Origin of the sequence: Pseudomonas songnenensis, from assembly GCF_003696315.1 — a bacterium.
In the GTDB taxonomy this organism is placed as follows: domain Bacteria; phylum Pseudomonadota; class Gammaproteobacteria; order Pseudomonadales; family Pseudomonadaceae; genus Stutzerimonas; species Stutzerimonas songnenensis.
The window spans coordinates 509,121-623,762 of the sequence record NZ_RFFN01000001.1 but is presented as its reverse complement, the minus strand read 5'-3'; the positions used below and the strand labels follow the sequence as shown (position 1 = coordinate 623,762).

Here is a 114,642-nt window from a genome sequence, read left to right as displayed (position 1 = left end):
ATGGCGTTGCGCAGGGGCGATGCACAGTTGCGCGACAGTATAAGGCAAGACTCCCGAGCCCGGCGCGTCTGCGGCGGCTTTTTGCGACCTTTGTCGGGCACGGTGCTCACTCATGGTCAGGCCGCTGACCCGATAGACTTCCAGCGCACGCACCAACCGCTGCGGATCGTTGGGATGAATGCGTGCAGCCGACTCCGGATCGACCTGCGCCAACTGGTGGTGCAGTGCCTGCAGTCCTTCGGCGGCGGCCAGTGCCTCCAGGTCGGCGCGGACCAAGGGGTCGGCCGCCGGCATATCGGCAAGACCATCCTGCAACGCCTTGAAATACAACATGGTACCGCCGACCAGTAGCGGAATGCGGCCCGCCGCAGTGATCTCAGCCATGGCGGCCAGCGCATCGGCACTGAACTCGGCAGCCGAGTAGCTCTCGGCCGGATCGAGAATATCCACCAGGCGGTGCGGGAACTCTGCCAATACTTCAGGCGACGGCTTTGCGGTGCCGATGTCCATGCCACGATAGACCAGCGCCGAGTCGACGCTGATCAGCTCGCAGGGCAGCACGCGCGCCAGTTCCAGCGCCAGGTCGGTCTTGCCCGATGCGGTGGGACCCATGAGAAAGATGGCGGGAGGCAGAAAAGACATCGGCGGGCTCGGCAGGCGTGGCCGCATAGTTTCCAGTGGCGGGCGACAGGTCGCAAGCACGGCCTGCCGTCCGGAGCCGGATCAGCGACCTCGCAGGAACAGCTTGTCCAGTTCGTCCATGCCCAGCTGAGTCCAGGTCGGGCGGCCATGGTTGCATTGCCCGCTGCGCTCGGTGTGTTCCATATCGCGCAGCAAGGCGTTCATTTCCGGCAGCGTCAGGCGGCGATTGGCGCGTACCGCGCCATGGCAGGCCATGGTCGCCAGCAGCTCGTTGAGATGCGCCTGGATGCGATCGCTGGTGCCGTACTCCAGCAGGTCAGCGAGTACATCACGCACCAGCTGGGTGGCTTCGGCCTGCTTGAGCAACGAGGGAATCTGCCGGATCGCCAGGGTTTCCGGACCGAGGCGCTGCAGTTCGAAACCCAGTTTCTGGAACCACAGCCCGTGCTCCTCGGCACAGTCCGCCTCCCGCTGGCTGACCGCGACGGATTCGGGCACCAACAGCGGCTGTCCGCGCAGGCCTTCACTGGCCATCGCGGTCTTCAGCCGCTCGTAGGTGATGCGCTCATGGGCGGCATGCATGTCCACCAGCACCATGCCCTGGGCATTCTCGGCGAGGATATAGACCCCCTTGAGCTGCGCCAGCGCATACCCCAGTGGCGGCACGTCATCCTGGCTGGCCGGCAATGCCGCGGGACCACTTTCGGGCAGGGGCGTAAAGAACTCCCGATATGCACCCTGGGCCTCGGCGGTATAGCCGGCCGACGCCGGGCGTGGCGCCTGATAGCCCAACCCCGCACCCCGCCAGGCGGGTGTCTCGCCCTGCGGCCGTTCGAGCACGCTGGCAGCCAGACTCATTTCGTTCTGCCCGCCGAACTCACCCGCCGCCAGTCCGGAAACCTGGGTCATCGGCGCCACGCTCGCCGGCGCGGCCAGTTGATCCTCGGGTCGCACATCGCCCAGTGCGCGGTGCAGCGTGCCGTAGAGGAAGTCATGCACCATGCGGCTGTCGCGGAAACGCACTTCATGCTTGGTGGGGTGCACGTTGACATCCACCACCGCCGGATCGACGTCGAGAAACAGTACGAAGGTCGGGTGCCGGCCATTGAACAGCACGTCGCGGTATGCCTGGCGCACGGCGTGCGCAACCAGCTTGTCGCGGACCATGCGGCCGTTGACGTAGAAATACTGCAGATCGGCCTGGCTACGCGAGAAGGTCGGCAGGCCGACCCAACCCCACAAGCGCAGGCCGTTACGCTCGATCTCGATGGGCAGCGCCTGCTCGAGGAAAGCCGGTCCGCAAACCGCAGCCACTCGTCGCGCACGCGACGCGTCATCGCTCGCCTGATGCAGTGCCAGCACCGCCTTGCCGTTATGACGCAGGTGAAAGGCCACATCGAAACGCGCCAGCGCCAGGCGCTTGATCACCTCCTGCAGGTGATCGAACTCGGTCTTCTCGGTGCGCAGAAACTTGCGCCGCGCCGGTGTGTTGAAAAACAGATCACGCACTTCCACCGATGTGCCCACCGGATGGGCAGCCGGCTGCACCCGCGCTTCCATTTCGCGGCCTTCGGTTTCCACCTGCCAGGCTTCGCTGGCATCGGCGGTGCGTGAGGTCATGGTCAGACGCGAGACGGAGCTGATGGAGGCCAGCGCCTCGCCACGAAAGCCGAGGCTCATGACCCGTTCGAGATCTTCCAGATCGCGAATCTTGCTGGTGGCATGGCGCGCCAGGGCCAGCGGCAGGTCATCCGGCGGTATGCCGCAGCCGTCGTCGCGCACCCGCAACAGTTTGACCCCACCCTGTTCGACGTCCACCTCGATGCGAGTGGCGCCGGAGTCCAGGCTGTTTTCCAGCAACTCCTTGATCACCGACGCCGGGCGCTCGACCACCTCACCGGCGGCGATCTGGTTCGCCAGCCGCGGACTGAGCAGCTGGATGCGCGGAGTATCGGTCATGGCTGGGAAGCCAGCGTGGTGGCGGGGATATTCAGCGTCTGGCCGACCTTGATCACGTCATTGCTCAGACTGTTGGCGCTGCGCAACGCAGCCAGGCTGACCTGATAGCGCTGGGCAAGCAGCGCCAGGCTCTCACCCGAGCGCACGACATGCTCGCGCGGGCCGGCGGCTATCTTGCCGGAATCACGCAGCCAGGCGACATAGGTGCCCGGTGGCGGATTCTCGTGGAAGAACTGCCGCACGCCACTGTGAATCGAGCGCGCCAGCGCCTGCTGATGGCTGGAGGTCTGCAGCTTCTTGGCTTCCGACGGATTGGAGATAAAGCCGGTCTCGACCAGGATCGACGGAATGTCCGGCGACTTCAGCACCATGAAGCCGGCCTGCTCGACGCGCCGCTTGTGCAGCGGCGTGATGCGGCCCATGTTGCTCAGCACCTTCTGCCCGACATTCAGGCTTGAGGACAGCGAGGCGGTCATCGACAGGTCCAGCAGCACGCCAGCGAGCATCTGATCCTTGTCGCCCAAGCTGACGTTTCCGGCACCGCCAATCAGGTCGGAGCGGTTCTCGCTGTCGGCCAGCCAGCGCGCGGTTTCAGAGGTAGCACCGCGGTCAGACAGGGCGAACACCGAGGCGCCGTACGCCGCCGAGCGCGGCGCGGCGTCGGCATGGATCGAGACGAACAGATCGGCGCCCTTCTTGCGGGCGATCTCGGTACGCTTGCGCAGAGGAATGAAGTAATCGCCGGTGCGCACCAACTCGGCACGGAAGCCCTTGTCAGCGTTGATCTGACGCTGCAGTTCCTTGGAAATCTGCAACACCACGTGTTTCTCGTAGACCTTGCCAGGACCGATAGCGCCCGGGTCCTCGCCGCCGTGGCCGGCGTCGATAGCGATCACGATGTCGCGCTTGCTGCCGCCCGTAGCCGGCAGCTTCACCGCCGGCAGGGTTGGCGAAACAGGAGCGGCAGGCGTGGCAGGCGTAGCGGTGACCGGCGGCTGGGTCGCGGCGCGGGCGGCCGTGGCCTGATCGAACAGATCGACCACCAGCCGGTGACCGTACTGCTGATTGGGCGCCAAACTGAAACTCTTCGGCGAGACCGGCGCGTGCAAGTCGACCACCACCCGCAGCGTGTTTGCGTCGTGCTGGCCGGCGCGCAGAGAGGCGACCGGCGTGTTCTGCAGCGCGAGCTTGTCGAGTTCGGCCTTGAGCGTGGCGCCAGTCACGTCGATGACCAGCCGATCGGGTGCGGTGAGCGTGAAGATCTTGTGCTCGACCGGTCCGGACAGATCGAACACCAGGCGGGTGTTGTCCGGCGCGCGCCACAGGCGCACGCTCTGCACATCGCTGGCCGCCAACAGGTCCGTTGCCATCAGCAACAGCGCCAGGCCGCCAATAAAGGTGCGAATGCGCATACCCAAACCCATGTTATTCATAGCTCTCCGTCGGTCAGGGCGACACACCAGGCTTCACCCCGCGCAGTGTGGGGCGACAGGCGCAGCGTACGGCCGGCCTCATGCGGTGCAATGGTAATGTCCATGTCGGCCTTTGGCAAAATGCCGGCCCCGCGCTCCGGCCACTCGATCAGGCACAGCGCGTTGCCTTCGAAGTAGTCGCGGATACCGAGGAACTCCAGCTCTTCGGGATCGACCAGGCGATACAGGTCGAAGTGGAAAACCTGCACATCGCCCAGCTCATAAGGTTCGACCAGGGTAAAGGTCGGGCTCTTGACCTTGCCCTCATGGCCGAAGCCGCGAATCAGGCCGCGCGACAAGGTGGTCTTGCCCGCACCGAGGTCACCGTGCAGATAGATCACGCCACGACCGCCGGTTGCCCGGGCGATGCGCGCGCCGACCGCGAGCATGGCAGCCTCATCCTCGGCATACAGATTCACTTCAGGCATGGCGACTGCTCCTCGAGCAACTGACGGATCACGGGAATCAGATCACTGGCAGCCAGGCCCCGGCCTTGCTGGCCGATACGTTCGCCGGCGGCGGCATGCAGCCAGGCGCCCAGGCAAGCCGCATCGAATGGAGCCAGGCCTTGCGCAAGCAGGGCGCCGAGCACCCCCGCCAGCACATCACCGAGGCCGGCGCTGGCCATGGCAGGATGACCACGATCGCACAGTGCGAGCCGGCCATCTGGTGCGGCGATCAGCGTACCGGCTCCCTTGAGCAGCGCCACGCAGGTATAACGGTGCGCCAATGCGCGCACCGCCGCCGGGCGATCAGCCTGGACTTCAGCCACCGAGCATTGCAGCAGCCGCGCGGCCTCGCCCGGATGCGGCGTGATCAGGCTGCCAGACGGCAGTTCGACGGCGCCGTTCGCCAGCAGGTTCAGCGCATCGGCGTCCCACACCTGCGGCAGATCCCGCTGCGCCGTCAGCGAAAGCAGGCTGCGGCCCCAGGGCGCCTGACCGAGCCCCGGGCCGACCACCAGCACATCGGCGCGCTCGACCAGCGCCGTCAAGCCATAAGTCGACTCGACACCACTGCACATGATTTCCGGGCAGCGCACCAACGAGGCAGTGACGTGCTCTGGCCGGGTCGCCAGCGTCACCATGCCCGCACCGCAGCGCAACGCCGCCTCGGCGCTAAGCAGTGCAGCGCCGCCGGTTCCCAGATCACCGCCAATCACCAGCACCTGGCCGAAGCTGCCCTTGTGCGCCACCCGCGAGCGCGGCGCGACGCGCGGCAGCGCGCCGTGGTCCAGGCGCACGGCCTCGCTCGCCACCTGCGCGACGATCGCCGGATCGGCCTGCAGATCGTCGAACACCAGGCTGCCGACGCGATCAGGCCCATCTGCGGTAAACAGGCCGAGCTTGAGGCCGATAAAGGTGACGCTGAGATCGGCGCGCACCGCGTGTCCCAAGACCCGCCCGCTGTTCGCACAGAGGCCGGACGGCAGATCGATGGCCAGCACCGGTAATTCGCTGGCATTGATTGCCTCGATCGCGGCGACATAGGGCTCGCGCACGTCACCGGCAATGCCGGTGCCCAGCAGCGCATCCACCAGCACGCCCTGCAGCGGCGCCTCGGAGTGCCAGGGCTCGACGACCACGCCGCTTGCCCGTGCCTCGGCCAGGGCCTGGGCGGCATCGCCTTGCAGCGCTTGCGAATCGCCCACCGCCAGCACGCGAACCTGCCAGCCGGCGCGCTGCGCCAGTGCCGCCAGCAGATAACCATCGCCGGCATTGTTACCGCGCCCGGCCAGCACAGTGACGGCACCCGCATCGGGCCAGCGCCGACGCAGTGCACGCCACGCGGCGTGGGCGGCACGCTGCATCAATTCGAAACCGGGCGTGCCGGCGGCGATCAGACGCGCATCGAGTTCGCGCACCTGAGCGGCGGTATACAGAGCGACGGGCAGGGAATCGGTCATCGGAGCAGGGATCATCGCGGTGGAATGTCTGGCAGAATTATACGCACCCGCCCGCCAAGCCGCCCTACTCTCCCGATGTCCAGCCAAGCTCTTCCAGATCCCGCCGCCCTCGCCACCTCCATCAAGGAGTGGGGCCGCGAGCTCGGCTTTCAGCAGGTCGGCATCACCGATGTTGACCTCGGCGAGCACGAAGCGCACCTCGACGCCTGGCTGGCGGCCGGCTATCAGGGCGAGATGGACTACATGGCCGCCCACGGCAGCAAGCGCTCACGACCGGACGAACTGGTGCCGGGCACCCTCAGGGTGATCTCCCTGCGCATGGACTACCTGCCCGGCGACACGCGCATGACCCAGCAGCTGGCCGCCCCGGAGAAGGCCTATGTGTCGCGCTACGCGCTGGGCCGCGACTACCACAAGCTGATCCGCAAACGCATCCAGCAGCTCGCCGAGCGCATCCAGCAGGTGGTCGGCCCGTTCGGCTTTCGCGCCTTCGTCGACAGCGCACCGGTGCTGGAGAAGGCCGCCGGGCAACAGGCCGGGCTCGGCTGGATCGGCAAGAACACCCTGTTGCTCAACCGCAAGGCCGGCAGCTGGTTCTTTCTCGGCGAGCTGTTCGTCGATATCGCGTTGCCGGTCGACGAACCGACGACCCGCGATCATTGCGGCAGCTGCCACGCCTGCCTGGACGTCTGCCCCACCGAGGCTTTCGTCGGCGAACGGCTGCTGGATGCGCGGCGCTGCATTTCCTATCTCACCATCGAGCTGAAAGGCGCGATCCCCATCGAGCTGCGCGACAAGATCGGCAACCGCGTGTTCGGCTGCGACGATTGCCAGATCGTCTGCCCGTGGAACCGCTTCGCCCGCCCTACCGAGCAAAGCGACTTCCAGCCGCGCCACAGCCTGGACAACGCCGAGCTGGCGACGCTGTTCCGCTGGACAGAAGAAGAATTTCTCAGCCGCACCGAAGGCTCGCCGCTGCGCCGCGCCGGTTACCAGCGCTGGCTACGCAATCTCGCGGTCGGCCTGGGTAACGCGCCGTCAAGCATCCCGGTGCTGGAAGCGCTCCAGGCGCGCCGCGACGATCCGTCGGAGCTGGTACGCGAGCATGTCGAATGGGCGCTGGCGAAGCATGCCCAGCGCCAGTCCGACTGAGTCACCAGCCCTGAAGTCGCATCAGGCCTGAGGGGATGTCTGCGCCGGATCACTGGCCGGAACAGCGCTGAGCTCACGCAACTGCTCGGCATCCAGCGTCTCCTGCTGCAGCAATTGCCGGGCGCAGCGCTCGAGCAGCTCCCGCCGCGCCTGGAGTAGCGACAGGCTGCGCTGGAAGGCCGCCTGCACCAGCTCCTGCACTTCCTCATCGATAGCGGTTGCCGTGCTCTCCGCGTAGTCGTGTTGCGGCTTGAGGCCGAGCATCGCCTCGTTGCCAAGGAACGAGTTCGGCTCACGCTCCAGCGCCAGGTGACCGAGACGCTTAGACATGCCGTAGCGCGTCACCATGGCGCGGGCGATATCGGTGACCTTGGCCAGATCGTCCGCCGCACCGGTGGACAGATGCGCATACACCAGCCACTCCGCCGCACGCCCGCCGAGCAATACCGCCATCTTGTTTTCCAGCTCGTCGCGGGTCATCAGGAAGCGATCCTCGATGGGGCGCTGGATGGTGTAACCCAGCGCGCCCATGCCGCGCGGGATGATCGACACCTTGTGCACCGGATCGACGCCTGGCAGCGCCATGGCCACCAGCGCATGGCCCATCTCGTGATAGGCGACGATCTCGCGTTCGCGCGGGTTGAGCAGGCGGTTGCGCTTCTCCAGCCCGGCGATGATCCGCTCGATGGCTGCGGTGAAGTCTTCCATGGCCACCGCTTCGGCATTGCGCCGGGTCGCCAGCAGCGTCGCCTCGTTGACCAGGTTGGCCAGGTCAGCACCGGTGAAGCCCGGCGTCAGCGCGGCGATGGCCTGCGGATCGACATCGGTGCCCAGTCGCGATTTCTTCAGGTGCACATTGAGAATCTGTACCCGCCCGACCTTGTCCGGTCGATCGACCAGCACCTGACGGTCGAAACGGCCGGCACGCAGCAGCGCCGGGTCGAGGATTTCCGGGCGGTTGGTGGCGGCCAGCAGGACCAGCCCGCTGGAGGTATCGAAACCATCCATTTCCACCAGCAGCTGGTTGAGCGTCTGCTCCTTCTCGTCATGCCCGCCGGACAGCGGCCCGGCACCGCGGGCGCGACCGAGCGCATCCAGCTCGTCGATGAAGATGATCGCCGGCGCCTGGGCCCGCGCCTGTTCGAACAGATCACGCACCCGTGCGGCACCGACGCCGACGAACATTTCGACGAACTCCGAACCGGAAATGGAGAAGAACGGCACCTTCGCCTCGCCAGCCACGGCACGCGCCAGCAGCGTCTTGCCGGTGCCGGGCGGGCCGACCAGCAGCACGCCCTTGGGCATGCGTCCGCCGAGGCGGCCATAGGTTTGCGGATCGCGAAGAAATTCGATGATTTCCTTGAGCTCGTCCTTGGCCTCGTCGACCCCCGCAACGTCGGCAAAGCTCACCTTCATGTCGGTCTCGACGTAGACCCGCGCCTTGCTCTTGCCGATCTGCATCATGCCGCCGCCACCCAGGCCGCTGCCGATGCGCTTGAGCAGGAACAGCCAGATGCCGAAGAACAGCATGGCCGGCACGATCCACGACAGCAGGTCACGCACCAGCGTGCTTTCCACCTTGCCGGTGTAGCGCACCGGGTACTGCTGCAGATGCTCGGCCAACTGCGGTTCGACGCGATTGCTGATGAACCGCCGCTGACCGCTGGCCAGCGGCTCCTTGAGCAGGCCCTCGATGCGTCGCTCGGTGATCGCCAGCTCTTCGACACGGCCCTCATTGAGATGCTGTTCGAATTCGCTGTAGGGGATGGTCGCCACTTCCTGCTGCATCGACAGCAGATACTGCAGACCAAGGAACACCAGAATGGCGATCATCCAGTAATTCATGTGGAACTGAGCCCGGTCTTTCACACCCTTCTCCTTGTGCCGCGAACACGCGCAGCGCGGTCAGACGCCTCGATTATGCCTGCCGCCCCGCCGGCAGGCCTGGACTCAGATCAGTTCGCCGCAACTAAAGCCCGCCGCGTACACCGAGGCCGACGCCCAGCTCCGCCGCGACGGCGAAGGGCAGCAGCAGCGTATCCAGCAGGGCGCTGGCGGGCAGATCCAGCGCGGCATATTTCGGCGCCACGGCACCGAAGCGATCCAGCGGGCAGCAACCGCCGTTGAGGCTGTACCAGTCCAGGCGCGTGCCGGAATAGATGATCGGCGCGCCGGGCTTGGCGGCATCCAGCGTGCGGACGCTGGCGCAGCCGCCGAGCAGACTCAGCGTCGTCAGTACCAGCAGCGCCCGGCCGATCATCTCAGTCGTCGCTGACGATATGGTGCTCACCCCAGCGCGGCAGCATGTCCTGCGGGATGTTGAGCAGGTTGAGGATGCGCGCGACGACGAAATCGACCAGGTCATCAATAGTCTGTGGCTGGTGATAGAAGCCCGGCGAGGCCGGCAGGATGGTTACGCCAAGGTTGGACAGCTTGAGCATGTTCTCGAGATGGATGCTCGAATACGGCGCCTCGCGCGGGACCAGGATCAGCTGGCGGCGCTCCTTGAGCGTGACGTCGGCGGCACGCTCGATCAGGTTGTTGCAGGCGCCGGTGGCGATCGCCGACAGCGTGCCGGTGGAACAGGGCACCACCACCATCGCGGTCGGCGCGCCGGAGCCGGAGGCCGGTGGCGCCATCCAGTCCTCCTTGGCGAACACGCGGATCTGCCCGGCGGCGGCACCGGTGTATTCCGAGAGGAACGCCTGCATCGCCTGCGGCTTGGCCGGCAGCACCACGTCGGTTTCGGTAGCCATTACCAGCTGCGCGGCCTTGGAGATCAGGAAGTGCACCTCGCGGTCTTCCTGGATCAGGCAGTCGAGCAGGCGCAAACCATACTGCGCGCCGGAGGCGCCGGTCATGGCCAGGGTGATGCGTTCCGGTCCGCTCATTCAATTTGCTCCTGATGCCATTCGCGTGGAAATGCCTGCGGCGATTTCCACCCTACGCCAGTGCGGCGGCCAATTGGCCGTGCAACCCACCAAAACCGCCATTGCTCATCACCACCACTTGGGTGCCCGGCACGGCATCGGCTTTCACTTTGGCAATGATCGCCTCCAGCGAATCGCACACGGTGGTCGGCACGGGCGAGCCCGCTACGGTCGCGGCGAGATCCCAGCCAAGGTTGGCCGGTGCGTACCAGATCGCCTGATCGGCCAGCGCCACGGATTCGGCCAGACCCTCGCGGTGCGCGCCGAGCTTCATCGAGTTCGAGCGCGGTTCGACCACGGCGATGATCGGCGTATCGCCGACGCGCTTGCGCAGCCCGTCGAGGGTGGTGGCGATAGCCGTGGGGTGATGGGCGAAGTCGTCATAGATGGTCACGCCATTGACCTCGGCGACTTTCTCCATGCGCCGCTTGACGCTACGGAATTCGCTCAGCGCCTCGGCGCCCTGTTTCGGCAGCACGCCGACATGCCGTGCCGCCGCCAGCGTGGCCAGCGCATTGTTGACGTTGTGCTTCCCGGTCAGCTCCCACTCCACCACGCCCTGCACAGCACCGTCGAAGATCACTTCGAAGCGCGAGCCGTCGGGGCTGAGCAGCTTCGCCTGCCACTGGCCGCCGTCACCCGTGGTCTGCACCGGTGTCCAGCAACCCATGCCGATCACGCGCTTGAGCGCCGTTTCGGACTCGGGATGGATGATCAGCCCCTCGCCCGGCACGGTGCGCACCAGATGGTGGAACTGCCGCTCGATGGCAGCCAGATCCGGGAAAATGTCCGCGTGATCGAACTCCAGATTGTTCAGGATCGCGGTGCGCGGGCGGTAGTGGACGAACTTGCTGCGCTTGTCGAAGAAGGCGCTGTCGTACTCGTCGGCCTCGACCACGAAGAACGGCGTGCCACCCAAGCGCGCGGAGATGCCAAAGTTCTGCGGCACGCCACCGATGAGAAACCCCGGGCTCATGCCGGCATGTTCCAGCACCCAGGCCAGCATGCTGCTGGTGGTGGTCTTGCCATGGGTCCCGGCCGCCGCCAGCACCCAGCGCCCCTGTAGCACGTGATCGGCCAGCCACTGCGGACCGGAGACATAGGGCAGGCCCTTGTTCAGTACGTACTCCACGGCCGGGTTGCCACGCGACAGCGCGTTGCCGATCACCACCAGATCCGGCGCCGGCTCGAGCTGGCTCGGCTCGTAGCCCTGGGTCAGCTCGATGCCCTGGGCTTCGAGCTGGGTGCTCATCGGTGGATAGACGTTGGCGTCGGAGCCGGTGACGCGATGCCCGAGTTCCTTGGCCAGTACCGCGAGCGAACCCATGAATGTGCCGCAGATGCCGAGAATATGGATATGCATGGATGCCCTCAAAACCGGTAAGACCCACTGAAAACTGCGGCGCAGGTTAGCACAGCAGGCCATGCGGTCCGACCAGGTGCCGTTAGTCGGACGCCGAGCCGAACCCCGACTGACCAGTCAGCTTCTTGAGCCAGATCATTCCTCCCGCCGATCCAGATGCGATGCTGCGAAACCCTCTTTCCAGACAATCAAAGGCATTCACCATGAGCAGCACCTTCTTCATACCCGCAGTGAACATGATGGGCGCCGGAAGCCTCGATGAAGCGATGGTCGCCATCGCCAACTACGGCTTTCGCAAAGCGCTGATCGTCACCGACGTTGGACTGGCACGCGCTGGTGTCGCGGAAAAGGTTGCCGCGCTGCTGGCTGCCGCGGATATCCAATCGGTCGTCTTCGACGGCGCACAACCCAACCCCACCGTCGGCAACGTCGAGAAGGGCCTGGCCCAGCTGCGCGACAGCGCTTGCGATTTCATCATCTCCCTCGGCGGTGGCTCGCCCCATGACTGCGCCAAGGGCATCGCCCTGTGTGCCACCAACGGCGGACAGATCGCCGACTATGAGGGCGTGGACCGCTCGGCCAAACCACAGCTGCCACTGGTGGCGATCAATACCACCGCCGGCACCGCCAGCGAGATGACGCGCTTCTGCATCATTACCGACGAAACCCGTCACGTGAAAATGGCCATCGTCGACCGCAACGTCACGCCGCTGCTGTCGGTGAACGACCCGGCACTGATGGTCGCAATGCCCAAGGGACTGACCGCCGCGACCGGCATGGACGCGCTCACCCACGCGGTTGAGGCCTATGTCTCGACCGCCGCCACGCCGATCACCGATGCCTGCGCGCTCAAGGCCATCGAACTGATCTCGGCAAACCTGCGTACCGCCGTCGAGAACGGCAGCGACATGCCCGCCCGCGAGGCCATGGCCTACGCACAGTTCCTCGCCGGGATGGCGTTCAACAACGCCTCGCTGGGCTACGTTCACGCCATGGCTCACCAGCTCGGCGGTTTCTACGATCTGCCGCACGGCGTCTGCAATGCCGTACTGCTGCCCCACGTGGAGAACTACAACGCCAGCGTCTGCCCCGAACGCCTGCGCGACATCGCCACCGCGATGGGTGTGGAGACCCGCGGGCTCGACGCCGCGCAGGGCGCCGTGGCCGCACTCGCAGCGATCCGTACCCTGTCGAAGGACATCGGCATTCCGGGCGGCCTGGCTGAACTTGGCGCCAAGGCCGATGACATCCCGACCCTGGCTGCCAACGCCATGAACGATGCCTGCGGCCTGACCAACCCACGCCGCGCCACGCAAGCGGAAATCGAAGCGATCTTCCACAGCGCCCTGTGACTCCTGCGGCCGGGGCTCCTGCCCCGGCCCGACCCGCGCGGCAACGCTCGCTCTGCCGCCACGAAAAGCACCCCTGCCCCGCCGCGACAGTATTCAAGTCGTGATCTACGCTTTGTGCAGCGAATCTCCATCCAAGAACAAACCGGAGCCCCCCATGATCTACGCCCCTCCCGGCACCGACGGTGCCCTCGTTACCCTCAAGGCCCGCTACGGCAACTTCATCAATGGCGAGTTTGTCGAGCCCGTCAACGGGCAGTATTTCACCAACCTCTCTCCGGTTAACGGACAGCCGATTGCCGAATTCCCCCGCTCCGACGCCGCCGACATCGAAAAGGCCCTGGACGCCGCCCATGCAGCTGCCGACGAGTGGGGCAAGACCAGCGTGCAGGCACGCTCGCTGATCCTGTTGCAGATCGCCGACCGCATCGAGCAGAACCTGGAGATGCTCGCCGTCACCGAAACCTGGGACAACGGCAAGGCGGTGCGCGAGACGCTGAACGCCGATATCCCGTTGGCGGCCGATCACTTCCGCTACTTTGCCGGTTGCATCCGTGCCCAGGAAGGCACCAGCGCCGAGATCGACGAACACACCGCGGCCTACCATTTCCACGAGCCGCTGGGCGTGGTCGGGCAGATCATCCCGTGGAACTTCCCGATCCTGATGGCCGCCTGGAAGCTCGCTCCGGCGCTGGCCGCGGGCAACTGCATCGTGCTCAAGCCGGCCGAGCAGACCCCACTGGGTATCAGCGTACTGATGGAGGTGATTGGCGACCTGCTGCCCCCGGGCGTGCTCAACGTCGTCCAGGGCTATGGCCGGGAAGCCGGCGAAGCCCTGGCCTCGAGCAAGCGCATCGCCAAGATCGCCTTCACCGGCTCCACCCCGGTGGGCTCGCACATCATGAAGCGCGCCGCCGAGAGCATCATCCCAAGCACCGTGGAACTGGGTGGCAAGAGCCCGAACATCTACTTCGAAGACATCATGCAGGCCGAACCGACCTTCATCGAGAAAGCCGCCGAAGGCCTGGTGCTGGGATTCTTCAACCAGGGCGAGGTGTGCACCTGTCCGTCCCGCGCACTGGTGCAGGAATCGATCTACGCGCCGTTCATGGAAGCGGTGATGAAGAAAGTCGCGCAGATCAAACGCGGCGATCCGCTGGACACGGACACCATGGTCGGCGCCCAGGCCAGCCAGCAGCAGTTTGACAAGATCCTGTCCTATCTGGAAATCGCCAAGGGCGAAGGTGCGGAGGTACTGACCGGCGGCGCCGCTGAAAAACTCGAAGGCTCACTGGCGACCGGTTATTACATTCAGCCGACCCTGCTCAAGGGCACCAACGAGATGCGCGTGTTCCAGGAAGAGATCTTTGGCCCGGTGATCGGTGTCACCACCTTCAAGGACGAGGCCGAGGCGCTGGCCATCGCCAACGATACCGAGTACGGCCTCGGCGCTGGCGTCTGGACCCGCGACATCAACCGCGCCTACCGCATGGGCCGGGCGATCAAGGCGGGCCGTGTCTGGACCAATTGCTACCACCTCTACCCGGCACACGCGGCGTTCGGTGGCTACAAGAAGTCCGGCGTCGGTCGCGAAACCCACAAGATGATTCTCGACAGCTACCAGCAAACCAAGAACCTGCTGATCAGCTACGACATCAACCCACTGGGCTTCTTCTGATGGATCGGCGCGGGTGGCACACGCCGCCCGCGCCTTGAACAAGACACCTGCCGGGCTCCGCCGTGGTGCTGTGGAGCACGCAAAAGGTGCGTTCCTGCCAAACTTGGCTGACAAATCACTGCAAACAACCCGTTTGTAGCGTGGGGCATGACGCTTGCTAGGGAGAGACTTGCCAACCTATCCAAGAGGATTCCCCCATGGCTCTCGAACACAGCCGTTCAACGCCACCGCACCATGCAATCGATTTCGAAACCGTTGGCAGTAGCTATTTCCAGGAACGCGAACTGAAGAAAGGCGCCGCCGGGTGGGTGCTGCTGGTCGGTCTGGGCGTTGCCTACGTCATCTCCGGCGACTATGCCGGCTGGAACTTCGGCCTCGCCCAGGGCGGTTGGGGCGGGCTGTTCATCGCCACGTTGCTGATGGCGACCATGTACCTGTGCATGTGCTTCTCGCTGGCCGAGCTGTCCTCGATGGTGCCCACCGCGGGTGGCGGCTACGGCTTCGCCCGCACCGCGTTCGGCCCGCTGGGTGGCTTTCTCACCGGTACGGCGATCCTGATCGAATACGCCATCGCGCCGGCGGCCATCGCTGTATTCATCGGCGCCTATTGCGAGTCGCTGTTCGGCATCGGCGGCTGGGCGATCTACCTCGTCTTCTACATCATCTTCATCGGCATCCATATCTTCGGCGTCGGCGAGGCGCTGAAGCTGATGTTCATCATCACCGCCGTCGCCGCCCTGGCGCTGGCGGTGTTCATCGTCGCGATGGTGCCGCACTTCTCGGTGGACAAGCTGCTCGATATCGCGCCGACCACCGCTGCCGGTGCCAGCAACTTCCTGCCCTACGGCTACGTCGGCATCTGGGCGGCGATTCCCTACGCGATCTGGTTCTTCCTCGCTGTGGAAGGCGTGCCGCTGGCCGCCGAGGAAACCAAGAACCCGCAGCGCGACATGCCACGCGGGCTGATCGGCGCCATGCTGATACTGGTCGCCTTTGCCGGCCTGATCTTGCTGGTCGGCCCGGGCGGCGCCGGTTCCAGCACCCTGGTGGCCTCCGGCAATCCGCTGGTGGAAGCGCTGACCACCGCCTACGGCTCGTCCACCTGGATGAGCGGCTTCGTCAATCTGGTCGGCCTGGCCGGGCTGATCGCCAGCTTCTTCTCGATCATCTACGCCTATTCGCGGCAGATCTTCGCGCTGTCGCGGGCCGGCTATCTGCCGCGCAAGCTGTCGCTGACCAACAAGAACAAGGCGCCGGTGCTGGCCCTGGTGATCCCCGGTGTGATCGGTTTCCTGCTGTCGCTGACCGGCCAGGGCGACCTGCTGATCCTCGTCGCGGTGTTCGGCGCGACCATCTCCTACGTGTTGATGATGGCCTCGCACATCGTCCTGCGCCTGCGCCGGCCAGACCTGCATCGCCCGTACAAGACACCCGGCGGCATCGTCACCTCGGGCGTGGCGCTGGTGCTGGCCTGCATCGCAGTCATCGCGGGTTTCCTGGTCGATCCGCGGGTGGTGATCGGCGCCGCGATCATCTACGGGATCTTCATCGCCTATTTCGCGATCTACAGTCGACACCATCTGGTGGCCGGCACGCCGGAAGAGGAATTTGCGGCGATTGAGCAGGCCGAGGCGACACTCAAGTAGGGAGAGCAGCCATGACGTACTCGCACAGCGTGGGCGGCACCACCTGGCGCTTCGACGACCTGCGCGAGGTAATGGCCAAGGCCAGCCCGGCGCGCTCCGGCGACCTGCTCGCCGGGGTCGCGGCGGGCAGCGACGCCGAACGCGTGGCGGCGCAGATGTGCCTGGCCGCGGTGCCGCTAAAGCGCTTTCTCGAAGAAGCACTGATCCCGTACGAAAGCGATGAAGTCACCCGGCTGATCATCGACAGCCATGACGCTGCGGCGTTCGCCCCGGTCAGCCACCTGAGCGTGGGCGATTTCCGCAACTGGCTGCTCGGCGAGGAGGCGGACGAGTCGTCGCTGAAAGCCCTCGCACCGGGGCTGACACCGGAGATGGTCGCCGCGGTGTCGAAGATCATGCGCGTGCAGGACCTGATCCTTGTCGCGCAGAAGGTCCGCGTTGTCACCCGCTTTCGCAACAGCATCGGCCTGGCCGGACGCATGTCCACCCGGCTGCAGCCGAACCATCCCACCGACGACGGCGCCGGTATCGCCGCGAGCATTCTCGACGGCCTGCTCTACGGCAACGGCGACGCGGTGATCGGCATCAACCCGGCCACCGACAGCACCGCCGGCATCTGCGAGCTGCTGAAGATGCTCGATGCGGTGATCAGTCGCTACGAGATCCCGACCCAGGCCTGCATTCTCACCCACGTCACCACTTCCATCGAGGCGATCAACCGCGGCGCGCCGCTGGACCTGGTGTTCCAGTCCATCGCCGGCACCGAGGCGGCCAATGCCAGCTTCGGCATCAGCCTGGCGACGCTGCAGGAAGGCTACGAGGCCGGTCTGTCGCAGAAGCGCGGCACCCTCGGCGACAACCTCATGTATTTCGAGACCGGCCAGGGCAGCGCGCTGTCGGCCAACGCCCACCACGACGTCGATCAGCAGACCTGCGAAGCCCGCGCCTACGCCGTCGCGCGCCGCTACAAGCCGCTGCTGGTGAACACCGTGGTCGGCTTCATCGGCCCGGAATACCTCTACAACGGCAAGCAGATCATCCGCGCCGGTCTGGAGGACCACTTCTGCGGCAAGCTGCTCGGCGTGCCCATGGGTTGCGACATCTGCTACACCAACCACGCCGAAGCCGACCAGGACGACATGGACATGCTGCTGACCCTGCTGGGCACGGCGGGCATCAACTTCATCATGGGCATCCCGGGCTCGGATGACGTGATGCTCAACTACCAGACCACCTCCTTCCACGACGCCCTCTACGTGCGCCAGGTGCTTGGCCTGCGGCCCGCGCCGGAGTTCGAGGAATGGCTGGCGAAGATGCAGATCCTCCGGCAGGACGGCAATCGCCTGCAGCTCGGCCGCGAGCTGCCCGAAGCCTTCCGCCGGGCGCTGGAGAAAATGGCATGAAGCCGCTCGCGTTACCTCGCCCATCCTCAGGTGGAAAACGCTGCGCGCTTCTCCACTCGCCTGACCGTCAAGCTCCGAGGTAGCCATGCACGACCGCTCCCCCACTACCGAAAATCCGTGGCAGCACCTGCGCCAGCTGACCCCGGCGCGCATCGCCCTTGGCCGGGCTGGTGTCAGCCTGCCCACCGACGCGCAGCTGGATTTCCAGTTCGCCCACGCCCAGGCGCGCGACGCCGTGCATCTGCCGCTGGACTGCCAAGCGCTGGCTGCCGAGCTGGAGAAACATGAACTTGGCTGCCTGCACCTGCGCAGCGCCGCTTCAGACCGACAGATCTATCTGCAGCGTCCCGACCTCGGCCGACGCCTCGACGAAGCCAGCGCCGCCAAGCTCGACGAGCATGCGGGAGACGGCTGCGACCTGGCGCTGGTGATCGCCGATGGCCTCTCGGCCCTGGCCGTGCAGCGTCATGCGGCACCCATGGCACTGAAGATCGCCGAACAATGCCAGGCCGAACGCTGGTCCCTCGGTCCCGTCGCGCTGGTGGAACAGGGCCGCGTGGCGATTGCCGACGAGATCGGTCAGCGCCTCAAGGCGCGCATGGTGGTCATTCTGCTCGGCGAACGCCCAGGGCTCAGCTCGCCAGACAGCTTGGGCCTGTATTTCACCTGGGCGCCGCAGGTCGGCCGGCACGATGCGCAGCGCAACTGCATTTCCAACATTCGCCCAGAAGGCCTGAGCTGCAACCTCGCCGCGCACCGCCTGCTCTATCTGATGCGTGAAGCCAGCCGCCGGCAACTCTCCGGCGTACAGCTCAAGGACGAAGCAGAAGTACCGGCGCTCGAAGGCGAGCCTCGCGCCGGCAACTTCCTGCTCGGCTGAGCCGGTTCAGGCCTGCTGCCAGGGCTCAAGCGTCTGGCTGTAGACCACCGTGCCGTCGATGTCGCGCAGGCTGACCTGCAACGCAGCTGTCTGCGCGTCGATCTCCACCTCGCCGAAGAACTGGAAGCCTGCCCGCGGCGAGCTGTTCGCGGTCGGCGGCGCCTTCTGGAACACCACCTCCGGGCCGAAGGTGCCATCCAGCGGGTTCGGTCCGAAGCTGCCGGCATTCAGCGGGCCTGCGACGAACTCCCAGAACGGCTCGAACTGCTGATAGGCCGCCCGATTCGGGTGATAGTGATGCGCCGCGCAATAGTGCACATCGGCGGTTAGCCAGACGGTGTTGCGCACCCGCGCGCGCTGGATGAAGGTCAGCAGCTCGGCAATCTCCAGCTCGCGGCCAAGCGCTTCACCGTCATGGCCGTTGGCGATCGCCTCCCAGCGCGGACCGTCCGGTACGTGCAGGCCGATGGGCATGTCGGCGGCGATGACCTTCCAGGCTGCGCGCGAGGCCCGCAGCTCGCGCTTGAGCCAGCGCAGCTGCTCGCGGCCGAGGAACGCCGTGTCGGCGCCCTGCTCCGCTTGCAGGTTGTGGGTGTTCGGCCCGCGATAGCTGCGCATGTCCAGCACGAACACATCCAGCAGCGGCCCGTAGCTGACCTTGCGGTAGATGCGCCCCTGGGTGTCGCCGCGGGCCATGCGCATCGGCGCGTATTCGAGATAGGCCTGGCGGGCGCGCTGCACCAGGGTATCGATGTCACGCACCTGCTGGTAACGGTCGTCCAGCTCCTTGCTCGGCGACCAGTTGTTCGTCACCTCGTGATCGTCCCACTGCCAGATCTGCGGCACCTCGGCGTTGAAGGCCCGCAGGTTTTCGTCCAGCAGGTTGTAGCGGTAGTTGCCGCGAAACTCGTGCAGCGTCTCGGCAACCTTGCTCTTCTCTTCGGTGACCAGGTTGCGCCAGATGCTGCCGTCCTCGGCGGTGACCTCGGCGGGGATCGGCCCGTCGGCGTAGATCACGTCGCCGCTGTGCAGGAAAAAGTCCGGCCGGCGCATGCGCATGCTTTCGTAGATGCGCATGCCGCCGAAGTCCGGGTTGATGCCGTAACCCTGGCCGCAGGTGTCACCGCCCCAGACGAAGCGAATGTCGCGCGGGCGCGTTGGTGCGCTGCGCAGATGGCCGAACCAGGGCTCGCTGAGCATGCCGCTGCGGGCATCCTCGAAACGCGCGCGGTAGAAGATCGACTGATCCGCGGGCAGCGCGCGCAGATCGACACGGGCAGTGAAGTCCTGGCCAGCGTCGGTGATCGACGAGACCATCCGCCGCGGATTGCCGAAACGGCTGCGCGTATCCCACTCGACGATCAGCCGGCCGGGCCGGTCGCAGCGGCTCCAGATCAGCGCGCGGTCACCCGCTACATCACCGGACTGCACGCCGTCGAGCATCTGCGGACGCTCGCGCGGCGCGGCGATGATGGCGGGCGCAACGCCCAAAGCCGGCAGGGCGAGGCCGGCGCCGATGCCCTGCAGCAGTTGGCGGCGTTTCTGATCCGGTGCGGTCATGACGGGGTCTCCTTGCGAGTGGGTAGTGCTCCTGATGTACCCACCACGCTTGACAGTCCCGTGACGCGCCGACCGGCGGTACTTCAATGCTTGTCGCATCCTGCTGCCACGCTTAATGTGAGCGCCCACTTCGCTGGAGCCTCCGCCCATGTGGTCCATCCGCGCCTGGCAGCGCAACCGCATCCTTGCCCGCAATCCGGTTACACCGGAGCTGTGGCAGCAGGTGCTCGACAGCCTGCCGATTCTCGATGGCCTGAGCGAGGACGAGTTGAACCGCCTGCGTGAGCGCGCGGTGCTGTTCCTGCATGAAAAGCGCCTGACGCCGCTGGCGGGCGTCGAGCTGCAACCCCAGGACCGCCTGCGCCTGGCGCTACAGGCGCAACTGCCGCTGCTGCACCTGGCCGAGCTTGGCTGGTACCGCGGCTTTCACGAGATCGTCATCTATCCTGATGACTTCCTCAGCCCGCAGAAGCACCGCGATGCGGCCGGCGTCGAGCATGAATGGGATGCCGAGCACAGCGGCGAAGCCTGGCTGCAGGGCCCGGTAATCCTCGCCTGGCCCGGCGTGCAGGAGAGCGGCGGCTGGGAGGCCTACAACCTGGTGATCCACGAATTGGCGCACAAGCTGGACATGCTCAACGGCGACGCCAACGGCCTGCCGCCGCTGCACCGGCAGATGCGCATCGATACCTGGGCCAGCGCCATGCAGAGCGCCTACGACCAGCTCGACCGCATGCTGGACGCCAATCCCGATGCCGAAACGCCGATTGATCCGTACGCTGCCGAGAACCCCGCCGAGTTCTTCGCCGTCACCAGCGAGTACTTCTTCAGCGCGCCGGATGTGCTGCACCAGGTTTTCCCGGAGGTCTACGCGCAACTCGCCGAGTTCTACCGGCAGGACCCGCTGGCCCGACTGCAACGCCTGCAGGCCGAACATCCGGCGTACCGGGAACCTGCGTAGGTTGTGCACGTCGAACCCCGGCGTGCATTGCGCGCGACATTGCGCCTATAATCGCGCCCACTTTTTTCCGCCCCCAGGCCGCGCTGGCCGATCAGGAGCCCATCGTTCATGAGCTACAGCAAAGTCCCGGCTGGCAAAGACCTGCCGAACGACATCTACGTCGCCATCGAGATCCCGGCCAACCATGCGCCGATCAAGTACGAAATCGATCACGACACCGACTGCCTGTTCGTCGACCGCTTCATGGCCACCCCGATGTTCTACCCGGCCAACTACGGTTTCATTCCGCACACACTCGCCGATGACGGCGACCCCCTCGACGTGCTGGTCGTGACCCCCTATCCGGTTGCCCCGGGTTCGGTCATCCGCTGCCGTCCGGTTGGCGTGCTGAACATGACCGACGAAGCCGGCGGTGACGCCAAGCTGATCGCCGTCCCGCACGACAAGCTGACCCAGCTGTACAAGGACGTGAAGGAATACACCGATCTGCCGCCGCTGCTGATCGAGCAGATCAAGCACTTCTTCGAGAACTACAAGGATCTCGAGAAGGGCAAGTGGGTCAAGGTCGAAGGCTGGGAAGGCGCCGACGCCGCCCGTGCCGCCATCATCAAAGCTGCCGAGGCTTATCAGAAGTAAGTCGAAGCACTGAAGAAAAGCCGGCCACAAGCCGGCTTTTTTATTGCCCGCGATTTGAGCTTGAGCCCGCAGGCGAGATGATCAGATGCTCAGGAAGGCGGGCTTTCGAGCGGACGGGGGGCGGCTGCGTGGACTTGATCGCGGCCGCCGTGTTTGGCCTGGTATAGCGCCCGATCGGCCTGCACGATCAGATAATCCGCATCATGTTGCCCACCCTCGGTACAGGCCAGACCGATGCTGACGGTGATGGATATCTCGCCGGCTGTCGTCGCCACGTGCGCTTGCGCGATGGCTTGGCGGATCTTTTCAGCCACGCAACGCGCACCTTCCACGTCGGTATTGGGCAGCGCGATGGCGAATTCCTCGCCGCCGATACGACCGAACAGGTCGTGACCACGCAGCAACGCAGCGCAAATGATGGTGAACTGCTTGAGCACCACGTCGCCGACCGGGTGGCCATGCACGTCGTTGACGCGCTTGAAGTGGTCGATATCGAGCATCAGCAAGCTCAGACACTCGCCATGCCGCCGCGCGCGCGCAAGTTCGGCGTCCAGCCCGTCCAGGAAAGCGCGGCGGCTGCTGACACCGGTGAGCATGTCGGTGTTGGCGAACTGTGCCAGCTGATCGTGCGCCTGACGTAGCCGCGCAGTGCTCTGGAAATAGCGGCTGCTCAGCACGAAAACCAGCACCGCCACTGCAAACAACAGCAGCGAAATGACGCCGGCCGAGGCGAGCAACACCTCCTTGCGCTCCTCGTGAGCGGCCATGAAATCCTTGGGCGAAAGCATCACCAGCACCACCACACCTGCGGCGGTCAGGCGCCGGTAGGCACCAAGGCGATACTCCCCGTCGAGAGAACTCACGCCCTCGTAGTAACCGCGGGCAGGCGCATCAGGGTCGACGTAGGGTCTGTCTGCCGGCACCTTGAAGCGCCCGAAGCGCCCGGCGATCGGCGTTCCCGAGGCGATGGCGCGCAGGCTGCGGTCGGTACCGAGCAGAGCGATGGTGCCATTCGCACCGACATCGATCTGCTGGTAGTAGTCGGCAAAGAAACTGGTGGGTACCGATAGGACAAGGACGCCGGCGAACCCACCGTCCTGATGAATGGGCCGGGTGAACTGGATGGTCCACTGCTTCGATACCCTGCCCAGCACCGGCTTGCTGATAAACAGCCGATCCTCTTGCGGGTTGTCCCGATGCACCCTGAAGTGCTCGCGATCGCTCAGGTCCACCGGCTTTACCGGCGACGCGAGGTTGGAGAAAGCCAGCTGGCCATCCTTGTCGATAACCGCCAGCTGCGCAACGAAGCTGCCGTAGGCCTGCAGTTCCTCACGGACGTGGCGCTCGAAGTCGGCGTTCTCCAGCACATCTTCACGCATGTCCAGCAGCACGATGTCCATGAGCCTGATCGTGCTCTGGACGTGCGCCTCGAAGGCAGTCGCCAGGTTCATCGCATCGTTGCGCGCGGCCCCGATCACCAGTTCGCGCTCATGCCTGATCTCGCTCAGTACGAACGCCCACATCGGCACCAGCGCCAGCACGAGTATCAGAGCCGCCAGAAGTCCTGCCTTGCGATTCAAGCTCTCTCCATCGCGCCCGGCGCGAACTTACTGTCCATGAACCTACCAGACGAACGGTAGCGCCCGCCAGACACGTTGCGAACAGGAAAAGCAGGAGCGCGAAAGCACACAGCCACCAGGCACTCCGGACTCGGCAGCCTGGCCTCTCAAGCGGGAGTCAGGGCAACGCCTTCGCCGTTGCGAGGCACCCCGGAAGCAGCTCGTGCACGACCAGCACCCGCCGGGTCAGCGTACTCATCAGCAATGCCGAACTCTGGTAAGCGCGTCGCTGCGCATCACGGCCGTGCTCGTAGCTGAAGACAAACGGATCGCCAGTGCCGGCGAGCAGCGCCTCGATGCCGTCTGCCAGCCTGGCGCCGGCATCGAACCCGTCGACGGTGGCCGCCCGGCAGCGTGCCAGGTAATCCAGCGTCTCGCATCCGGACAAGGCAGCCGGAGCGTTGCCGCCGGCCATCCAGACCTGATTGGCGGTGATCAGCCTGCCGTTGCCATCGACCACCCCGATGGCCAGCGGCAAGGCATCGATGATGCCGCGGGTAAACGCCTCGGCATCCTCCAGGCTCGCCTCGCGCCGTTGCTGCTCGGTCACATCCTGCAGGCAGCCCACCAGCAAACCGGCGGGGTGCGCCTTGGTGCGAATCACCGTGCCGGCAAAATGAAAGTGACGCCAACCCTCGGCAGCGGTGCCGCCCAGGCGAACCCGTGCATCGAACCCGGTCTGCCCCTCGGCCAGATCGAGCATGGCGGCCACGAACCCCAGCCTGTCCTGCGGATGCAAACGCTCCAGCAGCGCCTCGCCGGCGGCGGGGCCCGGCGGCATGCCCAGCAGTTGCAGGGCCTGGTCGGAGAAATCCAGGCGTTGACTCGTCAGGTCGAATTGCCAGTCGCCGAACAACCCGACCTGCTGAGTCAGGCGCAGGCGCGCCTGCACCGCCAGGGCTGTCTGGGCGCCCGCCACGTCGCGACTGATGTCGCTGAAGAACAGATACAGACCGTCCGCATGCGGATAAGCATGGATGCGATACCAGCCCTGATACTGCGGCGAAAAGGTCTCGATTCGCCGCGCGATGCCCAGGTCCATCACCTCCTGCAGGGCGACACCCAGCTCGGCGCCACGCGCCTGCGGCAGCAGATCCCAGAGCACGGTGCCGAGCAGTTCGCGGCGCGGGCGCTGCAGAAGGGCGACCGCCCGGCCGTTGAGCTCCACCAGCCGCCACGAGCGATCGAGCCGGCAGAAACCGTCGTCCAGGTGCTCCAGCAAGGTGGTGAGTTCGTCGTTGGTGGCCTGCAGCTGGCACGTACGTTGCCGCATTTCGGTGACGTCCCAGGACAGCACCAGCATCGATGCTGCCCCGGTAGCCCCCGGCAGCGGCATGATCAGCACATCCCACCATTTCGCAACGCCGGCCAGCGTCGGACAAGAGCCGGAGAAGCGTGCAAGCTCACCGGCACGGGCGCGCGCGAAGGCGTCCCGCGCGGCGACGGCGGCTTCGCCGGGCCAGACCCCGAGCCAGTCCGAACCGCGCAGCGCATCGAAATCGCATACATCCATCAGCTGGCGGCCGCGTTCACTCATCGCCAGCAGCCGTCCGTGGGCATCGACCTCTTTCAGGCAGGCGTCCTCGGATTGCGCCCATAGCGAACAGAGCTGGCGCAGCAAGGCGACCTCCCCGCGCGTATGGGCCAATCTCCTGCGCTGGTTCAGCAAGCGCGCACAGAGGTAGACCGGCAACGCGCCAGCCACGGCGATTCCCGGCAGCACCAGCGCAGGCCCGGTCGGCAGGCCGAGTGAGCGCCACAGCACGCCTGCCAGCAGGCTCACCGCGGCCGCAAGCAGCGCCAGTAGCCATGGCGCCTGCCAGGCCGGACGTTGCGCCGCAGCCGCAGGACCGGCGTGCCTTGCCAGATAGGCGTCGACGAACACGTCGGCGGAGTGGGGATGCATGGTGGATCTCGCTTGCCGGGGCCAGGCCACACTGTGGCGGCGCGACGACCGTCGCGCTATCAGGCAAACCCCTAGTCGTCGGGGCTGATCAGCCCCTGCCGCACCGCGTAGAGCACCAGCGACGGTACGTCGTGCAGGTTCAGCCGCGCCATGATCTGCGCGCGGTGGGTGTCCACGGTTTTCACGCTGAGCCCGAGGCCGCCGGCGATATCGCGGGTCGATACGCCACGTGCGATCAGGCGCAGGATCTCGATCTGTCGCGGCGTCAGCACCGGAGTCAGGCTTGTCTCGCGGCTGCGGCCTTCGACGATCGCCGAGCTGATCACCGTCTGCGCAATACCGGGGCTGAGATACGACTCGTTGCGCGACAGCGCCTGCAGGGCCATGTCCAGTTCCTGCGCGGCGGCGTCCTTGAGCAGATAGCCGCGGGCACCCAGGCGCAGCGCCGCCAGCACGTAGTCGGCGGTGGCATGCATGGACAGGATCAACACCTGCACGTGCGGATACTGGCCGTGCCATTGGCGCAGCGCGTCCAGCCCGCCCATGTGCTTCATGCTGAGGTCCAGCAGCAGAATGTCCGGGCGCGCCTGGCGCAGGATCGCCTCCACATCCTGGCCGTCGCCGCCCTCGGCGACCACCTCGTAGCCGGGCTGATCCTCGACCAGCGCACGCAGACCGGCCCGCACCAGGGCGTGATCGTCAACCAGGGCAACACGCTTGTTCAAAAGCTCATCCTCATCAGTCGTTCGGCGCCGGCAGAAGCGCGGTGATGCGCGTCCCCATGCCTGGCAGGCTGGAAATCCGCAGGTCGCCACCGAATGAGGCGACTCGCTCGTGCATGCTGGTCAGCCCCAGGCTCTGGGCGCCCTGCAGCGCGTCTGGCACGTCGAAGCCGCAGCCATCGTCGAGGATTTCCAGGCGCAATTCGTGTTCATCGCAGACCATGAGGATGCGCACCGTGCGCGCCCGTGCATGCCGCGCGACGTTGTTCACCGCCTCCTGCACCAGCCGGAACGCCGCCACCGCCCTGCCGGGCGGGATTTCCGTGGTCGAGCCGCGAACCTCCAGCGCCCAGTTCGTGCCGCTGGCTTCGAGGAAATGCTGCAGGTGCCAGCGCACGGCGGCTTCCAGCCCGAGCGTTTCCAGCTGCAGCGGGTGCAGCGACAGCGACAGGCTGCGCACCTTGGCCAGCGCCGCATCCACGCCGGCCACCAGCGGTTGCGACAGGCGTTCGAACTCGCTGTCGCCAGCCTGGCGACGGATCAGCCGCTGCAGATGCAGTTTCAAGCCGGTCAGGTGCTGGCCGACGTCGTCGTGCAGATCACGCGCCACCTCGCGCCGCTCGATCTCCTGCACCTCGATCAGCCGCTGCGAAAGATGCTGCAGCCGCTGGTTGGCCTCCTCCAGATCGCGCCGCAGCTGCTCGGCCTGGCTGACATCGCGGATCAGCAGCTGCACCTCGGCGTCACCGCCGGCGGGCAACAGCGTTTCGGTGACCTCCGCTTCGAACGGCCGGCCGTCGCGGCATACCAGCAGCAAGCGCTGCGGCTGGCCGCCCGCAACCCCGCGCTGCAGGGCCTCCAGCCGGGCAGCCTCGCGGGCGCGCTGATGCTCGGCGACGAAGTCGAGGAACGGCTGGGCGTTCAGAGGCTGCAGCGGATCGCCGGCCAGCAGACGGCGCGCGGCCGCATTGGCGTAGTGGATGCGGCCCTGGCGCAACATCAGCACGCCGTCGGGCAGGCCGTCGACCATGCGTTCGTAGCGGCGCTTCTCGTCGGCCAGGTTGCTGTCTGCGGCCTTGAGTTCGGTGACGTCCATCAGCACGCCAAACAGCGCCCGCTGGCGGCCGCCGAGGAGCTGTATGCGCTCGAACATCCAGCGTTGCTCGCCCCCCGCGCCCAGCACACGGAACTCATGGGCGAGACTTGCGTGCCGCTCGGCCTGCTCATGGGCAGCGGCCACTGCAGGGCGATCATCCGGATGCAGGCAATCGAGAAAGGCCGTCCAGCTCAGCGCACGAACGTTGGCGACGCCGAGCACGTCAGCCATCTCCGGTGACCAGTCGACCTGTTCGCTGCCCGGCAGCCGCTGCCAATGCCCCATGCGGGCTACCCGCCGCGCCAGCTCCAGTTTTCTGAGATTGCCGGCCAGCTGCGTTTCGGTCTGGAAATGCGCGCTGACATCCTGCGCCATCAACAGCGCGAAGGGCGACTCGTCGACATCCAGCGCGCTGCAGAGCACCTCGACATTCAGTTCGCGGCCGTCGCGCGCCACATGCTGGCGCAGCCCGGCCAACTGCTGCGGCGTCGCCGGTGGCGCAAGCGCCTCCAGCCGCTCACGCTCGTGGGCCGCGTACAGATCGAGGACTTCCAGCTGGGCGAACTCCTCGGTGCTGTAGCCATAGGCCGCCACCGCCTGGCGATTGCCGCGGACGATGCTCAGGGTGCGCTTGTCGAACAGCCACATCGGTGCTGGATGGCGATCGAAGAGCATGCGGTAGCTGTTCTCGGCGCGGCCCACCAGCTTCTGCGAGCGCATCACCCCGTCGGCCAGCCGTCGTGTGTACCACCAGATCCCCAGGGCGGTGAACAGCACGAACACCGCGATGCGCAGCGTATAGCTCGACTCGGGCAAGCCCAGCGCGGTGATGATCAGGTTCGTCGCGAAGATCCACACCACCGCCACCAGGGCATAGGCCAGGACGATCTTCCACGGTGCCACCCTCAGCGCACGGCGTGAGGCATGAAGACTCGCAGCGACATCGGCAGCATTGGGGATCATTGCGATGCTGTCACTCCTCGAAGGCGTCCGTCCGGCATGAGGCCGCGCGGGGATGCGCATTGCGCCAGTCTCACTGTAGACAACCCGCTGCAACGCTTGATCGCCAGAGGGCGAACTAGAGCACTCAGGGCCGACGCCCGGCAGATTCGCGGAAAACTTTAGCCCCCATGCGCCCTAGGCCACCCTAGGGGTTTGCCCGATACCCGCCCCGCTTCCGGCTGCCTATCGTTCGCCGCACATGAACCGGGAGGCAGGGTGAGATGATCGCCTACAGCACACTTTGGATTGCAATCGCCGCAGGACTCGCGGGCGTGGGCCTTGGCTGGCCGTGGATGACCGTCGCCGGGCTGCTCGGCAGCGCCGGCGCCGCGCTGCTGCTGCGCCCGGCCGCACCGACGCCGCATGCAAACCCCGAGCCGGCAAGCGCACCGGTGGCGCCGGCCAGCTCGGCAGTCGAAGCGCTGCTGCTGGCCGTGGTTCCCACCTGGCGCAGCAACGTGGATCAGGTGCGCCAGGTGCAGCAAGGCAGTGTCGGCGAACTGTTCAGCCGCTTCTCCGGCATGACGCAACGCCTGCAGCAGACCCTGAACACCTCCGAAGCGGTGGTCGGCGGCAATGGCATGGCCAGCAGCCTGCGCCAGGCGCGCGATCAGCTGAACATGGTGACGGGTGCCTTTCATGCCGCCAGCGAGCGCAAGGCCGAACTGCTCGGCACCATCGGCGAGTTGAATCAGCACGCCAGCGAACTGCAGAACATGTCGCGGCTGGTTCAGGACATCGCCCGCCAGACCAACCTGCTGGCGCTCAATGCCGCCATCGAGGCGGCCCGTGCCGGCGACTACGGCCGCGGCTTCTCGGTGGTCGCCGATGAAGTGCGCAAGCTGTCCACGCTGTCGGCCGAAACCGGCCAGGACATGGACCAGAAGGTCGGCGAAATCAACCAGGCGATCAGCGCCACGGTCAGCGCCGCCGAAGAATTGAGCAATACCGAACAGAGCAACCTGCACTACCTCGATGAAGTGACCGGAGAGGTCATGCAGGGCCTGAGTGCCAGCCTGGAAGAGCTCTCCGACACCTCGCTGCTGCTGCAGCAGGACACCCGCCACACCCAGGCGGACATCGAAGAAATCGTCGTCAACCTGCAGTTCCAGGATCGCACCGACCAGATGCTCGACCACCTGCAGCAGGACATGCAGCGCCTGCACGAGGCCGTCGACCGTCAGGACAGCGCCGTGCTCGACCCGCAACGCTGGCTGCGCGAGCTGCGCCAGCGCTTCACCACCGACGAAGAGCGCCACGGCGTCAAACGCAGCAGCGCCTCAACCGACGACGTGACCTTTTTCTGACCCCGCCAAGGAGACATTTTCATGGGCAAGACCATTCTCATCGTCGACGACTCGCAGTCCATGCGCCAGCTGGTGAAGATGACCCTCACCGGCGCCGGCCACCAGGTGATCGAGGCGGTCGATGGCCGCGATGCGCTGACCAAGCTCACCGGGCAGAAGATCAACCTGATCATCAGCGACGTGAACATGCCCAACCTCGACGGCATCGGCCTGGTCAAGGCGGTCAAGGCCAACCCGGCCTACCGTTTCACGCCGATCTGCATGCTCACCACCGAAAGCGAGCAGGGCAAGAAGGCCGAAGGCCAGGCCGCGGGAGCCAAGGCCTGGATCGTCAAACCGTTCCAGCCGCAGCAGCTGCTGTCGGCCGTCGAAAAACTGGCCGGCTGAAATGTTCACACTCGAGCAGCAGGCCAGCGAGGCCGGCACGCGTCTGGTCCTGAGCGGCAGCCTGACCATCTATGAAGTGCGCGACGCACGCGACGCGCTGCTGGGCGCGTTCGGCGGGCAGCCCAGCGGCCACTGGCAGCTGGACCTCAGCGCACTCGACGAACTGGATACCGCCGGCGCCCAGCTGCTGCTCGCCGCCCAGCGCCAGCTGCGCCTGAGCGACGCCACCCTGGAAGTCTGCAACCCAAGCGCCAGCGCGCTCGAACTGCTCCAGCTGCTGCATCTGCAGGGGCTGTTCTCCAGCCAGGGGCCGGCAGCAAGCGGAGATCGCCATGCTCAATGACCAACAGTGGAGCCAACTGCTGCTGAGCTTCGTCGAAGAGGCCCATGACCTGGCCAAGCAGGCCGAGGAATACCTGCTGCAGCTCGAGCAGACGCCGACCGACGAGGACGCCATCAACGGGCTGTTCCGCGCCATGCACACCCTGAAGGGGTCGGCCGGCCTGTTCTCGCTGACGCCCCTGGTGAACTTCACCCATCACCTGGAAAGCCTGCTGATGAAGGTCCGCGAGGGCCAGCAGGCGCTCACGCCCGTGCTGCTCGACCTGCTGCTGCGCGGCCTCGACGAGGTCAATGCGATGGTCGAGCTGATCGACGCGGACAGCGGCGAGCTGGTCGTGGACGAAGCGCGCCATGCTGGGCTGATCGCAGCTCTGACGAGCCATGACGACAGTCACCTCATTCCGCTGACCACGATCGAGCCAGACACCTGCAAGTCTTTCGGCCGCCTCGACAAATGCGCCAGCTGCGACCAGGAAGCGGCCTGGCACATCTCCCTGCGCCTGCAGCCGGAGATCCTCGGCAACGGGTTCGACCCGGCCTCCTTTCTCCGCTATCTCAGCCGGCTGGGCGACATCCTGCAGCTGGAACTGATCGACGACGCGCTGCCGGCGCTGGCCGAAATGGACCCCGAAAGCTGCTACCTGGGCATGGAGATCGACCTGTGCACGACGGCCGGCAAGGCCGAGATCGAAGACGTCTTCGAGTTCATCCGCGACTTCTGCACGCTGCGCATCCTGCCGCCGAACGCCGCGCTGGATGACTACCTGCGGCTGATCCACGAGCTGCCGGAAACCGACCAGAAGATCGGCCGCATCCTCGTCGCCAGCGGCCTGCTCACCGAGCTGGAACTGGACCAGGCGCTGCGCCTGCAGGCTGCCGACGCGCAACAGCCACGTCCGCTGGGCAGCGTACTGGTGGAGCAAGGCATGGTGCCGGCCCAGGGCGTCAACGCAGCGCTGGCCAAGCAACAGACGGTGCGCGAGAAGCGCAACCAGGAGAACAGCCAGATCCGCGTCGCCGCGCACAAGCTCGACGAGCTGATCAACCTGGTTGGCGAACTGGTGATCAGCGCCGCCGGTGCCCAGCTGCGGGCCCAGCTGAAGGGCGACGCCGCCTGCATCGAAAGCACGCAGACGGTCAATCTGCATGTCGAACAGATCCGTGAAGCGGCGCTGAAGCTGCGCATGATCGAGATCGGCGACACCTTCAACCGCTTCCACCGTGTGGTGCGCGACGTCAGCCAGCAGCTGGGCAAGGACATCCGCCTGGAGATACAAGGCGCCGACACCGAACTGGACAAGGCGGTGATTGATCGGCTGGCCGACCCGCTGACCCACCTGGTGCGCAACGCCATCGACCACGGCATCGAGCCGGCCGACCAGCGCCTCGCGGCAGGCAAGTCGGCCGAAGGGCATCTGCGCCTGGACGCGTATCACGAGTCGGGGATGATCGTCATCGAAGTCGCCGACGACGGCCACGGGCTGAACACCCGGCGCATCCGCGAGAAGGCCGTTGCCCGCGGCCTGATCGATGCCCAGGCGAACCTCAGCGATCACGACGTGCAAATGCTGATCTTCGCCGCCGGGTTTTCTACCGCCGACAACGTTTCCGACCTTTCCGGGCGTGGCGTGGGCATGGATGTGGTGCGCAGCGCCATCGATGCGCTGCGCGGCACCATCGAGATCGACTCGCGACCTGGCGAAGGCTGCACCTTCCGCATCCGCCTGCCGCTGACCCTGGCCATCATCGATGGCTTCCTGATCAGCCTTGGCGACGACTACTTCGTCATTCCGCTGGACATGGTCACCGAATGCCTGGAGCTGGAGGCCGATCAGCTCGATGGCGCCGCCTACGGCTACCTCGACCTGCGCGGCCGACCGCTGCCGTGCCTGTCGCTGGCCGCGCATTTCAAACTGCGCGAGGCCCCCAGCAAGCGCCGCAACATCATTGTCGTCAGTCACGGCCGGCAACAGGCCGGGCTGATCGTCGATCACCTGCACGGTGAACTGCAAACCGTCATCAAGCCCCTCGGCCAGCTGTTCCAGCATCTGCAGGGCATTGGCGGCTCAACCATTCTCGGGAGCGGGCAAGTCGCCCTGATCCTGGATATTCCCAGTCTGTTCCGTCATCTGCATACCCACGTCGAAGCGAGCCCTGCTGATCTGCGTACCAGCCAGCCCCGCCAGATCGCCGCAGGTCAGCAAGGAGAAACCCCATGCAATTCTTCCGCAACATGAAAATCGGCGCGCGCCTGACCCTGGGCTTCCTGCTGGTGGTGATGCTGACCATCGCCGTCGGCCTGCTCGGCATCCGCAACCTCTCCGAGGTCAGCGAGCTGTCCGATCTGATGTACGAGCGCGACCTGACCGGCATCGACGCGGTGCATAGCGCCAACTATTCGCTGATCATCGCCGGGCGCGCCCTGCGCGGCTCGCTGCTGGCCACCACCCAGGAAGCACGCGACAGCTCCGCCGCGGCAGCGCAGAAAGCGCTGGTCGATACCCGCGCCACTCTGGAGCAGGCCAAGAAGTCCTTCCACTCCGATCAGGCCAAGGCCTTGGTCAACCGCATCGATGAGCCGCTGGCCGACTACGAGCGCCGGCTCAACGAAATCCTCTCGATCCACCTGGCATCGGCCGAACTGGCCGAGCAGAGCGCCTTCAGCGAGCTGTTTCCGGCACTGTCGCGCAGCGGCGAGACGGTGGACAACCTGATGTCCGAAGCGGTGGCGTTCCGCCGCGACCGCGCCCAGGAAGCGAACGCGCAGATCAACGCGATCTATCTCGGCTCCAAGACGCAGATGATCGGCCTGATCCTGCTCGCCGTGGTGCTCGGTTTCATCGTCGGCATGCTCGTCACGCGCAGCATCACCCGCCCGCTCAATCGTGCCGTCAGCGTTGCCGACAGCCTCGCCGCCGGTGATCTGGGCGTGCAGCTGGAGGTCAACAGCAAGGATGAAACCGGGCGCCTGCTCAGTTCGATGAACAACATGGCCGAACGCCTGCGCAACGTCATCAGCGACGTTCGCAGCGCCGCCGACTCGCTGTCGTCGGCCTCCGAGGAAGTCAGCGCCACCTCGCAGTCGCTGAGCCAGGCCGCCAGCGAGCAGGCCGCCAGCGTTGAGGAAACCACCGCCTCGGTGGAGCAGATGTCCGCCTCGATCGCACAGAACACCGAAAGCGCGAAGATCACCGACAACATTGCCGGCAAGGCCGCCAATGACGCCGTCGAAGGCGGCCGTGCGGTACGCGACATGGTCCAGGCGATGAAGCAGATCGCCGACAAGATCGGCATCATCGACGACATCGCCTACCAGACCAACCTGCTCGCCCTCAACGCCGCCATCGAGGCCGCACGTGCCGGCGATCACGGCAAGGGCTTCGCGGTGGTCGCCGCCGAAGTGCGCAAGCTGGCCGAACGCAGTCAGGTCGCTGCCCAGGAGATCGGCGGTGTCGCCAGCAACAGCGTGCAACTGGCCGAGCAGGCCGGGTCGCTGCTCGACGAGATCGTGCCGAACATCCAGAAGACATCCGACCTGGTGCAGGAGATCACCGCCGCCTCGCAGGAGCAGAGCAGCGGAGCCGAGCAGATCAACATCGCCATGGGCCAGATGAACCAGATCACCCAGCAGAACGCCTCGGCTTCCGAGGAGCTGGCCGCCACCTCCGAGGAAATGAACGCCCAGGCCGGGCAGCTGCTCGAGCTGATCAGCTTCTTCCGCTTCGACGCCACCAACACCGCCTCGCAGCCGCTGCGGCGTCCGGTGCCGTTCGCCAGCCCACGCCCGGCGGCCACGAGCCCACGCGGCGAGCAGCGGGCGCGGACGTCGGTGGACGACAGCCAGTTCGTCAGCTTCAGCTGAGGGTGCGCGCATGAACCAGATCGCCAACACCGAGCACAGCATCCAGCACCTCTCGTTCCGGGTTCGCCAGGCGCGCTATGCCCTGCCGATCGAGCTGGTCCGGGAAATCATCGAGTACGGCCAGATCACCAGCGTGCCGATGATGCCCGCGTGCATCCATGGGGTAATCAACCTGCGCGGCAACGTGGTGCCCGTGCTGGACCTGGCGGCGCGCTTCGGCATGGAGCGCACCGCCGCGAGCAAGCGCACCTGCATCGTGATCATCGAGCTGGAGCTCAACGAGGTACAGCAGCGCATCGGCCTGGTGGTCGATGCAGTGGATGCGGTGCTGGACATCGAAGGGCATGAGGTCGAGCCGGCACCGCCCTTCGGCACCGGCATCCGCACCGACTTCATCGCCGGCATGGCGCGCAACGAACAGGGCTTCACCATCATCCTCGACGTGCGCCGGGTGCTCTCGCTGGACGACATCCTGCAGCTCAATCGCGTCATGGCGCTGGCAGGCTGAAGTGACGACGACCCACCTGCCAACGCTGGGCGATCGGGAGTTCCGCTATCTGCAGAAGCTGATGGCCGAGGCCTCCGGGATTCGCATGAGCGAAGGCAAGCGACCGCTGGTGGCCGGCCGGCTGATGCGCCGGCTCAGGGCGCTGGGCCTGCGCGACTATGCGCAGTATCTGGATCTGCTGCGCGCGCCGGAGCAGCAGGTCGAGCGGCGGCTGGTGGTCGACCTGCTGACCACCAACGAAACCTACTTCTTCCGCGAGCCGCAGCACTTCCGCTTTCTCGCCCAGTGGCTGGCAGGCCGCCGCGGGCCGCTGCGCTGCTGGAGCGCCGCCTGCTCAAGCGGCGAAGAGCCCTACAGCCTGGCGATGGTACTGGCCGAGCACGCCCGCTCCGACTGGTCGATCCTCGCCAGCGACCTGAGCCAGAGCGTGCTGCACAAGGCTCGCGAGGCGGTCTATCCGATGACCGATACCGACGCCTTCCCAGCCGGCTGGCTCAAGCGCCACTGCCTGCGTGGCGTCGGCGCTCAGGATGGCAACTTTCGTATCAGCCAGGCGCTGCGCGAGCGGGTCAGCTTTCGCGAGATCAACCTCATGCGTCCGCTGCCGCAGGATCTGGAACCGATGGACCTGATCATGCTGCGCAACGTGCTGATCTACTTCGGCGCCGACGACAAGCGCGCCATCACCGCACGCCTGCTGCAGCACCTGCGCCCGGGCGGTCTGCTGCTGATTGGCCACGCCGAGAGCGTGCACGGTTTCGGTTTGCCGTTGCGCGGTGTGGCGCCTTCGGTGTTCGAGCGTCTATGAACCAGCCAGGTAGCCACACATGATCAAGGTCTTCATCGTCGACGACTCCGCGCTGGTGCGCCAGGTACTGACCGCCTGCCTGGACAGCCACCCGGGCATCCAGGTCATCGGTCAGGCCGCCGACCCGCTGTTCGCCCTGGAAAAGATGCAGCGCGACTGGCCGGACGTGCTGGTGCTGGACGTGGAGATGCCACGCATGGACGGCATCACCTTTCTGCGCAAGATCATGGCTGAACGACCGACACCGGCGATCATCTGCTCGACCCTCACCGAGGCCGGTGCGGCGATCACCCTAGAAGCGCTGGCAGCCGGAGCGGTCGGTGTGTTCACCAAGGCCCGACTGGGCCTCAAGGAAAGCCTGCAGCACCTCTCCAGCGAGCTGATCCGGCAGATCGAACAGGCAGCCCGCAGCCGGCCGCGCGCCGCCGTGCGTGCGCAACCGAAACCCAGCAGCCCGTCCCGGGAGCCATCGCCGGCGGCGGGGCTGACCACCACCGATCGTGTCATCGCGCTTGGCACCTCGACCGGCGGCACCCAGGCACTGGAGCTGGTGCTGCGCCAGTTGCCGGCGGACAGCCCGGGCATCGTCATCGTCCAGCACATGCCGGAGAAATTCACCGCAGCCTTCGCCCAGCGACTGAACAACCTGTGCCAGATCGAAGTGCGAGAGGCGCGCCATATGGATCGGGTGCGCGCCGGACTGGCGCTGGTCGCGCCCGGCGGGCGGCACATGCAGCTCAAGCGCAGCGGTGCGCAGTACTTCGTCGAAGTGCTCGACGGGCCGCCGGTCAACCGCCACAAACCCTCGGTGGATGTGCTGTTCCGCTCGGTGGCGCGGCATGCCGGGCACAACGCGCTGGGCATCATCATGACCGGCATGGGCGACGATGGCGCACGGGGCCTGCTGAACATGCGCGAGGCCGGTGCCCGTACCGTGGCGCAGGACGAAGCCAGCTGCGTGGTCTTCGGCATGCCCAAGGAGGCGCTGCAGATTGGCGCTGCGCAGAGCACCGAGGCCCTGGAAAACCTGCCCAGGCTGATCACCGACTATGCCCGTGCAACCTGCCGCAACTGAGCACCGTGCCGTGCGGTTGGTGTCGATCGACCATCGCTGAAGCGATTCAGCGCACCCGCCGATGCATCCAGTCAATGTCCCCTGCTTTAGCAGGGATTCCCGTGACCGTACGGTTCCGCTATGGTGGCCAACAGATATCGCGGAGAAATCGTATGTTCCGCTGCACTACCGTCCTGCTGCTGTTGATCGCCTTGCTTGGCTGCCAGCCCGATTCGGAAGCCATTCGCATCGGCAGCAATCGCTGGCTTGGCTATGCGCCGATCTACCTCGCGGACGACCTCGGCTGGACAGCCCCCAGCGGCGTCCGGCTGGTCGAGTACCCGACCACCACCGGCGTACTGCGCGGTTTTCGCAACGGCATGCTGGATGCCGCCATGCTCACCCTCGATGAAACGCTGCTGCTGCAGGACAGCGCAGCGGAGCTCAATCTTGAGATCATTCTGGTCACCAACGTTTCAGCTGGCGCCGATGCGCTGTTCGCCCGCGCGCCGCTGACCGACCTGAAGGACCTCGCCGGCCATCGCATCGGCGTCGAGAACACTGCGCTGGGCGCCTACTTCCTTTCCCGCGTGCTGGATCAGGCCGGGCTGCGGATCGACGATCTGCAGGTGGTCAGCCTGCCGGTGCATGAGCAGGCTGCCGCCTTCGCCGCTGGCGATGTCGACGCTGTCATCACCTTTGCTTCGGAGGCTCCGGCGCTGGAAAGCAAGGGCGCCCGGCGCATCTTCGACAGCCGCCAGCTGCCCGGCGAAATCGTCGACGTACTGGTGGTCGACCGGCAGCGGGTCAACACCGAGCAGCGGCAGAAACTCAGAGCGCTCTGGTTCGATGCACTGCGCACATGGCAGGACAATCGAGGTGAAACCGATCCGCGCCTGCATGCGCGCCTGGGCCTGACGCCGATGGCACTGCAGGTCACCCTAGACGGCTTGTTGATGGGTGATCGCGCCGTCAACCGTGAGTGGTTCGACGAGGGCCAGTTGCAGCAGAGCATCGGGCAGCTCAGCCAGTATCTGCGCGAACGCCGGCTGCTCAACGGTTCGAACCCGATCAATCTGATCGCTCGCTGCGAGGGTCGAAAATGCTGACAAGGTTGTCGCTTCGCCGATCGCTGCCCCTGCTGCTGGGCATCTTCGGTCTGCTGTTCACGGTCATGCTGACTGCCTGGCACCTGCCGACCCGTATCGAGGAAAATCTCGCCGGCTGGCGCAATCACACCTCGCAGCATCTTGCCCTGTTGCAGAGCAGCCTGAGCGATCATCGCCGCCTCGGCCGCAACGCCGAGCTGGAAACCGAGCTGGCCGATCTGGCCAGCCTGGAAGGTGTGCTCTGGGCGATGGTGATCGACCGCGGGCTACAGGTGATCGCCACGACCCAGCTGGGCCTGTCACCCGAGCGCCTGACGCTGATCGATGCTGGCGAACTCGCCAAACAGGTGAACGGCGGCCGCGCGGGTTGGTTCGGCGAAGGTTCCAGGCAGCTGGCGATCTACCCGCTGGACCGTGTCGCCCAGGACGGTACGCCGCTTCGCGAAGCGCTGCTGGTGGAGTACGACTTCGCGCCGATGCTGGCGCAGACCAAGCGCGAGGCCTGGTTCTACCTGGCGCAGACGCTGACCCTGTTGCTGCTGCTCGGCTTGATCCTCAACCGCCTCTATGGCCGTCTGCTGACGCGCCGCCTGGCCCGCATCGACCAGGCCGCACGTCAATTCGCCATCGATCAGCAACCGCAGAACCTGTCGGTCGGCGGCCGCGACGAGATCGGCCGGCTGGCCAGAACCATCAATCAGATGATGAACCAGCTGCACGAGCGCCAGCTGGCGCTCAGCGAGAGCGAGCAGCTGTTCCGCGACCTGGTCGACACCGCGCCGATCGGCATGCTGGTGGTAGACCGCGAGCTGCGCGTGCTGCAGGCCAACCCTGCGGCGGCAGCGCTGTTCGGCTGTACCCCGGCGGAGCTGCTGGGCAACCTGCCGGGTGATCGCCTGCTGGAAAGCGATGCCACCACCCGCCTGCTGAGCACCCCGGCGAACACGCCGCTGGAGCTGACCGGTCGCCGTCATGATCGGGAGGTGCCGCTGGAGATCAGCTGCACGCCATTCCAGCGCTACGGTGTTCGCCATTTCCTCGTGCTGCTGCGCGACATCAGCGACCGCCTGCGCGCCGAACAGCGTCTGCGCTTTCTCGCCCACTTCGATCCGCTGACGCAGCTGGCCAATCGCAACTACCTGGTGCAGCGCCTCGAACAGTTGCTCGCGGCGCGCCTGCCGCTGACGCTGCTTTACCTCGACCTGGACCACTTCAAGCGCATCAATGACAGCCTCGGTCACGAGATCGGCGACAAGCTGCTGGTGCAGATCGGCGACCGCCTGGGCCGGCTGATGCCCGAGCATGCGCTGCTATCGCGTAGCGGTGGCGACGAATTCATGCTGCTGCTCGACGGCAGCAACCACATCCGCGCCGAGCAGCTGGCCCAGTGCATCATCGAAGGCTTCCGGCCGCCGGTGCGCATCGGCCAGTACGAGTGCTACGTCAGCCCAAGCATCGGCGTTGCCATCAGCGACGGCCGGCACAGCGCCAGCGACCTGCTCAAGCAGGTGGACCTGGCGCTGTATGCGGCCAAGGATGCCGGCCGCAACTGCACGGTGTTCTACAACGACGCGCTCAGCGATGCCGCCGCCGGACGCCGCGCCCTCGAGCAGGCCCTGCGCCGGGCGCTGGACCGGGACGAGTTCGTGCTGCATTACCAGGCCCAGGTCAATGCCCAGGGCGAGCCCGAAGTCATGGAAGCCCTGCTGCGCTGGAATTCGCCGGAGCGCGGCTTGGTACCGCCCGGAGAGTTCATCCCGGTGCTGGAAGACAGCGGCATGATCATCGAGGCGACGCGCTGGGTGTTCCGCGAAGCCTGCCGCCAGGCCTGCCGCTGGCATGCACAGGGCTACTCGCTGCGCATCGCGGTCAACCTTTCGCCACTGGATTTCAGGCAGGCCGACCTGGCCGGCAGTCTGCTGGCGATACTCGAAGAGGAAGGCGCCTCGACCAGCATGCTCGAGCTGGAGATCACCGAAAGCGCGCTGCTCGAAGCGGACGAGCACGTGCAGCAGACGCTTACCCGCCTGAAGGCCGCCGGGCTGCCGCTGCTGCTCGACGATTTCGGCACCGGCTATGCCTCGCTGACCTATCTGCAGCGCTTCCGCTTCGACGGCATCAAGATCGACCGCGAATTCGTCAGCGGCCTGCCCGACAGTGAAGAGTCCGTCGCGCTGGTGCGGGGCATCCTTACCATGGCCAGCCACCTCGGCCTGCACGTGGTCGCCGAAGGGGTAGAGAACGAGCGTCAGGCGGCGTTCCTGCGCCTCAACGGCTGCCCCAGCCTGCAGGGTTTCTATTACGCTCGGCCACAGCCGGCGGCGCAGTGCCGGTTGCAGCAGAACGGCGGCCCGATCAACCTGCAGCTGCCACTGGACGCCTGATCTGCATCTGCGCGGGCATACCGGCAAACCGCCTTCAATTGCGATTAATTCTCAGTTGAGCTAGGTTCGTTGCCCCCTCCGGCGGCACGCTCCCATGCGCGACAACAACAAGATTCCCGAAGCCTGCCTGCAGTGCTACATCCACCATCGCCAGCAACTGGTCGCCCATCTGACCCGCCTCGGCGGCTGTCGAGCACTGGCCGAGGACCTGGCCCACGACGCCTGGCTGAAACTGGCGCAGGTCATGCCGGCGCAGCACCTGGATAACCCCAAGGCCTATCTCTTTCGCATCGCCACCAACCTCTTGCGTGATGCCCTGCGCCATCGTGCGCTTGTCGGGGCCAGCGACGAGGCACCGCTGGAATTGATCGAGGCCGTGCAGGCCGATCCCTGCGGACTGGTGGAACACCAGTGTGCGCTTCTACGCGTGCTGCGCCAGCTCGACGATCTGCCACCGCGCTGCCGTGAGGTATTCGAACTGGCCCGGCTGGAAGGACTCAGCCAGGCGGAGATCGCCGAGCGCCTGGGCATTTCGGTGAACACCGTGATCGCTCAGCTGGCCAAGGCGCGCCAGCGACTGGAGCGGCCGTAATTTTTTCTTCGACCCCGTAATGGTTTTTCCGCGCTGATTCGTCTTGCCTGTGCCCTTGCGCAATTGAGAGTAATTCTCGATTAACCGGCATCCTCGCAGATGCTTTCGTGCGGTCCAGCCGCCAGACAAGAAACCACCGAAGCCGCGAAAACGGCCCGCTCCGGGTCGCGGCCGCGCTCGGCCCGAGGAATGTGCATGATCCCGTCCAGTACCGTAGTGCCTTTCGCCCCCGGCCCCACCAGCAACGGGCTCTTCACCCGCAGCAATCATGATGACTATCGTCGGCTCCTGCAGCAGGGTCTGAACCTGGTGCAGCAGTGTCTGCAGCGCCAGCAGCAGCCGTTCAGCGGCATCCTTCCGCAGGAACTGGCCGCCGATTTCGAGCGCGTCGATCTGGAGCGCCCGCTGGGCGACGCTGGTGCCGCGCTGCGCGAGCTGGATCAGCTCTATCTGCGCGACGCGGTGTATTTCCACCATCCGCGCTACGTCGCCCACCTCAACTGCCCGGTGGTGCTGCCGGCGCTGCTCGCTGAAGTGCTGGTGTCGTCGCTCAATTCCTCGCTGGACACCTGGGACCAGAGCGCCGGCGGGACGCTGATCGAACAGCGCCTGATCGACTGGACCTGCGCGCGCATCGGCCTCGGCACTCAGGCCGACGGCGTCTTCACCAGCGGCGGCACCCAGTCCAACCTGATGGGCCTGCTGCTGGCTCGTGAGCACGTCTGCAACCGCTTGCCCGGCCACGGCGGCAACCTCCAGCACGGGCTGCCGCCGGACGCGCGCCGACTGCGCATCTTCGCCTCCCGCGCCAGCCACTTCAGCGTGCAGAAATCCGCCGCGCTGCTGGGGCTGGGCTACGACGCCGTGCGCAGCATCGAAACCGACAGTGCCCAATGCATGAGCGTGCCGGCGCTGGCCCAGGCGCTGGCGGACTGTCAGCGCCTGGGCGAGCTGCCCATGGCCGTGGTCGCCACCGCCGGCACCACCGACTTCGGCAGCATCGACCCGCTGCCGGAGATCGCCGCGCTGTGCCAGCACTACGGCGTCTGGTTGCACGTCGATGCGGCCTATGGCGGCGGCCTGCTGGTCGCGCCGCGCTACCGCCACTGGCTAGCCGGCATCGAGCACGCCGACTCGGTCACCGTGGACTACCACAAGTCGTTCTTCCAGCCGGTCAGCTGCAGCGGCTTCTTCGTTCGCCAGCGTCAGCACCTGAGCTACATAACCCACCACGCCGACTACCTCAACCCGCGCAGCCAGACCCGCGAGGGCACGCCGAACCTGGTCAACAAGAGCATCCAGACCACCCGCCGCTTCGACGCGCTGAAGCTCTGGCTGACCCTGCGCATCCTTGGTGCCGAGCATATCGGTGCGATGTTCGAGGAGGTCATCGACCGCGCCGCCGATACCTATCGCCTGCTTGCCGACGACCCGGCGTTCGAGGTCTTCACCCCGCGCCTGAGCACCCTGGTGTTCCGTTTCGTCGCCGCCGGCGTGGCGGACGAGCGCCTGGACGAGATCAATCGCGAGATCCGCAAGGCGATCTTCCGCTCCGGCGCAGCGGTCATTGCCGCCACCGTGGTCGAGGGTCGGCAGTACCTCAAGTTCACCCTGCTCAACCCGGAAACCACGCTGGACGACCTGCGCGCCATCGTCGAGCTGATTCGTGGCCACGGCACCCGCCTGCTCGATGACCTACCCAGCAGCGCCAACCAGTAAGGAGATCGCACATGAACAAGATGTATGACTTCATCGGTATCGGCATCGGCCCGTTCAACCTCGGTCTGGCCTGCCTGGCCGAGCCCATCGACGGGCTCGACTGTCTGTTCCTTGACCGCGCCGAGGGTTTCAACTGGCATCCCGGCATGATGCTCGACAGCGCCACTCTGCAGACGCCGTTTATGGCCGACCTGGTGACCCTGGCCGACCCCACCAGCCGCTTCAGCTTTCTCAACTACGCCAAGCAGGTCGGGCGGCTGTACGCCTTCTACATCAAGGAAGACTTCTTCCTGATGCGCCGCGAGTACAACCAGTACTGCCAGTGGGTGGTCGAGCAGCTCGACAGCCTGCGCTTCGGGCATTCCGTACAGCACGTCGACTACTTCGACGAGCGCCGTTGCTATCGGGTGCGCGGCGTACACACCCGCAGCGGGGAGGGCTTCGAGCTCCTCACCCGCCGCCTGGTACTCGGCACCGGCACCACGCCCTATCTGCCGAGCTGCTGCGAAGGCGTGGCCGAGCACGTCAGCCACAGCGGCAACTACCTGCAGGACAAGCCACGCCTGCAGGGCAAGCGCTCGATCACCGTGGTCGGCAGCGGTCAGAGCGCGGCGGAGATCTACTATGACCTGCTGCAGGAAATCGACCGCCACGACTATCAGCTGAACTGGATCACCCGCGCGCCGCGCTTCTTCCCGCTGGAATACACCAAGCTGACGCTGGAAATGACCAGCCCGGAGTACATCGACTACTTCCACAGCCTGCCGCGCAGCACCCGGGAAAAGCTCATCGACAGCCAGAAGGGCCTGTACAAGGGCATCAACGCCACGCTGATCAATGCCATCTACGACGAGCTGTACAACCAGAGCCTCAAGGGCGAGGTGCCGACCCAGCTGCTGACCAACGCCGAACTGCGCCGCTGCCAGCGCTTGGGCGATGGCACGCTGGAGCTGGAGTTCTTCCAGCACGAACTGCAGCAGAGCTACCGGCACCGCTGCGAGGCGCTGGTGATGGCCAGCGGGTATCAGTACCGCCTGCCGCGCTTCATCCAGCCGATCGCCGAACGTATCGCCTGGCAGGCGCCGGAGCGCTTCGCCGTGGCGCGCAACTACAGCATCGACCGCAACGGCGGCGAGGTCTTCGTGCAGAACGCCGGGCTTGCCGATCACGGCCTGGTGACACCGGATCTCGGCATGGGCTGCTACCGCAACGCCTGCATCCTGCGCGAGATCTGCGGGCGCGAGCACTACGCGGTGGAGACGAAGATCGCCTTCCAGCAGTTCAGCCTGCCGCAGCCGCTTACGCCTCAGGGCGCGGTGGCGGCGCGATGACGCTGCGACGCGCACTGATCGGCATGACGCTGCTGGCCGTGCTCGGCGACAGCCTGCTGATGCCGTTCTACCCGCAATATTTCGCCGAGCGTTTCGGCGAGTTGCGCAGCGAGCAGGTCGGGCTGTACCTGGCCGCGGTGTGCCTGGTGGCGATGCTCGCACTGCCCGTGTGGGTGCGCCTGGCACGCCATGCCCACCCGCTGCGGCTGCTGATCCTCGGTCAACTGGTAGCCGGCGTGCTGGCACTGGCCTGCGCGGCCATCGACCGGCAGTGGCTGTTCTGGCCGGTGTCGCTGGCGATGATCGCCTTCAAGGCCAGCTACCTGCTGATGTATCCCTACGTCATGGGCCTGGTAGGCACCGACCAGCAGGTACGCACCATCGGCCTGCTTTCGGTGGTGGTGCACCTGGGCGCAATCGCTGGCGCGACGCTGGGCGGCGGCGTGCTGCACTACCTCAGTCCGGCGCGGATGTTCGTGCTGATGGGGCTGATGGACTTCGTGCAGATGGCCGTCAGCCTGCTGCTGTTGCGCCATGCGCCGCAGCCGGCACGGGTCGATGCGAGCACGCCGCCACGGGCTGCGCAGGAACACCTGGCGATCATCCGCCTGTGCCTGCTGATGCTGGCCTTCTACTTCTGCGTCTACCTGGCGCGGCCGTTCTTCACGCTGTACTGGGAACAGCTCGGCGGACCACAGGCCAGCTGGATCACCGGCCTGGTCTATGCCATTCCCGGCATGCTGGCGCTGCTCGCCCTCGCCCTGCACTACCACGCCGGTCAACGACTGACCGCCTGGCTGCTGCTCGGCGCCGCCGGGCTGGCGTTGCAGGGCGTCGAGCAGATGCCGCTGGTGCTGGCCGGGCGCGTGCTGTTCGGCTGGGCGCTGTACCAGCTCACCGTGGCGCTGGATGCGCGACTGTTCGCCCTCAGCCGGCCGGAGCACTACGGCCGCGACTACAGCCTGATCAACATCTTCCAGAACCTCGGCGTACTCACCGCCTCCTGGCTGGCCGGCGTGGTGGTACGTGATGCCGGCCTCGCCGCGCCGTTCCTGCTCTCGGCGCTGGGCCTCGTTCTCACCGCATGCACCCTGCGCTGGCTGCTGGTTTCGGCACCGGCCGGGGCGCCTCTCTGTGGAGCCAAACCATGAACACCGCTCTTTCCCGCGCGGACGGTCCGCGCTTCGTCCGCTACTGCACCCTCGGCGCGATGCACTTCGAAACCCTGCAAGCCGAGCACCTGCCGCTGCTGCAGGACTGGCTGCGCCGCGACTACGCGCGCTTCTGGGGCATGGGCCACATGAGCCTGACGCAGCTGGCCGACTACGTTGACGAGATCCAGCGCAGCAGTCACCGCGACATCGCCCTCGGCCTGTGGAACGGCGAGCCGGCCTTCCTGTTCGAGGGCTACCACCCGGCCCACGACCGCCTCGCCGACCACTATCAGGTGCGCCCCGGCGACCGCGGCATGCACCTGCTGCTCGCCCCCTGCGAGCGCCCGGTGCACGGCTTCAGCCTGGAGGTGATGCGCAGCATCCTCGCCTATCAGTTCGCCGACCCTTTCGCCCGCCGCATCGTCGTCGAGCCCGACGCCCGCAACGCCAAGGTGCATGCGTTGAACCAGCGCGTCGGCTTCGTCTACCAGTGCCTGCTGCACTTGCCGGAGAAGGACGCCTGCCTGGCGTTCTGCACCCGTGCGCAGTTCCTCGCCACCCTTCAGGAGAACCCGCAATGAATCAGCTCGTACGCCTGCCGACCGCTAGCAGCGACCTGGCCACCGACCATCTGCAGGCCGAACGCTGGGCCCGCGCCAATCGCCTGCTGCTGAAAAAGGCGCTGGCCGAGTTCAGCCACGAGAAGCTGCTCAGCCCCGAGCCGCTGGGCGACAGCCACTACCGCGTCGCCGTGCCGGACAGCTCGACCGAGTACCGTTTCAGGGCGCGGCGGCTGGCGCTGGATCACTGGTCGATCGTCACCGACTCCATCGAAAAGCTCAGTGACGGGGCACCACAGCCGCTGGATGCCCTGGCGTTCATCATCGAGTTCAGCGAGGTCCTCGGCCTTTCAGAAGCCAACCTGCCGCTGTACCTGGACGAGATCAGCAGCACCCTGTTCGGCAGCGCCTACAAGCTCGCCAACAGCCCGCTGAGCGCGGCCCAGCTGGCCCTGTCGGACTTCCAGCAGATCGAGACCGGCATGCGCGAAGGTCATCCGGGGTTCGTCGCCAACAACGGGCGGATGGGGTTCGACGCCCAGGATTACCGCGCCTACGCGCCGGAAGCCGCCAGCCCGGTGCGTCTGGTCTGGCTCGCCGTGCACCGCAGCCGCGCCAGCTACAGCGCCATCGACGGGCTCGACCAGGCGACCCTGCTGCGCGAGGAACTGGGTGGCCAGCTCGGCGTGTTCCACAACCAGCTGCAGGCGCTGCAGCTCGACCCGGACGACTATCTGCTGATGCCGGCGCATCCCTGGCAGTGGCACAACATCCTGGCCATCGGTTTCGCCGCGGAGATCGCCAACCGGCATATCGTCTATCTCGGCCTGAGCAACGACCGTTACCTGGCGCAGCAGTCGATCCGCACCTTCTTCAACCAGAGCGAGCCGCAGCGGCGCTACGTGAAGACCGCCCTGTCGATCCTCAACATGGGCTTCATGCGCGGGCTGTCGCCCTATTACATGCAGGCGACCCCGGCGATCAACGCCTACCTCGCCGGCCGCGTGGCGCGTGACCCGCTGCTGCGCGACTGCGGCTTCCAGCTGCTGCGCGAGGTGGCGGCGATCGGCTATCGCAACCCTTACTACGAGCAGGCGCTGCCGGCCAGCAGCCCCTACCGCAAGATGCTCTCGGCGCTCTGGCGCGAGAGCCCGCTGGGCCACATCGAACCCGGCCAGCGGCTGATGACCATGGCCGCGCTGCTGCACAGCGACGGCGACGAGCGCGCCCTGCTGCCGACGCTGATCAGCGCCTCGGGACTCACCGCCGACCGCTGGCTGCGGCAGTACCTCAATGCCTACCTGAAGCCGCTGCTGCACTGCTTCTATGCCCATGACCTGGTCTTCATGCCCCATGGCGAAAACCTGATCCTGGTGCTGGAAGACCATGTGCCGGTCCGCGTGCTGATGAAGGACATCGGTGAGGAAGCGGTGATCCTCGATGCCGAGGCGAAGATTCCCGAGGCGGTCGGCCGTCTCGCCGTCTCGGTGCCGGACGAGCTCAAGGTGCTGTCGATCTTCACCGACGTGTTCGACGGCTTCTTCCGCTACCTGGCGCAGATTCTCGACGAACAGGGCGGCCTGCCGGAGCAGCGCTTCTGGCAGCAGGTCGCCGACTGCATCGCCGACTATCAGGCCAGCCAGCCGCAGCTGCGCGACAAGTTCGCCCGTTACGACCTGTTCGCCGAGGAATTCGCCCGCTCCTGCCTGAACCGCCTGCAGCTGGGCAACAACCGGCAGATGCTCGACCTCGCCGATCCGGCCGGTGCGCTGAAATTCGCGGGCACCCTGAAGAACCCCGTGGCGCGCTATGCACCGGAGCGCTGAAGCGCGCTGGCAGCCCACGGATGCGCTGGGCAGCCTGCTGCTGCGCCTGCGTCGCGTGCTGCCGGGCCTCGATGGCCGGGTCGGCGCACCCCGCGCCGACGAGCTGACGCTGGAGCATCCGCAGTCTGTGGCCAGGCTGCTGGCGCACTGGCGGGAGGCCTGTCCGGAAGCGGGCCGCCACTACTGGGCGGCGCGCTGCTGGACGCTGCTGGTCTGGCAGCCCATCTACCTGCAGGTGCTCGCGGTGCGCCTGGCCGGCCAGGCCCCGTGCCTGGACGGACTGGCGCAGGGCGTCGAACAGGGCTTCGTCGCCGGGTTCTGCCTGCCCGATCACCAGCCACTGCAGGGCGAGCCCCAGCGCCTGCTGCGCCATGCCGGCGCCCAGATCCGTGGCTTCTGTGAACAGGCCCAGGCCGTCAGCGGGCCGCTGCTCGGGCTGCACCCCAAGCTGGCGCAGCGGCTGGCGGCCGACTGCGTCATGGCCGCACTGCTGCATAGCCAGCGCCTCGACGGTTGCGGCAACCTGCAATTGTGCCGGGCGGCTGACGTCTGGCTGGCGGCTTGCGCCATGTCCGGCGCCAGCGGCCTGCTCGCGGTACCGCTGGCCGAAGGCGGTACGCGCCTGGGCCTGCAGCGCAAGGCGTGCTGCCAGCACTTTCGCCGCGCCGATGGCGAACTCTGCGACAGCTGTCCGAAGCTGCCGCTCGCCGAACGGGAAAGGCGACTGCGCGAACAGGACCACTGAGCGGCAGCGCGGGTTGACGGGCACCCCGCCGGCCTACGCAGGTTGATACACATCACGCGGGCAAACCTTGTGGCTGCCGCGGGCGTTTCTTTGCTAATGTCGCGCCCGTTTCCGACTCGCCGCCGACGACAGGTTCCCGCCATGGCCCGCAAGAAAGCTGCACTCGATTTCGAACAATCCCTTGCCGAGCTGCAACAGCTGGTGGAGCGCCTGGAGAGCGGCGAGCTGTCGCTGGAAGACTCGCTGACCTGCTTCGAACAGGGCATCGGCCTGACCCGCGACTGCCAGGCGGCGCTGAGCCAGGCCGAGCAGAAGGTGCAGATCCTGCTGGAACGCGACGGCAGCCTGCAGGAAGCCCCCTTCGAGTCGGACCCCGAAGCATGATGATCGGCGACTACCAGAAAGGCTGTCAGCAGCGCGTCGACGGCTGCCTCGAAACCCTCTTCGTCCCGCCGCTGCCGCAACTCGAGCGGCTCTACCAGGCCATGCGCTACAGCGTGATGAACGGTGGCAAGCGCGTCCGCCCGCTGCTGGTCTACGCCGCCTGCGAAGCACTGAACGGTGACAAGGCCAGCGCCGACGGCGCCGCCTGCGCGGTCGAGCTGATCCACGCCTATTCGCTGGTGCACGACGATCTGCCGGCCATGGACGACGACGACCTGCGTCGCGGCCAGCCCACTACCCACAAGGCTTTCGACGAGGCCTGCGCCATCCTTGCCGGCGACGGCCTGCAGAGCCTGGCCTTCGAGGCCATGGCCCAGGAGCGCCACAACCCGCAGGATGCCGCCCTGCGCCTGCGCATGTTCGCCGTGCTGGCCCGCGCCGCCGGGCCAGCGGGGATGGTCGGCGGCCAGGCCATCGACCTCGGCTCGGTAGGCCTCAAGCTCGATCGCGATGCCCTGGAGCTGATGCACCGGCACAAGACCGGCGCGCTGATCGAAGCCAGCGTGCAGCTCGGCGCCCTCGCCAGCGGCCATGCCGACGCCGACAACCTCGCCTCGCTGAGCCAGTATGCACGCGCCATCGGCCTGGCCTTCCAGGTCCAGGACGACATCCTCGACGTGGAAAGCGACACCGCCACGCTTGGCAAGCACCAGGGCGCCGACATCGCCCGGGACAAGCCGACCTACCCGGCGCTGCTCGGCATGGACGCGGCCAAGGCCTATGCGCTGGAGCTGCGTGACCAGGCCCTGCACGCGCTGCGGCCGTTCGATATTGCTGCCGAGCCGCTGCGCGAGCTGGCGCGCTATATCGTCGAACGACGCAACTGAGCGTTTTCGCGTCGAACGCAGTCAAACCCCCTAGCGGACCCGGGGCCGTTCTTATCGAAGGGCCCATCGGGTAAACTGCCGCTCTTTTTTCAACAACAACGATCCGCCTGATGCCCAAGACTTTTCACGAGATCCCTCGGGTTCGCCCCGCGACGCCCGTTCTTGACCGAGCGGCGACTCCCGAACAGCTGCGTCGACTGGGCGAAGCGGAACTCGAAGAGCTTGCCAACGAACTGCGCCAGGAGCTGCTGTACAGCGTCGGCCGCACCGGCGGGCACTTCGGCGCCGGTCTCGGCGTGATCGAACTGACCATCGCCCTGCACTACGTCTACGACACGCCGGACGACCGGCTGGTGTGGGACGTGGGCCACCAGGCCTATCCGCACAAGATCCTCACCGGCCGCCGCGAGCGCATGGGCACGCTGCGCCAGAAGGAAGGCCTGGCCGCCTTCCCACGCCGTTCGGAGAGCGAATACGACACCTTCGGTGTCGGTCATTCCAGTACCTCGATCAGCGCCGCCCTGGGCATGGCGGTCGCCGCCCGTCTGAAAGGCGAGCAGCGCAAGTCCATCGCAGTGATCGGTGACGGCGCGCTGACCGCCGGCATGGCCTTCGAAGCGCTCAACCACGCCCCGGAAGTCGGCGCCAACATGCTGGTGGTGCTCAACGACAACGACATGTCGATCTCGCGCAACGTCGGCGGGCTGTCCAACTACCTGGCCAAGATCCTCTCCAGCCGCACCTATTCGAGCATGCGCGAAGGCAGCAAGAAGATCCTCTCGCGCCTGCCCGGCGCCTGGGAAATCGCCCGCCGCACCGAGGAATATGCCAAGGGCATGCTGGTGCCCGGCACCCTGTTCGAGGAACTGGGCTGGAACTACATCGGCCCCATCGACGGCCACGACCTGCCGACGCTGATCGCCACGCTGCGCAACATGCGCGACCTCGACGGCCCGCAGTTCCTCCATGTGGTGACGAAGAAGGGCAAGGGCTTCGCCCCCGCCGAGGCCGACCCGATCACCTGGCATGCGATCAGCAAGCTGGAGCCGGTCGGTGCGCCGCCAGCGCCGAAGAAGCCCTCGGGGCCGAAGTACTCGAATGTGTTCGGCCAGTGGCTGTGCGACATGGCCGCCACCGATCCACGCCTGACCGGCATCACCCCGGCGATGAAGGAAGGCTCCGACCTGGTGGCCTTCAGCGAGCGCTACCCGCAGCGCTACTTCGACGTCGCCATCGCCGAGCAGCACGCGGTCACCCTGGCTGCCGGCATGGCCTGCGAAGGGCTGAAGCCGGTGGTGGCGATCTACTCCACCTTCCTCCAGCGCGCCTACGATCAGCTGATCCACGACGTCGCGGTGCAGAACCTCGACGTGCTGTTCGCCATCGACCGTGCAGGCCTGGTCGGTGAAGACGGCCCGACCCATGCCGGCAGCTTCGACCTCTCCTACCTGCGCTGCATCCCCGGCATGCTGGTGATGACGCCCAGCGACGAGAACGAAATGCGCCGCATGCTCACCACCGGCTACCACTTCGAAGGCCCGGCCGCGGTGCGCTACCCGCGCGGCAGCGGCCCCAACGCCACCATCGAGCCGGGCCTGGAACCGCTGGAAATCGGCAGAGCCGTGGTGCGCCGTCAGGGCAGCAAGGTGGCGCTGCTGGTGTTCGGCGTACAGCTGCCCGAGGCGCTGCAGGTCGGCGAGGCGCTGGACGCCACGGTGGTCGATATGCGCTTCGTCAAACCGCTGGACAAAGCCCTGCTGCGCGAACTGGCCGACAGCCACGAGCTGCTGGTGACGGTCGAGGAGAACAGCATCATGGGCGGTGCCGGCAGTGCGGTGGCCGAGTTCCTCGCTGCCGAAGGCGTGCTGCGGCCGATCCTGCACCTGGGCCTGCCGGACTACTACGTCGAACACGCCAAGCCCAGCGAAATGCTCGCCGAATGCGGCCTGGATGCCGCCGGCATCGAAGCGGCGGTGCGCAAGCGCCTGGCCGCTCTCGGCAAAGCCTGAAGTCGCTTCGGTGGATGGGTGAAGCGTCATCCACCCTACGATCACAGCGCCGCTGAGTGGGAGGCGTAGGGTGGAAAACTGCGCAGCATTTTCCACGACGTGGCTCCGCTGCGGTGGATGGGTGGAGCATCATCCACCCTACACCGGCAACTCCGAGTCGCCCCGTTGGCAGATAATCCCGTTCTCTCAAAGCGGCGGATTTCAGCCACGCAACAGCAAATCACCCTCGATCGGCACGTAACGGGTCGCCGCTCGGATCAACGATTGCGCTGTGAGGCCCGGCACGCCGTAGGCCGTCGCTTCGGCGCCACCGGCACGCACCCGCTCGAGCAGCAGGTCGAAATCGCCGTCGCCGGAAGCCAGCACCACTTCGTCGACCCGGGCCGCCGCGTCCAGCACGTCGATGGTGATGCCCACGTCCCAGTCGCCCTTGGCCGAGCCGTCGCTGCGCTGGATATAGGGCTTGAGCTTCACCGTGAAACCAAGGTTGCGCAGGATCTGCTGGAACTGCTGCTGCCGCGCATCGCCGCGCTCGATGGCGTAGGCATAGGCTTCGACGATAGTGCCGCGCCGGCTGACGTCAGCCCACAGCGCCGAATAGTTGAAGTGGCAGCCATGGGCCTGACGCACGGTGTAGTAGAGGTTCTGCACATCGGCGAACAGGGCAATCTTCTTCACGCGGCAGCCTGGGTCTGGAATGGGCCATCAGTATGGACGGCGAAATCGCGCATGTCCCGCCTCGAGCACATCCGTTACAGTGGCGCCCCGAATCGATTCCTCACTTTCGGTCTGCAATGAACGTTCTTGCCATCCTGCGCGACGCCTGGTTCTTCTACTCCCGTCATTTCCTGACCATCGTCCGGCTCTGCCTGCCGCTGATCCTGCTGGAAAGCCTCACGCGCGTGGCGCTCGATCACTGGCTCGCCAACGACGCACCGCCTGCCCTGGACCTGCTGGTGGGCCTGATCTTCTACCCGCTGTACGTTGGCGCCCTGATCCTCTTTCTGGACGCGCGCAGCCGTGGCCATGATCCGGCTCTAGGCGCGGTCTATGCCCGCGCGCTGCCATTGTGGCCAGCATTGGCCGTGCTTTCGGGGCTGGGCTCGCTGCTGATCCTGCTCGGCGCCTCGCTGTTCGTGCTGCCGGGCATCTGGGTGATGGTCAAGATCGCCTTCGCCGAATACCTGCTGGTACTGCGCGGCCTGTCGCCACTGGCGGCACTGAAGCAGAGCTTCATCATGACCCGAGGGCATTTTCTGCTGATACTCGGCTGCGTGATGACCGTGCTGTTGCCGGTCTGGATACTCGAAGTCTGGATCGCCGCCCAGCTGTTCGCCGAGGAGACGCCACCGCTGTTGCCGAGAATGCTGCTGGATGGCGTCGTCGGCCTGCTGCAGCTGCTGCCAACGATCATGCTGTTCCGCTGCTTCATGCTCTGTACCGAGCCGACCGTGCGGGAAACGGACGCTGGCTGAACGCCGTTCGGCTGACGCCCTGGCCAGGCGCCCGGCGACTGCTAGGCTTGCTCCCGCCACATAGGAGACAGCGTCATGGCCGAACCGAACCCAAGCATCCTTTCGCACATTTCCCTGGGCAGCAATCGCTTCGACGAAGCGGTTGCGTTCTATGACCAGGTCCTCGCCACCCTTGGTTGCAAGCGCATCCTCGAACACCCGGGCGCTGTCTCCTGGGGTCGCGAATTTCCGGAGTTCTGGATCCAGCGACCGTTCGACGGCGGCACGGCATCCGTGGGCAACGGCACCCATGTCGGCTTCTTTGCCGCGAACCAGGCGGAGGTGGACGCCTTCCATCGGGCGGCAATTGCCGCAGGGGGCGTCGATGAAGGCGCACCCGGTCCACGTCCGGAATATGGCGAGCCCTACTATGGCTGTTTCATACGCGATCTGGACGGACACAAGATCGAGGCGTCGTATTGGGATATGGCGTTGATGCAGCAGCTCTACGGCACCGGCGGCTAGCCAGTCGCACTCAGGACGCGCGACCGCCGAGCAATCGCGGTAGCAACAGGTTCTGATACAACCGCGGAAAGCAGCGGGCCAGCAGGCGGGCCTTCCAGTCCAGATTGGACAGCACCAGCAGCCGTCGCCGGCGTAACGCACCCTGGTAGATCGCCTCGGCCACGTCCTGCGCCGAGGCGACCCGGCCGATGTCCAGCACTGGAGAAGGTGCCGTGGAGCCATCGCCGACCAGTACGTTCTTGCGCAGATCGGTGGCGGTGTAGCCCGGGCAGACCAGCATGACGTTTACATCGGTACCTCGCAGCTCGCCCCGCAGCGTCTCGAACAAGCCGTGCAGCGCATGCTTGCTGGCGTTGTAAGCCGCGCGGTTGGGCACCGGGGCGTATTGCGATAGCGAGCTGAGGACGATGACCTGCCCATCGCGGGCGATCAGGCTGGGCAGCGCGGCCTGAGTGCAATGCAGCGCGCCATAGAAGTTGACCGCCATGATCCGCTGGAAAACCGCCAGACTGGTCGTCGCCACCGGGCTGCGATGGGTGATGCCGGCATTGTTGATCAGCACGTCGATGCCGCCATAGCGCTCCACCACCAGCGCGATCGCACGCTGCACCGCCTCGGCATCGCTGACGTCGCAACACAGACCCAAAGCCTCGGTATTGTGGTGATCGGCCAGATGCTGCACCAGACCGTCCAGCGCATCCTGATGCAGATCGAAGATAACCAGCCGCGCACCCGCCTGCGCCATGCGCACCGCCAGCGCACGGCCGATCCCAGCGCAACCTCCGGTGATCACCACCAGCTTGCGGTGGAACACCTTGCGATCGAATACCTTGCGCTGCATGCCGTTCTCCTTCGTGGCGCATTCTTCACGTCTTGCTTTGAGCATAGGTCGATATAGGCGGACATTCCTCACACCGCAACAAGATGGTGCATGGACAACCGGACTGCGTCTGCGCATCCTTGCCAGAACAGCGCAAGGCAGCGATCGATCCATTGAAAGCATTTCTGTATCTGGCCCTGGTCAGCGTCCTGGGCCTCCCTGCCGAGGCCATGGCTGACCCCGGCACGCAGCGAATCCTCAACGTCGGCTATTACGAGTTCGCTCCGGCCATCTACACCGATGCCTATGGCACGGCGCGTGGCGAACTGGCCGAGCTGACCCGCCGCGTCGCCCGCCAGGCCGGCTACGGCGTGCGCTTTCGCGCGCTGCCCAGCGCTCGGCTCTACGGCGCTTTGGAGAGCGGCAGCATCGATCTCTGGCCAGGCGCCCAGGGCAAGCCCGAGCTGGCCGCCCATACGCTGGAAGGTCGGCATACCCTCAGCCAGATCAACCTCAACCTCTACCACCGCGCAGGTACACCGGCGCCGCGCATTCCCGAGGATCTGGCCGGCAAGGCGCTGATTCTGATCGGCGGCTACAGCTACTGGCCGAACATCAACACACTGCTTGAGGACCCGGCGCTCGACCTGCGCCTGCTGCGCACCAGCAATCATCTTTCCGCGCTGGAGATGCTGCGGCGCAAGCGTGGCGACTATCTGCTGGACTATCAGATTCCCGTGGAGCAGGCCCGCCAGCGGCTGCAGATGGAAGAGCTGCCCTACCTGCGCCTGACCCAGGTGCCGATCCACTTCATCGTTTCACGCCATGCGCAAGACGCCGAGGCGGTCGTGACGGCACTGGACCAGGCCTACGAATCATTGCGCGCGGCCGGCGAGGACCTCAGCCTGCCCTCCGACTGAGCTTCACTGCCCGCGCGGCTTGGCCCGAGCGGTGGGCTCGGCGATCAGCGGGTCGTCCGGCCAGTAGTGCTTGGGATAGCGCCCCTTCAAGTCCTTCTTCACCTCGGCATAGGTATTGGCCCAGAAACTCGCCAGGTCCTGGGTGACCTGTACCGGCCGGCGCGCCGGCGACAGCAGGTGCAGCTTGACGACCTGCCGGCCAGCGGCAATACGCGGCGTGTCGGCCAGGCCGAACAGCTCCTGCAGGCGCACCGCCAGCACCGGCGGCTGCTCGCTGTAGTCCAGCCGAATGCGCGAGCCGGAGGGCACCGTGATGGCCACCGGTGCCTGCTCCTCCAGGCGCTGCGGCAGCGGCCATGGCAGCAGGGTGGCGAGCATCGCGGCGAGATCGAGCTGGGCGAAATGCGCCAGCCGCGTGACCTTGCCCAGGTAGGGCAGCAGCCAGTCATCCAGACGTGCCAGCAGTGCGGCGTCGCTGACGTCCGGCCAGTCGCTGGTGCCGCCCGCATCCAGATCGAGCTGGCGCAGCAGGCCGATACGCGCCTGCCACTGGCGCAGCTCCAGCGTCCAGGCCAGCAGTTCCAGCCCCTTGCGCCGCACCAGAGCGAGCAGCGCCTTGCCGCGCACCTCTTCATCCAGCGTCGGCAGCGGTTCGCGGCTGAGCACCAGCTCGCCGACCCGCCGCTGCCGCTCGGCGCGCAGCACGCCCTCGCGCTCGTCCCAATCCAGCTCGTCACGCACGGCGACCTGCTCGGCCAACGCCCCCTCGAACAGCGCCGGGTCCAATGCCACGGCGCGATAGATGCGCTCCTCGCGCTGGCCCTGATGGCTGCCCAGCTCGGCAATCACCAGCCAGGGCTCCTTCATCAGCGCATCCGGCTCGCCGAACTGCGCCGCGCGGCCGTTGGCCAGCCGATAGCCACCGCCACCTTCCCGACGCTGCCGGGCGACCCGGTCCGGATAGGCGTACGCCAGCAGCGCCGCCAGGGCGTGTTGCTCATCGAGCTCGGCAGCAGGCGCCGCCGCGGCACCGCGCAGCACGCTGCGGAATTGCCGCGCCAGTTGCCGCACGCGCTGAACCCCAGCACCGCGACCATCCTGCAGCTGATGCAGGCGCAGCGCGAGATCGGCACCGCCGCCGCGCTGCCCTCCGGATTGAATGTCACGCTCGACCAGCAGCGCCGCCACGTCGGCAGCCAACGCAGCCACGCCCAACGCCTGCCCGCGCAGCAGCATGTGCGCCAGGCGCGGATGCGCCGGCAGCTCGGCCATCGCCTGGCCGTGGCGGGTCAGCTGCCAGCCGCCATGTTCGCTGCGCTGCAGCGCACCGAGGCGCTCCAGCAGGGCCTGCGCCTGGCCGTAGGCAGCGGTCGGCGGACGATCGAGCCAGGCCAGCTCGTCCGGCTCGACACCCCAGCGCGCCAGCTGCAGCGCGACGCCGGCAAGATCCGCCTGGAGGATTTCCGCTTCGCCATAGGCGGCCAACTGGGCGTGCTGATCCTCGGACCACAACCGATAGCAGACACCCGGTTCCAGACGCCCGGCTCGCCCTGCCCGTTGCGTCGCCGAGGCGCGGGAGATGCGCCGGGTCTCCAGACGGGTCATGCCACTGCCGGGGTCGAAGCGCGGCACCCGCGCCAGTCCGGCATCCACCACCACGCGCACGCCTTCGATGGTCAGGCTGGTCTCGGCGATATTGGTCGCCAGCACCACCTTGCGCAGGCCCGCCGGTGCCGGCTCGATGGCCGCGCGCTGCTGGGTCAGCTCCAGCTCGCCGTGCAGCGGGCAGAGCAGGATGTCGCCGCGTCCCTCCAGCTGTTCGGCCAGTGCTTCGTTGACCCGACGGATCTCGGCCTGCCCTGGCAGGAACACCAGCACGCTGCCCGGCTCTTCGTCCAGTGCCTGCAGCACCGTCTGCACCACGCGCGGCTCGATACGTTCATTCGCAGGGACGACGCGTCCCCAGCGCTGCGCGACTGGATGCATGCGGCCCTCGCTGCGCACCACCGGGGCATCGTCGAGCAACGCCGACAGGCGCTGGCCCTCCAGTGTCGCCGACATCAGCAGCAGTTTGAGCGGCTCGTCGCGCAGCAGTTGCCGCGCATTGAGCGTCAGCGCCAGCGCCAGATCGGCATCCAGGCTGCGCTCGTGGAATTCGTCGAAGATCACCAGCCCGACGCCTTCCAGTGCCGGGTCGTCCTGCAGGCGGCGCGCAAGGATGCCTTCGGTGACCACCTCGATGCGGGTATTCGGCCCGACCCTGCTGTCCAGCCGAATGCGGTAGCCGACGGTTTCGCCGACCCGCTCGCCCAGCTCGCTGGCCAGGCGCTCGGCGGCGGCGCGGGCGGCCAGCCGGCGCGGTTCGAGCATGATGATGGTCTGCCCGGCCAGCCAGGCTTCGCCGAGCAACGCCAGCGGCACGCGGGTGGTCTTGCCGGCGCCGGGCGGCGCTTCGAGCACGGCTTCGTCGCGCTGCTGCAGGGCCTGGCGCAACGCCGGCAGGGCTTCGTCGATCGGTAGGGAATTCATGGGCGCTCGCTTCGGGCAGACGATTCAACAACTGATGCGCCCGCCCGAAGCTGGGCGCATCAGTTGACGCTATAGCCGCGTCCGGTCAGGCAGGCACCGAGGGCGCGCCTGTAGGTGTCGGCAACGCTCGCCGCCGGAGCCGTTTGGGCGCCGGCCGGATCGAAACCGCTCTGGCTCACGGCCCAGCTATGACACTCGTAGCGGTCGCGGCTCTGCTGCTCGGCGCTCTGGCCCTTGGCCGGATAGGCGATGACATCATATCGCGTGGCCTCGCTGGCCGGCAGCGGCGGCTGGCTGACGGGTTCGTAGAGGTTGCGCTCGGCATTCCACAGGTAATAGGTACCGGCGGCGATGAAGTAGAGCATGCTGCCGATCCACACTTCCCGTGCCCCGGCAGGCAGACCGTGACCGTGACGCGGCCCCGGCAGATGATGCGGTCCCGGCGCTGTCGGCCCACGCTGCATGCCCGGCCCCGGACCCGGCCCGGGCGGTGCGGCAAGGGTGGTCGCTGCGACGCAGAAGGAAAGGAACGCGCCGAGCGCGGCGCACGGCAATGACCAGTTCATGTTGGCACTCCGAACGAAAGGATTCGCAGCGCGATTATCTGCCTGGGCCGTTCAGTTGATCGTCAGGCGAGGGTAAGGGCTGGGTAAAGCCAATCGCCTACCGAACACCCGAGCGCGGAGCATGGTCTGATGTCGAGAAAACATCATCCAGCCCTTGTATAGTTGCGCCACTTTTTCCAGGAGGTCCTTATGCGTACTCGTAACCGAATCATCGGCGGCGTGTTGGCCGTTTCCCTGTTCACCCAGCTGACCGCGTGCGGCACGCTGTTCTACCCGGATCGCCGCGGGCAGATCGAAGGCCGCATCGACCCAGCTGTCGCCGTGCTCAACGCCGTCGGCCTGCTGTTCTATGTCATTCCGGGGCTGATCGCCTTCGGCATCGACTTCGCCACCGGCGCGATCTACCTGCCCGACAACCAGTACTCCATGGCACCGGAAAAACTGCAGGAAGCCATTGGTGCTGACGGCCAGATCGACCAGGCGCGCCTGAAGGCCATCATCGAGGCGGAAACCGGCCGCAGCCTGCCACTGGACGACCCTCGTCTGATCCAGCACAACGGCAGCATGGAGCAGCTCGCCACCTTCGGTCTGCGCCCCGCTGCCTGATGACCCGCGAGGATAGCGGTCAACCATGAGCATCAACCGCGACCACGCCCGGCTCATGCGCCGGGCCACCGCCGCAGCGCTGGCGACGGCAATCGTCCTGGCGCTGAGCAAGGCGGTGGCCTGGTGGCTGAGCGGCTCGGTGAGCCTGCTCGCCGGTCTGACCGACTCGCTGCTCGATGGCGCCGCCTCGCTGCTCAACCTGCTGGCGGTGCACTACTCGTTGCGCCCGGCCGACGATGACCATCGCTACGGCCACGGCAAGGCCGAGGCACTGGCCGGGCTGGGGCAGGCGGCATTCATCTGCGTCAGCGCGATCCTCGTCGGCGTGCAGGGCGTCGACCGCCTGCTGCATCCACAACCGTTGGGTGCGCAGGGCGTAGGCATCGCGGTGATGATCTTCTCGCTGGTGATGACCGCCGTGCTGCTGACCTACCAGCATCACGTGGTCAAGATCACCGGTTCGACGGCCGTTCGTGCCGATTCGCTGCACTACCGCTCCGACCTGCTGCTCAATACCAGCATCCTGCTCGCGCTGGTCCTGGCCACCTTCGGGATGGAGAGACTGGACGCGCTGTTCGGCATCGGTATCGCGCTGTATATCTTCTGGAGCGCCATCACCATCGTGCGCGAGGCCGGTGCGGTGCTGATGGATACCGAACTGTCGCCAGAGATCAGCGAGCAGATGCAGCGACTGGTCTGCGAAGTGCCCGGGGTGCATGGGTGTCACGACTTCCGCACGCGTATTTCCGGCACGCGCTGGTTCGTGCAGCTGCATCTGGAACTACCCGGAGAACTGCCGCTGTCGCAGGCACATGACCTGTGTGTGGCGGTGGAGAACGCGATTCATGACCGCTATCCCAACGCGGAGGTGCTGGTGCATGCCGACCCGCTTGAGGTAGCGCCGCCGAAGCGGTGACTGGAGTGTTCGGATTCCATTTCCAAGGCACTACCACAACGCCCTGAACGAAAAAGACCACGCCTGGGCGTGGTCTCTTCGATTCGTCTGGCCGATGGTAACGGCTGCTTCGCGCGGCGCCTCGTGAGCACCGGGGGCCCGGACCGTCGACCTTGGTAAGGCCTTCGGTGGTCACGGCGGGGATCCTGTGCCGTGTCCGTATCTGCCGGGGGCTGAAGTTGAGATAAAGCTTACGCCGCCGCTCCCGGCACAGGATTGCGAAGATTGCTGAAATAACCATCACTTGCGCAACTGTAAGTCAGTAATCCATCATTCAGCGCAATGTGCATCCGAAAGAGCCTGAAGATGAGCAAACTTGACCGCTACGACCTGCGCATCCTCGCCGAATTGCAGCACGATGCCCGCATCTCCAACCAGGAACTGGCCGAACGCATCGGCCTGTCACCCTCGCCCTGCTCCCGCCGCGTCAAACAGCTCGAAGATGACGGCTATATCGCGCGCCAGGTCGCCCTGCTCGACCGCAAGAAGCTTGGCCTGACGCTGACCGCCTACGTCCTGATCGGCATGGACCGCCATACACCGGAACGCTTCGAGCACTTCGAGGGCGTGATCGGCAAATGCCCGGAGGTGCTCGAATGCAGTCTGGTCACCGGCATGGACGCCGACTACCAGCTCAAGGTGGTGGTGCCCGATATGGAGCACTATCAGCAGTTTCTGCTCGGCACCCTGACGCGCATCGAAGGCGTCTCCAGCGTGCGTTCCAGCTTCGTCCTGCGCCAGGTGGCGTCGAGCACAGAGCTGCCGCTGGAGCATTTGCGCAGCTGAGACGCAGCGCACAACCTGCACCCTACTTTTCGCAGGGTTACTGCCTATAATCCGCGCCCTTCATTCGGCTCCACGGTGGACCACCGCGGTGACCGGTCGCCAGAAGCGTCGCCCCATGCAGGCGTCGCCACGCAAGCCTTCGTTGCAAAGGAAATGCCCCTATGAAAGACACCAACCGCGTCATGCAAAGCTATGGCCGCTGCTGCGCGAGCCCCAGTTTCTTCGATGACTTCTACGTTGCCTTCCTCGCCAGTTCGCCTGCCATACGGGAAAAATTCGTCCGCACCGACATGACGGCGCAGAAGCAGCTGCTGCGCGCCGGCATCCTCAACCTGGTGCTGTTCGCCCGCGGCATGCCGGATACCAAGCTCCGCGCGCTGGGCGAGAGCCACTCACGCGGACGCCTGAATATCCATCCGGAGCTCTATGACCTGTGGATCGCAGCCCTGCTGAAGACCATCAGCGAGCATGACGGCGAGCTGCAAGCGCAGGACCTGCAGGCCTGGCGCACGGTGCTGAACAAGGGCATCGACGTGATCAAGGCCGGCTACTGAACGCAGGCGAGACATTTCGTCGCAGTAGCGCCCGGTCGGCTCGATTCGAACGCTTTCCGCGCTCGACCGTCCAACCAGCGGTGGCACACGTGCCGCTGGTTACCGGCGTATACTGCCGCGCTTTCGCGCCCGGCCTGCCACGGGCGCATTCGTCGAAGTCAGTCAGGAGAACCCTGTGGAGCCCGAAGTTTTCGAAAAGTGGATGATGATCGTGCTCGTCGGCGGGCTGATGGCCTTCATGGCCTTCATCATCTGGGACCTGGCGAAGAAGTCCAAGGCCGGTCGCCTCGGCACCGCCATCCTGTTTCTCGGCCTGGGTCTGTGCCTGTTCGCCTTTCTCGCCAAACCGGTCATCGGTTACATCATCGAAGTGACTCAGGGCATCCCGCACTGAGTTGAGGCACCGGCCGGCGCGCTACAGCTGCGCCGGCACTTCCCGCCATTCGCCCGGCTGCAGGCCGTCCAGCGCCCAGGGGCCGATGCGCACCCGCACCAGACGCAGGGTCGGCAAGCCAACCGCCGCCGTCATGCGCCTGACCTGGCGATTGCGTCCTTCGCGAATCACCAGCTCCAGCCAGCTGGTCGGCACGCTCTTGCGAAAGCGCACCGGCGGATTGCGCGGCCACAGCTCGGGCTCATCGAGCTGCCGCGCTTCGGCCGGCAGGGTCATGCCGTCGTTCAGCTCGACGCCCTGACGCAGCCGCTCCAGCTGTGTCTCGTCCACCTCGCCTTCGACCTGCACCCAGTAGGTCTTGGGCAGCTTGTGCTTCGGGTCGGCGATACGCGCCTGCAGGCGACCGTCGTTGGTCAGCAGCAACAGACCCTCGCTGTCGCGATCCAGACGCCCGGCGGGGTAGACGCCCGGCACCGAGACGAAGTCCTTCAAGGTCGCACGACCATCGGCATCGGCGAACTGCGTAAGCACGTCGAACGGCTTGTTCAGCAGCAACAGCCGCGGCTCGGCCGGCGGAGCCTTGGCGACGCGCCGCGGAGCAGGCGCTCTGGCAGGCGATCGCGAGGATGGAGAACGCGGTGGACGGGGCATGGCGACGGGTCTCGGAGCGGGCCGGCCATGCTAGAAGCCAGGCCCGCAACGGGCAAGTGGCGGGCCGCTACGGACCGGCACCGAAATCGGGCAAAGCAGGCCCTGGCAGTGCACCACGCGCCCCGCCATGCACCAGCATGGCTCACCACGAAAGCTGCCGGATCAACCCAAGATCGGCGCAAAGCGGCGTCGTAGAAGGCTTTGCGCCATTTGGCACGGATGCTGCCATTGCTCCTGGCGTTCCGATGTACCCAGCCCACAGTTGCGCACGGACAGCCAAGGAGCCCCAAATGAAACGCCGTCCTCTGATCAAGACCACCCTCGCCGCCAGTGCCCTGATGCTCAGCGGTCTGTTCCCTTTCACCCTGCAGGCCGCCGAAACCATCAAGGTCGGCATCCTGCATTCGCTGTCCGGCACCATGGCCATCTCCGAGACCTCGCTCAAGGACATGGCGCTGATGACCATCGACGAGATCAACGCCAAGGGCGGCGTGCTCGGCAAGCAGCTCGAGCCGGTGGTGGTCGATCCGGCTTCCAACTGGCCGCTGTTCGCCGAAAAAGGCCGCCAGCTGCTGACCCAGGACAAGGTCGCGGTGACCTTTGGTTGCTGGACTTCGGTATCGCGCAAATCCGTGCTGCCGGTCTATGAAGAACTCAATGGTCTGCTGTTCTACCCGGTGCAGTACGAAGGCGAGGAACTGTCGCCGAACGTCTTCTACACCGGCGCCGCACCGAACCAGCAGGCCATCCCGGCCGTCGAGTACCTGATGAGCGAAGACGGCGGCAGCGCCGAGCGCTTCTTCCTGCTCGGTACCGACTACGTCTACCCGCGCACCACCAACAAGATCCTGCGCGCCTTCCTGATCAGCAAGGGCGTGCCGGAATCGAGCATCGAAGAGGTCTACACCCCCTTCGGTCACAGCGATTACCAGACCATCGTCGCCAACATCAAGAAGTTCTCCGCTGGCGGCAAGACGGCCGTGGTGTCGACCATCAACGGCGACTCCAACGTGCCCTTCTACAAGGAACTGGCCAACCAGGGCCTGGACGCCACCGACGTTCCGGTCGTCGCCTTCTCGGTCGGTGAAGAAGAGCTGCGCGGCATCGACACCAAGCCGCTGGTCGGCCACCTGGCCGCCTGGAACTACTTCCAGTCGGTGGAGAACCCGGTCAACGAAGCATTCGTCAGCAAGTGGAAGGCCTACGCCAAGGCCAAGAACCTGCCGGGCGCCGACAAGGCGGTGACCAATGACCCGATGGAGGCCACCTACGTCGGCATCCACATGTGGGCGCAGGCGGTCGCGAAGGCCGGCAGCACCGAGGTGGACAAGGTGCGCGATGCCCTCGCCGGACAGACCTTCAAGGCCCCGAGCGGCTACACCCTGACCATGGACGAGAAGAACCATCACCTGCACAAGCCGGTGATGATCGGCGAGGTCCAGGAGGACGGTCAGTTCTCGGTGGTCTGGGAAACCGAAAGCCCGGTCCGCGCCCAGCCGTGGAGCCCCTACATCCCGGGCAACGACAAGAAGCCGGATTACGCGGTGAAGTCGAACTAACCGCTGCGGTCGTCATGGTGGATGGGTGACGCACCGATTTCGCGTCCCGATCCACCCCACGATCGCTCGGCTTTCGTCGGGCGGATCGGGACGCCTAGTCGAGACGTTCTCATCCGCCTGCCCACCGCCGCCACCTCCATCAAGAGAGCCCGCGGCGCCCCCTGGGGAATTCACGCATGAACACTGCCCTGCACCGATTATTGCTGCTGCTCCTGCTGGTTCTGCCCTGGGCAGCCCAGGCCGGAGACGCGGCCGACTACGCCAAGGCCAGCCCGGCCAAACAGGCCAGGCTGCTGGAAAGCTGGGCCGCCGCGCCCGCGCCCGAGCGGCTGCCGCTGATCGAAGCGCTGCGCGCCAATCGCGTGGCCATCGACCAGAACAAGACGCCCTTTATCGAGGAAAACGGTGCCTACCGTGCCCTCGAAGGTGATGCCGAGCCGGTCGGCACGCCGAAGAAGCTGCGCCTGAACAACCGCCTGCGCGGCCTGCTCAACACCGCCCTGGCCAGCCACCAGCTGTTCGCCGAAGACCCCGCACAGCGCCTCGCCGCGGCCAAGCGCCTGCAGCGCAGCGGCCAGCCGGAACAGCTCGAGCTGCTCCAGCAGCGCCTGGACGTAGAGGAAGATGCTGCCGTCAGCGAAGCGCTGACCTTGGCGCTAGCCAACCTGCAGCTGACCGCGAGCGACCCGGCCGTGCGCCTCGCCGCCGTGCGGTTGCTTGGCGAAACCGGTGCTCCACTGGCGCGGGTAAGGCTGGAAAATCTGCTGGCCGACGAGGCGGAAACCGACGCCGCCGTGCGCAAGGCCGCCGAGACCAGCCTGGCTCAGGTCAAGCGCAAGCTCCTGATCGGGGAGCTGCTCGGCCAGGCTTTCAGCGGCCTGTCGCTCGGCTCGATTCTGCTGCTCGCCGCCCTCGGGCTGGCGATCACCTTTGGCCTGCTCGGGGTGATCAACATGGCCCACGGCGAGATGCTCATGCTCGGGGCCTACACCACCTACATGGTGCAGGTGCTGATGGCGCGGCTCGCCCCGGAAGCCCTCGCCTTCTACCCGCTGGTGGCGTTGCCGGTGGCCTTCTTCGTCACCGCCGCGATCGGCATGGCGCTGGAGCGCACGGTGATCCGCCATCTCTACGGCCGCCCGCTGGAAACCCTGCTGGCGACCTGGGGCATCAGCCTGATCCTGATCCAGTTGGTGCGCGTGCTGTTCGGCGCGCAGAACGTGGAAGTCGCCAACCCCGGCTGGCTCTCCGGCGGGTTGCAGGTGCTGCCTAACCTCGTGCTGCCCTACAACCGCATGGTGATCATCGGCTTCGCGCTGTTCGTGGTGCTGCTGACCTGGCTCTTGCTGAACAAGACGCGCCTGGGCCTGAACGTGCGCGCGGTCACGCAGAACCGCAACATGGCCGCCTGCTGCGGCGTGCCCACCGGGCGCATCGACATGATGGCCTTCGGGCTGGGCTCCGGCATCGCCGGGCTCGGCGGCGTGGCCCTGAGCCAGATCGGCAACGTCGGCCCGGACCTCGGCCAGAGCTACATCATCGATTCCTTCCTGGTGGTGGTGCTCGGCGGTGTCGGGCAGCTGGCCGGCAGCATCTTCGCCGCCTTCGGCCTCGGCATCGCCAACAAGATCCTCGAACCGCAGATCGGCGCCGTGCTGGGCAAGATTCTCATCCTCGCGCTGATCATCCTCTTCATCCAGAAGCGTCCGCAGGGACTCTTCGCTCTCAAGGGGAGGGTCATCGATTGAACCAGCCACTTACCCTCACCGCCGCGCAGAAAGCCGGGCCGAAAGCTACGGTCATCGCCCTCGGCCTGGCGCTCGCCGTCCTCGTCGCCATGCCGCTGCTGCACCTGCTGCCAGCCGAGCATGCCCTGCACGTTTCGGCCTACACCCTGACCTTGGTGGGCAAGATCCTCTGCTACGCCATCGTCGCCCTGGCGCTGGATCTGGTCTGGGGTTACGCGGGGCTCTTGTCCCTCGGCCACGGCCTGTTCTTCGCCCTCGGCGGTTACGCCATGGGCATGTACCTGATGCGCCAGAGCGCCGGTGACGGCCTGCCGGCATTCATGAGCTTCCTCGCCTGGAACGAGCTGCCCTGGTACTGGTACGGCACGTCGAGCTTCCTCTGGGCCATGTGCCTGGTGGTGCTGGTGCCCGGCGTGCTGGCCTTCGTCTTCGGCTTCTTCGCCTTCCGCTCGCGGATCAAGGGCGTGTACTTCTCGATCATGACCCAGGCGCTGACCTTCGCCGGCATGCTCCTGTTCTTCCGCAACGAGACCGGCTTCGGCGGCAACAACGGCTTCACCGATTTCAAGACCATCCTCGGTTTCTCGATCTCGGCGCCGGCGACCCGCGCCACACTGTTTCTCGCCACCGTGGCGCTCCTGACCGGCAGCCTGTACCTGGGCTTTCGCCTGGCGCGCAGCAAGTTCGGCCGGGTGCTCACCGCCCTGCGTGATGCCGAGAACCGGCTGATGTTCTGCGGCTACGATCCGCGCGGCTACAAGCTGTTCATCTGGACGCTGTCGGCGGTGCTCTGCGGCCTGGCCGGTGCGCTCTACGTGCCGCAGGTCGGCATCATCAACCCCAGCGAGATGGCACCGACGCAATCCATCGAGGCCGCCGTCTGGGTCGCCCTTGGCGGACGCGGCACGCTGATCGGCCCGCTGCTCGGCGCCGGCCTCGTCAACGGCATGAAGAGCTGGTTCACCGTGGCCTTCCCCGAATACTGGCTGTTCGCCCTCGGTGCGCTGTTCATCGTCGTCACCCTGTACCTGCCCAAGGGCGTCATCGGCCTCATCAAGCGGAGGGGCGAATGATGAAAACCGTACCCTGCAGCGCCGTCATCGACGGTTTCGACCCCACCGGCGGCGGCCTGACCCGCGATGCCATCGGCCTCGGCCGGGTCGCCGAGAAGGGCCTGGACGTACGCCACGGCACCATCCTCAGCCTGGAAGACATCAACGTCAGCTTCGACGGCTTCAAGGCGCTGACGAACCTCAGCCTGTACATCGGCGTCGGCGAGCTGCGCTGCATCATCGGCCCCAACGGCGCCGGCAAGACCACCATGATGGACGTCATCACCGGCAAGACGCGTCCCACCAGCGGCAGCGCCTGGTTCGGCGAAACCCTGGACCTGACCCGCATGAGCGAGGTGGACATCGCCCAGGCCGGCATCGGCCGCAAGCTCCAGAAGCCCACGGTGTTCGAGGCGCTTTCGGTATTCGAGAACCTGGAGCTGGCGCAGAAGACCGACAAGTCGGTGTGGGCCAGCCTCAGGGCCAGGCTTTCCGGCGAGCAGAAGGACCGCATCGACGAAGTGCTGGAGACCATCCGCCTCGGCCAGTCGCGTCATCGCCCGGCCGGGCTGCTGTCCCACGGGCAGAAGCAATTCCTCGAGATCGGCATGCTGCTGATGCAGTCGCCGCAGCTCTTGCTGCTCGACGAACCGGTGGCCGGCATGACCGACGCCGAGACCGAATTCACCGCCGAGCTGTTCAAGTCCTTGGCGCGCAAGCATTCGCTGATGGTGGTCGAGCACGACATGGGCTTCGTCGAGACCATCGCCGACCACGTCACCGTGCTGCACCAGGGCCAGGTGCTGGCCGAGGGATCGCTGCAACAGGTGCAGGCGGACGAGCGGGTGATCGAGGTGTATCTGGGGCGGTAGAGCGGCTCGCAGGGGTGAATGAGGCCGGCTTGATCCATCGATGCCATTCCACGGTGGATGGGTAAAGCGTCATCCACCCTACGCCCGCCGAGCGCCCATGCCCGCATCATCACAAACCTAATCGTAGGGTGGATAACGCCAGAGGCTTATCCACCAAGTGAAGGAGTCGCACATGCTGCAAGTCCAGCAACTGCACCAGTACTACGGCGGCAGCCATATCCTGCGCGGCCTCTCGTTCGAGGCGAAGGTCGGCGAAGTCACCTGCCTGCTCGGACGCAACGGCGTCGGCAAGACCACCCTGCTCAAGTGCCTGATGGGCCTGATCCCGGCCAAGGAAGGCGCGGTGAACTGGGAGGGCAAGCCGATCACCGGCTTCAAGCCGCACCAGCGCGTGCACGCCGGCATCGCCTACGTGCCGCAGGGGCGCGAGATCTTCGGCCGCCTGACCGTCGAAGAAAACCTGCTGATGGGCCTGTCCCGCTTCAGCGCCAGGGAAGCCAGGGAAGTACCCGAGTTCATCTACGAGCTGTTCCCGGTTTTGAAGGAAATGAAGCACCGGCGCGGCGGCGACCTCTCCGGTGGCCAGCAACAGCAGCTCGCCATCGGCCGCGCGCTGGCGAGCAAACCACGCCTGCTGATCCTCGACGAACCCACCGAAGGCATCCAGCCCTCGGTGATCAAGGAGATCGGCGCGGTGATCAGGAAACTCGCGGCCCGCGGCGACATGGCGATCCTCCTGGTGGAGCAGTTCTACGACTTCGCCGCCGAACTGGCCGACCAGTACCTGGTGATGAGCCGCGGCGAGATCATCCAGCAGGGGCGCGGCGAAAACATGGACGCCGAAGGGGTGCGCGGGCTGGTCGCGATCTGATCGAACAACGCACCAAAACGGCGCATCAAAAGCTCAACGCACCAGCCAGAAGCACAAGAGCGTCGGCCAGAGACGCTTGGTCAGGATGCGAATACGCGCCGGAAAGCGCTGCAACGCCTACCTGTCAGGCCTCGCCACAGGACGACGCACCAGGGCAGCGCACAACGGGCATGGCGATTGCTCTGCTTTCCTGACCGACAGATCGAAAAGCCTGCGCCCATGAACGCCCCTGCACTGCTGTTCACCCCTCACTGGCATGCCGAGCTGGAGCTCGGTTATGCGCTGTGCGCCGGCGCCACGCGTCCCGTGCTGCGTCGCCACAGCGGGCCGCTGCGGGTGCAGAAGCATCTCTACCCCGAGGGGCCGGAAGTCTGTCAGCACATCATCGTGCATCCGCCGGGTGGCATTGCCGGCGGGGATCGGCTGGATATCAGCGCCTCGGTTGCCGCCGGTGCCTGGGCGCAACTGACCAGCCCCGGTGCGGCCAAGTGGTATCGCGCAGTCGGCCCGGCGTTTCAGGACCTGCGCCTGCGCGTCGAAACCGGCGCCACGCTGGAATGGCTGCCGCAGGAGACCATCGTCTACTCCGCGGCGCAGGCCGAGCTGAGCACGGTCATCGAGCTGGAAGGCGACGCGCGGCTGTTCTACTGGGACATGGTGGCGCTCGGCCGGCCGGCCGCAGGCGAGCGCTTCGACGCCGGGCATTTCCAGGCGCGCCTGGATATCCGTCGCGACGACCAGCTGATCTGGCACGAGCGCCAGCGCATCGCCGGCGCCGATGCGTTGCTCGACTCACCGATCGGCCTCGACGGGCGTTCGGTGTTCGCCACCCTGATCGTCAGCGGCGAAATCGATGCCGAGCTGATGGAACGCTGTCGTGAACTGCCCAGCCGCGTGCATGGCGACCTGACGCAGCTGCCCGGCCTGGTGGTAGCGCGCTGCCTGGCCGACGAGGCGCTGCACGCCCGCGCCTGGCTGATCGACCTGTGGCGGCTGTTGCGCCCCCAGTTGCTCGGTCGCGAAGCGCTAGCGCCGCGAATCTGGAGTACCTGAATGATCGGTGGGCACGGCTGCGCCGTTGCCCTCCCTACGCCGGCGCGCCTGCGTGCACGCCGCCCTGAACAACGCTGCGTGGTCTCGACCACCGGCCGGTGGATACGAAGAGCGACATCCACCCTACGACTGGAGCGGTTATGGATCTGTCACCAAGAGAGAAGGACAAGCTGCTGATCTTCACCGCCGGCCTGGTGGCCGAGCGCCGGCTGGCCCGCGGTGTGAAGCTCAACTACCCGGAGGCCATGGCCTACATCTCCGCCGCGCTGCTCGAAGGCGCGCGCGACGGCCAGACGGTCGCCGAGCTGATGCACTACGGCACCACCCTGCTCAGCCGCGAGCAGGTAATGGAAGGTGTGCCGGAGATGATTCCGGAAATCCAGGTCGAGGCGACCTTCCCGGACGGCACCAAGCTGGTCACGGTGCATCAACCAATCGCCTGAAATATCGGTCAATGTCTACTGCCCACGACCTTGAACCGTTCTTGAAGGAAACCAACGTGCAGATACGCGACGCCCTGGACACCGACCTCGAAGGCATCCTGCAGATCTACAACGACGCCGTGCAGAACAGCACGGCGATCTGGAACGACCACTGCGTCGACCTCGCCAACCGCCAGGCCTGGCTGGCCGAGCGTCACGCGCAGGGCTACCCGGTACTGGTCGCCATCGACGAGCTGGGCCGCGTGGCCGGCTATGCCTCCTTCGGCCCCTGGCGCCCCCACGACGGCTTTCGTCATACCGTGGAGAACTCGGTCTACGTCAGCCCCGACCATCGCGGCAGCGGCATCGGCCGCAGCCTGATGAAGGCACTGATCGAGCGCGCCCGCATGCTCGAGAAGCATGTGATGGTCGCCTTCATCGAAAGCGAGAACCGCGCCTCGGTGCATATGCACCAGCAACTGGGCTTCATCCATGTCGGCCAGATGCGCCAGGTCGGCTGCAAGTTCGGCCGCTGGCTGGACCTGACCATGATGCAACTGACCCTGAACAGGAGCTCCAATCCATGATTCCCGGCGAATACCAGATCCAGGACGGCGACATCGAGCTCAACGCCGGCCGCCGCACCCTGACCCTCTGCGTGGCCAACAGCGGCGACCGGCCGATTCAGGTCGGCTCGCACTACCACTTCTTCGAAACCAACGATGCGCTCACCTTCGATCGAGCCGCCTCGCGCGGCATGCGCCTGAACATCCCGGCCGGCACCGCGGTGCGCTTCGAACCGGGCCAGAGCCGCGAGGTGGAACTGGTCGAGCTGGCCGGCGAGCGCCGGGTGTTCGGCTTCGCCGGGCGGGTGATGGGCGCGCTCTAGGGCACAGCGCTTTTTTCGTAGGGTGGAGAACGCCGAAGGCTTTTCCACCGTGAACAGGATCGGTGGATGGCTTCGGCCATCCACCCTACGCGAGACGATACGGATGAAGATTTCCCGCCAAGCCTACGCCGACATGTTCGGCCCCACCGTTGGCGACAAGGTGCGCCTGGCCGACACCGAGCTGTGGATCGAAGTCGAAAAAGACTTCACCACCTATGGCGAAGAGGTGAAGTTCGGCGGCGGCAAGGTGATCCGCGACGGCATGGGCCAGAGCCAGCTGTGCGCCGCCGAAGTGGTCGATACCCTGATCACCAACGCGCTGATCCTCGACCACTGGGGCATCGTCAAGGCCGACGTGGGCCTCAAGGACGGCCGCATCGCCGCCATCGGCAAGGCCGGCAACCCGGATATTCAGCCCGATGTGACCATCGCCATCGGCGCCAGCACCGAAGTGATCGCCGGCGAAGGCATGATCCTCACCGCCGGCGGCATCGACTCGCACATCCACTTCATCTGCCCGCAGCAGATCGAAGAGGCGCTGATGAGCGGCGTGACCACCATGATCGGTGGCGGCACCGGGCCGGCCACCGGCACCAACGCCACCACGGTGACGCCTGGCCCCTGGCACATGGCGATGATGCTCAAGGCCGCCGACGCCTTCCCGATGAACATCGGCTTTACCGGCAAGGGCAACGCCTCGCTGCCCGAACCGCTGATCGAGCAGGTCAAAGCCGGTGCCATCGGCCTCAAGCTGCACGAGGACTGGGGCACCACCCCGGCGGCCATCGACAACTGCCTGAGCGTCGCCGACCAGTACGACGTGCAGGTGGCCATCCATACCGACACGCTGAACGAATCGGGCTTCGTCGAGACCACCCTCGGCGCGTTCAAGGGCCGCACCATCCACACCTACCACACCGAGGGTGCCGGTGGCGGCCATGCGCCGGACATCATCAAGGCTTGCGGTCTGCCCAACGTGCTGCCGAGTTCGACCAACCCGACGCGGCCGTTCACCCGCAACACCATCGATGAGCACCTGGACATGCTCATGGTCTGCCACCACCTCGACCCGAGCATCGCCGAGGACGTGGCTTTTGCCGAGAGCCGCATCCGCCGCGAGACCATCGCCGCCGAGGACATCCTCCATGATCTCGGTGCGTTCTCGATGATCAGCTCCGACAGCCAGGCCATGGGCCGTGTCGGTGAGGTGATCACCCGCACCTGGCAGACCGCCGACAAGATGAAAAAGCAGCGCGGCGCCCTGCCCGGTGATGGCGCCGGTAACGACAACTTCCGCGCCAAGCGCTACATCGCCAAATACACCATCAACCCGGCGATCACCCACGGCGTCAGCCATGAGGTGGGTTCGATCGAAGTGGGCAAGTGGGCCGACCTGGTGCTCTGGCGCCCGGCCTTCTTCGGCGTCAAGCCGACGCTGATCCTCAAGGGCGGCGCCATTGCCGCGAGCCTGATGGGCGACGCCAACGCCTCGATCCCGACACCGCAACCGGTGCATTACCGACCCATGTTTGCCAGCTACGGCGGCTCGCTGCATGCGTCGAGCTTCACCTTCATCAGCCAGGCAGCCTTCGAGGCCGGCGTGCCGGAACAGCTGGGCCTGAAGAAGAAGATCGGCGTGGTGAAGGGCTGCCGCTCGGTGCAGAAGAAAGACCTGATCCACAACGACTACACGCCGGATATCCAGGTCGACCCGCAGAACTATCAGGTGCGCGCCGATGGCCAGCTGCTCTGGTGCGAGCCGGCCGAAGTGCTGCCGATGGCGCAGCGCTACTTCCTGTTCTGAGTCCTGCACGGCGCTGCAGCCAGCCTGCAGCACAGCCCAATGGCATGGGCCTTCCCGGGCGCATCCAGCCTGATCGAGCGCCCTTGAGACAGGGCGCTCGACCATCTCCTCACCGCCACCCAGCGCGGTGCACTTCGTCGGTTCACGAATGAATCAACCGTTCGACGGATTGGGAATACGGGGCAGGTATTTACCTTCTGCGTACCCAAGCGCGACGCCCCGCTCAAGGACGCACGGATGCGAAGCGGCCACTGGCGCCAAAGCTCAAGGCAGGCACTGCCGGTACCGCTCTCGGGAGGGTGTGCGTTTGTCGGGTAACCGCGCCAGCTGATACGGCTGTGCGACTGACTGAATCCACGGAGAAACATCGATGTTCAAAATCAACGCGCTTTTCGCTGCTGTACTCGCTGTATCCGCTACCCAGGCTTTTGCGGCCAGCAGTGAAGCGGTTATCGAACAAAATGGTTTTGACCAGGTTGCCGACGTCTATCAGGAAGGTGTCGGCCAGGCTTCGTACATCTACCAGACCGGTGCGTCGCAGCAGAACGCTGCCAACACCACGCAAACGGGCCAGGACAACTTTTCCGAGGTGACCCAGCAAGGTGCATTGCATCAGGCAGACGTCATCCAGAGCGGTGTCGAAGGCCGGGTCATCATCAGCCAGTACGACGTCAACAACAGCACGCTCGTCGAACAGGCAGGCCTCGCGAACAGCGCCGACATCACCCAGGACGGGATGAACAACGATGTCGTGCTGATCCAGGACAACAGCTTCAACGATACCGTCGTCGATCAATTCGGCGAAGGCAACGAAGCGCTGATCTCGCAGACTGGCCAGGAGGGCATCATCGACGTGAGCCAGGCGGGCAACATGAACGTCGCCGACATCGCGCAAGAGGGTCTGGCCAACTCCGTGGACCTGATGCAACAGGGCGACGGCAACCTTGCACTGGTCGATCAGTTCGGTGAAGCGAACCAGGCCGTGGTCATGCAGAACGGCATGGATAACTTCGCCAACGTGACCCAGGCTGGCTTCGCTGATTACGCCAACATCAGCCAGACCGGCAGCAACAATACCGCGATCATTACCCAGCAATAAGCGCGTCCACCGGCCGATTCGGTCGGAGAAGCCAGGCCCCCACGCAGGGCCTGGCTTTTTTATGCGCCACCGGAACGCACCCTGCTGGTGCGCTGTGCGTTATCAGGCCCTCGAGCGGCGCATTCGTAGACAGCTTTCGCGCTCGAGCATGACTAAATTCGCCCGTCTTCTGTATACAAATAATCCAAGCAATCTGCCTGATAGCACCTGGAATCCAGGGGTCGGCGGTGCGACGCGCGGCGTCCCATCCGATTAATTCGCGAGCCCTGCCTTGCGCGGAACAAGAACTGCATACAAAAACTCAACAGTCTTGCTCAGAGCGCGCCCCATGAATAACGACGACTTCCAGATCAAGCAGATCGATCCCAGCCTGTACAACGCCGATCTCGCACCACTCGCTCCGGCGGAGCGCAAATGGGGCTGGTTCGAGATCTTCAATGTGTGGTCCAACGACATCCAGAGCCTGTTCGGCTACACCCTCGCCGCCACCCTGTTCATCAGTTACGGCCTCAACGGCTGGGCGGTGCTGGCGGGCATCGTGCTGGCCGGTTTCATCGTCATGGGCCTGGTGCAGCTCACCGGCAAGCCCAGCGTGAAATACGGCATCCCGTTCCCGGTGATGGCGCGGGCGAGCATGGGGGTGCGCGGCGCGAATTTCCCGGCCGTGGTGCGGGGCATCGTCGCGATCTTCTGGTACGGCGTGCAGACCTATTTCGCCTCGACCGCGGTGGCCCTGCTGCTGCGGACACTGCTCGGCAGCGAGTCACAGGCCGCCACGCTGCTCGGCCTGACGGCCATCGACTGGGCCGCCTACGTGATCGTCTGCGTGTTCCAGGTGGCGCTGTTCGTGCGTGGCGTCGACTGGGTAACGCGCTTTCTCAACTGGGCCGGCCCGCTGGTCTACCTGGTGATGATCGTACTGATGATCGCCATCTGGTATCAGGCCGGCCCCAGCCTGCTCGGCGCCCTCGGCGACATCTTCAGCGGCAGCGGTGAGCACGCCGGCGGACCGATCGCCGCGTTCGCCGCAGTGGTCGGCACCATGGTCGCCTACTTCGCCGCCGTGGTGATCAACTACGGCGACTTCGCCCGTTTCGTGAAGAGCGAACGGCAGATGCGCATCGGCAACTTCCTCGGTTTACCGGTCAGCCTGGCGATCTTCTCGCTGATCGCACTGGTGATCACTGCCGGGACCGTTGTGGTGTTCGGCGAAACACTGACCAACCCCACCGACATCGTCGCGCGCATCGACAACGTCACCCTGACGGTAGTGGCCGCCATCACCTTCTTTGCCGCCACGGTCGGCATCAACCTGGTCGCCAACTTCATTCCGCCGGCCTACGACATCGCCAACCTGGCGCCGGCCAGGATCAGCGCGCGTACCGGCGGTTTCATTACCGCGGCCATCGCCTTCTTCATCGGCGCGCTGTGGGTGGCCTTCATCAGCGAAGTCGGTATCGCCGCCTTCGTCGACACGCTGGGTGCGGTGCTGGCACCGCTGTACGGCATCATCGTCGCCGACTACTACCTGGTTCGTCGCCAGCACCTGGACCTGCAGCAGCTGTTCTGCGCAGAGCGCAGCGGGCTCTACCATTTCAATGCCGGCTGGAACCGCAAGGCAATGATCGCCTTTGGCGTCAGTGCGGTGTTTTCGGTGGCCTCGGTCTGGGTACCGGGCCTGGAGAGCCTGTCCGGCTTCGCCTGGCTGCTGGGCGCGCTGTTTGGCGGGGCGCTGCACTACGGTCTGATGCGCAACCAGTCGCTGCTCGCCAGCGCGGCACAACCCGCTCCGCTCGGCTGACCGCCGTCTGCAGAAGAGGTCGGCCATGTTAAAGTGGCCGGCCTTTTTTACGTCGCTCAGGGCCTGCAGATGGTGCGATCCATCCTCGACGACCTGCTCACCGTCCAGCGCATCAGCGCCGTCCCGGCCATCCTGCAAGTGGTCAGCGAAACAACCGGATTGCGCTTCGCTGCGGTTGCCCGCGTCACCGATACGAGCTGGACTGCCTGCGCCGTGCTCGATCGCATCGAGTTCGGCCTGAAGGTCGGCGGTGAGCTCGACGTGACCACCACCCTGTGCAGCGAGATTCACGCCTCCCATCAGCCGATCATCATCAGCCAGGTCAGCGCCGATCCGGACTACTGCCACCATCACACGCCGCAGATGTATGGCTTCGAAAGCTACATCTCGGTCCCGGTGCTGCGCGCCGACGGCAGTTTCTTCGGCACGCTCTGCGCGCTCGACCCGCTGCCCCGCGACCTGTCCAGCCCGGCGACGCGCGCAATGTTCGAATCCTTTGCCCGCCTGCTGACCCTGCAGATCGAAGCCGAGGATCAGCAGCAGGCCACGCGTGCGGCGCTGGCGGACGAACGCATCACCGGCCACCAGCGCGAACAGTTCATCGCCCTGCTCGGCCATGACCTGCGCACCCCACTCGCCTCGATCCAGGCGGCCAGCGACCTGCTGGTGCGGCGCTCGACGGAGCCCGGCACGCAGCAGCTCGCCGAGCATGTGCGCACGTCCAGCCAGCGCGCCTCGCGCATGGTCGATGATCTGCTGGATTTCGCCCGCGGCCAGCTGGGCAATGGCATACCGCTGAACTGGACGGCTGCAGCCAACCTGCACCTCACCCTGTTGCAGGTGGTCAACGAGCTGCGCACCGCCCATCCACGCCGGGTACTGCTCGAGCAGGTGGCGGAGCTGCCGGTGTTCGAATGCGACCCGGACCGCATCGCCCAGCTGCTGGCCAATCTGATCACCAATGCGCTGCACCACGGCGCCAGTACCGGTCCGGTGATCGTGAAGGCCGAGAGCGTGGGCGGGCATTTCCAGCTTTCGGTACACAACCGCGGCACGCCGATCCCGTCGGACCGGCTCGAGCGGCTGTTCCACGCCTATTCGCGGGAAGATGACACGCCGCGCAACGGGCTGGGGCTCGGGCTGTTCATCGTCGATCAGGTGGCGAAAGCCCATGGCGGCCGCATGCGGGTGACCTCGAGCGCCGAGGCGGGCACCACCTTCACCTTCTCGATGCCGGTTCGCCGCAGCTGATCAGCGCAGCTGGCTGTCCTTGCTGCCACGACGGTTGTAGCCGCTGAATCTGGCCTCTTCCTTGTCCCGCTCAGCCTGGCATTTGATACATAGCCGCACGCCAGGAACGGCCTGACGCCGGGCTTCGGGGATCTTCTCCCCGCATTCTTCGCAGTGGCTCAGGCTCTCGCCACGGCCGAGTTGGCTGCGTGCGCGCTGCACGGCATCCTCGACGGTGCTGTCGATCTGGTCCTGTACCGCGCCATCCCCTGCCCAACCGGTAGCCATCGCAACCTCCTCGATCTGCCCGAACCATCGCTTCTTCGGATATCCCATTCGAACGGCATTTGCGGCAAGCGTTTCCAACAATACAAACAAAGCGCGCCGGAATTCCGCCTCGCCGGCGGGCGGCACCGCCTGTCGATCTACTGGCGCCAAATCGACGAGCGGGGCTCGCCGACAGATTGCATTGACTATCCTCGGCCCGACATCGGGAAGCCTCATGTGCCGCTGCGCTGGAGCGCCCTGGCTCGGCCTTCCCATTCGCGGTCGTCACTGGTCGGCCTGTCACACATCACCAGTGAAGCGGTGTATGGACAACAGATATCTGATAGCTCTGGCCGTCGTGCTTGGCGGTTGTACCAGCCAGCCGGAGGTGGTCGAGCGCGAAATCGGGCAGTTCGATCTGAAGCTCGGCACGGCGCCCACCCGCAGCATGGCCCAGGGCCTGATACAGCCGACCACCGCCAGCACCTTTCGCGGCGGCCTGGATCTGACCCATGACAGCGGCGTGTATGTCGGGCAGTGGTCGCCCAGTGTCGGGCTGTTCGACGGCAGCCAGCTGGAACTCAACAGCTACGTCGGTTACGCCCAGCCACGCCTGGACGATTCAGCGGGCTATGAGCTTGGGGTGATTCGCTACAGCTTTCCCGAAGTCGAGACGCGAAACCGCGAGGCGTACTACGCCGGTATCAACCTCGGCAGCAGCCGTCTGGGCGGCGCGATGAGCAGCGCCCTGGGTCGCACCGACAGCACGCTGTTTCTCGAGCTGGGCGCGCTGCGGCCGTTCGATGTCGACGTACGGATGAAGTACGCCAGCCACTCGATGGACAGTCCCATGTATCACCCCGGCGGCAGTGTGCGGGTGTTCAACGACTGGTCACTGAACCTTTCCCGTCGACTGCTCGGCATGCAGATGGACCTGTCCTACAGCGACTCGAGCCTGCGCGGCGCGCAATGCGGCGTCTACTCGGGGCAAAACGCCTATTGCGAAGGCTTCATGATGTTCAAGGCCGAGCGTTCGTTCTTCTGAGCACGGGCCACGACGCACAGCCGACCCATGCACGATGCCGGCGCGGCTGACTTCAGCCAGGCGAGCGCGCCAGCGCCGGGGCTTACTCCTTGACCTGCATGTATTCCTCGGCCCAGACGACGTATTCATCGGCCGTGGAGTATTTGACCGACAGCTGCGAGGCGTTCAGGTCCAGCGCATCGACCTGGCGCTGTTCGCGCAGGCAGTCGTAGGTTGCCTTGATCGCGGCGAAGTAGGCCGCGTGGCCGTTGACCACGATGCGCACGCCAAGCGCGGCCAGGCGGGCGTTGTCGCGCAGGTTGGGGTTGCCATAGGTGACCAGCATCAGCGGTTTGGTCAGCTGGCTGGCGATGCTCTCCAGGTGGTCGAAATCCTCGATGCCGACCAGGCAGATGGCATCGGCGCCGGCCTTTTCGTAGGCCTGGGCGCGGGCAATGACTTCCTCGAAGCCGATCACGCCGGCATTGGTCCGGCCGATGATGGCCATTTCCGGATCGACCCGCGCCTCCAGCGCCGCGCGGATCTTGCCGACGGCCTCGAACATGCCGATAAGGTCGGTGGAGCGGCGGCCGAATTTCGGCGGCAGCAGGGTGTCCTCGATGGTCAGCGCGGAAATCCCGGCGCGTTCCAGTTCGGAAACGGTGCGCATCACGTTCAGAGCATTGCCGTAGCCATGGTCGGCATCGGCCAGCACCGGCAGCTGGGCAACGCGGCAGATACGCGTGGCCTGCTCGACGAACTCGCTCAAGGTGATGAGGTTGAAGTCCGGCGCGGCGAGGACCTGCAGCGAGGCCACCGAGCCACCGAGGATGCCCACTTCGAAACCGAGGTCGGCGGCGATGCGCGCGGACATCGGGTCGAACACCGAGGCGGTGTGGAAGCAGCGGTCGGCGTTCAGCAGCTCGCGAAAGTTGCGGCGCAGGTCGTGATGAGAGAGTCGCGGCATATAGGCTCCATGGGTGCACGCAAGGGTCGATTCGCCCTGTCTTTTCATTTCAGTGTTGTTGAGAAGCTGCCTGGTCGGCCGAATGGCACATTTTCGCGGGTTATCCCTCGGCCGGCCCCTGACGGCGCTGCACATAAGCCATGCACAGACCGCTGGCGATGATCACCGCCATGCCGATCAGCGCCCCGGCATCCGGCGCGTGATCGAAGGCGACATAGCCGACCACCCCGGCGAAAACGATCTGGCCATAGGTGAACGGCGCCAGCGTCGCCGCGCTGGCGAAGCGGAAGGCATTGGTCAGCAGCAGGTGACCGAGCATCGCCATGCCACCGAGCGCGCCCATCAGCAGCGCGTCGTGCAGCGTTGGCGTGCGCCAGTTGAAGACCACCAGCACGCTCAGAGTCACGCAACCGACCAGGCTGGTCAGGTAGTTGCTGGTCACCGGGTGGTCGGTACCGGCCAGGCGCCGGGTCACCAGCTGATACACGGTGAACGACAGCGCCGCGCCGAAGGGCAACAGCACCGCCGGGGTGAACAGCGCCGAACCGGGCCGCACGATGATCACCACCCCGAGCAGACCGAAGCCCACGGCCAGCCACTGGCTGCGGCTGACCCGCTCGCCCAGCAGCGCCGAGGCGATGGTCACCAGCACCGGGGTCAGAAAGATCACCGCCGTGGCTTCGGCCAGCGGAATGAAATGCAGGCCGTTGATGAACAGCAGGCTCACGCTGACCAGGCTCAACCCGCGCAGCAACTGTGGCCACGGGCGCAGGGTGCGAAACACGCGCTGGCCCATGCGCGGCACGAACAGCGCGGTCATCAGCACCGTCTGCGCGACGTAACGAGCCCAGATGACCAGAAACACCGGGTAGATTTCGGAAAGGTGTTTGGCCAGCCCGTCATGACTGGCCAGCAACAGACCCGACAGCAATATCAGCAGGACGCCGTAGAGCGGGTGATGGTGATCGTTCAACGCAGGCCTCAACCACTTGTTAGCAGGCTAACCATTATGCCTGTCATCTTGTCGCACCGCTGCACCAATCAGCTGAAACCTTTCAGCCGAGCGAGGACGGGGGTGCCACTGCGCTGTCCGTCCCGCTGCGTGGGCTGACGGGGCGCGGATATGCCGCCCGACGACAAGCGGAACGCCGGCAATTGGCGTATGATCGCCGGCTTTTTGCCGAGCCGCGCGGCGTTTCGCGGCGTTCGAGTGTAGTCGTGATGTACCAGTTGAGAGCGATGCAGGAGCGCGATATCCCTGCCGTCCTGGCGATCCAGGAAGAATCCTATGCCGCCGAGGTCCTGGAAGACGAGGCAGTGATCCGCTCACGGCTGGCAGCGTTCCCGCAACTGGCGTGGGTGGCCGAGGATGACGAGGGTGTCTGCGCCTACCTGTTCGCCTACCACTCGCGCCTGGGCAAGGTGACCCCGCTGGACGGGGAGTTCTGCACCGACGGCGACGCCGATTGCCTCTACCTGCATGATCTGGCCGTGGCCGGGCGAGCCGCCGGCCGCGGCATCGGCCCGGCACTGGTGCGGCACAACCTGCAACAAGCCGGCACCGCACAGCTGCGCTATTCGGCACTGGTGTCGGTGCAGGATTCCACCGGCTTCTGGTCGCGCCTGGGCTACGAAGCCCACGACGAACTGGACCCACCGCAGGCCGGCAACCTGGCCAGCTACCAGATCCCTGCCGTGTACATGGTGCGCGACCTGCACCAGTAAGGCGCACGCACCTGACCAGCCCCCCACAGGCGCACCGTGACGGTGCGCTCAAAGCCCCATTATCAGGCACGCAGGCCCGATAGCCGCCGCGATCGCGGTATATGGGGCCGGTTGGCAAGCCACTTGCTCTTGTTCCGGAAACGATCCGACCGGAACTCTGCTCATGCTGGTGATTCGCCAACGCATCGACGCCCGCCCCGAGTGGCAGGCCGAACTCGAACTGACCTACGACGCGCGCAGCAAGAGTCGCCTGCGCTGCTTCAGTACCAGCGGCGAGGATGTCGGCCTGTTTCTCGAACGCGGCCAGCCGCCGCTGCACGATGGCGAATGCCTGCTCGCCGGTGATGGCCGTGTCGTGCGCGTGCGCGCTCGGCCCGAACAACTGCTGCACGTCACCTGCGCCAGCGCTTTCGAACTGACCCGCGCGGCCTACCACCTGGGCAACCGCCATGTCGCCCTGCAGGTCGGCGACGGCTGGCTGCGCCTGCTCGACGACTACGTGCTCAAGGACATGCTGTTGCAGCTGGGCGCCCAGGTCGAACACATCGAGGCGCCCTTCCAGCCGGAGCATGGCGCCTACGGTGGCGGCCATCATCACTCCCACGCCGGCGAGGCGGAGTTCAGCTACGCACCGCGCCTGCACCAGTTCGGCGTACGCCCGTGAACGCAGCGGCCGCACCCGGCTCGGCCTGGGCTCTGCTCCGGCTGGCCAGCCCGCAGCTGCCGATCGGCGGCTACAGCTATTCCCAGGGGCTGGAAATGGCGGTGGAGAACGGCCGGGTGAGCGACGCCGACAGCGCCCGGCATTGGCTTGAGGATCAACTGCTGCTCAACCTCGCCCGCTTCGAGGCGCCGCTGCTGCTCGCGCATTGCCAAGCGGCGGCACAGGACGACTGGCCGCGCCTGTTACAGCTCGCCGCCGAGCACCGCGCCAGCCGCGAAACCCGCGAGCTGCAGCTGGAAAGCCGGCAGATGGGCTATTCCCTGACGCAGCTGCTCGACGGCCTGCCGGAACTCGACCAGCCGGCCCGCGATTGCCTCGCGGCCGCCGACGAGCCCGGCCTGGCACTGGCCTGGTCACTGGCCGCCCGCGCCTGGCGGATCGACCCCGCCGATGCCCTCGCCGCCTGGCTGTGGGGCTGGCTGGAAAACCAGCTGGCGGTACTGATGAAGACGCTGCCGCTGGGACAGCAGGCGGCGCAGCGGTTGACCTCGCAGCTGTTGCCGGTCCTGAGCCAGGCGCAGCGGGAGGCCAGCGAGCTGCCGGAGCGGGACTGGGGCAGTGCGCCGTTTGGACTGGTGCTGACCAGCATGGCGCATGAGCGGCAGTACAGTCGGTTGTTTAGGTCATGAGAGAACTGGCGCGAGCTCCGTACTACGGGCGCAGCTACACAGGAGCAGGCCGAGGCGGTGCACAGGTGGCACAGGTGGTGGCGGGAGCAGCTTCCCTCGACGGTGCGGCGTTGTTATGGGCACTGACCTTAGGTTTCGCCCTGTTGGGCGACTCACTTTTTTCAGTCGCCCGGATGGCCGGCCCCTCAAAAGTAAGCAAAAACGCTTGCCCCTGCATCCGGCCATTCGCTTCGCGAAGGGTTCGTTCTCTCCGCCGCCGCTCCGAGGGTCGCCGTACAAGGGCCATCCATACCGATGGCGGCCCCGACCCTTTGCGGCTCTTGCGGCATCCATGCCGCTCGCCCCTCTCCACGAAGACTCCGTTCACCCTCCTGAAGGGGCAATTGATGTCGCCTGCTCGTCCGTATAAGAAAAACCAACCTGAGGGTAACGCCAGCAACCTACAGACAGCCCTGCCGCTATCTCTCGCCCGCGATGTAGGGTGGAAAACTGCGCAGCATTTTCCACCGCAGGCTACAAGCACGCTCTCGCCGAGCCGTGGCGTATTACTTTTCAAACCGGTGGGTAAGCTTCGCGTTACCCACCCTACGGACCCGTTTAGAAACTTCCAACCGGCTCGGACCACAGCCCCCGGAGTAACGCCGGAGGGAGGGGAGTTTTGCGCAGCAAACCGGGGACGCCCAGTCCGGATGTCGGGGTCGCCTTCTCTTTGGTTACTTTCTCTTGGCGAGACAAGAGNCGTTTAGAAACTTCCAACCGGCTCGGACCACAGCCCCCGGAGTAACGCCGGAGGGAGGGGAGTTTTGCGCAGCAAACCGGGGACGCCCAGTCCGGATGTCGGGGTCGCCTTCTCTTTGGTTACTTTCTCTTGGCGAGACAAGAGAAAGTGACGCGCCGTGCAAGGCGCAACCTGTAGTCCCAGCCGAGGAAAGCGCGGCGCCTGACAACACTGCGTACGCCACCATCGATCACCCAACGATTTCTATTCCCCCCTGCCCCAATCGGCAGCGGCACCCCCTTCGCATCAACCCCGAGGCAACCACACCGCCTTTCAGAGGAGACCACCCATGAACACCCAACCCCTGCGCGTCGGCATTGGCGGGCCGGTCGGTTCCGGCAAGACCGCCCTGACCCTCGCCCTGTGCCAGGCCCTGCGCGATCGCTACAACCTCGCTGTGGTGACCAACGACATCTACACCCAGGAAGACGCCCAGTTCCTCGTGCGTAACGAGGCCCTGGCGCCCGAGCGGATCATCGGCGTGGAAACCGGCGGCTGTCCGCACACGGCGATCCGCGAGGACGCCTCGATCAACCTCGAGGCGGTGGAGCAGCTCAACCGGCGCTTTCCCGGCCTGGATCTGATCATCGTCGAGTCCGGCGGTGACAACCTCTCGGCGACCTTCAGCCCGGAGCTGTCGGATCTGACCATCTACGTGATCGACGTGTCCGCCGGCGACAAGCTGCCGCGCAAGGGCGGGCCGGGCATCTGCAAGTCCGACCTGCTGGTGATCAACAAGATCGACCTGGCGCCGATGGTCGGTGCCTCGCTGGAGGTGATGGATCGCGACGCCCGCAAGATGCGCGGCGAGCGCCCGTTCGTCTTCAGCAACCAGAAGGTCGGCCAGGGTCTTGAGGAGATCATCGCCTTTATCGAGAAACAGGGAATGCTCAGCGCCGCTTGACCGACGCTCGTACGGCGCGAGGACGCGTGGCCTCGCCCATCAAACGGCAATCGATCGAGTGACGACTTCTCGGTCCAGCTTTCAGCCATGCAATCAGAGGAAACTCGCATGAACGTACAGAAACTCCTGGTCACCTCCGCCCTGCTGCTCAGCCCGGCGCTGGCGATGGCACACCCAGGCCATGACCACGCCGGCGTGCTGTCCGGTATCGCCCACCCGATCTTCGGCCTCGATCACCTGCTGGCCATGCTCGCGGTGGGTCTGTGGGCAGCGCAACAGCAAGGCACTGCGCGCTGGGCGCTGCCGCTGACCTTCGTCGCCACCATGCTGCTCGGCGGGCTCGCCGGTTTCGCGGGGATCGAAATGCCGCTGATGGAAACCGGCATCGCTGGCTCGGTCCTGGCGCTGGGCCTGCTGGTGGCACTGGCGGTACGCCCGCCGCTGGTCGTCGCTGCAGCGCTGACCGCAGTGTTCGCCGCCAGCCACGGCGTCGCCCACGGCCTGGAACTTCCAGAGCTATCCAGCCCGTGGGGGTATGCCGCCGGCTTCGTTGTTGCCACTGCCGCCCTGCATGCCGCCGGTTACGCGCTGGTGCGTTACCTGCCGCAGGCAGCCGCGCCACTGGTGCGCATTGCCGGTGCTGCTTCGGCAGTCACGGGCGCCTGGTTGCTGGCCAGCTGAGAGCAACACCCCAGCGCCTCAGTGATAGCGCCGGCGCAGCGCGACGTTGAGGCGATCGACCACTTCGGCCCAGTCGGCATCCTCGAGAATTTCCTCGCGCAGGAAAGCCGCCTGGGCCGGCGTCCAGAACGACGCGTCGGCCAGATAGACGTCCTCGGCTAGCGGCGAATGGGTTTCGATAAAGCGCCTGATCGACACGTCATCGTTGGGCAGGCCCAACTGTTCGAACAGGTTATGGAAGGCGTGGATCGACTGTTCCATGTTGACCTCCGGTGCTGACGCGGGAATGAACGCTATGAGTATCGTCCATTCCCACGAAAGTGCCGGCAGCACATGCCGATTCAGCGGAACGGCGGCTCGTCGAAGCTGCGCAGCTTGCGCGAATGCAGCGAGTTGAGCTGACTGCGCAGCAGCTCCAGCGCAGTGATGCCGATCTTCAGGTGTTGGGTCACGGCTCGCTCGTAGAACGCATTGGCCGAGCCGGGCAGCTTGATCTCGCTGTGCAGCGGCTTGTCCGATACGCAGAGCAAGGTGCCGTACGGCACCCGCAGGCGGTAACCCTGGGCGGCGATGGTGCCGCTCTCCATGTCCACCGCGACGGCGCGCGACAGATTGATCAGCGGCCGTTCCTGCGCCCAGCGCAGCTCCCAGTTGCGGTCGTCGTAGGTCAGCACGGTGCCGGTACGCAAACGCTTCTTCAGCGCTTCGCCCTGCTCGCCAGTGACCGTCGCGGCGGCATCCTGCAGCGCCTGCTGCACTTCGGCCAGTGCAGGCAGCGGGATGTGCGGCGGCAGTACACGATCGAGGATGCCATCGCGGCGCATGTAGGCGTGGGCCAGCACGTAGTCACCGATGGATTGCGACTGCCGCAGCCCGCCGCAGTGACCGATCATCAGCCAGCAGTGCGGCCGCAGCACGGCGAGGTGATCGGTGATGTTCTTCGCGTTGGACGGGCCGACGCCGATGTTGACCAGGGTGATGCCGTGGCCATCTTCGGCGATCAGGTGATAGGCCGGCATCTGGTAGCGATGCCACATCACGCCGCCGATGATCGCCTGCGCCTCGCCCTCTTCCATGCCCCGTTCGATGACCACGTTGCCTGGCAGCACCATGCGCACGAAGCGGGTTTCGTCGCGCAGCATGTCCAGGCCGTGGCGGATGAACTGGTCGACGTAGCGGTGGTAGTTGGTCAGCAGGATCCACGGCTGCACGTGGCGCCAGTCACTGCCGGTGTAATGCACCAGCCGGCGCAGCGAGAAATCCACCCGCGCGCCGTCGAACAGCGCCAGCGGATAGGGATCGGCGTGCTCCCAGTCATAGAGCCCGTCGGCGATGTCGTCGGTGGCCGCCGACAGGTCGGTGCTGGGGAAAACCCGCGCCAGCTCGGCCGCAGTCACGCCGGTGCCGGCCAGCTCGTCGCCCTGCTCGATCACGTAGGGATAGGGAATGTTGCGGTCGCTCATGCCGACTTCAACGGTGACGTTGAAGTCCTGAATCAGCGGCTTCAGCTGATCGAGCAGGTAGGCACGGAACGCGGCCGGATGGGTCACGGTGACGCTGTACACCCCAGGCGCCTGCACCTTGGCGTAGGCACGGGTCGAGGCCGGCACTTCGCCGTGGCACTCGTAGGTCAGGCGCAGCTGCGGGTAACGGAACAGACTGCGTTCCTGCAGGCTCGGCTCGGTACGGCTGGTGACGTAGCGCTTGAGCGCCTGGTTCAGCGCCGCTGTGGCCTGCGCGTGCAGCTCGGCCAGCTTGTCGACCGCCTCCTCAGCGCGGGTGGCGACGGTGAAGGATCTGGATTCGTTGGAAGTCATGGCTAATCCTGGCTTAACACTCCGCTCTATCTTGGCTGCATTTGGTGACGGATGTATACGCAGCAGAGCGGATGGAGTCGCACCCGAGCCTTCCACACGTTGCGAATTCGGCCGTCAGCGGGCAAAAAAAATCCGACGCCAGAGCCTGGCGTCGGATTCGGGCACCGCTTCGAGCCCGCCGCCGATGCATCGCTGCATCAGCCGCACAGGCTCCTATCGATTACTTGTCCAGCAGCATGGTGCCGTTCTTGGCGAAGTTGGCGTGCCAGGAGAAAGCTTTTTCCAGCACGTGCGGGGTGTGGCCGCCACGCTGTTTCGCTTCTTCGAGGTAGGCAAGCGCCTGGGCCTTGTAGTCCGGGTGCATGCAGTTCTCGATGATTCGCGCTGCCGCCTCGACGGGGGCCAGCCCACGCAGATCGGCATAGCCCTGCTCGGTGATGATCACGTCGACGTCATGGTTGGTGTGATCCACATGCGTGACGAACGGCACGATGGAGGAGATCTTGCCGTCCTTCGCCGTCGAGGTCGTCACGAAGATGCTGATACGCGCGTTGCGGGCAAAGTCACCCGAGCCGCCGATACCATTCATCATGTGGGTGCCGTTGACGTGCGTGGAGTTCACGTTGCCGTAGATATCGGCTTCCAGCGCGGTATTGAAGGAGATGATGCCCAGGCGACGGATCACTTCCGGATGGTTGGAGATCTCCTGCGGACGGAACACCACCTTGCCCGCGTACTTGGCGAGGTCCGAGGCCAGGTTGTCCACGCGCTTCTTCGACAGGGAGAAGGCGGTGGCGGCGGCGAACTTCACCACGCCGGCGTCGATCAGGTCGAAAACGCCGTCCTGCAGCACTTCGGAAGCGACGGTCAGGTCCTTGAACTCGGAGGTCTTCATGCCGGCCAGCACCGCATTGGCCACCGAGCCCACACCGGACTGCAGCGGAGCCAGACTGTTGGTCAGGCGCCCCAGCTTCACTTCCTCACGCAGGAAGTCCAGCAGGTTGTCGGCGATCTTCTGGGTTTCGGCGTTCGGCTCGAACAGGGGGGAAGGAATGTCCGGCTCGCTGGACAGCACGATGCCGCGCACCTTGGCCGGATCGACCGGAATACCGATCGAGCCGATGCGCTTGCTGACGTTGTAGACCGGGATGTCCTTGCGCGAATCCTCGCCGGCCGGGCCGGGGATGTAGATGTCGTGCATGCCTTCGTACTCGCGCGGAGCAGAAGTGTTCAGCTCGATGATCACGTGCTTGGCGTTCTGCACGAAGATCGGCGAGTTACCGACAGAACCGGTCGGGATGATCTGGCCGTCCTCGGTGATCGCCGCCGCCTCGATGATGGCGTAGTCGACCTGCGGCAGCACGCCCTGGCGCAGCAGCTCGGCGGTGTGGGACAGGTGCTGATCGATGTAGAGCACCTCGCCGGCGTTGATCTTCTTGCGCTGCACCGCGTTGCCCTGATACGGAATGCGCTTGTTGATGATGCCGGCTTCGGCCATCGACTGGTCGGCCGCCGGTCCCATGGACGCGCCGGTGAACAGGTTGACCTTGAATTTCTCGCGCTGGCCGCGCTCGGACAGTGCCTTCGGAAACACCTTCGGCTCCCCGAACAGGGTGAAGCCGCTCATGCCCAGCGTCATGCCGTCCTCGATCCACGACGCGGCCTCTTCTGCCGAGACGACCTTGTCGAGAAACGCTGCGTTGCGGATGTACTTGTTTAGATCGGTTGCCATGAACTCACCTCAGAAACTCATCGAATGCTCGTCCGTGAAGGCTCTGCAAAGAAATTCGCCAGGCCTGACGAGGCAGGGAGACGGCCACTTGATGTCCGGAGACAAAGCGCCCATGTCTTTTGCCGCTCAATATCGGAACCTCAAAAAATCATGCGGCACTTGCAACCCCGTAACGTAGTCGCTGGCCCCATTCTAGGAGCACCAGCACGTTTGGCTGTTATACAAAGGTACTAGCAGGCCGCCGCACAGAAGAGGTCATAGCCGGTATCCGCGCCCAGTGCAACCACGACCGGCCAGCTGCGAGGCGCTCGCCGGCCGCGCCTCTGGCGGTGGAACCGGGGCGCACGGCCTGTCGCCGCGCTCAAAGCGTCGCCCGATCCCTGTCAAATCGGGAAACGAACCGGGCACCGCCCTCACTTCCCCGCGCTGGTCTTCGCCGCCATACTCGCGCCCGCCCGACTGTATTCAACGGTAGCCCAACGGTCGCGGGCAGGGCGATGATCGAAACAGACAGGTAGGCATCATGCAGGCAACCCCCGTGGAAACGAGCACTCGTAGTCGGCTCAAGCAGCTCATCGAGCGGCCAGCCGTTCAGCGCGGCATTCTGCTGCTGATCGTGATCAACGCGGCCATCCTCGGCATGCAGACCTCGCCGTCTCTGGTGGCTAGCTGGGGCGAGCTGCTCAGCGTGCTCGACATGCTGATCCTCGGCGTGTTCGTGGTGGAAATCGCAGCACGCATCTACGTTCATCGCGCGGCGTTCTTCCGTGATCCCTGGAGCCTGTTCGATTTCACCGTGGTCGCCATTGCGCTGGTGCCCGCCAGCGGCCCGTTCAGCGTTCTGCGTGCCCTGCGCGTACTGCGGGTGATGCGCATGGTCACCATGGTGCCGTCGATGCGCCGCGTCGTCGGCGCGCTGCTGTCGGCCATTCCGGGCCTGGGCTCGATTGCCATGGTGCTGGCGCTGGTCTTCTACGTATCCGCGGTGATCGCCACCGGGCTGTTCGGTGCTGAATTCCCCGAGTGGTTCGGCAACCTCGGCCGTTCGGTCTACACCCTCTTCCAGGTGATGACGCTGGAAAGCTGGTCGATGGGCATCGTGCGCCCGCTGATGGACGTGTTCCCCTACGCCTGGGTGTTCTTTATCCCGTTCATCCTGATTGCCACCTTCACCATGCTCAACCTGTTCATCGCCATCATCGTCAACGCGATGCAGACGGTTACCGACGCGGACCACGAAGCCACCCAGGCAACCATCGAGGCGGCACGCGAGCACATCGAGGCGGACCTGCATGAGGAGGTCCGCGCCCTGCGTGGCGAAATAGCCGAACTCAAGGAACTGCTACGCGGGCAGGCTCGCCACTAGCCGCTGCAACCTGCCGCGAATCATAGCTGCGGCGCGCTGCGGGCAAGCAGCGCGTCGATGTCCAGCCCGCGCGGCAAGGTGCCATAGACGCGCCCCTGCCCCTCCAGGCGACTGGCAATGAACGCATCCGAAACGGCCGCGTTGCCGGCTTCGAGCAGCAGCTTGGCCTGCAGCCCGACGGCTACGTCTTCGGTGAGCTGACGGGCGCGGTACTGGATGTCCTCGGTGTCACCGAAGGCCGTCTTCAGTCGCTGAATATGCGCCTTCAGCCGTGCATCACCGTGACCGTCACCGAGTTCGGCGAACAGCACCTCCAGCACGCCGGGTTCCTTGGACAGTGCGCGCAGCACATCCAGGCATTGCACATTGCCGGAGCCCTCCCAGATGGAGTTCACCGGCGCCTCGCGGTACAGCCGCGGCAGGATGGTTTCCTCGACGTAGCCAGCGCCGCCCAGGCATTCGCTGGCCTCGGCGATCATGTTCGGCGCGCGTTTACAGATCCAGTATTTGCCTACGGCGGTGACCAGCCGGGAGAACTTGTCTTCGTGCTCGTCATGGCGATTGTCCTGGGCGCGGCCCATGCGCAGGGTCAGCGCCAGCGCTGCCTCGCTTTCCAGGGCAAGGTCGGCCAGCACGTTCTGCATCAGCGGCTGCTCCAGCAGGAGCCGGCCGCCGACCTGACGGTGCGCGCAGTGGTGCATGGCCTGGGTCAGCGCCTGACGCATCAGCGAGCTGGAGCCGATCATGCAGTCGAAGCGGGTCGAGGAGACCATCTCGATGATGGTCGGCACACCGCGCCCTTCTTCACCGACCATCCAGGCCAGCGCGCCGCGGTACTCGACTTCGCTGGAGGCGTTGGCCCAATTGCCCAGCTTGTTCTTCAGACGCTGGATATAGAACTGGTTGCGCGTGCCGTCCGGGCGATGGCGCGGCAGCAGGAAGCAGGACAGGCCCCTGTCGGTCTGCGCAAGGGTGAGGAAGGCATCGCACATCGGCGCCGAGCAGAACCACTTGTGGCCGATCAGCTCGTAGGCCTGCCCGGGGCCACCGGCACCAACCGGATAGGCGCGGGTGCTGTTGGCGCGCACGTCGGTGCCGCCCTGCTTCTCGGTCATCGCCATGCCGATGGTCACGCCGGCCTTCTGCTCCATCGGCAGGTTACGCGGGTCATATTCGCGGGCGAGGATCTTCGGCAGCCAGCGTTCGGCTAGGTCAGGCTGCAGGCGTAGCGCCGGCACGCTGGCGTAGGTCATGGTCAACGGGCAGCTGCTGCCGGCTTCGGCCTGGTTGTGCAGGTACATCAGCGCCGCACGGGCCACTTGGGCACCGGGCTGCGGATCGCTCCAGGGCAGCGACGGAATGCCGTGCTCGACGGCAGCACGCATCAATTCGTGATAAGCGGGGTGAAACTCCACCAGATCGATGCGATGGCCATAGCGGTCATGACTCTTGAACACCGGCCTGTTCTCGTTGGCGAGAAAGCCGGCCTGCATCAAGGGCCCGCCGGCGAGCGCGCCGTAACGGTCCAGTCGATCTTCCGCCCAGCTGCCGTGGTAGCGCTGTACCCACTGCTGCAATGGCAGGTCGATGCGGTAGAGGTTGGCGCCATCCAGCGGCGGCACCTGATTGGTGACCTCATGGGTTTCGGCGCAGGTCTGCAGGTTCATCTAGCGTCCTCCTTCGATACCGATGCCGCGACGGTGCCAGCAAGCGTAGTCCGCGCTCGCGACGGATCAGCAGTGAACCATGCTGTACGGCGACGGTTGAAGCGAGGTATCGGCCAAAAGGTCCGCGCGTCAGGCAATCGGCGCGGACGGCGCAACGGCAGGCGACGAGTCGGCGGCAGGCCCGTCGGAAGGATTCAGCGCAAAGCGCAGATGGACGCCGAAGCGGCTGCCCAGGCCCGGCCGTGATTGCTGCTCCAGCTGTCCGCCGAGCAGCTCGATCAGGCCACGGCTGATCGCCAGACCGATGCCGAGCCCCCCATACCGCCGGGTCATCGAGCCGTCCACCTGGCGGAACTGGTGGTAGAGGAAGGCCTGATCGGCATCGCTGAAGCCGATGCCGCTGTCGACGACTTCGACGTTCAGCTGCAGCTGGCGCTCTTCGACTGCCCCCGTGAAGCGCAGGTTCACCGCCCCGCGAGCGGTGAACTTGACTGCGTTGTCGAGCAGATGGCAGATGCACTGTTCGAGCTTTTCGGCATCGCCGTAGACACGATCAGGCAGCTGTTCGTCGAAGTCGAGATCGAAGGCTAGCCCTTTTTCAAGGGCCTGGGGGGCGAACTGCTGGTGCAGCCGTGCCGCAGTCTCGCGGAGGCTGAAGCGCCGATCCTGCAGGCGCAGCTTGCCGGCACGCAGCTCGCTGAGCACCAGGATGTTGTTCACCAGGCGCATCATGTCGCGCGCCGATGCGGTGGCGATGTGTTGATACTGCTGCAGCTCTTCTGCCGTTTCGGAGGCGGGCAGCAGCTCCAGCGCGCCCATCACGCCCATCATTGGTGTGCGCAGCTCATGGCTGATGTTGGAGAGAAATTCATCCTTCAGCCGGTTACTCTCGGCCAGCTCACGGTTCAGCTGTTCCAGGTCGGAGCGGGCGCTCTCCAGGATCTTCGCCCGCTCGTCCTTGAGCGCGTTGATGCGGTCGGCCAGCGCCATCGACAGCAGCACGACCTCCAGCGCGGCTCCCAGCTGGCTGGCATACATGGTCAGGAAGTTGTGCGGCAGGTGGCCGAGCACCATCAGGGTATTGATCTGCCCACCGATCAGCAGCGCGCTCCAGGCGATGATGAAGTAGCGCGCCACACGCATGCCGCGCAGCCAGGCGAGGATGCCGGCGGCGAACACTGCCAGGGTGAAGAGCAGCGCCAGCGCGGTGGCCAGACGCAGCGACAGGCCATAGTCAGTGGTCAGCGCCAGGACCATCACCACTACCGAAAAGCCGATGATCAGCCGCAATAGCCGGTCCATCCAGCGGCTGTGCTCGGCGGTGCGCAGGAAGCTGCGGGTGAACAGGCAGCCGAACAGCCCGGTGGCACCGATCAGCAACGGCGTGGCGGCATTGGCCCACCAGGGTCGATCCGGCCAGAGAAACTGCACCCCGGCCCCGTTCACCGAGACCTGGTAGAGGCCGAACGCGGCGATGTAGAGGATGTAGAACAGGTAGCTCTGGTCGCGGATGCTCACATAGATGAACAGGTTGTAGACCAGCATCGCCAGCAGTACGCCGTAGATCATGCCCAGCACATAGATGCGCCCGGGCTGCGCCTCGAGGTAGGCGTGCTGCGACCAGAGGCTCAGCGGCACCTGTATCGATCCCTCGCTCTCCACGCGCAGATAGGCTCGCTGCGATTGGTTGGGCTGCAGCTCGATCTCGAACAGGTAGTTGCCCTGGCGGATTTCGCGACTGGCCCAGGGCTTGGTATCGCCGGTATCCCCGGCCAGACGGTAGCCGCCCCGGCCATCGGCCAGATACAGCTGCAGGCTGTCCAGCGGCGGATAGGCCACTTCCAGCAGCCAGCGTCTCGCCTCCAGCACCGTCTGTGGCCGGTAGTTCAGGTCGACCCGCACCCAATGCACCGAGCGGGAATAGCCGGCATTGAACACGGCGTTCTGGTGAGGCTGAAAGCGGCTTTCGAATGCGGCCGAGGTGATGTCTTCTATGCGCGCTGAGCCGAGCGGGTCCTCGAACACCTGCATGGTCTGGCCCAGCGGCAGGTGGCGGGTGTGCTCGTCGAGCTCGACAGCACTGGCCACGACAGGCAGAAAAGCCAGGAAAAGGAGGAAGACGTACCGCATGGTGCCTCGTGCAGGCCGGGCGACGAATACGAATTCACGCCCGTGAACCCCGCCGCTGCGTCCGAAAATCAAAGTGCCAGCAATCTACCACAGCGCTCCTTGTCGCCGGAAAGGCGAATCGCTCGCGCCTGGATTAGCCGATGGCCGGCGTTCGCAGCGGTGGCGGATCGACGCACAACTGCCGCGTCCCGCCAGGGCGGTTTGGTGATAAGCTCGCACGCCATGAAAAACCCAACTTCACGCCCCGTCGTCCTCTGTCTGTCCGGCCATGACCCCAGTGGTGGCGCCGGCTTGCAGGCGGACATCGAAGCCCTGCTGGCGCAGGCCTGCCACGCCGCGCCGACCGTCACCGCGCTGACCGTGCAGGATACCGTCAACGTCTCCGACTTCCGCGTGCTCGACCGCGAATGGGTGCTGGCCCAGGCCAACGCGGTGATCGCCGACCTGCCCATCGCAGCGGTCAAGCTGGGCATGCTCGGCTCGGTGGAAATGGTCGAGACCGTCCTCGAGATCATGACCCAGCTGCCCGGCGTGCCGCTAGTCTGCGACCCGGTGCTGCGTGCTGGCGGCGGCGGCGCACTGGGCAAGGACGATGTTGGCTATGCCATGCGTGAGCGACTGTTCCCGGTGTCGACCATCGCCACGCCGAACCTGCCGGAAGCCCGCATCCTCGCCGATCTGCCGAACGGCAGTGCCGACGACTGCGCCGAACGCCTGCTGCCGCATATCCGCCACCTTTTGATTACCGGCGGACACGGCGACGAAAGCGAAGTGCATAACCGTCTTTACTGCCGTGATGGTAGCCGCCACGATTTCACCTGCGCGCGCCTGCCGGGCAGCTATCACGGCTCCGGCTGCACACTGGCCAGCGCCCTGGCCGGTCGCCTGGCCCTGGGTGAGGAACTGACCAGCGCGGTCAGGTCGGCACTCGATTACACCTGGCGCACCCTGCGCGATGCCGAGGCGCCCGGTCACGGGCAATACATTCCCCGGCGCCTGCCGCTGGACCTGGCCTGACTGGAGAGCAGCGCATGAAGGAATCGACTCGCCTGCGCGGCCTGTACGCCATCACCGACAGCAAGCTGCTCGCCGACGGTCGTCTGCTGCCGTATGTCGAAGCCGCACTCAAAGGCGGCGCCCGGCTGCTGCAATACCGCGACAAATCCAGCGATGAGGCGCGTCGACTGCGTGAAGCCGATGCGCTGCAGGAGCTCTGCGCCCGCCACGGCGCGCAACTGATCATCAACGACGACGCCGAGCTGGCGGCGCGACTGGGCGTCGGCCTGCACCTGGGCCAGGAAGATGGTTCGCTGGCCGCCGCCCGTGCGCTGCTCGGCCGCCAGGCGATCATCGGCGCCACCTGCCATGCGCAACTGCCGCTGGCCGAACAGGCCGCACGTGACGGCGCCAGCTATGTCGCCTTTGGCCGCTTCTTCCAGTCGCAGACCAAGCCGGGCGCGCCTTCGGCCAATCCCGAACTGCTGCGCGAGGCCCGCGCCCGCATCGGCCTGCCCATCGTCGCTATCGGTGGCATCACGCCGGAAACGGCACCGGGCCTGATCGCCGAGGGCGCGCAGATGATCGCCGTGATTCACGCCCTGTTCGCTGCCGAAAACGCCGCCGAGGTCGAACGCCGCGCCCGAGCGTTCAGCCAGTTGTTCACTACCCCCTGATTCCGCCACGGCTGACCCGCCGCACGGCGGTCAGCCCCTGTTTTGCGAGGCCCGCATGTCCCGTTCCGAAACCCTCTTTGCCAGCGCCCAGACCCACATCCCGGGCGGCGTCAACTCACCCGTACGCGCGTTTCGCAGCGTCGGCGGCACCCCGCTGTTTCTCAAGCACGCCGCCGGCGCCTATGTGATCGACGAGGATGACAAGCGCTACGTCGACTACGTTGGCTCCTGGGGCCCGATGATTCTCGGCCACAGCCATCCCGAGGTTCTGGATGCCGTGCGCCGTCAGCTCGAACACGGGCTGTCCTACGGCGCGCCGACCGCCATGGAAACCGAGATGGCCGAACTGGTCTGCCGTCTGGTGCCATCCATGGAGATGGTGCGCATGGTCAGCTCCGGCACCGAAGCGACCATGAGCGCGATCCGCCTCGCCCGTGGCTATACCGGCCGCGACGCGATCATCAAGTTCGAAGGTTGCTACCACGGCCACTCCGACAGCCTGCTGGTGAAAGCCGGCTCCGGCGCCCTGACCCAGGGCGTGCCGAGTTCGGCCGGCGTGCCGGCGGACTTCGCCAAGCACACCCTGACCCTGGCCTACAACGACCTCGCCGAGGTCGAAGCGACACTGAAGGAAAAGGGTGAGCAGGTCGCCTGTATCATCGTCGAGCCGGTCGCGGGCAACATGAACTGCGTGCCGCCGGCGCCGGGCTTCCTCGAAGGTCTGCGTACCCTGTGCGACGCCCACGGCGTAGTGCTGATCTTCGACGAAGTGATGACCGGGTTCCGCGTCGCACTCGGCGGCGCTCAGGCCTACTACGGCGTGACCCCGGACCTGTCGACCTTCGGCAAGATCATCGGCGGCGGCATGCCGGTCGGCTGCTTCGGCGGCAAGCGCGCCATCATGGAGCGCATCGCCCCGCTCGGCCCGGTCTATCAGGCCGGCACCCTGTCGGGCAATCCGCTGGCCATGGCCGCCGGCCTGACCACCCTTGGCCTGATCAGCCGTCCCGGTTTCCACGACGAGCTGAGCGCCTACACCGCCCGCATGTTGCAGGGCCTGCAGGACCGCGCCGATGCCGCCGGCATCCCGTTCGTTACCACGCAGGTGGGCGGCATGTTCGGTCTGTATTTCAGCGGCGCCGACGACATCGTCACCTTCGCCGACGTCATGGCCAGCGATGCCGACCGCTTCAAGCGCTTCTTCCATCTGATGCTCGAGGGTGGCGTCTACCTGGCGCCGAGCGCGTTCGAGGCCGGCTTCACCTCCATCGCCCATGGCGACACCGAACTTGCAATCACGCTGGAGGCGGCCGAGCGCGCCTTCGCCAAGCTCAAGTGAGCGAGACGATGCAATTGCTGCAAGCAGTACTGCTGCTCCTCGCCGCGGGCACCAGCGCGATATGGATCGGCCGCAGCCGACGCCACTACGGCGACGCGAATCAGCCGGCGCTGTTCAGCGCGATGCTGGGCTTCATCCTCGCAGCGGCGAGCGGCGCCTGCGCCGCGGCGAGCCTGATCGGTTTCGACCTGGAGGAAGCCCATCAGTGGCTGGAGCGCGCCAGCCTGCTGCTCGGCCTGCCACTGATTGCACTCGCGGCGCTGACACTGGCACGACGCTGGATCTGGAGCCGACCGAACTGGGGACGCGTGGTGCTCGGGCTGTGCGTGTTCTTCGAACTGGCACGGCAGCTTGGCTGGAGCGAGCCCTACGCGTTCGGGCTGATGCTGACCAGTGCGCTACTGATCATCTACGCCGGCGCGCTGCAATGGCCAGCGAGCCTGCCGGCCGCTGCCGGAGTAGTTGCTGGCACGCTGCTCCTGGGTTCCGCTCCGTTGCCGGCAGGCATGCTGATGGACAGTCCGCTCAGCGAGCTGCGCCCACTATTGCTGGCCGTCGCCAGCCCGCTTATCGCCGTCTTGCTGGTGCGCATGCCCGGCAGCGCAGGCGAGGACCAGCCGGCAGCCGGATAAAAAGCCGATGGCAGGCGGTTAAAGGCTTTGTAAGCAGACTGCAGCTTATCCATAATGTGACGGCTGGCTCGTTCCAGCCTTTCATTACCGCCCTGCTCCTCGAGGCGCCAGATTTTCATGATCCGCACCGGCCGCATCCTGTCTTTGGGCTGTCTGCTGCTTCTCTCGCCTCTCACGGTCATGGCCGGCGGGAACACTTTGCTGATCCCGGCCACTGCCCGCTGCGCGCTCGACACGCTCCCCGAGGAACTACCGGAAGCCCTGCGCAGTTGCCAGCAGGCTGCCAGCGAAGGCGACGTGCAAGCCGCTTACGAACTGGGCGAGTTTCATTACGACGGTCGCCGCGCACCGCGCGATCTGGCCAAGGCGTTGTACTGGTTCGAACAGGCATCCTTGCGCGGCCATGCGACGGCGCAACACCGGCTCGGCGTGATGTTTTTTCGTGGCGAGGGCGTCAAGGCCAACAATGTTCAGGCCTATATCGTGCTGAAGATGGCCGCGGTCAACGGCGAAGACGAAGCACTGGATACCGCCGACCGGGTTTCCGCGCAGATGCGCCGCGACGAGCTGGAGATTGCCACCCAGGTGCTCGGCCAGATTTTCCGCGACTACCTGATGCAACTGCAGGCCGCCGACGCGCCGCTGATCCCCTGAGCCGTAGAAAACACTGCGGCATCCGTCCGCGCTTTCCCCTGCCCGGCCGTGGGCATATAATCGCCGGTCATTTTTTGCACAACGCCGGCCCGTAACATGACCCGCAAGCTTTTCATCGAAACCCATGGCTGCCAGATGAACGAGTACGACAGCTCGCGCATGGTGGACCTGCTGGGCGAACACCAGGCCTTGGAAATCACCGAGAACCCGGCTGAAGCCGACGTGATCCTCCTCAATACCTGCTCGATTCGCGAAAAGGCCCAGGAAAAGGTCTTCTCGCAACTGGGTCGCTGGCGCGAACTGAAACTGGATAATCCGCAGCTGGTGATCGGCGTTGGCGGCTGCGTCGCCAGTCAGGAAGGCGCGGCCATCCGCGACCGCGCCCCGTACGTCGACGTCGTATTCGGGCCGCAGACCCTGCATCGCCTGCCGGAAATGATCGACGCCGCGCGCACGACCAAGAAGCCGCAGGTGGACATCTCCTTCCCTGAGATCGAGAAATTCGACCGCCTGCCCGAGCCGCGCGTCGATGGCCCCAGCGCGTTCGTCTCGGTCATGGAAGGCTGCAGCAAGTACTGCACCTTCTGCGTGGTGCCCTATACCCGTGGCGAGGAAGTCAGCCGCCCGCTGGCCGACGTGCTGGCGGAAATCGTCCACCTCGCCGAGAACGGCGTGAAGGAAGTCACCCTGCTGGGACAGAACGTCAACGGCTACCGCCACGACGGGCATGATTTTGCCGACCTGCTGCACGCGGTCGCCGCGATCGAAGGCATCGGCCGGATTCGCTACACCACCAGCCACCCGTTGGAGTTCTCCGACGCCATCATCCAGGCACACGCCGACATTCCGCAGCTGGTCAAATACCTTCACCTGCCGGTGCAGGCCGGCTCCGACCGCATCCTCGCGGCGATGAAGCGCAACCACACCGCGCTGGAATACAAGTCGCGCATCCGTCGGTTGCGCGCGGCGGTACCGGATATCCTGATCAGCTCGGATTTCATCGTCGGCTTCCCCGGCGAGACCGACAAGGACTTCGAGCAGACCATGAAGCTGATCGAAGACGTCGGCTTCGATTTCTCCTACTCCTTCGTCTACAGCGCACGCCCCGGCACGCCGGCTGCGGACCTGATCGACGACACACCGGATGACGTGAAGAAGCAGCGGCTGGCTATCCTGCAGCAACGCATCAACCAGCAGGGTTTCGAGAACAGCCGGCGGATGGTGGGCACGACCCAGCGCATCCTTGTCAGCGATTACTCGAAGAAGGACCCGGGCATGCTGCAAGGCCGGACCGAGCACAACCGCATCGTCAATTTCCGCTGCGACAACCCTCGACTGATCGGCCAGTTCGTCGACGTGCACATCGACGATGCGCTGCCGCATTCGCTGCGTGGCAGCCTGCTGTCTTGAGAAACTCGACTGCGGCCCCTATATGGATTGGGGCCGCGACCACCTGCGCTTTCCGCTTTGCGCCCGCGGCGCTATTCTTCCCCCATCATTCCGCCGACCACGGCCACAAATAAAGCCCTTGAACGCACCCATAGAACCGCATCGCTTCACCCTCGAACCCTTTGAAGCCCGTCGCTTCGCCAACCTCTGCGGCCAATTCGATGAGCATCTGCGCCTGATCGAGCAGCGCCTGGAACTGGAAATCCGCAACCGCGGCAATCAGTTCGAGCTGATCGGCCCGGCCGACGTGGCCAAGTCTGCCGAGCAACTGCTGCGCCGGCTGTACCGGGAAACCAAGAACACCGAGCTCTCCCCCGACATGGTGCATCTGTACCTGCAGGAATCCGGGATGGAAGAGCTGGCCAATCCGAACGCGCACCAGGGCGTCGCCCTGCGCACCAAGAAAGGCATGATCCGTCCGCGCGGCGCCAATCAGCAGCGCTACGTCAAAGCCATCCTCGACAACGACATAAACTTCGGCGTCGGCCCGGCCGGTACCGGCAAGACCTACCTGGCAGTCGCCTGCGCGGTGGATGCGCTGGAGCGCGAGCAGGTACGGCGCATCCTGCTGGTACGCCCGGCAGTCGAGGCTGGCGAAAAGCTCGGCTTCCTGCCCGGCGACCTGGCGCAGAAGATCGACCCCTACCTGCGCCCGCTGTACGACGCCCTCTACGAGATGCTCGGCTTCGAGTATGTAGCGCGGCTGATCGAGAAGCAGGTGATCGAGATCGCTCCACTGGCCTACATGCGCGGGCGCACGCTGAACAACAGTTTCATCATCCTCGATGAGAGCCAGAACACCACCCAGGAGCAGATGAAGATGTTCCTCACGCGGATCGGCTTCGGCTCCACCGCGGTGATTACCGGCGACATCACTCAGGTCGACCTGCCCCGCGGCACCAAGAGCGGTCTGGCGCACGTCATCGAGGTACTGAAGGACGTCAACGGCATCAGCTTTACCCACTTCAAGCCCAAGGATGTGGTCCGCCATCCGCTGGTGCAGCGCATCGTCGAGGCCTACGAGTCCTTCGAGGATCGCCAGTCGCCGGGCAGCAAGCGCGCCGCGCAGGATGCCGCCGGTGATTGAGCTTGACCTGCAGTGCGCCAGCACTGGCGCGGCGCCGGCCCTCACTGATCTGCAGCACTGGTGTGAACTGGCGCTACGTCAGCGCAGTGGCGACTCCGAACTGACCATTCGCCTGGTCGACGAGGAGGAAGGCCGCGAGCTCAATCGCACCTGGCGGCAGAAGGATTACGCGACCAACGTGCTGTCGTTCCCGGCCGACGTCCCCGACGAAATGCTGGAGATTCCGCTGCTCGGCGACCTGGTCATCTGTGTGCCGGTGGTCGAGCGCGAGGCGGCGGAACAGGGCAAGGCGCTGACCGCACATTGGGCGCACCTGGTCATTCACGGCTGCCTGCATCTGCTTGGCTACGATCACATCGATGATGACGAAGCCGAGGAGATGGAAGATCTGGAACGTCAGCTGCTGGCCGAACTGGGTCATCCCGACCCCTATGCTGAAGAATCGCCCGCTTCGGGCACTTGCAAGGACTCTTGAGTCAACGACATGAGCGAAGATCGATCGATCAGCGGGCAAAAGACCTGGCTGGAAAGAATCACCCAGGCTTTTGCCCATGAACCCAAGAATCGCCAGGAGCTGCTGGAAGTCCTGCGCGAAGCCCATCAGAACAAGCTGCTCGACAACGAAGCACTGGCCATTGTCGAGGGCGCCATCCAGGTCGCCGACCTGCAGGTACGCGACATCATGGTGCCGCGCTCGCAGGTCATCAGCATCCGGGCCGACCAGTCGCCACGCGAATTCCTGCCAGCCATCATCGCCGCCGCGCATTCGCGCTATCCGGTCGTCGGTGAAAGCCTGGACGAAGTGATCGGCGTGCTGCTGGCCAAGGATCTGCTGCCACTGATCCTCAAGGAGGATCAGCAGAATTTCGACATCAAGGATCTGCTGCGCCCGGCCACGTTCGTGCCCGAATCCAAGCGTCTGAACGTCCTGCTGCGCGAGTTCCGCGCCAATCACAACCACATGGCCATCGTCATTGACGAATACGGCGGCGTGGCCGGCCTGGTGACCATCGAGGATGTGCTGGAGCAGATCGTCGGCGATATCGAGGACGAGCACGACGTCGAGGAAGACAGCTATATCCGCCCGTTGCCCAGCGGCGACTTCCTGGTCAAGGCGCTGACGCCGATCGACAGCTTCAACGAATATTTTGGCAGCGCCTTCCCCGACGACGAATTCGATACCGTTGCCGGCCTGGTGATGAGCACCTTCGGCCACCTGCCCAAGCGCAACGAGGTGACCGAGATCGACGGCTTCCGCGTGCGCGTACTGAACGCCGACAGCCGCCGCGTGCACATGTTGCGTCTGAGCCGCACGGAAAGCGCGTAGAACGCACCGAATAGCTCCGCGCAGCCAGCCTGCGCGGAGCTCGCGCCGAACCGGCTTGCCCGGCCGCCCCATTGCCCTTAGCCTCCCCTCCCGCATCTATTGCGCAAGGAACCTCCATGCATTGGATCACCCGCCCCGGCTGGCCGGGCAATCTGCTGGCGCTGGTCGCCGGCACGCTGACCACCCTCTCCCTGGCGCCCTTCGACATCTGGCCATTGGCCCTGCTGTCGGTGGCGCTGCTGTACCTCGGCCTGCGCGAAACCGCAGCGAAGCAGGCGGCACAGCGCGGTTGGTGCTATGGCTTTGGTCTGTTCGCCTCGGGTGTCAGCTGGGTCTATGTCAGCATTCATGATTTCGGCGCGGCGTCGCCGGCGCTGGCCGGCCTGCTCACGCTGGGCTTTGTCGCCGGGCTGGCACTGTTCTTCGCGCTGCTTGGCTGGCTCTGGGTACGCCTGCTGCGCAATCGCCATTCCGCACTTGGTGATGCGCTGGCCTTCAGCGCGCTCTGGCTGGCATTCGATGCGCTGCGGGGCTGGGTTCTCACGGGCTTCCCCTGGCTGTACATCGGCTACAGCCAGCTGGATGGCCCGCTGGCCGGCTTGGCGCCGCTCGGCGGCGTCTGGCTGCTGAGCTTTGCCATCGCACTGAACGCGACGCTGCTGGTCGCGCTACCACGCCTGCGTGCCGATAAGCCGCGCCTGGCGCTGACCATCGCGCTGCTGGCAGCGCCCTGGATTGCCGGGCTGCTGCTGAACGGGCATGCCTGGACGACGCCCAAGGGTGAGCCGCTCAGCGTCGCCGCGGTGCAGGGCAACGTCGCGCAAAGCATGAAGTGGGACCCGAAGAAGCTCGAGATGCAGCTGCTGCTGTATCGCGACATGACCTTTCGCAGCCGCCCGGCGGACCTGATCGTCTGGCCGGAGACTGCTGTGCCGATCCTCAAGGAACACGCTGAGGGCTATCTGAAGATGATGGCCGGCTTCGCCGAACAGCGCGACGCGGCCCTGATCACCGGCGTGCCGGTACGCCAGCCCAACGCCGACGGCGAACTGCGCTACTACAACGGCCTGACCACGGCCGGTGATGCCAGCGGCAGCTACCTCAAGCAGAAGCTGGTGCCTTTCGGTGAGTACGTGCCGCTGCAGGATCTGCTGCGCGGCCTGATCGCCTTCTTCGACCTGCCGATGTCCGATTTCGCCCGCGGCGAGTCCGGCCAGCCGCTGCTGCAGGCCAAGGGACTGCAGATCGCACCGTACATCTGCTACGAGGTGGTTTATCCGGAGTTCGCTGCCGGCCTCGCGGCGCAGAGCGACCTGCTGCTGACGGTGAGCAACGACGCCTGGTTCGGCCGCTCCATCGGCCCGCTGCAGCATCTGCAGATGGCACAGATGCGTGCGCTGGAGGCCGGACGCTGGATGATCCGCGCAACCAACAACGGCATTACCGTGCTGATCGACCCTTACGGGGACATCACTGAGCAGATTCCGCAATTCGAACAGGCGGTGCTGTATGGCGAGGTCACGCCGATGCAGGGGCTGACGCCCTACCTGCGCTGGCGCTCCTGGCCGCTGATCGCGGTATGCGTGTCGCTGCTCGGCTGGGCGCTGATCAGGCGCAAGGCGTAGTCCGATAGCCTTTCAGAAGGCAGGCTTCGGCGCCGGGTGCCGATGCCTGCCGATGCTGCACGCAAGTCAGGCCAGGCAAACCGCGCAAGAATCAGGTCGTCGCCTCACTCTGCCGCAGAGCGGTAAACCAGCGGATAGACCGCCATCCCGACCACTTCGTTGAGCAGCATGCCGTTCTGCCAGAACGCCTTGGATTCCGGCAGCCAGCCATCGAGCGGGCGCGCGTTGTGCCCGCCCATGAAGCCCACGGGGGCCGCGATCACCTCGATGCCGTTCTGCTCGAAGCACCAGCGCGAGCGCGGCATATGCGCGGCAGAGGTGACCAGCACAACCCGCTCGACGCCGGCGGCGCGCAGCATCTCGGCGCTGAACAGGGCGTTTTCCCAGGTGGTGCGACTGCGCTCCTCGAGCCAGCGCGTGGCCACGCCGAAGTCACGCTGCAACACCTCCGCACCGAGCATCGCCTCGCTGGGCGGCTGCCCGTAGTGCAGGCCGCCACTGGTGAGAATCGGCAGCCCGCTGGCCTTGGCCAGCCGTGCGGCATAGCGCAGGCGCTCCAGTGCGGTGTAGCCGGGCTGATCGCCGCCCCAGGCCGGATCGTTCTGCTCGCGCCCCGCGCCCAGCACCACAATGGCACCCGCCTGCTCCGCCACTCCCGACCATTGCGCCTCGACGAGCGCCGGTTCGCTCTCGACCAGACGAGCCGTCCACTCCACGACGATAGGCAAACTCATCAGCCAGAGTCCGGCGAACCCGGTGACGAAACACAATGCTGCCAGCCTCGGCGAACGACGACGCAGCCACCACCCGAGCAGCAGCAAAAGCAGCAACACACCTGGTGGCAACAGCAGTTGCTTGAAGAAATAGCGAATCGGCATCCAAGCTCTCCGGCAAAAGGCCAACACTCTAGCGGCTGTCAGCGCTTTTGTCGGCGCAAGCCTGGCTCAGTGTCTCGGATAGGTATGCAGACGTTGTCGCGCTCGCAGCAACTGCGAGCCACAAGCCGGGCACGCAGCGGGGCCGGCGCCGTCCGGCCAGCTCACTTCGGCATTGCACAGCGCGCAGCTCAGGGTCTGCTGCAGGTGCAGGGGTGCATGTTTGGGGCGTATGGCATGTCGCTGCCGGCTACCGCCGCGCACCGTGGGGCGCAACGCCTGGCGGCTCAGATGGGCCTGTTCTTCCGCGGCTGCATGCCAGCCCGAAAGCCATTGCGAATCGCGCTGTAGGTAGGCACGGATCAGCTCGAATTCGGCCGGTGTCAGACCCCGGACTTCCAGGTCACCCACACCAGCTTCGCCTGCCGTACCCCGCTCCGCCTCCTGCAACGCCGAACTCAGCCGCTGCAATACCCGCGCATAAAGACTGCTGTCCTCCGACTGCGGCTCTCTGTTCATCAAACTCACCTCGCATTCATCCCGCCCCTGGATCAAGCGTAGCTCAGCCTGACTCAGTGAAGCCGCGTGCGACGGACGGAACCCCTGCCGGATACGGCAAATCGGGTTTCCCTAGGCCGCGGGGGGTCATGTATGCTACGGCGCTTCCATGCCTCCGCCCGCAACCCGCAGGGCCGCGTTTGCGCCAGTTCCGCCGGACCTGCCAGACGAGCCTGCGCCAGCATATTTGCGGAGAGCCAGCCCCCATCCCAACGCCAGTAGCCATGCACGAACAGTATCAGCCCCGCGAAATCGAAGCCGCCGCGCAGTCCCATTGGGATTCGCAGAAATCCTTTGAAGTGAGCGAACAGCCCGGCAAGGACACCTTCTATTGCCTGTCGATGTTCCCCTACCCCAGCGGCAAGCTGCACATGGGGCACGTGCGCAACTACACCATCGGTGACGTGATCGCCCGCTATCAGCGCATGCAGGGCAAGAACGTGCTGCAGCCCATGGGCTGGGACGCCTTCGGCATGCCGGCAGAAAACGCCGCGATGAAGAATCAGGTGGCGCCGGCCAAGTGGACCTACGAGAACATCGCCTACATGAAAGCCCAGCTGAAGAGCCTGGGCCTGGCGGTCGACTGGACGCGTGAAGTCACCACCTGCAAGCCCGACTACTACCGCTGGGAGCAGTGGCTGTTCACCCGCCTGTACGAAAAGGGCGTGATCTACCGCAAGAACGGCACCGTCAACTGGGATCCGGTCGACCAGACCGTGCTGGCCAACGAGCAGGTCATCGACGGCCGCGGCTGGCGCTCGGGCGCGCTGATCGAGAAGCGCGAAATCCCGATGTACTACTTCAAGATCACCGCCTACGCGGATGAGCTGCTGGAGAGTCTGGACGAGCTGGATGGCTGGCCGGAACAGGTCAAGACCATGCAGCGCAACTGGATCGGCAAGTCGCGTGGCATGGAGATCAGCTTCCCCTACGACGTCGCCAGCATCGGCAGCGAAGGGCAGATGAAGGTCTTCACCACCCGCCCCGATACGCTGATGGGCGCCACCTACGTGGCGGTGGCCGCCGAACACCCGCTGGCGACCCTGGCCGCACAGAACAACCCCGAGCTGCAGGCCTTCATCGACGAATGCAAGCGCGGCGGCGTCGCCGAAGCCGACATCGCCACTCAGGAGAAGAAAGGCCTCGCCACCTCCCTGCGCGTGCAGCATCCGCTGACCGGCGAGCTGCTGCCGGTGTGGGTCGCCAACTACGTGCTGATGAACTACGGCGAAGGCGCGGTGATGGCCGTTCCGGCGCACGACGAGCGCGACTTCGAATTCGCCAGCAAGTACGGCCTGCCGATCAAGCCGGTGGTACGCACCAGTGCCGGCGACCAGACCCCGGCGCCCTGGCAGGACGCCTACGGCGAGCACGGCGAGCTGATCAATTCAGGCGTCTTCGACGGCCTGGATTTCGAGGGTGCCTTCGACGCCATCGAAGTGGCGTTGCAGAAGAAGGGCCTCGGCCAGGCGCGCACCCAGTTCCGCCTGCGCGACTGGGGCATCAGCCGCCAGCGTTACTGGGGCTGCCCGATCCCGATCATCCATTGCGACAGCTGTGGCGACGTCCCCGTGCCGGAAGACCAGTTGCCGGTCGTGCTGCCGGAAGACGTGGTGCCGGACGGCGCCGGCAGCCCGCTGGCGCGCATGCCAGAATTCTACGAATGCAGCTGCCCGAAGTGCGGCGCGCCGGCCAAGCGTGAAACCGACACCATGGACACCTTCGTCGAGTCGTCCTGGTACTTCGCCCGCTATGCCAGCCCCCACTACGATCAGGGCATGGTCGACCCGGCTGCCGCCAACCACTGGCTACCGGTGGATCAGTACATCGGCGGCATCGAGCACGCCATCCTGCACCTGCTCTATGCACGCTTCTTCCACAAGCTGATGCGCGACGAGGGGCTGGTCAGCTCGAACGAGCCGTTCAAGAACCTGCTGACCCAGGGCATGGTCGTGGCCGATACCTATTACCGCACCCTGGAAAACGGCGGCAAGGACTGGTTCAACCCGGCCGATGTCGTCGTCGAGCGTGATGCCAAGGCCAAGGTCATCGGCGCCAAACTCGCCAGCGATGGTCTGCCGGTGGAAATCGGCGGCACCGAGAAGATGTCCAAGTCGAAGAACAACGGCGTCGACCCGCAGGCCATGATCGATGCCTATGGCGCCGACACCTGCCGCCTGTTCATGATGTTCGCCTCGCCGCCGGACATGAGCCTGGAGTGGTCCGACTCCGGCGTCGAGGGCGCGAGCCGCTTCCTGCGCCGGGTCTGGCGTCTGGCACATGCACATGTCAGCGCAGGCGTCGCAGGCGCGCTGGACACCGCCGGCCTGAACGACGAGCAGAAGGCCGTGCGCCGGGCGATTCACCTTGCGATCAGACAGGCCAGTGTCGATGTCGGCCAGCACCACAAATTCAACACCGCCATTGCCCAGGTGATGACGCTGATGAACGTGCTGGAAAAGGCCCCGACCGCCGACGCACAGGACCGCGCGCTGCTGCAGGAAGGTCTGGAAACCGTCGCCCTGCTGCTCGCGCCGATCACGCCGCATATTTCTCACGAACTCTGGCAGCAACTCGGCAAGCAGGGCGCGATCATCGATGCCTCATGGCCGAAGGTCGACGAATCCGCCCTGGTGCAGGACAGCCTGACCCTGGTGGTGCAGGTCAACGGCAAGCTGCGCGGTCAGATCGAAGTACCGGCCGCCGCCACTCGCGAGGAAGTCGAGGCCGCCGCCCGTGGCAACGAGAACGTGCTGCGCTTCACCGAAGGCCTGGCCATCCGCAAGGTCATCGTGGTGCCGGGCAAACTGGTCAATATCGTCGCTAACTGATTCGGCCCCGGCGCATGCGCCGGGCCTGCAAGGGGATAACAAGATGAACACACGGAACCTGATGGTGCTGGGCCTGACGCTGCTGCTGAGCGCCTGCGGCTTCCAGCTGCGCGGCACCGGCGATGTCGAGTTCGGCCTCAAGGAAGTCAACCTGCAAGCGCGTAACAGCTACGGCGAAACGGTGCAGCAGCTCGAAGACCTGCTCAAGAGCAACGGCGTACGCGTCACTCCGGCTGCCAAGTACAGCCTCAACCTGGCCAACGAGCAGACCCGCCAGCGCACCGCGAGCTACACCAGCTCGGCACGCAGCGCCGAGTACGAGCTGACCAGCACGCTCGCCTACGAATTCCGCGGCCCGCAGAATCTGCTGCTGCTCGAAGACAGCATCGAAGTGCAGAAGGTCTACGTGCACGACAGCAACAACCTGATCGGCTCGTCCCAGGAAGGCGATCAGCTGCGTCAGGAAATGCGCCGCGAGCTGCTGCAACAACTGGCCCTGCGCATCCAGCGCATCACGCCGTCACAGCTCGATCGCCTGCAGCAGGAAGCCGAAGCCAAGGCGCGCGCCGAGGCTGAAGCCATGGAAGCCGCCCGACGCGCCCAGGATGCACAGCCGCAACAGTCACCCATCCAGCTGCCCATCCAGTAACCGGTAACGGGGGCCTCAAGGCCCCCGTCTTCGCATCATGAAGCTTTCTCCCGCTCAGCTCGGCAAACACCTGCAAGGCCCGCTGGCGCCGGTTTACGTCGTCTGTGGCGATGAGCACCTGTTGTGCCAGGAAGCCTACGATGCGATCCGCGCCGCGACACGCGCACAGGGTTTCAGCGAGCGTCAGGTCTTTCATGTGGAAACCGGCTTCGACTGGGGCCAGCTGATCGAGGCAGGCGCCAGCCTGTCGCTGTTTGCGGAAAAACGCCTGCTCGAGTTGCGCATTCCCAACGGCAAGCCCGGGGACAAGGGCGCCGCGGCGCTGCTGGACTACCTGGCGCGCCCGGCCGAGGACACCGTACTGCTGATCAGCCTGCCCAAACTCGACGGCAGTACCCAGAAGACCAAATGGGCGAAAGCGCTGATCGACGGCAAGGACGTGCAATTCCTGCAGATCTGGCCGGTAGATGCCGCGCAGTTGCCGCAATGGATTCGCCAGCGCCTGGCCCAGGCGGGCCTGTCCGCCGATCAGGAAGCGGTCGAACTGATCGCTGCCCGGGTTGAAGGCAATCTGTTGGCTGCGGCACAGGAAATCGAGAAGCTCAAATTGCTTGCCGAAGCCGGGCAGGTCACCGCGGACACCGTGCAAGCAGCAGTCGCCGACAGCGCCCGCTACGATGTCTTCGGCCTGATCGACGCCACCCTGCATGGTCAGGCTGCTCACGCCCTGCACATGCTGGAAGGACTGCGCGGCGAAGGGGTCGAAGCGCCGGTGATCCTCTGGGCGCTGGCGCGCGAACTGCGCTTGCTGGCCAATATTGCTCAGCAGTACGCCCAGGGTATTCCACTCGACCGCGCCTTCAGCCAGGCCCGCCCACCGGTATGGGACAAGCGCCGCCCGCTCGTTTCCAAGGCACTGCAACGGCACAACGTGGCCGGCTGGAGCCGATTGCTGATGGATGCGCAACGCATCGACGAGCAGATCAAGGGCCAGGCGCCCGGCGATCCGTGGATCGGGCTGGCCGATATCTGCCTGCAGCTGAGCGGCCGTCGCATCGGCGCCTAGCTGCCAGAACGCGTCGCCCGCCCGCACTGGACAATTTTTGTACAAGGCCTATGATGCCCTCGCCCGACAGTGGGCCACTACGAGGGAAATCCGATGAGCACACGCAAGAAACGGCCGAACAAGGCCAAACGCCTGGTCGCGCAACCCCTGTTCCGCCAACGCCAGGAAACGCCGAAAAAAGGCAAAGGCAGCTACCGTCGCGAAGCCTCCCAGTCCACCAACTGGGAGGCTTCGGTCCTTCTGGCAGCCTGAAAACCCAACACCGCCAAAGCGTGATAATGTCTGCGGCCGACGACACGTTTCGAGAGTGGTGCATGTATCACACCTTCGTTCCCGTTCTGCTGCTACGTACCCTGGTTGCCGCTTCGGCGATGAGCCTGGTCGTTGCCTGTGCAGCCGAACCCCTTGCGCAGTCCACTCTGGTCAGTACCGCCTCACCCTCAACCAGTGCGCATAGCGACACCGCCGCGGTCGACCTGGTCCCCGAAAGTCCGCATCTGAGCTTCAGCCAGTGGCGCGACCAGTTCCGTAGCGAGGCCCTGGCGGCAGGCATTTCCGCCAAGACCTTCGATCAGGCGTTTGCCGGCGTCGAACCCGACCCTGCCGTCATCGCCGCCGATCGTAGCCAGCCCGAATTCACTCGCCCCGTATGGCAGTACCTGGAAGGTGCCATCTCCCCTCAGCGCGTGCGCAGCGGCCAGCGCCTGCTCAGCGAGCATGCCGCCACGCTGGACAAGATCGAGGCGCGCTACGGCGTCGATCGCGAAACCCTGGTCGCCGTCTGGGGCCTGGAGAGCAGCTTCGGCCAGATCATGGGCGACAAGTCGGTCATACGCTCGCTGGCGACGCTTGCCCATGAAGGCCGCCGTCCGGCCTTCGCCAAGAGCCAGCTGATCGCCGCACTGGAAATCCTCCAGCATGGCGATGTTGCGCCACAGCGCATGCGCGGTTCCTGGGCCGGCGCCATGGGACAGACGCAGTTCATTCCGACCACCTACAACACCCACGCCGTGGATTTTGACGGCGACGGCAAGCGCGACATCTGGAACAGCTCCGCCGATGCCCTGGCTTCGGCAGCGCACTACCTGCAGGCGTCCGGCTGGAAACAGGGACAACCCTGGGGATTCGAGGTGCAGTTGCCGAAAGGCTTCGACTACGCCCTGGCCGACAACGAGATCCGCAAGCCGCTTGCCGAATGGCGCCGCCTTGGCCTTCATGGCCTGCCAAGAGGCCAGGACGAAGCCAACGCCAGCCTGCTGCTGCCAGCCGGTCACCGCGGCCCGGCATTCCTCATCATGGATAACTTCCGCGCCATCCTGCGCTACAACAATTCTTCGGCCTATGCGCTGGCGATCGGCCTGCTGGCAGAGAATTTCCAAGGCAAGGGACAGGTTGCCGGCAGCTGGCCACGCGGCGAACAGCCGCTCAGTCGCTCCGAACGCCTGGAACTGCAGGAACGCCTCGTCGCTCAGGGCTTCGACCCAGGCACACCGGATGGCATCATCGGCGCCAATACCCGCAAGGCCATCCGCGGCTTCCAGCAACGCCTGGGCTGGCCTGCAGACGGTCACCCCACCCAGGAACTGCTCGGCCGTCTACGCGCCCAACCCTGATCGCCAAACTCAACAGATAGCGACGAAAAAGCCCCGGTCATGCCGGGGCTTTTGCTTTCATCTACAGGCGAGAGCCGTGGTTACCATCAATGCTTGATGGCCACCTCATAGAGGTAATCCGGCAACGGATCGATGACCACCTGCTGCCCCTGGTAATGCGCTTGCACTGCCTCACGCGGCACGACGCCATGGGGTACGCGCTGGTCGCCGCCGAGACGCTGGCGAGCACGGTAGTCGATCACACAGCCATCGGTTTCGACCCAGAAGTGCGGCGATACCACCTTTCCGTCCAGCTCGACCTGCCCCAACATCGCTCGGTATGGAATGTGCTGCTTGGCCAGTCGCGTCACGACCAGGCGACTCATTGCATCGCACTCGACCTTCGCGGCATCCAGATCGTCAAGGAGGTTCTTTAACTGGGGTTCGTTCATCTGCTGTGGCCCTCGGTTGGCCTCATGGTGTAAACGAACGCCACTATAGACGAAAGTCTAATGCGGCGTAATGCCGCAATTTTCTTGCCAACGCTTCGCTTGCACGCAGGAGAGATGTAAGCGCGCGGGCAGAAAAAAACCGCGGAGTCACTGATGACCTCCGCGGTTTCCTTGTAACGGCTGTCCAGATCAGTCGTTCTTGGCCCCATGGGCCTGCTGATCGGCGTGGTACGAAGAGCGTACCAGCGGGCCTGAAGCAATGTTCTTGAAGCCCATCTTCATGCCCTCTTCGGCAAACCAGGCGAAGGTATCGGGATGCACGAAGCGCTGCACCGGCAGGTGGTTGCGCGACGGCTGCAGATACTGGCCGAGCGTGAGCATGTCGATGTCGTGCTCGCGCATGCGGTGCATGACCTCGATGACCTCTTCGTCGGTTTCGCCCAGCCCGAGCATCAGCCCGGATTTGGTCGGTACGCCCGGAACGCGCTGCTTGAACTTCTCCAGCAGATCCAGCGACCACTCGAAATCCGAGCCCGGGCGTGACGACTTGTACAGCCGCGGCACGGTTTCCAGGTTGTGGTTGAACACATCCGGCGGCTCGCTGGCGGTGATGTCCAGTGCGATATCCATGCGGCCGCGATAGTCAGGGACCAGCGTTTCCAGCTGGATCGATGGCGACAGCTTGCGAATCTCGCGCAGGCAATCGGCAAAATGCTGCGCGCCGCCGTCACGCAGGTCGTCGCGGTCGACCGAGGTGATCACCACGTACTTCAGGCGCATGTCGGCGATGGCCTGGGCCAGGTTCTTCGGCTCATCCGGGTCCAGCGCATTCGGCCGACCATGGCCGACGTCGCAGAACGGGCAGCGCCGCGTGCAGATGTCGCCCATGATCATGAAGGTCGCCGTCCCGCTGGAGAAGCACTCGCCCAGGTTCGGGCAGGAGGCCTCCTCGCAGACGCTGTGCAGCTTGTGTTTGCGCAGGGTCTGCTTGATCTGGTCGACCTCCGGGGAAACCGGGATGCGCACGCGAATCCAGTCCGGCTTCTTCGGCAGCTCATCGGTGGGGATGATCTTCACCGGAATTCGCGCAACCTTCTCGGCACCGCGCAGCTTGACGCCGGCTTCAACCTTGGCTGGGCGCTTGCCTGCTGTTTCTACACTACTCATATGCTTCGATTCCGCCCGCGAGGGTCTTCTGTTGCGCGTATCCGAGCTGCCGGACCAGTTGCTCGCGCAGTCTATCGGCCACTTGGCAGATGTCGATCGGTCCGATCAAGTCACGTATCTGGGTCATGGGCAACCCTGCATAACCGCAGGGATTGATGCGCCGGAAAGGTTCGAGATCCATATCCACGTTCAGCGCCAGGCCGTGGAAGGATCGGCCGTTGCGAATGCGCAGGCCCAACGACGCGATCTTCGCGCCATTGACGTAAACACCGGGAGCATCCGGTTTGGCTGTCGCCTCGACGCCGTACTCCCCAAGCAGATCGATCAGGCTGCGCTCGATGCGGCTTACCAGTTCGCGCACGCCGATTCCGAGGCGACGGACATCGAGCAACAGATAGCCAACCAACTGGCCGGGGCCGTGATAGGTGACCTGCCCGCCACGGTCCACCTGTACCACCGGGATATCGCCCGGAAACAGCAGGTGTTCGGCCTTTCCGGCCTGCCCCTGGGTAAACACAGGCGGATGCTGCAGCAGCCAGATTTCGTCGTCGCTGTCCGCATCGCGTGTATTGGTGAACTGCTGCATGGCCTGCCAGGCAGACCGGTATTCGATCAGACCGAGCTCACGCACACCCACTTCGTGGGTCATCACAGCACCATGTGAACACGGCCGGTGGCCCGCAGGTCGACATGGATGGCCTGCAGCTGCTCGACGCCGGTGGCGGTGATCAGTACCTGCAGCGAAAGAAAGCGCCCGTTGCGACTGTCACGGGTGACTAAGGTGGTCTCGTCGAAATCCGGCGCGTGGCGCTGGATGACTTCGATCACAACCTCCCGAAACCCTTCGCCGGCGTCGCCGATCACCTTGATCGGGTAGCGCTCGCAAGGGAAGTCGATCTTGGGTGCAGCAACATCTTGATTATCGGTCATGGCGTAACGGACTCGTGATCCGCAGGTGCGCCGCGGCGGGATCAGCCAGGGCGCACTGGAGCGTGGTCAGTTGAACAGGCTGTAGAAGAAGAGGCGAATGCTATCCCAAAAGCGACGGAACAGCCCACCCTCTTCGATGGTCTCCAGCGCCACCAGGTCAGTGCTGCGTACCACCTTGTCGTCCAGCTTGACCTCGACCTTGCCGATCACATCGCCCTGCTGGATCGGCGCGGTGAGTGTGCCGTTGAAGCTCATCACAGCCTGCAGTTTTTCTACCTGGCCACGCGGCAGGGTCATGGTCAGATCCTGTGCCAGACCCGCCTTCAGCTTGTCCTGCTGGCCTTTCCAGACCTGCGCCTGGGCCAGCTCAGTGCCTTTCTGGTAGAAGGTGCGGGTCTCGAAGAAGCGGAAGCCATAGGTCAGCAGTTTCTGGGTCTCTGCTGCACGGGCCTGCTCGCTGTCGGTGCCGAACACCACCGAGATCAGACGCATGTTGTCGCGCACTGCGGAGGCCACCAGGCAGTAGCCGGCTTCTTCGGTATGGCCTGTTTTCAGGCCATCGACGGTCTTGTCGCGCCACAACAGCAGGTTGCGGTTCGGCTGCTTGATGTTGTTCCAGAAGAACTCTTTCTGCGCATAGATGGCGTAGTGCGCCGGATCTTCATAGATGATCGCCCGGGCCAGCTTGGCCATATCGCTTGCCGAGGAGTAGTGATCCGGGTCCGGCAGGCCGGTGGCATTCATGAAATGGGTATTGGTCATGCCCAGACGCTGGGCCGCGCTGTTCATCAGATCGGCGAACGCTTCTTCGCTGCCGGCGATGTGCTCGGCCATGGCCACGCTGGCGTCGTTGCCCGACTGAATGATGATGCCGTGCAGCAGGTCGTCCACCGAAACCTGCGTATTGACCTGGATGAACATACGCGAGCCACCGGTACGCCAGGCTTTCTCACTCACGGTGACCATGTCGTTGTCACTGATCTGGCCCTTCTGGATTTCCAGGGTGGCGATGTAGGCAGTCATCAACTTGGTCAGGCTGGCGGGCGGCAGGCGTTCGTCACCATTGTGCTCGACCAGCACCTCGCCGCTGGCTGCGTCCATCAGCAGGTAGGACTTGGCCGCCAGCTGCGGAGCCGACGGCAGGATCTGGGCCGCCCAGACGGTCGGAGCGACCGCCAGCAGAGTGAGGACTATGAAGCGTTGCACGAGGCTGGTGATGTTCATCCGAATCTCAAGGTTGGTCAGGTAAAACAGGCAAGGTTTGCAAATGGTCAGTCGGCGGCGACACGTCGCGGCTGTCCAAGATTGGCCAGGCGTACGCTCTGCTCGAGCTGCATCGCCTCATCCGGCGTGTCGATGGGTCCCAGTCGCACCCGATGCAGGGTCTGCTGGTTGTGTACCACCGAGCTGATGAACACCGGAGCAGACACCACGCCGCTCAGCTTGTCCTTCAGCAACTGCGCTGCATCCGGATTGGCGAAGGCGCCAACCTGGAGAAACAGGCCAGAGGCTGCGGGCGAAGCGTTTTTTTTTGCGTCGATTTCAAGCGGTACCGTGGCCGCAGCGTGTTGCTGGGGTGGTGGCGTGTACTGCTCGATCGGCTGGGCAATGCTGCTTGCGGGCTTGGCAGCCGCCATCTGCGGCTGCGCCATCATGCCAGGTACCGGCCGCCCCTGCTGCGCCCACCATTGCTCCGGGTCGATCCCTTCGACCTTGACCCGCGCCGTACCGCTTTCGGCAAAGCCGAGCTTTTTCGCCGCCGCGAAAGACAGATCGATGATGCGATCGGAGTAGAACGGACCTCGGTCGTTGACGCGCAACGTCACGGTACGTCCGTTATCCAGATTGGTGACCTTGACGTAGGTGGGCAATGGCAGGGTCTTGTGCGCCGCGCTCATGCCGTAGAGGTCGTACTTTTCGCCATTGGCGGTGGGCTGTCCGTGAAACTTGGTGCCGTACCAGGAGGCGGTCCCGGTAGCGGAGTAACGCCGACCGTCACTGATCGGGAAATACGTCTTGCCCAGCACGGTGTAAGGGTTGGCCTTGTACGGACCGTAATGCGGCATCGGTACCGCATCCTGGATCTGCGAAACATCCACATCCCACCAGGGCGCGCCGTCCTTGTGTGGCCGCGCGTAATCGCCTGGGCCGCTGGTCCCGGCGCTCTTGCTCGGCGGGCTGCTGGGCGCGGGGGTCGACGAACAACTCGCCAATAGCACGCCAGTCACGCCCAGCGCTACAAGCCTTGTCCAGATAGCACTCATTGTTCGCCTCGCGCTTCGGCCAGCAACTGTGACAGCTGATGCACGGCCATG

106 protein-coding genes and 1 pseudogene (2 of these 107 running past the window's edge) are annotated in these 114,642 nt (G+C 65.5%); 71 read left to right on the top strand and 36 right to left on the bottom strand.

The window, feature by feature from the left end; translation table 11 throughout:
* The 5 genes from miaA to EA798_RS02815 all read right to left on the bottom strand — a co-directional run.
* On the bottom strand, positions 1-642 hold the 5' portion of the coding sequence (miaA, locus tag EA798_RS02835; RefSeq protein WP_122097983.1) for a tRNA (adenosine(37)-N6)-dimethylallyltransferase MiaA. Its footprint begins 330 nt before the window's first position; the window shows 642 of its 972 coding nt (coding positions 1-642); its start codon is at positions 640-642; its stop codon lies off the left edge, out of view.
* 81 nt (positions 643-723) lie between these two features.
* Complete coding sequence (gene mutL, locus EA798_RS02830) at positions 724-2,601, bottom strand: DNA mismatch repair endonuclease MutL (protein ID WP_122097982.1); 1,878 nt, start codon at positions 2,599-2,601, stop codon at positions 724-726.
* Positions 2,598-4,013 (bottom strand): N-acetylmuramoyl-L-alanine amidase, encoded by a 1,416-nt coding sequence (locus tag EA798_RS02825; protein WP_106158802.1) that lies wholly within the window; start codon positions 4,011-4,013, stop codon positions 2,598-2,600. Before EA798_RS02825 ends, mutL begins: the two co-directional genes overlap by 4 nt.
* A gap of 17 nt (positions 4,014-4,030) precedes the next feature.
* On the bottom strand, positions 4,031-4,501 hold the full coding sequence (gene tsaE / locus EA798_RS02820; RefSeq protein WP_106157546.1) for a tRNA (adenosine(37)-N6)-threonylcarbamoyltransferase complex ATPase subunit type 1 TsaE: 471 nt from the start codon (positions 4,499-4,501) through the stop codon (positions 4,031-4,033).
* Entirely contained in the window at positions 4,489-5,979 is a 1,491-nt protein-coding gene (locus tag EA798_RS02815) for an NAD(P)H-hydrate dehydratase (protein WP_122097981.1), read from the bottom strand. The genes tsaE and EA798_RS02815 overlap by 13 nt, the downstream gene beginning before the upstream one ends.
* A 75-nt stretch (positions 5,980-6,054) precedes the next feature.
* On the opposite strand from EA798_RS02815, the gene queG reads away from it, so the two are divergent.
* Positions 6,055-7,131: a tRNA epoxyqueuosine(34) reductase QueG gene (gene queG / locus EA798_RS02810; RefSeq protein ID WP_122097980.1), complete on the top strand. Its 1,077-nt coding sequence runs from the start codon at positions 6,055-6,057 to the stop codon at positions 7,129-7,131.
* A gap of 21 nt (positions 7,132-7,152) precedes the next feature.
* Here queG and ftsH read toward each other — a convergent pair whose 3' ends face one another.
* From ftsH to mpl, 4 genes are all read right to left on the bottom strand, one after another.
* Positions 7,153-9,000: an ATP-dependent zinc metalloprotease FtsH gene (ftsH, locus tag EA798_RS02805; protein ID WP_122097979.1), complete on the bottom strand. Its 1,848-nt coding sequence runs from the start codon at positions 8,998-9,000 to the stop codon at positions 7,153-7,155.
* 100 nt (positions 9,001-9,100) lie between these two features.
* Positions 9,101-9,391 carry a YceK/YidQ family lipoprotein gene (locus EA798_RS02800; RefSeq protein ID WP_048329945.1) on the bottom strand — a complete coding sequence of 97 codons (291 nt, stop codon included), beginning with the start codon at positions 9,389-9,391 and terminating at the stop codon, positions 9,101-9,103.
* 1 nt (position 9,392) lies between these two features.
* Positions 9,393-10,022, bottom strand: a complete 630-nt coding sequence (gene ubiX, locus EA798_RS02795; protein WP_106157542.1) for a flavin prenyltransferase UbiX — start codon at positions 10,020-10,022, stop codon at positions 9,393-9,395.
* Positions 10,023-10,074: 52 nt separating this feature from the next.
* Positions 10,075-11,424 carry a UDP-N-acetylmuramate:L-alanyl-gamma-D-glutamyl-meso-diaminopimelate ligase gene (mpl, locus tag EA798_RS02790; protein WP_122097978.1) on the bottom strand — a complete coding sequence of 450 codons (1,350 nt, stop codon included), beginning with the start codon at positions 11,422-11,424 and terminating at the stop codon, positions 10,075-10,077.
* Positions 11,425-11,627: 203 nt separating this feature from the next.
* On the opposite strand from mpl, the gene yiaY reads away from it, so the two are divergent.
* The 5 genes from yiaY to eutC all read left to right on the top strand — a co-directional run bounded on the left by yiaY (position 11,628) and on the right by eutC (position 18,380).
* Positions 11,628-12,776, top strand: coding sequence for an L-threonine dehydrogenase (gene yiaY, locus EA798_RS02785; protein WP_122097977.1), 1,149 nt, complete (start codon positions 11,628-11,630; stop codon positions 12,774-12,776).
* Between the two features lie 154 nt (positions 12,777-12,930).
* On the top strand, positions 12,931-14,451 hold the full coding sequence (exaC, locus tag EA798_RS02780; protein ID WP_122097976.1) for an acetaldehyde dehydrogenase ExaC: 1,521 nt from the start codon (positions 12,931-12,933) through the stop codon (positions 14,449-14,451).
* A 197-nt stretch (positions 14,452-14,648) separates the two neighbouring features.
* Entirely contained in the window at positions 14,649-16,097 is a 1,449-nt protein-coding gene (eat, locus tag EA798_RS02775) for an ethanolamine permease (RefSeq protein WP_122097975.1), read from the top strand.
* Between the two features lie 11 nt (positions 16,098-16,108).
* The gene (locus tag EA798_RS02770) at positions 16,109-17,500 is read left to right on the top strand and encodes an ethanolamine ammonia-lyase subunit EutB (RefSeq protein WP_122097974.1); all 1,392 of its coding nucleotides are present in this window, start codon (positions 16,109-16,111) and stop codon (positions 17,498-17,500) included.
* 85 nt (positions 17,501-17,585) lie between these two features.
* On the top strand, positions 17,586-18,380 hold the full coding sequence (gene eutC / locus EA798_RS02765; RefSeq protein WP_122097973.1) for an ethanolamine ammonia-lyase subunit EutC: 795 nt from the start codon (positions 17,586-17,588) through the stop codon (positions 18,378-18,380).
* 6 nt (positions 18,381-18,386) lie between these two features.
* On the opposite strand, the gene EA798_RS02760 is transcribed toward eutC, so the two are convergent.
* Positions 18,387-19,940 carry an alkaline phosphatase D family protein gene (locus EA798_RS02760; RefSeq protein WP_122097972.1) on the bottom strand — a complete coding sequence of 518 codons (1,554 nt, stop codon included), beginning with the start codon at positions 19,938-19,940 and terminating at the stop codon, positions 18,387-18,389.
* Between the two features lie 148 nt (positions 19,941-20,088).
* Between EA798_RS02760 and EA798_RS02755 the strand changes: the two genes are divergently transcribed.
* Both EA798_RS02755 and ppa read left to right on the top strand, forming a co-directional pair.
* Complete coding sequence (locus tag EA798_RS02755) at positions 20,089-20,901, top strand: M90 family metallopeptidase (protein ID WP_106157534.1); 813 nt, start codon at positions 20,089-20,091, stop codon at positions 20,899-20,901.
* A gap of 108 nt (positions 20,902-21,009) precedes the next feature.
* Positions 21,010-21,537, top strand: a complete 528-nt coding sequence (gene ppa, locus EA798_RS02750) for an inorganic diphosphatase (RefSeq protein WP_003290517.1) — start codon at positions 21,010-21,012, stop codon at positions 21,535-21,537.
* Between the two features lie 89 nt (positions 21,538-21,626).
* On the opposite strand, the gene EA798_RS02745 is transcribed toward ppa, so the two are convergent.
* The 4 genes from EA798_RS02745 to EA798_RS02730 form a co-directional block, all read right to left on the bottom strand.
* On the bottom strand, positions 21,627-23,117 hold the full coding sequence (locus tag EA798_RS02745) for a sensor domain-containing diguanylate cyclase (protein ID WP_208643703.1): 1,491 nt from the start codon (positions 23,115-23,117) through the stop codon (positions 21,627-21,629).
* Between the two features lie 157 nt (positions 23,118-23,274).
* Complete coding sequence (locus tag EA798_RS02740; protein ID WP_122097971.1) at positions 23,275-25,062, bottom strand: PAS domain-containing protein; 1,788 nt, start codon at positions 25,060-25,062, stop codon at positions 23,275-23,277.
* A 71-nt stretch (positions 25,063-25,133) separates the two neighbouring features.
* Positions 25,134-25,787, bottom strand: a complete 654-nt coding sequence (locus EA798_RS02735; protein WP_122097970.1) for a response regulator — start codon at positions 25,785-25,787, stop codon at positions 25,134-25,136.
* Positions 25,788-25,800: 13 nt separating this feature from the next.
* Positions 25,801-27,843: a PAS domain-containing sensor histidine kinase gene (locus tag EA798_RS02730; protein ID WP_122097969.1), complete on the bottom strand. Its 2,043-nt coding sequence runs from the start codon at positions 27,841-27,843 to the stop codon at positions 25,801-25,803.
* A gap of 260 nt (positions 27,844-28,103) precedes the next feature.
* Between EA798_RS02730 and EA798_RS02725 the strand changes: the two genes are divergently transcribed.
* From EA798_RS02725 to dxs, 20 genes are all read left to right on the top strand, one after another.
* Positions 28,104-29,189: a methyl-accepting chemotaxis protein gene (locus EA798_RS02725; RefSeq protein WP_122097968.1), complete on the top strand. Its 1,086-nt coding sequence runs from the start codon at positions 28,104-28,106 to the stop codon at positions 29,187-29,189.
* A gap of 21 nt (positions 29,190-29,210) precedes the next feature.
* Positions 29,211-29,576 (top strand): response regulator, encoded by a 366-nt coding sequence (locus EA798_RS02720; RefSeq protein WP_015275608.1) that lies wholly within the window; start codon positions 29,211-29,213, stop codon positions 29,574-29,576.
* 1 nt (position 29,577) lies between these two features.
* Positions 29,578-29,919 carry an STAS domain-containing protein gene (locus EA798_RS02715; protein WP_122097967.1) on the top strand — a complete coding sequence of 114 codons (342 nt, stop codon included), beginning with the start codon at positions 29,578-29,580 and terminating at the stop codon, positions 29,917-29,919.
* Positions 29,909-32,155, top strand: coding sequence for a chemotaxis protein CheA (locus tag EA798_RS02710; RefSeq protein WP_122097966.1), 2,247 nt, complete (start codon positions 29,909-29,911; stop codon positions 32,153-32,155). Before EA798_RS02715 ends, EA798_RS02710 begins: the two co-directional genes overlap by 11 nt.
* On the top strand, positions 32,134-33,780 hold the full coding sequence (locus tag EA798_RS02705; protein WP_122097965.1) for a methyl-accepting chemotaxis protein: 1,647 nt from the start codon (positions 32,134-32,136) through the stop codon (positions 33,778-33,780). Before EA798_RS02710 ends, EA798_RS02705 begins: the two co-directional genes overlap by 22 nt.
* Before the next feature lie 10 nt (positions 33,781-33,790).
* Positions 33,791-34,288, top strand: coding sequence for a chemotaxis protein CheW (locus EA798_RS02700; RefSeq protein WP_122097964.1), 498 nt, complete (start codon positions 33,791-33,793; stop codon positions 34,286-34,288).
* 1 nt (position 34,289) lies between these two features.
* On the top strand, positions 34,290-35,096 hold the full coding sequence (locus EA798_RS02695) for a CheR family methyltransferase (RefSeq protein WP_122097963.1): 807 nt from the start codon (positions 34,290-34,292) through the stop codon (positions 35,094-35,096).
* Positions 35,097-35,115: 19 nt separating this feature from the next.
* Positions 35,116-36,171, top strand: coding sequence for a protein-glutamate methylesterase/protein-glutamine glutaminase (locus EA798_RS02690; RefSeq protein WP_122097962.1), 1,056 nt, complete (start codon positions 35,116-35,118; stop codon positions 36,169-36,171).
* A 152-nt stretch (positions 36,172-36,323) separates the two neighbouring features.
* Entirely contained in the window at positions 36,324-37,259 is a 936-nt protein-coding gene (locus EA798_RS02685; protein ID WP_122097961.1) for an ABC transporter substrate-binding protein, read from the top strand.
* On the top strand, positions 37,253-39,643 hold the full coding sequence (locus EA798_RS02680) for a putative bifunctional diguanylate cyclase/phosphodiesterase (RefSeq protein ID WP_122097960.1): 2,391 nt from the start codon (positions 37,253-37,255) through the stop codon (positions 39,641-39,643). Before EA798_RS02685 ends, EA798_RS02680 begins: the two co-directional genes overlap by 7 nt.
* A gap of 94 nt (positions 39,644-39,737) precedes the next feature.
* Entirely contained in the window at positions 39,738-40,235 is a 498-nt protein-coding gene (locus EA798_RS02675) for an RNA polymerase sigma factor (RefSeq protein ID WP_122097959.1), read from the top strand.
* Between the two features lie 195 nt (positions 40,236-40,430).
* Complete coding sequence (locus EA798_RS02670) at positions 40,431-41,954, top strand: pyridoxal phosphate-dependent decarboxylase family protein (protein WP_122097958.1); 1,524 nt, start codon at positions 40,431-40,433, stop codon at positions 41,952-41,954.
* 11 nt (positions 41,955-41,965) lie between these two features.
* The gene (locus tag EA798_RS02665) at positions 41,966-43,285 is read left to right on the top strand and encodes a lysine N(6)-hydroxylase/L-ornithine N(5)-oxygenase family protein (RefSeq protein ID WP_122097957.1); all 1,320 of its coding nucleotides are present in this window, start codon (positions 41,966-41,968) and stop codon (positions 43,283-43,285) included.
* Positions 43,282-44,436, top strand: coding sequence for an MFS transporter (locus EA798_RS02660; protein WP_122097956.1), 1,155 nt, complete (start codon positions 43,282-43,284; stop codon positions 44,434-44,436). Before EA798_RS02665 ends, EA798_RS02660 begins: the two co-directional genes overlap by 4 nt.
* Positions 44,433-45,020 (top strand): GNAT family N-acetyltransferase, encoded by a 588-nt coding sequence (locus EA798_RS02655; protein WP_122097955.1) that lies wholly within the window; start codon positions 44,433-44,435, stop codon positions 45,018-45,020. Before EA798_RS02660 ends, EA798_RS02655 begins: the two co-directional genes overlap by 4 nt.
* Positions 45,017-46,825, top strand: a complete 1,809-nt coding sequence (locus tag EA798_RS02650; protein ID WP_122097954.1) for an IucA/IucC family protein — start codon at positions 45,017-45,019, stop codon at positions 46,823-46,825. The genes EA798_RS02655 and EA798_RS02650 overlap by 4 nt, the downstream gene beginning before the upstream one ends.
* Complete coding sequence (locus EA798_RS02645) at positions 46,809-47,570, top strand: siderophore ferric iron reductase (protein ID WP_122097953.1); 762 nt, start codon at positions 46,809-46,811, stop codon at positions 47,568-47,570. The genes EA798_RS02650 and EA798_RS02645 overlap by 17 nt, the downstream gene beginning before the upstream one ends.
* A 141-nt stretch (positions 47,571-47,711) precedes the next feature.
* Entirely contained in the window at positions 47,712-47,954 is a 243-nt protein-coding gene (locus EA798_RS02640; RefSeq protein ID WP_003283056.1) for an exodeoxyribonuclease VII small subunit, read from the top strand.
* A complete protein-coding gene (locus tag EA798_RS02635; protein WP_122098172.1) occupies positions 47,954-48,841 on the top strand; it encodes a polyprenyl synthetase family protein in 888 nt (295 codons plus the stop codon). Before EA798_RS02640 ends, EA798_RS02635 begins: the two co-directional genes overlap by 1 nt.
* 110 nt (positions 48,842-48,951) lie before the next feature.
* Positions 48,952-50,850, top strand: coding sequence for a 1-deoxy-D-xylulose-5-phosphate synthase (gene dxs, locus EA798_RS02630; protein WP_122097952.1), 1,899 nt, complete (start codon positions 48,952-48,954; stop codon positions 50,848-50,850).
* 201 nt (positions 50,851-51,051) lie between these two features.
* Here the strand turns inward: dxs and EA798_RS02625 are convergent.
* A pseudogene (locus EA798_RS02625) lies at positions 51,052-51,556 on the bottom strand (LabA-like NYN domain-containing protein).
* 88 nt (positions 51,557-51,644) lie between these two features.
* On the opposite strand from EA798_RS02625, the gene EA798_RS02620 reads away from it, so the two are divergent.
* Positions 51,645-52,325: a YciC family protein gene (locus EA798_RS02620; protein WP_122097951.1), complete on the top strand. Its 681-nt coding sequence runs from the start codon at positions 51,645-51,647 to the stop codon at positions 52,323-52,325.
* 75 nt (positions 52,326-52,400) lie between these two features.
* Entirely contained in the window at positions 52,401-52,829 is a 429-nt protein-coding gene (locus EA798_RS02615) for a VOC family protein (protein ID WP_122097950.1), read from the top strand.
* Between the two features lie 10 nt (positions 52,830-52,839).
* On the opposite strand, the gene EA798_RS02610 is transcribed toward EA798_RS02615, so the two are convergent.
* On the bottom strand, positions 52,840-53,670 hold the full coding sequence (locus EA798_RS02610; protein WP_122097949.1) for an SDR family oxidoreductase: 831 nt from the start codon (positions 53,668-53,670) through the stop codon (positions 52,840-52,842).
* Between the two features lie 83 nt (positions 53,671-53,753).
* On the opposite strand from EA798_RS02610, the gene EA798_RS02605 reads away from it, so the two are divergent.
* On the top strand, positions 53,754-54,569 hold the full coding sequence (locus EA798_RS02605) for a substrate-binding periplasmic protein (protein ID WP_122097948.1): 816 nt from the start codon (positions 53,754-53,756) through the stop codon (positions 54,567-54,569).
* A 3-nt stretch (positions 54,570-54,572) separates the two neighbouring features.
* On the opposite strand, the gene hrpB is transcribed toward EA798_RS02605, so the two are convergent.
* Complete coding sequence (gene hrpB / locus EA798_RS02600) at positions 54,573-57,098, bottom strand: ATP-dependent helicase HrpB (protein WP_122097947.1); 2,526 nt, start codon at positions 57,096-57,098, stop codon at positions 54,573-54,575.
* Between the two features lie 59 nt (positions 57,099-57,157).
* Positions 57,158-57,664, bottom strand: a complete 507-nt coding sequence (locus EA798_RS20730; RefSeq protein WP_244221248.1) for a hypothetical protein — start codon at positions 57,662-57,664, stop codon at positions 57,158-57,160.
* A 189-nt stretch (positions 57,665-57,853) separates the two neighbouring features.
* Between EA798_RS20730 and EA798_RS02590 the strand changes: the two genes are divergently transcribed.
* The 5 genes from EA798_RS02590 to EA798_RS02570 all read left to right on the top strand — a co-directional run bounded on the left by EA798_RS02590 (position 57,854) and on the right by EA798_RS02570 (position 60,959).
* Complete coding sequence (locus tag EA798_RS02590; RefSeq protein WP_122097945.1) at positions 57,854-58,270, top strand: polyribonucleotide nucleotidyltransferase; 417 nt, start codon at positions 57,854-57,856, stop codon at positions 58,268-58,270.
* Positions 58,271-58,295: 25 nt separating this feature from the next.
* Positions 58,296-59,186, top strand: a complete 891-nt coding sequence (locus tag EA798_RS02585; protein ID WP_122097944.1) for a cation diffusion facilitator family transporter — start codon at positions 58,296-58,298, stop codon at positions 59,184-59,186.
* A gap of 345 nt (positions 59,187-59,531) precedes the next feature.
* Positions 59,532-60,011, top strand: a complete 480-nt coding sequence (locus EA798_RS02580) for an Lrp/AsnC family transcriptional regulator (protein WP_122097943.1) — start codon at positions 59,532-59,534, stop codon at positions 60,009-60,011.
* A 161-nt stretch (positions 60,012-60,172) separates the two neighbouring features.
* Positions 60,173-60,565: a globin gene (locus tag EA798_RS02575; RefSeq protein ID WP_122097942.1), complete on the top strand. Its 393-nt coding sequence runs from the start codon at positions 60,173-60,175 to the stop codon at positions 60,563-60,565.
* A gap of 175 nt (positions 60,566-60,740) precedes the next feature.
* Positions 60,741-60,959, top strand: a complete 219-nt coding sequence (locus EA798_RS02570; RefSeq protein WP_003283042.1) for a DUF2788 domain-containing protein — start codon at positions 60,741-60,743, stop codon at positions 60,957-60,959.
* A 21-nt stretch (positions 60,960-60,980) separates the two neighbouring features.
* Here the strand turns inward: EA798_RS02570 and EA798_RS02565 are convergent, their stop codons facing one another.
* On the bottom strand, positions 60,981-61,610 hold the full coding sequence (locus tag EA798_RS02565; RefSeq protein ID WP_017246504.1) for a pseudouridine synthase: 630 nt from the start codon (positions 61,608-61,610) through the stop codon (positions 60,981-60,983).
* Positions 61,611-61,900: 290 nt separating this feature from the next.
* Here EA798_RS02565 and urtA point away from each other — a divergent pair, with 290 nt between their 5' ends.
* From urtA to EA798_RS02500, 13 genes are all read left to right on the top strand, one after another.
* Positions 61,901-63,169, top strand: coding sequence for an urea ABC transporter substrate-binding protein (urtA, locus tag EA798_RS02560; RefSeq protein ID WP_122097941.1), 1,269 nt, complete (start codon positions 61,901-61,903; stop codon positions 63,167-63,169).
* A gap of 176 nt (positions 63,170-63,345) precedes the next feature.
* Positions 63,346-64,917: an urea ABC transporter permease subunit UrtB gene (urtB, locus tag EA798_RS02555; RefSeq protein ID WP_122097940.1), complete on the top strand. Its 1,572-nt coding sequence runs from the start codon at positions 63,346-63,348 to the stop codon at positions 64,915-64,917.
* Complete coding sequence (gene urtC, locus EA798_RS02550; protein WP_122097939.1) at positions 64,914-65,990, top strand: urea ABC transporter permease subunit UrtC; 1,077 nt, start codon at positions 64,914-64,916, stop codon at positions 65,988-65,990. Before urtB ends, urtC begins: the two co-directional genes overlap by 4 nt.
* The gene (urtD, locus tag EA798_RS02545; RefSeq protein ID WP_122098171.1) at positions 65,990-66,841 is read left to right on the top strand and encodes an urea ABC transporter ATP-binding protein UrtD; all 852 of its coding nucleotides are present in this window, start codon (positions 65,990-65,992) and stop codon (positions 66,839-66,841) included. Before urtC ends, urtD begins: the two co-directional genes overlap by 1 nt.
* A gap of 172 nt (positions 66,842-67,013) precedes the next feature.
* Positions 67,014-67,712 carry an urea ABC transporter ATP-binding subunit UrtE gene (gene urtE, locus EA798_RS02540; RefSeq protein ID WP_122097938.1) on the top strand — a complete coding sequence of 233 codons (699 nt, stop codon included), beginning with the start codon at positions 67,014-67,016 and terminating at the stop codon, positions 67,710-67,712.
* A gap of 219 nt (positions 67,713-67,931) precedes the next feature.
* Entirely contained in the window at positions 67,932-68,765 is an 834-nt protein-coding gene (locus EA798_RS02535; RefSeq protein WP_122097937.1) for an urease accessory protein UreD, read from the top strand.
* Between the two features lie 140 nt (positions 68,766-68,905).
* Positions 68,906-69,208 carry an urease subunit gamma gene (gene ureA / locus EA798_RS02530; RefSeq protein ID WP_003283033.1) on the top strand — a complete coding sequence of 101 codons (303 nt, stop codon included), beginning with the start codon at positions 68,906-68,908 and terminating at the stop codon, positions 69,206-69,208.
* Between the two features lie 11 nt (positions 69,209-69,219).
* The gene (locus EA798_RS02525; RefSeq protein ID WP_106157502.1) at positions 69,220-69,774 is read left to right on the top strand and encodes a GNAT family N-acetyltransferase; all 555 of its coding nucleotides are present in this window, start codon (positions 69,220-69,222) and stop codon (positions 69,772-69,774) included.
* The gene (locus EA798_RS02520) at positions 69,771-70,076 is read left to right on the top strand and encodes an urease subunit beta (RefSeq protein ID WP_011914741.1); all 306 of its coding nucleotides are present in this window, start codon (positions 69,771-69,773) and stop codon (positions 70,074-70,076) included. Before EA798_RS02525 ends, EA798_RS02520 begins: the two co-directional genes overlap by 4 nt.
* Positions 70,077-70,179: 103 nt before the next feature.
* Entirely contained in the window at positions 70,180-71,880 is a 1,701-nt protein-coding gene (gene ureC / locus EA798_RS02515; RefSeq protein WP_122097936.1) for an urease subunit alpha, read from the top strand.
* A 370-nt stretch (positions 71,881-72,250) separates the two neighbouring features.
* Positions 72,251-72,979 (top strand): hypothetical protein, encoded by a 729-nt coding sequence (locus EA798_RS02510; protein ID WP_122097935.1) that lies wholly within the window; start codon positions 72,251-72,253, stop codon positions 72,977-72,979.
* Between the two features lie 328 nt (positions 72,980-73,307).
* Entirely contained in the window at positions 73,308-74,780 is a 1,473-nt protein-coding gene (locus EA798_RS02505) for an NCS1 family nucleobase:cation symporter-1 (protein WP_122097934.1), read from the top strand.
* Between the two features lie 69 nt (positions 74,781-74,849).
* Entirely contained in the window at positions 74,850-76,031 is a 1,182-nt protein-coding gene (locus EA798_RS02500) for a GAF domain-containing sensor histidine kinase (protein WP_122098170.1), read from the top strand.
* On the opposite strand, the gene EA798_RS02495 is transcribed toward EA798_RS02500, so the two are convergent.
* Positions 76,032-76,298, bottom strand: a complete 267-nt coding sequence (locus tag EA798_RS02495; RefSeq protein WP_106157497.1) for a DksA/TraR family C4-type zinc finger protein — start codon at positions 76,296-76,298, stop codon at positions 76,032-76,034.
* Positions 76,299-76,602: 304 nt separating this feature from the next.
* Between EA798_RS02495 and EA798_RS02490 the strand changes: the two genes are divergently transcribed.
* Positions 76,603-77,322: a TorF family putative porin gene (locus EA798_RS02490; RefSeq protein WP_122097933.1), complete on the top strand. Its 720-nt coding sequence runs from the start codon at positions 76,603-76,605 to the stop codon at positions 77,320-77,322.
* Positions 77,323-77,404: 82 nt separating this feature from the next.
* Here EA798_RS02490 and EA798_RS02485 read toward each other — a convergent pair whose 3' ends face one another.
* Both EA798_RS02485 and EA798_RS02480 read right to left on the bottom strand, forming a co-directional pair.
* Positions 77,405-78,268 (bottom strand): isocitrate lyase/PEP mutase family protein, encoded by an 864-nt coding sequence (locus tag EA798_RS02485; protein ID WP_122097932.1) that lies wholly within the window; start codon positions 78,266-78,268, stop codon positions 77,405-77,407.
* A gap of 100 nt (positions 78,269-78,368) precedes the next feature.
* Positions 78,369-79,241, bottom strand: coding sequence for a DMT family transporter (locus EA798_RS02480; protein ID WP_014818989.1), 873 nt, complete (start codon positions 79,239-79,241; stop codon positions 78,369-78,371).
* A gap of 266 nt (positions 79,242-79,507) precedes the next feature.
* Between EA798_RS02480 and EA798_RS02475 the strand changes: the two genes are divergently transcribed.
* The 5 genes from EA798_RS02475 (at position 79,508) to EA798_RS02455 (ending at position 83,709) form a co-directional block, all read left to right on the top strand.
* Positions 79,508-79,993: a GNAT family N-acetyltransferase gene (locus EA798_RS02475; protein ID WP_122097931.1), complete on the top strand. Its 486-nt coding sequence runs from the start codon at positions 79,508-79,510 to the stop codon at positions 79,991-79,993.
* 163 nt (positions 79,994-80,156) lie between these two features.
* Complete coding sequence (gene ureE, locus EA798_RS02470) at positions 80,157-80,657, top strand: urease accessory protein UreE (protein ID WP_003283015.1); 501 nt, start codon at positions 80,157-80,159, stop codon at positions 80,655-80,657.
* Positions 80,654-81,346 (top strand): urease accessory protein UreF, encoded by a 693-nt coding sequence (locus tag EA798_RS02465; protein ID WP_122097930.1) that lies wholly within the window; start codon positions 80,654-80,656, stop codon positions 81,344-81,346. The genes ureE and EA798_RS02465 overlap by 4 nt, the downstream gene beginning before the upstream one ends.
* A 1,067-nt stretch (positions 81,347-82,413) precedes the next feature.
* Positions 82,414-83,028: an urease accessory protein UreG gene (gene ureG, locus EA798_RS02460; RefSeq protein WP_014818985.1), complete on the top strand. Its 615-nt coding sequence runs from the start codon at positions 82,414-82,416 to the stop codon at positions 83,026-83,028.
* Positions 83,029-83,136: 108 nt separating this feature from the next.
* Positions 83,137-83,709 carry a HupE/UreJ family protein gene (locus EA798_RS02455; RefSeq protein WP_122097929.1) on the top strand — a complete coding sequence of 191 codons (573 nt, stop codon included), beginning with the start codon at positions 83,137-83,139 and terminating at the stop codon, positions 83,707-83,709.
* A gap of 18 nt (positions 83,710-83,727) precedes the next feature.
* On the opposite strand, the gene EA798_RS02450 is transcribed toward EA798_RS02455, so the two are convergent.
* From EA798_RS02450 to EA798_RS02440, 3 genes are all read right to left on the bottom strand, one after another.
* The gene (locus EA798_RS02450; RefSeq protein WP_014818983.1) at positions 83,728-83,970 is read right to left on the bottom strand and encodes a DUF2789 domain-containing protein; all 243 of its coding nucleotides are present in this window, start codon (positions 83,968-83,970) and stop codon (positions 83,728-83,730) included.
* An 80-nt stretch (positions 83,971-84,050) separates the two neighbouring features.
* Positions 84,051-85,526 carry an AMP nucleosidase gene (gene amn / locus EA798_RS02445; protein WP_106157491.1) on the bottom strand — a complete coding sequence of 492 codons (1,476 nt, stop codon included), beginning with the start codon at positions 85,524-85,526 and terminating at the stop codon, positions 84,051-84,053.
* Between the two features lie 220 nt (positions 85,527-85,746).
* On the bottom strand, positions 85,747-87,258 hold the full coding sequence (locus EA798_RS02440) for a succinate CoA transferase (protein WP_106157490.1): 1,512 nt from the start codon (positions 87,256-87,258) through the stop codon (positions 85,747-85,749).
* Between the two features lie 523 nt (positions 87,259-87,781).
* Here EA798_RS02440 and EA798_RS02435 point away from each other — a divergent pair.
* Entirely contained in the window at positions 87,782-88,624 is an 843-nt protein-coding gene (locus EA798_RS02435) for an ion transporter (protein WP_106157489.1), read from the top strand.
* A 20-nt stretch (positions 88,625-88,644) separates the two neighbouring features.
* Here the strand turns inward: EA798_RS02435 and EA798_RS02430 are convergent, their stop codons facing one another.
* Entirely contained in the window at positions 88,645-90,291 is a 1,647-nt protein-coding gene (locus EA798_RS02430; RefSeq protein ID WP_122097928.1) for an acyl-CoA dehydrogenase family protein, read from the bottom strand.
* 129 nt (positions 90,292-90,420) lie between these two features.
* Positions 90,421-92,421 carry a sensor histidine kinase gene (locus tag EA798_RS02425; RefSeq protein WP_122097927.1) on the bottom strand — a complete coding sequence of 667 codons (2,001 nt, stop codon included), beginning with the start codon at positions 92,419-92,421 and terminating at the stop codon, positions 90,421-90,423.
* Between the two features lie 222 nt (positions 92,422-92,643).
* On the opposite strand from EA798_RS02425, the gene EA798_RS02420 reads away from it, so the two are divergent.
* From EA798_RS02420 to lnt, 10 genes are all read left to right on the top strand, one after another.
* Positions 92,644-93,438: a hydroxymethylpyrimidine/phosphomethylpyrimidine kinase gene (locus tag EA798_RS02420; RefSeq protein ID WP_122097926.1), complete on the top strand. Its 795-nt coding sequence runs from the start codon at positions 92,644-92,646 to the stop codon at positions 93,436-93,438.
* A gap of 14 nt (positions 93,439-93,452) precedes the next feature.
* A complete protein-coding gene (gene thiE / locus EA798_RS02415; protein ID WP_122097925.1) occupies positions 93,453-94,094 on the top strand; it encodes a thiamine phosphate synthase in 642 nt (213 codons plus the stop codon).
* Positions 94,095-94,149: 55 nt separating this feature from the next.
* On the top strand, positions 94,150-95,433 hold the full coding sequence (gene hemL, locus EA798_RS02410; RefSeq protein ID WP_106157484.1) for a glutamate-1-semialdehyde 2,1-aminomutase: 1,284 nt from the start codon (positions 94,150-94,152) through the stop codon (positions 95,431-95,433).
* Positions 95,434-95,441: 8 nt separating this feature from the next.
* Positions 95,442-96,065 carry a hypothetical protein gene (locus EA798_RS02405; RefSeq protein ID WP_122097924.1) on the top strand — a complete coding sequence of 208 codons (624 nt, stop codon included), beginning with the start codon at positions 95,442-95,444 and terminating at the stop codon, positions 96,063-96,065.
* A gap of 117 nt (positions 96,066-96,182) precedes the next feature.
* Positions 96,183-96,719 (top strand): tetratricopeptide repeat protein, encoded by a 537-nt coding sequence (locus EA798_RS02400; RefSeq protein WP_106157482.1) that lies wholly within the window; start codon positions 96,183-96,185, stop codon positions 96,717-96,719.
* Positions 96,720-96,815: 96 nt separating this feature from the next.
* Entirely contained in the window at positions 96,816-98,129 is a 1,314-nt protein-coding gene (gene miaB / locus EA798_RS02395) for a tRNA (N6-isopentenyl adenosine(37)-C2)-methylthiotransferase MiaB (RefSeq protein WP_106157481.1), read from the top strand.
* Positions 98,130-98,247: 118 nt separating this feature from the next.
* A complete protein-coding gene (locus EA798_RS02390) occupies positions 98,248-99,255 on the top strand; it encodes a PhoH family protein (RefSeq protein WP_122097923.1) in 1,008 nt (335 codons plus the stop codon).
* Positions 99,248-99,730, top strand: coding sequence for an rRNA maturation RNase YbeY (gene ybeY / locus EA798_RS02385; protein ID WP_106158800.1), 483 nt, complete (start codon positions 99,248-99,250; stop codon positions 99,728-99,730). The genes EA798_RS02390 and ybeY overlap by 8 nt, the downstream gene beginning before the upstream one ends.
* 9 nt (positions 99,731-99,739) lie before the next feature.
* Positions 99,740-100,582, top strand: coding sequence for an HlyC/CorC family transporter (locus tag EA798_RS02380; RefSeq protein WP_015275519.1), 843 nt, complete (start codon positions 99,740-99,742; stop codon positions 100,580-100,582).
* A gap of 116 nt (positions 100,583-100,698) precedes the next feature.
* Positions 100,699-102,207 (top strand): apolipoprotein N-acyltransferase, encoded by a 1,509-nt coding sequence (lnt, locus tag EA798_RS02375; RefSeq protein ID WP_122097922.1) that lies wholly within the window; start codon positions 100,699-100,701, stop codon positions 102,205-102,207.
* Between the two features lie 104 nt (positions 102,208-102,311).
* On the opposite strand, the gene EA798_RS02370 is transcribed toward lnt, so the two are convergent.
* Together EA798_RS02370 and EA798_RS02365 are read right to left on the bottom strand one after the other, a co-directional pair.
* Positions 102,312-103,085 carry a YdcF family protein gene (locus EA798_RS02370; protein WP_106157478.1) on the bottom strand — a complete coding sequence of 258 codons (774 nt, stop codon included), beginning with the start codon at positions 103,083-103,085 and terminating at the stop codon, positions 102,312-102,314.
* 66 nt (positions 103,086-103,151) lie between these two features.
* Complete coding sequence (locus tag EA798_RS02365) at positions 103,152-103,601, bottom strand: TFIIB-type zinc ribbon-containing protein (RefSeq protein WP_106157477.1); 450 nt, start codon at positions 103,599-103,601, stop codon at positions 103,152-103,154.
* A 263-nt stretch (positions 103,602-103,864) separates the two neighbouring features.
* Here EA798_RS02365 and leuS point away from each other — a divergent pair, with 263 nt between their 5' ends.
* The 5 genes from leuS (at position 103,865) to EA798_RS02340 (ending at position 109,799) form a co-directional block, all read left to right on the top strand.
* Positions 103,865-106,471 (top strand): leucine--tRNA ligase, encoded by a 2,607-nt coding sequence (leuS, locus tag EA798_RS02360; RefSeq protein ID WP_122097921.1) that lies wholly within the window; start codon positions 103,865-103,867, stop codon positions 106,469-106,471.
* Positions 106,472-106,514: 43 nt separating this feature from the next.
* Positions 106,515-107,120, top strand: a complete 606-nt coding sequence (locus EA798_RS02355; RefSeq protein WP_122097920.1) for an LPS-assembly lipoprotein LptE — start codon at positions 106,515-106,517, stop codon at positions 107,118-107,120.
* A 37-nt stretch (positions 107,121-107,157) separates the two neighbouring features.
* Complete coding sequence (gene holA, locus EA798_RS02350) at positions 107,158-108,186, top strand: DNA polymerase III subunit delta (RefSeq protein WP_122097919.1); 1,029 nt, start codon at positions 107,158-107,160, stop codon at positions 108,184-108,186.
* 93 nt (positions 108,187-108,279) lie between these two features.
* Entirely contained in the window at positions 108,280-108,438 is a 159-nt protein-coding gene (arfA, locus tag EA798_RS02345) for an alternative ribosome rescue factor ArfA (protein WP_038656507.1), read from the top strand.
* A gap of 62 nt (positions 108,439-108,500) precedes the next feature.
* Positions 108,501-109,799 carry a lytic murein transglycosylase gene (locus tag EA798_RS02340; protein ID WP_122097918.1) on the top strand — a complete coding sequence of 433 codons (1,299 nt, stop codon included), beginning with the start codon at positions 108,501-108,503 and terminating at the stop codon, positions 109,797-109,799.
* A gap of 86 nt (positions 109,800-109,885) precedes the next feature.
* Here EA798_RS02340 and EA798_RS02335 read toward each other — a convergent pair whose 3' ends face one another.
* The 7 genes from EA798_RS02335 to mltB form a co-directional block, all read right to left on the bottom strand.
* Positions 109,886-110,230 (bottom strand): hypothetical protein, encoded by a 345-nt coding sequence (locus EA798_RS02335; RefSeq protein WP_015275510.1) that lies wholly within the window; start codon positions 110,228-110,230, stop codon positions 109,886-109,888.
* A 189-nt stretch (positions 110,231-110,419) separates the two neighbouring features.
* Positions 110,420-111,397: a lipoyl synthase gene (lipA, locus tag EA798_RS02330; protein ID WP_106157472.1), complete on the bottom strand. Its 978-nt coding sequence runs from the start codon at positions 111,395-111,397 to the stop codon at positions 110,420-110,422.
* Positions 111,390-112,046, bottom strand: coding sequence for a lipoyl(octanoyl) transferase LipB (lipB, locus tag EA798_RS02325; protein WP_122097917.1), 657 nt, complete (start codon positions 112,044-112,046; stop codon positions 111,390-111,392). Before lipB ends, lipA begins: the two co-directional genes overlap by 8 nt.
* Positions 112,046-112,327, bottom strand: coding sequence for a DUF493 domain-containing protein (locus tag EA798_RS02320; RefSeq protein ID WP_122097916.1), 282 nt, complete (start codon positions 112,325-112,327; stop codon positions 112,046-112,048). Before EA798_RS02320 ends, lipB begins: the two co-directional genes overlap by 1 nt.
* A gap of 66 nt (positions 112,328-112,393) precedes the next feature.
* Positions 112,394-113,551, bottom strand: coding sequence for a D-alanyl-D-alanine carboxypeptidase family protein (locus tag EA798_RS02315; protein ID WP_106157470.1), 1,158 nt, complete (start codon positions 113,549-113,551; stop codon positions 112,394-112,396).
* A 47-nt stretch (positions 113,552-113,598) separates the two neighbouring features.
* Positions 113,599-114,591: a septal ring lytic transglycosylase RlpA family protein gene (locus EA798_RS02310; protein ID WP_122097915.1), complete on the bottom strand. Its 993-nt coding sequence runs from the start codon at positions 114,589-114,591 to the stop codon at positions 113,599-113,601.
* A protein-coding gene (gene mltB, locus EA798_RS02305) for a lytic murein transglycosylase B (RefSeq protein WP_122097914.1) crosses the window boundary here: on the bottom strand, positions 114,588-114,642 show its 3' portion. It continues 923 nt past the right edge of the window; the window shows 55 of its 978 coding nt (coding positions 924-978); its start codon lies beyond the right edge, outside the window — the gene reads right to left on this strand; the stop codon is at positions 114,588-114,590. Before mltB ends, EA798_RS02310 begins: the two co-directional genes overlap by 4 nt.

Coding starts and splice junctions, on each gene's coding strand:
- EA798_RS02400 (WP_106157482.1), top strand. CDS start 96,183: ATGATCCGCACCGGCCGCATCCTGTCTTTGGGCTGTCTGCTGCTTCTC.
- EA798_RS02320 (WP_122097916.1), bottom strand. CDS start 112,327: ATGACCGATAATCAAGATGTTGCTGCACCCAAGATCGACTTCCCTTGC.
- EA798_RS02585 (WP_122097944.1), top strand. CDS start 58,296: ATGAGCATCAACCGCGACCACGCCCGGCTCATGCGCCGGGCCACCGCC.
- EA798_RS02740 (WP_122097971.1), bottom strand. CDS start 25,062: ATGCATCCCCACTCCGCCGACGTGTTCGTCGACGCCTATCTGGCAAGG.
- EA798_RS02705 (WP_122097965.1), top strand. CDS start 32,134: ATGCAATTCTTCCGCAACATGAAAATCGGCGCGCGCCTGACCCTGGGC.
- EA798_RS02610 (WP_122097949.1), bottom strand. CDS start 53,670: ATGCAGCGCAAGGTATTCGATCGCAAGGTGTTCCACCGCAAGCTGGTG.
- EA798_RS02580 (WP_122097943.1), top strand. CDS start 59,532: ATGAGCAAACTTGACCGCTACGACCTGCGCATCCTCGCCGAATTGCAG.
- EA798_RS02680 (WP_122097960.1), top strand. CDS start 37,253: ATGCTGACAAGGTTGTCGCTTCGCCGATCGCTGCCCCTGCTGCTGGGC.
- EA798_RS20730 (WP_244221248.1), bottom strand. CDS start 57,664: ATGAACTGGTCATTGCCGTGCGCCGCGCTCGGCGCGTTCCTTTCCTTC.
- EA798_RS02670 (WP_122097958.1), top strand. CDS start 40,431: ATGATCCCGTCCAGTACCGTAGTGCCTTTCGCCCCCGGCCCCACCAGC.
- EA798_RS02425 (WP_122097927.1), bottom strand. CDS start 92,421: ATGCGGTACGTCTTCCTCCTTTTCCTGGCTTTTCTGCCTGTCGTGGCC.
- hemL (WP_106157484.1), top strand. CDS start 94,150: ATGTCCCGTTCCGAAACCCTCTTTGCCAGCGCCCAGACCCACATCCCG.
- EA798_RS02615 (WP_122097950.1), top strand. CDS start 52,401: ATGGCCGAACCGAACCCAAGCATCCTTTCGCACATTTCCCTGGGCAGC.
- dxs (WP_122097952.1), top strand. CDS start 48,952: ATGCCCAAGACTTTTCACGAGATCCCTCGGGTTCGCCCCGCGACGCCC.
- tsaE (WP_106157546.1), bottom strand. CDS start 4,501: ATGCCTGAAGTGAATCTGTATGCCGAGGATGAGGCTGCCATGCTCGCG.
- lipB (WP_122097917.1), bottom strand. CDS start 112,046: ATGACCCACGAAGTGGGTGTGCGTGAGCTCGGTCTGATCGAATACCGG.
- ubiX (WP_106157542.1), bottom strand. CDS start 10,022: ATGAGCGGACCGGAACGCATCACCCTGGCCATGACCGGCGCCTCCGGC.
- EA798_RS02455 (WP_122097929.1), top strand. CDS start 83,137: ATGAACGTACAGAAACTCCTGGTCACCTCCGCCCTGCTGCTCAGCCCG.
- EA798_RS02725 (WP_122097968.1), top strand. CDS start 28,104: ATGATCGCCTACAGCACACTTTGGATTGCAATCGCCGCAGGACTCGCG.
- EA798_RS02575 (WP_122097942.1), top strand. CDS start 60,173: ATGAAAGACACCAACCGCGTCATGCAAAGCTATGGCCGCTGCTGCGCG.
- EA798_RS02335 (WP_015275510.1), bottom strand. CDS start 110,230: ATGAACGAACCCCAGTTAAAGAACCTCCTTGACGATCTGGATGCCGCG.
- leuS (WP_122097921.1), top strand. CDS start 103,865: ATGCACGAACAGTATCAGCCCCGCGAAATCGAAGCCGCCGCGCAGTCC.
- EA798_RS02635 (WP_122098172.1), top strand. CDS start 47,954: ATGATCGGCGACTACCAGAAAGGCTGTCAGCAGCGCGTCGACGGCTGC.
- EA798_RS02490 (WP_122097933.1), top strand. CDS start 76,603: ATGGACAACAGATATCTGATAGCTCTGGCCGTCGTGCTTGGCGGTTGT.
- ureC (WP_122097936.1), top strand. CDS start 70,180: ATGAAGATTTCCCGCCAAGCCTACGCCGACATGTTCGGCCCCACCGTT.
- EA798_RS02565 (WP_017246504.1), bottom strand. CDS start 61,610: ATGCCCCGTCCACCGCGTTCTCCATCCTCGCGATCGCCTGCCAGAGCG.
- yiaY (WP_122097977.1), top strand. CDS start 11,628: ATGAGCAGCACCTTCTTCATACCCGCAGTGAACATGATGGGCGCCGGA.
- ureG (WP_014818985.1), top strand. CDS start 82,414: ATGAACACCCAACCCCTGCGCGTCGGCATTGGCGGGCCGGTCGGTTCC.
- EA798_RS02690 (WP_122097962.1), top strand. CDS start 35,116: ATGATCAAGGTCTTCATCGTCGACGACTCCGCGCTGGTGCGCCAGGTA.
- EA798_RS02720 (WP_015275608.1), top strand. CDS start 29,211: ATGGGCAAGACCATTCTCATCGTCGACGACTCGCAGTCCATGCGCCAG.
- EA798_RS02525 (WP_106157502.1), top strand. CDS start 69,220: ATGTCTACTGCCCACGACCTTGAACCGTTCTTGAAGGAAACCAACGTG.
- EA798_RS02430 (WP_122097928.1), bottom strand. CDS start 90,291: ATGAACCTGCAGACCTGCGCCGAAACCCATGAGGTCACCAATCAGGTG.
- EA798_RS02640 (WP_003283056.1), top strand. CDS start 47,712: ATGGCCCGCAAGAAAGCTGCACTCGATTTCGAACAATCCCTTGCCGAG.
- EA798_RS02315 (WP_106157470.1), bottom strand. CDS start 113,551: ATGAACATCACCAGCCTCGTGCAACGCTTCATAGTCCTCACTCTGCTG.
- eat (WP_122097975.1), top strand. CDS start 14,649: ATGGCTCTCGAACACAGCCGTTCAACGCCACCGCACCATGCAATCGAT.
- EA798_RS02620 (WP_122097951.1), top strand. CDS start 51,645: ATGAACGTTCTTGCCATCCTGCGCGACGCCTGGTTCTTCTACTCCCGT.
- EA798_RS02660 (WP_122097956.1), top strand. CDS start 43,282: ATGACGCTGCGACGCGCACTGATCGGCATGACGCTGCTGGCCGTGCTC.
- amn (WP_106157491.1), bottom strand. CDS start 85,526: ATGACTTCCAACGAATCCAGATCCTTCACCGTCGCCACCCGCGCTGAG.
- EA798_RS02310 (WP_122097915.1), bottom strand. CDS start 114,591: ATGAGTGCTATCTGGACAAGGCTTGTAGCGCTGGGCGTGACTGGCGTG.
- EA798_RS02605 (WP_122097948.1), top strand. CDS start 53,754: ATGGTGCATGGACAACCGGACTGCGTCTGCGCATCCTTGCCAGAACAG.
- thiE (WP_122097925.1), top strand. CDS start 93,453: ATGAAGGAATCGACTCGCCTGCGCGGCCTGTACGCCATCACCGACAGC.
- EA798_RS02760 (WP_122097972.1), bottom strand. CDS start 19,940: ATGACCGCACCGGATCAGAAACGCCGCCAACTGCTGCAGGGCATCGGC.
- EA798_RS02700 (WP_122097964.1), top strand. CDS start 33,791: ATGAACCAGATCGCCAACACCGAGCACAGCATCCAGCACCTCTCGTTC.
- EA798_RS02650 (WP_122097954.1), top strand. CDS start 45,017: ATGAATCAGCTCGTACGCCTGCCGACCGCTAGCAGCGACCTGGCCACC.
- EA798_RS02665 (WP_122097957.1), top strand. CDS start 41,966: ATGAACAAGATGTATGACTTCATCGGTATCGGCATCGGCCCGTTCAAC.
- EA798_RS02450 (WP_014818983.1), bottom strand. CDS start 83,970: ATGGAACAGTCGATCCACGCCTTCCATAACCTGTTCGAACAGTTGGGC.
- EA798_RS02655 (WP_122097955.1), top strand. CDS start 44,433: ATGAACACCGCTCTTTCCCGCGCGGACGGTCCGCGCTTCGTCCGCTAC.
- EA798_RS02340 (WP_122097918.1), top strand. CDS start 108,501: ATGTATCACACCTTCGTTCCCGTTCTGCTGCTACGTACCCTGGTTGCC.
- EA798_RS02380 (WP_015275519.1), top strand. CDS start 99,740: ATGAGCGAAGATCGATCGATCAGCGGGCAAAAGACCTGGCTGGAAAGA.
- EA798_RS02535 (WP_122097937.1), top strand. CDS start 67,932: ATGAACGCCCCTGCACTGCTGTTCACCCCTCACTGGCATGCCGAGCTG.
- EA798_RS02505 (WP_122097934.1), top strand. CDS start 73,308: ATGAATAACGACGACTTCCAGATCAAGCAGATCGATCCCAGCCTGTAC.
- EA798_RS02730 (WP_122097969.1), bottom strand. CDS start 27,843: ATGATCCCCAATGCTGCCGATGTCGCTGCGAGTCTTCATGCCTCACGC.
- EA798_RS02405 (WP_122097924.1), top strand. CDS start 95,442: ATGCAATTGCTGCAAGCAGTACTGCTGCTCCTCGCCGCGGGCACCAGC.
- EA798_RS02755 (WP_106157534.1), top strand. CDS start 20,089: ATGTGGTCCATCCGCGCCTGGCAGCGCAACCGCATCCTTGCCCGCAAT.
- EA798_RS02770 (WP_122097974.1), top strand. CDS start 16,109: ATGACGTACTCGCACAGCGTGGGCGGCACCACCTGGCGCTTCGACGAC.
- eutC (WP_122097973.1), top strand. CDS start 17,586: ATGCACGACCGCTCCCCCACTACCGAAAATCCGTGGCAGCACCTGCGC.
- exaC (WP_122097976.1), top strand. CDS start 12,931: ATGATCTACGCCCCTCCCGGCACCGACGGTGCCCTCGTTACCCTCAAG.
- mpl (WP_122097978.1), bottom strand. CDS start 11,424: ATGCATATCCATATTCTCGGCATCTGCGGCACATTCATGGGTTCGCTC.
- EA798_RS02355 (WP_122097920.1), top strand. CDS start 106,515: ATGAACACACGGAACCTGATGGTGCTGGGCCTGACGCTGCTGCTGAGC.
- EA798_RS02815 (WP_122097981.1), bottom strand. CDS start 5,979: ATGACCGATTCCCTGCCCGTCGCTCTGTATACCGCCGCTCAGGTGCGC.
- EA798_RS02440 (WP_106157490.1), bottom strand. CDS start 87,258: ATGGCAACCGATCTAAACAAGTACATCCGCAACGCAGCGTTTCTCGAC.
- urtB (WP_122097940.1), top strand. CDS start 63,346: ATGAACACTGCCCTGCACCGATTATTGCTGCTGCTCCTGCTGGTTCTG.
- miaB (WP_106157481.1), top strand. CDS start 96,816: ATGACCCGCAAGCTTTTCATCGAAACCCATGGCTGCCAGATGAACGAG.
- EA798_RS02715 (WP_122097967.1), top strand. CDS start 29,578: ATGTTCACACTCGAGCAGCAGGCCAGCGAGGCCGGCACGCGTCTGGTC.
- EA798_RS02645 (WP_122097953.1), top strand. CDS start 46,809: ATGCACCGGAGCGCTGAAGCGCGCTGGCAGCCCACGGATGCGCTGGGC.
- urtD (WP_122098171.1), top strand. CDS start 65,990: ATGAAAACCGTACCCTGCAGCGCCGTCATCGACGGTTTCGACCCCACC.
- EA798_RS02500 (WP_122098170.1), top strand. CDS start 74,850: ATGGTGCGATCCATCCTCGACGACCTGCTCACCGTCCAGCGCATCAGC.
- queG (WP_122097980.1), top strand. CDS start 6,055: ATGTCCAGCCAAGCTCTTCCAGATCCCGCCGCCCTCGCCACCTCCATC.
- EA798_RS02475 (WP_122097931.1), top strand. CDS start 79,508: ATGCAGGAGCGCGATATCCCTGCCGTCCTGGCGATCCAGGAAGAATCC.
- EA798_RS02520 (WP_011914741.1), top strand. CDS start 69,771: ATGATTCCCGGCGAATACCAGATCCAGGACGGCGACATCGAGCTCAAC.
- EA798_RS02590 (WP_122097945.1), top strand. CDS start 57,854: ATGCGTACTCGTAACCGAATCATCGGCGGCGTGTTGGCCGTTTCCCTG.
- EA798_RS02365 (WP_106157477.1), bottom strand. CDS start 103,601: ATGAACAGAGAGCCGCAGTCGGAGGACAGCAGTCTTTATGCGCGGGTA.
- ureA (WP_003283033.1), top strand. CDS start 68,906: ATGGATCTGTCACCAAGAGAGAAGGACAAGCTGCTGATCTTCACCGCC.
- EA798_RS02435 (WP_106157489.1), top strand. CDS start 87,782: ATGCAGGCAACCCCCGTGGAAACGAGCACTCGTAGTCGGCTCAAGCAG.
- lipA (WP_106157472.1), bottom strand. CDS start 111,397: ATGAGTAGTGTAGAAACAGCAGGCAAGCGCCCAGCCAAGGTTGAAGCC.
- EA798_RS02420 (WP_122097926.1), top strand. CDS start 92,644: ATGAAAAACCCAACTTCACGCCCCGTCGTCCTCTGTCTGTCCGGCCAT.
- holA (WP_122097919.1), top strand. CDS start 107,158: ATGAAGCTTTCTCCCGCTCAGCTCGGCAAACACCTGCAAGGCCCGCTG.
- EA798_RS02710 (WP_122097966.1), top strand. CDS start 29,909: ATGCTCAATGACCAACAGTGGAGCCAACTGCTGCTGAGCTTCGTCGAA.
- lnt (WP_122097922.1), top strand. CDS start 100,699: ATGCATTGGATCACCCGCCCCGGCTGGCCGGGCAATCTGCTGGCGCTG.
- ppa (WP_003290517.1), top strand. CDS start 21,010: ATGAGCTACAGCAAAGTCCCGGCTGGCAAAGACCTGCCGAACGACATC.
- arfA (WP_038656507.1), top strand. CDS start 108,280: ATGAGCACACGCAAGAAACGGCCGAACAAGGCCAAACGCCTGGTCGCG.
- EA798_RS02800 (WP_048329945.1), bottom strand. CDS start 9,391: ATGATCGGCCGGGCGCTGCTGGTACTGACGACGCTGAGTCTGCTCGGC.
- EA798_RS02685 (WP_122097961.1), top strand. CDS start 36,324: ATGTTCCGCTGCACTACCGTCCTGCTGCTGTTGATCGCCTTGCTTGGC.
- ureE (WP_003283015.1), top strand. CDS start 80,157: ATGCTGGTGATTCGCCAACGCATCGACGCCCGCCCCGAGTGGCAGGCC.
- EA798_RS02675 (WP_122097959.1), top strand. CDS start 39,738: ATGCGCGACAACAACAAGATTCCCGAAGCCTGCCTGCAGTGCTACATC.
- urtE (WP_122097938.1), top strand. CDS start 67,014: ATGCTGCAAGTCCAGCAACTGCACCAGTACTACGGCGGCAGCCATATC.
- urtA (WP_122097941.1), top strand. CDS start 61,901: ATGAAACGCCGTCCTCTGATCAAGACCACCCTCGCCGCCAGTGCCCTG.
- EA798_RS02485 (WP_122097932.1), bottom strand. CDS start 78,268: ATGCCGCGACTCTCTCATCACGACCTGCGCCGCAACTTTCGCGAGCTG.
- mutL (WP_122097982.1), bottom strand. CDS start 2,601: ATGACCGATACTCCGCGCATCCAGCTGCTCAGTCCGCGGCTGGCGAAC.
- EA798_RS02825 (WP_106158802.1), bottom strand. CDS start 4,013: ATGCGCATTCGCACCTTTATTGGCGGCCTGGCGCTGTTGCTGATGGCA.
- EA798_RS02510 (WP_122097935.1), top strand. CDS start 72,251: ATGTTCAAAATCAACGCGCTTTTCGCTGCTGTACTCGCTGTATCCGCT.
- EA798_RS02495 (WP_106157497.1), bottom strand. CDS start 76,298: ATGGCTACCGGTTGGGCAGGGGATGGCGCGGTACAGGACCAGATCGAC.
- hrpB (WP_122097947.1), bottom strand. CDS start 57,098: ATGAATTCCCTACCGATCGACGAAGCCCTGCCGGCGTTGCGCCAGGCC.
- EA798_RS02370 (WP_106157478.1), bottom strand. CDS start 103,085: ATGCCGATTCGCTATTTCTTCAAGCAACTGCTGTTGCCACCAGGTGTG.